Annotated in this window: 114 protein-coding genes and 2 tRNA genes; 56 read left to right on the forward strand and 60 right to left on the reverse strand. The window is 66.5% G+C overall.

Translation table 11 applies throughout. The annotated features are described in order from the left end of the window. Together GRS48_RS12535 and GRS48_RS12540 are read left to right on the forward strand one after the other, a co-directional pair. A partial coding sequence (locus GRS48_RS12535; protein ID WP_200840280.1) for a PGF-CTERM sorting domain-containing protein occupies nt 1-2,023 on the forward strand: 2,023 nt, incomplete at its 5' end. Nucleotides 2,024-2,157: 134 nt separating this feature from the next. Next, complete coding sequence (locus tag GRS48_RS12540; RefSeq protein ID WP_159487039.1) at nt 2,158-3,576, forward strand: tyrosine-type recombinase/integrase; 1,419 nt, start codon at nt 2,158-2,160, stop codon at nt 3,574-3,576. A 383-nt stretch (nt 3,577-3,959) separates the two neighbouring features. Here the strand turns inward: GRS48_RS12540 and GRS48_RS12545 are convergent, their stop codons facing one another. After that, nucleotides 3,960-4,247: a hypothetical protein gene (locus GRS48_RS12545; RefSeq protein ID WP_159487041.1), complete on the reverse strand. Its 288-nt coding sequence runs from the start codon at nt 4,245-4,247 to the stop codon at nt 3,960-3,962. 143 nt (nt 4,248-4,390) lie between these two features. Further along, the gene (locus GRS48_RS12550) at nt 4,391-4,804 is read right to left on the reverse strand and encodes a hypothetical protein (protein WP_159487043.1); all 414 of its coding nucleotides are present in this window, start codon (nt 4,802-4,804) and stop codon (nt 4,391-4,393) included. Nucleotides 4,805-4,951: 147 nt separating this feature from the next. On the opposite strand from GRS48_RS12550, the gene GRS48_RS12555 reads away from it, so the two are divergent. The 5 genes from GRS48_RS12555 to GRS48_RS12575 all read left to right on the forward strand — a co-directional run bounded on the left by GRS48_RS12555 (nt 4,952) and on the right by GRS48_RS12575 (nt 6,794). Continuing rightward, on the forward strand, nt 4,952-5,161 hold the full coding sequence (locus tag GRS48_RS12555) for a hypothetical protein (RefSeq protein ID WP_159487045.1): 210 nt from the start codon (nt 4,952-4,954) through the stop codon (nt 5,159-5,161). A gap of 330 nt (nt 5,162-5,491) precedes the next feature. Further along, entirely contained in the window at nt 5,492-5,701 is a 210-nt protein-coding gene (locus tag GRS48_RS12560; RefSeq protein WP_159487047.1) for a hypothetical protein, read from the forward strand. Continuing rightward, a complete protein-coding gene (locus GRS48_RS12565; protein ID WP_159487049.1) occupies nt 5,667-6,059 on the forward strand; it encodes a hypothetical protein in 393 nt (130 codons plus the stop codon). Before GRS48_RS12560 ends, GRS48_RS12565 begins: the two co-directional genes overlap by 35 nt. Further along, on the forward strand, nt 6,059-6,307 hold the full coding sequence (locus GRS48_RS12570) for a hypothetical protein (protein WP_159487051.1): 249 nt from the start codon (nt 6,059-6,061) through the stop codon (nt 6,305-6,307). The genes GRS48_RS12565 and GRS48_RS12570 overlap by 1 nt, the downstream gene beginning before the upstream one ends. After that, entirely contained in the window at nt 6,300-6,794 is a 495-nt protein-coding gene (locus tag GRS48_RS12575; protein WP_159487053.1) for a YgjP-like metallopeptidase domain-containing protein, read from the forward strand. The genes GRS48_RS12570 and GRS48_RS12575 overlap by 8 nt, the downstream gene beginning before the upstream one ends. Nucleotides 6,795-6,925: 131 nt before the next feature. On the opposite strand, the gene GRS48_RS12580 is transcribed toward GRS48_RS12575, so the two are convergent. From GRS48_RS12580 to GRS48_RS12595, 4 genes are read right to left on the reverse strand one after another with little or no spacing between them, the layout of a single operon-like run. After that, on the reverse strand, nt 6,926-7,381 hold the full coding sequence (locus GRS48_RS12580; protein ID WP_159487055.1) for a hypothetical protein: 456 nt from the start codon (nt 7,379-7,381) through the stop codon (nt 6,926-6,928). Continuing rightward, nucleotides 7,374-7,592, reverse strand: a complete 219-nt coding sequence (locus GRS48_RS12585) for a hypothetical protein (protein ID WP_159487057.1) — start codon at nt 7,590-7,592, stop codon at nt 7,374-7,376. Before GRS48_RS12585 ends, GRS48_RS12580 begins: the two co-directional genes overlap by 8 nt. After that, the gene (locus GRS48_RS12590) at nt 7,585-7,884 is read right to left on the reverse strand and encodes a hypothetical protein (protein ID WP_159487059.1); all 300 of its coding nucleotides are present in this window, start codon (nt 7,882-7,884) and stop codon (nt 7,585-7,587) included. The genes GRS48_RS12585 and GRS48_RS12590 overlap by 8 nt, the downstream gene beginning before the upstream one ends. Before the next feature lie 51 nt (nt 7,885-7,935). Then, nucleotides 7,936-8,715 (reverse strand): recombinase family protein, encoded by a 780-nt coding sequence (locus tag GRS48_RS12595; protein ID WP_159487061.1) that lies wholly within the window; start codon nt 8,713-8,715, stop codon nt 7,936-7,938. A 391-nt stretch (nt 8,716-9,106) separates the two neighbouring features. Here GRS48_RS12595 and GRS48_RS12600 point away from each other — a divergent pair, with 391 nt between their 5' ends. Then, complete coding sequence (locus GRS48_RS12600) at nt 9,107-9,877, forward strand: hypothetical protein (RefSeq protein WP_159487063.1); 771 nt, start codon at nt 9,107-9,109, stop codon at nt 9,875-9,877. 56 nt (nt 9,878-9,933) lie between these two features. Here the strand turns inward: GRS48_RS12600 and GRS48_RS12605 are convergent, their stop codons facing one another. Further along, nucleotides 9,934-10,107, reverse strand: coding sequence for a hypothetical protein (locus tag GRS48_RS12605; protein ID WP_159487065.1), 174 nt, complete (start codon nt 10,105-10,107; stop codon nt 9,934-9,936). 283 nt (nt 10,108-10,390) lie between these two features. Further along, a complete protein-coding gene (locus GRS48_RS12610) occupies nt 10,391-10,660 on the reverse strand; it encodes a hypothetical protein (RefSeq protein ID WP_159487067.1) in 270 nt (89 codons plus the stop codon). A 209-nt stretch (nt 10,661-10,869) separates the two neighbouring features. On the opposite strand from GRS48_RS12610, the gene GRS48_RS12615 reads away from it, so the two are divergent. Together GRS48_RS12615 and GRS48_RS12620 are read left to right on the forward strand one after the other, a co-directional pair. Beyond that, nucleotides 10,870-11,487: a hypothetical protein gene (locus GRS48_RS12615; protein WP_159487069.1), complete on the forward strand. Its 618-nt coding sequence runs from the start codon at nt 10,870-10,872 to the stop codon at nt 11,485-11,487. Between the two features lie 6 nt (nt 11,488-11,493). Beyond that, nucleotides 11,494-12,132 (forward strand): hypothetical protein, encoded by a 639-nt coding sequence (locus tag GRS48_RS12620; RefSeq protein WP_159487071.1) that lies wholly within the window; start codon nt 11,494-11,496, stop codon nt 12,130-12,132. Nucleotides 12,133-12,181: 49 nt separating this feature from the next. Here GRS48_RS12620 and GRS48_RS12625 read toward each other — a convergent pair whose 3' ends face one another. Continuing rightward, nucleotides 12,182-12,748, reverse strand: a complete 567-nt coding sequence (locus GRS48_RS12625; protein WP_159487073.1) for a hypothetical protein — start codon at nt 12,746-12,748, stop codon at nt 12,182-12,184. A 200-nt stretch (nt 12,749-12,948) separates the two neighbouring features. Next, a complete protein-coding gene (locus tag GRS48_RS12630) occupies nt 12,949-13,359 on the reverse strand; it encodes a hypothetical protein (RefSeq protein WP_159487075.1) in 411 nt (136 codons plus the stop codon). A 136-nt stretch (nt 13,360-13,495) separates the two neighbouring features. On the opposite strand from GRS48_RS12630, the gene GRS48_RS12635 reads away from it, so the two are divergent. Next, nucleotides 13,496-13,930, forward strand: a complete 435-nt coding sequence (locus tag GRS48_RS12635) for a hypothetical protein (RefSeq protein WP_159487077.1) — start codon at nt 13,496-13,498, stop codon at nt 13,928-13,930. A gap of 1 nt (nt 13,931) precedes the next feature. After that, nucleotides 13,932-14,474 (forward strand): TATA-box-binding protein, encoded by a 543-nt coding sequence (locus GRS48_RS12640; protein WP_159487079.1) that lies wholly within the window; start codon nt 13,932-13,934, stop codon nt 14,472-14,474. Here GRS48_RS12640 and GRS48_RS12645 read toward each other — a convergent pair. Next, nucleotides 14,454-14,888: a hypothetical protein gene (locus GRS48_RS12645; protein ID WP_159487081.1), complete on the reverse strand. Its 435-nt coding sequence runs from the start codon at nt 14,886-14,888 to the stop codon at nt 14,454-14,456. The two genes, GRS48_RS12640 and GRS48_RS12645, sit on opposite strands and share 21 nt — an antisense overlap. A gap of 125 nt (nt 14,889-15,013) precedes the next feature. Here GRS48_RS12645 and GRS48_RS12650 point away from each other — a divergent pair, with 125 nt between their 5' ends. Beyond that, nucleotides 15,014-15,895, forward strand: coding sequence for a XamI family restriction endonuclease (locus GRS48_RS12650; protein ID WP_159487083.1), 882 nt, complete (start codon nt 15,014-15,016; stop codon nt 15,893-15,895). On the opposite strand, the gene GRS48_RS12655 is transcribed toward GRS48_RS12650, so the two are convergent. Beyond that, nucleotides 15,896-18,046 (reverse strand): class I SAM-dependent DNA methyltransferase, encoded by a 2,151-nt coding sequence (locus GRS48_RS12655; protein ID WP_159487096.1) that lies wholly within the window; start codon nt 18,044-18,046, stop codon nt 15,896-15,898. 154 nt (nt 18,047-18,200) lie between these two features. On the opposite strand from GRS48_RS12655, the gene GRS48_RS12660 reads away from it, so the two are divergent. The 10 genes from GRS48_RS12660 to GRS48_RS12705 all read left to right on the forward strand — a co-directional run bounded on the left by GRS48_RS12660 (nt 18,201) and on the right by GRS48_RS12705 (nt 25,968). Further along, nucleotides 18,201-19,100 carry a XamI family restriction endonuclease gene (locus tag GRS48_RS12660; RefSeq protein ID WP_159487098.1) on the forward strand — a complete coding sequence of 300 codons (900 nt, stop codon included), beginning with the start codon at nt 18,201-18,203 and terminating at the stop codon, nt 19,098-19,100. A gap of 48 nt (nt 19,101-19,148) precedes the next feature. Further along, entirely contained in the window at nt 19,149-19,979 is an 831-nt protein-coding gene (locus tag GRS48_RS12665) for a hypothetical protein (protein WP_159487100.1), read from the forward strand. Beyond that, nucleotides 19,976-20,236, forward strand: a complete 261-nt coding sequence (locus GRS48_RS12670) for a hypothetical protein (protein ID WP_200840281.1) — start codon at nt 19,976-19,978, stop codon at nt 20,234-20,236. The genes GRS48_RS12665 and GRS48_RS12670 overlap by 4 nt, the downstream gene beginning before the upstream one ends. Nucleotides 20,237-20,290: 54 nt before the next feature. After that, a complete protein-coding gene (locus GRS48_RS12675) occupies nt 20,291-20,521 on the forward strand; it encodes a hypothetical protein (RefSeq protein ID WP_159487102.1) in 231 nt (76 codons plus the stop codon). A gap of 149 nt (nt 20,522-20,670) precedes the next feature. Beyond that, on the forward strand, nt 20,671-21,657 hold the full coding sequence (locus GRS48_RS12680; RefSeq protein WP_159487104.1) for a hypothetical protein: 987 nt from the start codon (nt 20,671-20,673) through the stop codon (nt 21,655-21,657). 449 nt (nt 21,658-22,106) lie between these two features. Continuing rightward, a complete protein-coding gene (locus GRS48_RS12685; protein ID WP_159487106.1) occupies nt 22,107-22,640 on the forward strand; it encodes a hypothetical protein in 534 nt (177 codons plus the stop codon). Between the two features lie 1,513 nt (nt 22,641-24,153). Then, nucleotides 24,154-24,921, forward strand: a complete 768-nt coding sequence (locus tag GRS48_RS12690) for a hypothetical protein (RefSeq protein WP_159487108.1) — start codon at nt 24,154-24,156, stop codon at nt 24,919-24,921. 54 nt (nt 24,922-24,975) lie between these two features. Then, nucleotides 24,976-25,281, forward strand: a complete 306-nt coding sequence (locus GRS48_RS12695) for a hypothetical protein (protein WP_159487110.1) — start codon at nt 24,976-24,978, stop codon at nt 25,279-25,281. 4 nt (nt 25,282-25,285) lie between these two features. After that, nucleotides 25,286-25,636 (forward strand): hypothetical protein, encoded by a 351-nt coding sequence (locus GRS48_RS12700; protein ID WP_159487112.1) that lies wholly within the window; start codon nt 25,286-25,288, stop codon nt 25,634-25,636. Then, nucleotides 25,633-25,968, forward strand: coding sequence for a hypothetical protein (locus GRS48_RS12705; protein ID WP_159487114.1), 336 nt, complete (start codon nt 25,633-25,635; stop codon nt 25,966-25,968). Before GRS48_RS12700 ends, GRS48_RS12705 begins: the two co-directional genes overlap by 4 nt. Before the next feature lie 159 nt (nt 25,969-26,127). On the opposite strand, the gene GRS48_RS12710 is transcribed toward GRS48_RS12705, so the two are convergent. Both GRS48_RS12710 and GRS48_RS12715 read right to left on the reverse strand, forming a co-directional pair. Continuing rightward, nucleotides 26,128-26,200: transfer RNA gene (locus GRS48_RS12710), tRNA-Gln, on the reverse strand. 80 nt (nt 26,201-26,280) lie between these two features. Next, nucleotides 26,281-26,871 carry an AsnC family transcriptional regulator gene (locus tag GRS48_RS12715; protein ID WP_159487116.1) on the reverse strand — a complete coding sequence of 197 codons (591 nt, stop codon included), beginning with the start codon at nt 26,869-26,871 and terminating at the stop codon, nt 26,281-26,283. A gap of 232 nt (nt 26,872-27,103) precedes the next feature. Between GRS48_RS12715 and GRS48_RS12720 the strand changes: the two genes are divergently transcribed. Beyond that, the gene (locus GRS48_RS12720; RefSeq protein WP_159487118.1) at nt 27,104-27,298 is read left to right on the forward strand and encodes a heavy-metal-associated domain-containing protein; all 195 of its coding nucleotides are present in this window, start codon (nt 27,104-27,106) and stop codon (nt 27,296-27,298) included. A 14-nt stretch (nt 27,299-27,312) separates the two neighbouring features. On the opposite strand, the gene mtnP is transcribed toward GRS48_RS12720, so the two are convergent. The 8 genes from mtnP to GRS48_RS12755 form a co-directional block, all read right to left on the reverse strand. Further along, nucleotides 27,313-28,179, reverse strand: coding sequence for an S-methyl-5'-thioadenosine phosphorylase (gene mtnP, locus GRS48_RS12725; RefSeq protein WP_159487129.1), 867 nt, complete (start codon nt 28,177-28,179; stop codon nt 27,313-27,315). Between the two features lie 160 nt (nt 28,180-28,339). Then, nucleotides 28,340-29,518 carry an inorganic phosphate transporter gene (locus GRS48_RS12730; protein ID WP_159487131.1) on the reverse strand — a complete coding sequence of 393 codons (1,179 nt, stop codon included), beginning with the start codon at nt 29,516-29,518 and terminating at the stop codon, nt 28,340-28,342. 1 nt (nt 29,519) lies between these two features. Continuing rightward, nucleotides 29,520-29,648 (reverse strand): hypothetical protein, encoded by a 129-nt coding sequence (locus GRS48_RS15355; RefSeq protein WP_255473134.1) that lies wholly within the window; start codon nt 29,646-29,648, stop codon nt 29,520-29,522. A 198-nt stretch (nt 29,649-29,846) separates the two neighbouring features. After that, the gene (locus GRS48_RS12735) at nt 29,847-30,356 is read right to left on the reverse strand and encodes a metallophosphoesterase (protein ID WP_159487133.1); all 510 of its coding nucleotides are present in this window, start codon (nt 30,354-30,356) and stop codon (nt 29,847-29,849) included. 64 nt (nt 30,357-30,420) lie between these two features. Further along, the gene (locus GRS48_RS12740) at nt 30,421-31,407 is read right to left on the reverse strand and encodes a replication factor C small subunit (protein WP_159487135.1); all 987 of its coding nucleotides are present in this window, start codon (nt 31,405-31,407) and stop codon (nt 30,421-30,423) included. A 140-nt stretch (nt 31,408-31,547) separates the two neighbouring features. Then, nucleotides 31,548-32,495 carry an electron transfer flavoprotein subunit alpha/FixB family protein gene (locus GRS48_RS12745; protein WP_159487137.1) on the reverse strand — a complete coding sequence of 316 codons (948 nt, stop codon included), beginning with the start codon at nt 32,493-32,495 and terminating at the stop codon, nt 31,548-31,550. Further along, complete coding sequence (locus GRS48_RS12750) at nt 32,492-33,280, reverse strand: electron transfer flavoprotein subunit beta/FixA family protein (RefSeq protein WP_159487139.1); 789 nt, start codon at nt 33,278-33,280, stop codon at nt 32,492-32,494. Before GRS48_RS12750 ends, GRS48_RS12745 begins: the two co-directional genes overlap by 4 nt. A 159-nt stretch (nt 33,281-33,439) precedes the next feature. Then, entirely contained in the window at nt 33,440-34,753 is a 1,314-nt protein-coding gene (locus tag GRS48_RS12755) for a hypothetical protein (protein ID WP_159487141.1), read from the reverse strand. A 166-nt stretch (nt 34,754-34,919) separates the two neighbouring features. Here GRS48_RS12755 and GRS48_RS12760 point away from each other — a divergent pair, with 166 nt between their 5' ends. Beyond that, on the forward strand, nt 34,920-36,365 hold the full coding sequence (locus tag GRS48_RS12760; protein ID WP_159487143.1) for a hypothetical protein: 1,446 nt from the start codon (nt 34,920-34,922) through the stop codon (nt 36,363-36,365). A gap of 76 nt (nt 36,366-36,441) precedes the next feature. Beyond that, nucleotides 36,442-37,035 (forward strand): type IV pilin, encoded by a 594-nt coding sequence (locus GRS48_RS12765; protein WP_321168439.1) that lies wholly within the window; start codon nt 36,442-36,444, stop codon nt 37,033-37,035. A 211-nt stretch (nt 37,036-37,246) separates the two neighbouring features. Here GRS48_RS12765 and GRS48_RS12770 read toward each other — a convergent pair whose 3' ends face one another. Then, nucleotides 37,247-37,870 carry a methyltransferase domain-containing protein gene (locus tag GRS48_RS12770; RefSeq protein WP_159487145.1) on the reverse strand — a complete coding sequence of 208 codons (624 nt, stop codon included), beginning with the start codon at nt 37,868-37,870 and terminating at the stop codon, nt 37,247-37,249. 139 nt (nt 37,871-38,009) lie between these two features. Between GRS48_RS12770 and GRS48_RS12775 the strand changes: the two genes are divergently transcribed. Beyond that, the gene (locus GRS48_RS12775) at nt 38,010-38,885 is read left to right on the forward strand and encodes a DUF6663 family protein (protein WP_159487147.1); all 876 of its coding nucleotides are present in this window, start codon (nt 38,010-38,012) and stop codon (nt 38,883-38,885) included. Between the two features lie 126 nt (nt 38,886-39,011). Continuing rightward, the gene (locus tag GRS48_RS12780) at nt 39,012-39,290 is read left to right on the forward strand and encodes a hypothetical protein (RefSeq protein WP_159487947.1); all 279 of its coding nucleotides are present in this window, start codon (nt 39,012-39,014) and stop codon (nt 39,288-39,290) included. Here the strand turns inward: GRS48_RS12780 and GRS48_RS12785 are convergent. After that, entirely contained in the window at nt 39,287-39,568 is a 282-nt protein-coding gene (locus GRS48_RS12785; protein WP_159487149.1) for a helix-turn-helix domain-containing protein, read from the reverse strand. The genes GRS48_RS12780 and GRS48_RS12785 overlap by 4 nt on opposite strands. Before the next feature lie 346 nt (nt 39,569-39,914). Between GRS48_RS12785 and GRS48_RS12790 the strand changes: the two genes are divergently transcribed. The 3 genes from GRS48_RS12790 (at nt 39,915) to GRS48_RS12800 (ending at nt 43,289) form a co-directional block, all read left to right on the forward strand. Beyond that, complete coding sequence (locus GRS48_RS12790) at nt 39,915-40,217, forward strand: hypothetical protein (protein ID WP_159487151.1); 303 nt, start codon at nt 39,915-39,917, stop codon at nt 40,215-40,217. Continuing rightward, nucleotides 40,218-42,038 carry a ribosome biogenesis/translation initiation ATPase RLI gene (locus GRS48_RS12795; RefSeq protein WP_159487153.1) on the forward strand — a complete coding sequence of 607 codons (1,821 nt, stop codon included), beginning with the start codon at nt 40,218-40,220 and terminating at the stop codon, nt 42,036-42,038. A gap of 213 nt (nt 42,039-42,251) precedes the next feature. Then, nucleotides 42,252-43,289 carry a PAS domain-containing sensor histidine kinase gene (locus GRS48_RS12800; protein ID WP_159487155.1) on the forward strand — a complete coding sequence of 346 codons (1,038 nt, stop codon included), beginning with the start codon at nt 42,252-42,254 and terminating at the stop codon, nt 43,287-43,289. A 74-nt stretch (nt 43,290-43,363) separates the two neighbouring features. Here GRS48_RS12800 and GRS48_RS12805 read toward each other — a convergent pair whose 3' ends face one another. From GRS48_RS12805 to GRS48_RS12815, 3 genes are all read right to left on the reverse strand, one after another. Then, nucleotides 43,364-45,895 (reverse strand): cation-translocating P-type ATPase, encoded by a 2,532-nt coding sequence (locus tag GRS48_RS12805; RefSeq protein ID WP_159487157.1) that lies wholly within the window; start codon nt 45,893-45,895, stop codon nt 43,364-43,366. 130 nt (nt 45,896-46,025) lie between these two features. Continuing rightward, nucleotides 46,026-46,910, reverse strand: a complete 885-nt coding sequence (locus GRS48_RS12810; protein WP_159487159.1) for a sulfite exporter TauE/SafE family protein — start codon at nt 46,908-46,910, stop codon at nt 46,026-46,028. 74 nt (nt 46,911-46,984) lie between these two features. After that, nucleotides 46,985-47,440, reverse strand: coding sequence for a hypothetical protein (locus GRS48_RS12815; RefSeq protein WP_159487161.1), 456 nt, complete (start codon nt 47,438-47,440; stop codon nt 46,985-46,987). A 371-nt stretch (nt 47,441-47,811) separates the two neighbouring features. Here GRS48_RS12815 and GRS48_RS12820 point away from each other — a divergent pair, with 371 nt between their 5' ends. Further along, complete coding sequence (locus tag GRS48_RS12820; RefSeq protein WP_159487948.1) at nt 47,812-49,158, forward strand: MATE family efflux transporter; 1,347 nt, start codon at nt 47,812-47,814, stop codon at nt 49,156-49,158. A 33-nt stretch (nt 49,159-49,191) separates the two neighbouring features. On the opposite strand, the gene GRS48_RS12825 is transcribed toward GRS48_RS12820, so the two are convergent. From GRS48_RS12825 to GRS48_RS12835, 3 genes are read right to left on the reverse strand one after another with little or no spacing between them, the layout of a single operon-like run. Then, on the reverse strand, nt 49,192-50,193 hold the full coding sequence (locus tag GRS48_RS12825) for a ScpA family protein (protein WP_159487163.1): 1,002 nt from the start codon (nt 50,191-50,193) through the stop codon (nt 49,192-49,194). After that, the gene (gene smc, locus GRS48_RS12830) at nt 50,186-53,791 is read right to left on the reverse strand and encodes a chromosome segregation protein SMC (protein ID WP_159487165.1); all 3,606 of its coding nucleotides are present in this window, start codon (nt 53,789-53,791) and stop codon (nt 50,186-50,188) included. Before smc ends, GRS48_RS12825 begins: the two co-directional genes overlap by 8 nt. Before the next feature lie 27 nt (nt 53,792-53,818). Then, on the reverse strand, nt 53,819-54,202 hold the full coding sequence (locus GRS48_RS12835; protein WP_159487167.1) for a bZIP transcription factor: 384 nt from the start codon (nt 54,200-54,202) through the stop codon (nt 53,819-53,821). Between the two features lie 197 nt (nt 54,203-54,399). On the opposite strand from GRS48_RS12835, the gene GRS48_RS12840 reads away from it, so the two are divergent. The 3 genes from GRS48_RS12840 (at nt 54,400) to ftsZ (ending at nt 56,677) form a co-directional block, all read left to right on the forward strand. Further along, nucleotides 54,400-55,071, forward strand: coding sequence for a zinc ribbon domain-containing protein (locus tag GRS48_RS12840; protein WP_159487169.1), 672 nt, complete (start codon nt 54,400-54,402; stop codon nt 55,069-55,071). 216 nt (nt 55,072-55,287) lie between these two features. Further along, nucleotides 55,288-55,467, forward strand: coding sequence for a ribbon-helix-helix domain-containing protein (locus tag GRS48_RS12845; protein ID WP_006111915.1), 180 nt, complete (start codon nt 55,288-55,290; stop codon nt 55,465-55,467). A gap of 4 nt (nt 55,468-55,471) precedes the next feature. Then, nucleotides 55,472-56,677: a cell division protein FtsZ gene (gene ftsZ, locus GRS48_RS12850; RefSeq protein ID WP_159487171.1), complete on the forward strand. Its 1,206-nt coding sequence runs from the start codon at nt 55,472-55,474 to the stop codon at nt 56,675-56,677. Between the two features lie 154 nt (nt 56,678-56,831). Here the strand turns inward: ftsZ and GRS48_RS12855 are convergent, their stop codons facing one another. Beyond that, a complete protein-coding gene (locus GRS48_RS12855; protein ID WP_159487173.1) occupies nt 56,832-57,806 on the reverse strand; it encodes a TIGR00269 family protein in 975 nt (324 codons plus the stop codon). Between the two features lie 237 nt (nt 57,807-58,043). On the opposite strand from GRS48_RS12855, the gene GRS48_RS12860 reads away from it, so the two are divergent. After that, entirely contained in the window at nt 58,044-58,562 is a 519-nt protein-coding gene (locus GRS48_RS12860; RefSeq protein WP_321168441.1) for a DUF4442 domain-containing protein, read from the forward strand. 65 nt (nt 58,563-58,627) lie between these two features. Here the strand turns inward: GRS48_RS12860 and GRS48_RS12865 are convergent, their stop codons facing one another. Next, complete coding sequence (locus GRS48_RS12865) at nt 58,628-59,557, reverse strand: alpha/beta fold hydrolase (RefSeq protein WP_159487175.1); 930 nt, start codon at nt 59,555-59,557, stop codon at nt 58,628-58,630. Between the two features lie 197 nt (nt 59,558-59,754). Between GRS48_RS12865 and GRS48_RS12870 the strand changes: the two genes are divergently transcribed. Beyond that, nucleotides 59,755-60,438, forward strand: coding sequence for a PHP domain-containing protein (locus tag GRS48_RS12870; protein ID WP_321168442.1), 684 nt, complete (start codon nt 59,755-59,757; stop codon nt 60,436-60,438). Next, on the forward strand, nt 60,435-61,715 hold the full coding sequence (locus GRS48_RS12875) for an asparagine synthase C-terminal domain-containing protein (protein ID WP_159487177.1): 1,281 nt from the start codon (nt 60,435-60,437) through the stop codon (nt 61,713-61,715). The genes GRS48_RS12870 and GRS48_RS12875 overlap by 4 nt, the downstream gene beginning before the upstream one ends. Before the next feature lie 546 nt (nt 61,716-62,261). Here the strand turns inward: GRS48_RS12875 and GRS48_RS12880 are convergent. The 3 genes from GRS48_RS12880 to GRS48_RS12890 all read right to left on the reverse strand — a co-directional run bounded on the left by GRS48_RS12880 (nt 62,262) and on the right by GRS48_RS12890 (nt 66,081). After that, nucleotides 62,262-62,915, reverse strand: a complete 654-nt coding sequence (locus GRS48_RS12880) for a uracil-DNA glycosylase family protein (RefSeq protein ID WP_321168443.1) — start codon at nt 62,913-62,915, stop codon at nt 62,262-62,264. A 54-nt stretch (nt 62,916-62,969) separates the two neighbouring features. After that, nucleotides 62,970-64,517: a stage II sporulation protein M gene (locus GRS48_RS12885; protein ID WP_159487179.1), complete on the reverse strand. Its 1,548-nt coding sequence runs from the start codon at nt 64,515-64,517 to the stop codon at nt 62,970-62,972. A gap of 136 nt (nt 64,518-64,653) precedes the next feature. Further along, nucleotides 64,654-66,081, reverse strand: a complete 1,428-nt coding sequence (locus tag GRS48_RS12890; RefSeq protein ID WP_159487181.1) for an MATE family efflux transporter — start codon at nt 66,079-66,081, stop codon at nt 64,654-64,656. 165 nt (nt 66,082-66,246) lie between these two features. On the opposite strand from GRS48_RS12890, the gene GRS48_RS12895 reads away from it, so the two are divergent. Then, a complete protein-coding gene (locus GRS48_RS12895) occupies nt 66,247-66,654 on the forward strand; it encodes a gamma-glutamylcyclotransferase (RefSeq protein WP_159487183.1) in 408 nt (135 codons plus the stop codon). Between the two features lie 214 nt (nt 66,655-66,868). After that, a complete protein-coding gene (gene ilvA, locus GRS48_RS12900; RefSeq protein WP_159487185.1) occupies nt 66,869-68,080 on the forward strand; it encodes a threonine ammonia-lyase in 1,212 nt (403 codons plus the stop codon). A gap of 163 nt (nt 68,081-68,243) precedes the next feature. Here the strand turns inward: ilvA and GRS48_RS12905 are convergent, their stop codons facing one another. The 3 genes from GRS48_RS12905 to GRS48_RS12915 form a co-directional block, all read right to left on the reverse strand. Beyond that, the gene (locus tag GRS48_RS12905) at nt 68,244-69,494 is read right to left on the reverse strand and encodes a hypothetical protein (protein ID WP_159487187.1); all 1,251 of its coding nucleotides are present in this window, start codon (nt 69,492-69,494) and stop codon (nt 68,244-68,246) included. 164 nt (nt 69,495-69,658) lie between these two features. Continuing rightward, nucleotides 69,659-70,798: a GAF domain-containing sensor histidine kinase gene (locus GRS48_RS12910; protein WP_159487189.1), complete on the reverse strand. Its 1,140-nt coding sequence runs from the start codon at nt 70,796-70,798 to the stop codon at nt 69,659-69,661. A gap of 166 nt (nt 70,799-70,964) precedes the next feature. Continuing rightward, nucleotides 70,965-71,234, reverse strand: a complete 270-nt coding sequence (locus GRS48_RS12915) for a co-chaperone YbbN (protein ID WP_159487191.1) — start codon at nt 71,232-71,234, stop codon at nt 70,965-70,967. Nucleotides 71,235-71,446: 212 nt separating this feature from the next. On the opposite strand from GRS48_RS12915, the gene GRS48_RS12920 reads away from it, so the two are divergent. Beyond that, nucleotides 71,447-71,611: a preprotein translocase subunit Sec61beta gene (locus GRS48_RS12920; protein ID WP_159487193.1), complete on the forward strand. Its 165-nt coding sequence runs from the start codon at nt 71,447-71,449 to the stop codon at nt 71,609-71,611. 49 nt (nt 71,612-71,660) lie between these two features. On the opposite strand, the gene GRS48_RS12925 is transcribed toward GRS48_RS12920, so the two are convergent. Further along, nucleotides 71,661-72,935, reverse strand: coding sequence for an RNA-guided endonuclease TnpB family protein (locus tag GRS48_RS12925; RefSeq protein ID WP_159487195.1), 1,275 nt, complete (start codon nt 72,933-72,935; stop codon nt 71,661-71,663). A 450-nt stretch (nt 72,936-73,385) separates the two neighbouring features. Between GRS48_RS12925 and pdxT the strand changes: the two genes are divergently transcribed. Continuing rightward, complete coding sequence (gene pdxT / locus GRS48_RS12930) at nt 73,386-73,979, forward strand: pyridoxal 5'-phosphate synthase glutaminase subunit PdxT (RefSeq protein ID WP_159487197.1); 594 nt, start codon at nt 73,386-73,388, stop codon at nt 73,977-73,979. A gap of 80 nt (nt 73,980-74,059) precedes the next feature. Further along, nucleotides 74,060-74,323, forward strand: coding sequence for a phosphoribosyl-ATP diphosphatase (gene hisE / locus GRS48_RS12935; RefSeq protein ID WP_159487952.1), 264 nt, complete (start codon nt 74,060-74,062; stop codon nt 74,321-74,323). A 95-nt stretch (nt 74,324-74,418) separates the two neighbouring features. On the opposite strand, the gene GRS48_RS12940 is transcribed toward hisE, so the two are convergent. Further along, the gene (locus GRS48_RS12940) at nt 74,419-75,507 is read right to left on the reverse strand and encodes an MBL fold metallo-hydrolase (protein WP_321168444.1); all 1,089 of its coding nucleotides are present in this window, start codon (nt 75,505-75,507) and stop codon (nt 74,419-74,421) included. 107 nt (nt 75,508-75,614) lie between these two features. On the opposite strand from GRS48_RS12940, the gene GRS48_RS12945 reads away from it, so the two are divergent. From GRS48_RS12945 to GRS48_RS12960, 4 genes are all read left to right on the forward strand, one after another. Further along, nucleotides 75,615-75,995 carry a hypothetical protein gene (locus tag GRS48_RS12945; protein WP_159487201.1) on the forward strand — a complete coding sequence of 127 codons (381 nt, stop codon included), beginning with the start codon at nt 75,615-75,617 and terminating at the stop codon, nt 75,993-75,995. 128 nt (nt 75,996-76,123) lie between these two features. Continuing rightward, nucleotides 76,124-78,355: a phosphoribosylformylglycinamidine synthase subunit PurL gene (gene purL / locus GRS48_RS12950; protein ID WP_159487203.1), complete on the forward strand. Its 2,232-nt coding sequence runs from the start codon at nt 76,124-76,126 to the stop codon at nt 78,353-78,355. Between the two features lie 249 nt (nt 78,356-78,604). Then, on the forward strand, nt 78,605-79,732 hold the full coding sequence (locus tag GRS48_RS12955) for an ABC transporter ATP-binding protein (RefSeq protein ID WP_159487205.1): 1,128 nt from the start codon (nt 78,605-78,607) through the stop codon (nt 79,730-79,732). A 191-nt stretch (nt 79,733-79,923) separates the two neighbouring features. Next, complete coding sequence (locus GRS48_RS12960) at nt 79,924-80,871, forward strand: DUF3891 family protein (protein ID WP_159487207.1); 948 nt, start codon at nt 79,924-79,926, stop codon at nt 80,869-80,871. Between the two features lie 138 nt (nt 80,872-81,009). Here the strand turns inward: GRS48_RS12960 and GRS48_RS15140 are convergent, their stop codons facing one another. The 6 genes from GRS48_RS15140 to GRS48_RS12985 all read right to left on the reverse strand — a co-directional run bounded on the left by GRS48_RS15140 (nt 81,010) and on the right by GRS48_RS12985 (nt 86,886). Then, nucleotides 81,010-81,159, reverse strand: a complete 150-nt coding sequence (locus GRS48_RS15140; protein WP_200840282.1) for a hypothetical protein — start codon at nt 81,157-81,159, stop codon at nt 81,010-81,012. A 134-nt stretch (nt 81,160-81,293) separates the two neighbouring features. Beyond that, nucleotides 81,294-81,839, reverse strand: coding sequence for an orotate phosphoribosyltransferase (gene pyrE / locus GRS48_RS12965; RefSeq protein ID WP_159487209.1), 546 nt, complete (start codon nt 81,837-81,839; stop codon nt 81,294-81,296). 53 nt (nt 81,840-81,892) lie between these two features. After that, complete coding sequence (locus GRS48_RS12970; RefSeq protein WP_159487211.1) at nt 81,893-83,170, reverse strand: DUF5305 domain-containing protein; 1,278 nt, start codon at nt 83,168-83,170, stop codon at nt 81,893-81,895. A 5-nt stretch (nt 83,171-83,175) separates the two neighbouring features. Further along, nucleotides 83,176-84,339 (reverse strand): signal peptidase I, encoded by a 1,164-nt coding sequence (locus GRS48_RS12975; protein ID WP_159487213.1) that lies wholly within the window; start codon nt 84,337-84,339, stop codon nt 83,176-83,178. A gap of 70 nt (nt 84,340-84,409) precedes the next feature. Further along, a complete protein-coding gene (locus GRS48_RS12980) occupies nt 84,410-85,252 on the reverse strand; it encodes a hypothetical protein (RefSeq protein WP_159487215.1) in 843 nt (280 codons plus the stop codon). Beyond that, on the reverse strand, nt 85,249-86,886 hold the full coding sequence (locus GRS48_RS12985) for a CARDB domain-containing protein (RefSeq protein WP_159487217.1): 1,638 nt from the start codon (nt 86,884-86,886) through the stop codon (nt 85,249-85,251). The genes GRS48_RS12980 and GRS48_RS12985 overlap by 4 nt, the downstream gene beginning before the upstream one ends. 421 nt (nt 86,887-87,307) lie before the next feature. On the opposite strand from GRS48_RS12985, the gene GRS48_RS12990 reads away from it, so the two are divergent. Continuing rightward, on the forward strand, nt 87,308-87,886 hold the full coding sequence (locus GRS48_RS12990) for a hypothetical protein (RefSeq protein ID WP_159487219.1): 579 nt from the start codon (nt 87,308-87,310) through the stop codon (nt 87,884-87,886). On the opposite strand, the gene GRS48_RS12995 is transcribed toward GRS48_RS12990, so the two are convergent. Then, nucleotides 87,879-88,076: a hypothetical protein gene (locus GRS48_RS12995; RefSeq protein WP_159487221.1), complete on the reverse strand. Its 198-nt coding sequence runs from the start codon at nt 88,074-88,076 to the stop codon at nt 87,879-87,881. The genes GRS48_RS12990 and GRS48_RS12995 overlap by 8 nt on opposite strands. A 144-nt stretch (nt 88,077-88,220) precedes the next feature. Here GRS48_RS12995 and GRS48_RS13000 point away from each other — a divergent pair, with 144 nt between their 5' ends. Both GRS48_RS13000 and GRS48_RS13005 read left to right on the forward strand, forming a co-directional pair. Further along, complete coding sequence (locus GRS48_RS13000; RefSeq protein WP_159487223.1) at nt 88,221-89,054, forward strand: hypothetical protein; 834 nt, start codon at nt 88,221-88,223, stop codon at nt 89,052-89,054. A 413-nt stretch (nt 89,055-89,467) separates the two neighbouring features. Next, entirely contained in the window at nt 89,468-90,040 is a 573-nt protein-coding gene (locus GRS48_RS13005; protein WP_159487225.1) for a hypothetical protein, read from the forward strand. Between the two features lie 220 nt (nt 90,041-90,260). Here the strand turns inward: GRS48_RS13005 and GRS48_RS13010 are convergent, their stop codons facing one another. After that, nucleotides 90,261-91,223, reverse strand: coding sequence for a MoxR family ATPase (locus GRS48_RS13010; protein WP_159487227.1), 963 nt, complete (start codon nt 91,221-91,223; stop codon nt 90,261-90,263). A 231-nt stretch (nt 91,224-91,454) separates the two neighbouring features. Between GRS48_RS13010 and GRS48_RS13015 the strand changes: the two genes are divergently transcribed. Next, nucleotides 91,455-91,539 (forward strand) — tRNA-Ser (locus GRS48_RS13015). Nucleotides 91,540-91,661: 122 nt separating this feature from the next. Then, nucleotides 91,662-91,856: a hypothetical protein gene (locus tag GRS48_RS13020; RefSeq protein WP_159487229.1), complete on the forward strand. Its 195-nt coding sequence runs from the start codon at nt 91,662-91,664 to the stop codon at nt 91,854-91,856. A gap of 90 nt (nt 91,857-91,946) precedes the next feature. Here the strand turns inward: GRS48_RS13020 and GRS48_RS13025 are convergent, their stop codons facing one another. After that, nucleotides 91,947-93,098, reverse strand: coding sequence for a DUF373 family protein (locus tag GRS48_RS13025; protein ID WP_321168445.1), 1,152 nt, complete (start codon nt 93,096-93,098; stop codon nt 91,947-91,949). A gap of 166 nt (nt 93,099-93,264) precedes the next feature. On the opposite strand from GRS48_RS13025, the gene rtcA reads away from it, so the two are divergent. Then, complete coding sequence (gene rtcA, locus GRS48_RS13030) at nt 93,265-94,410, forward strand: RNA 3'-terminal phosphate cyclase (protein ID WP_321168446.1); 1,146 nt, start codon at nt 93,265-93,267, stop codon at nt 94,408-94,410. A gap of 55 nt (nt 94,411-94,465) precedes the next feature. On the opposite strand, the gene sppA is transcribed toward rtcA, so the two are convergent. The 10 genes from sppA to GRS48_RS13080 all read right to left on the reverse strand — a co-directional run bounded on the left by sppA (nt 94,466) and on the right by GRS48_RS13080 (nt 106,651). Continuing rightward, nucleotides 94,466-95,407: a signal peptide peptidase SppA gene (gene sppA, locus GRS48_RS13035; RefSeq protein WP_159487231.1), complete on the reverse strand. Its 942-nt coding sequence runs from the start codon at nt 95,405-95,407 to the stop codon at nt 94,466-94,468. A 149-nt stretch (nt 95,408-95,556) separates the two neighbouring features. After that, nucleotides 95,557-96,480, reverse strand: a complete 924-nt coding sequence (locus GRS48_RS13040) for a coiled-coil protein (protein WP_159487233.1) — start codon at nt 96,478-96,480, stop codon at nt 95,557-95,559. Nucleotides 96,481-96,843: 363 nt separating this feature from the next. Then, nucleotides 96,844-97,113, reverse strand: coding sequence for a hypothetical protein (locus GRS48_RS13045; protein WP_159487235.1), 270 nt, complete (start codon nt 97,111-97,113; stop codon nt 96,844-96,846). A gap of 138 nt (nt 97,114-97,251) precedes the next feature. Next, nucleotides 97,252-97,713, reverse strand: coding sequence for a universal stress protein (locus GRS48_RS13050; RefSeq protein ID WP_159487237.1), 462 nt, complete (start codon nt 97,711-97,713; stop codon nt 97,252-97,254). Nucleotides 97,714-97,716: 3 nt separating this feature from the next. Beyond that, on the reverse strand, nt 97,717-99,423 hold the full coding sequence (locus GRS48_RS13055) for a VC_2705 family sodium/solute symporter (protein ID WP_321168447.1): 1,707 nt from the start codon (nt 99,421-99,423) through the stop codon (nt 97,717-97,719). Next, complete coding sequence (locus GRS48_RS13060) at nt 99,420-99,872, reverse strand: DUF4212 domain-containing protein (RefSeq protein WP_159487239.1); 453 nt, start codon at nt 99,870-99,872, stop codon at nt 99,420-99,422. Before GRS48_RS13060 ends, GRS48_RS13055 begins: the two co-directional genes overlap by 4 nt. 152 nt (nt 99,873-100,024) lie before the next feature. Beyond that, a complete protein-coding gene (gene acs, locus GRS48_RS13065) occupies nt 100,025-102,016 on the reverse strand; it encodes an acetate--CoA ligase (protein WP_159487241.1) in 1,992 nt (663 codons plus the stop codon). Nucleotides 102,017-102,093: 77 nt separating this feature from the next. Continuing rightward, the gene (locus GRS48_RS13070) at nt 102,094-103,902 is read right to left on the reverse strand and encodes a bacterio-opsin activator domain-containing protein (protein WP_159487243.1); all 1,809 of its coding nucleotides are present in this window, start codon (nt 103,900-103,902) and stop codon (nt 102,094-102,096) included. 303 nt (nt 103,903-104,205) lie between these two features. Further along, complete coding sequence (gene acs / locus GRS48_RS13075) at nt 104,206-106,224, reverse strand: acetate--CoA ligase (protein WP_159487245.1); 2,019 nt, start codon at nt 106,222-106,224, stop codon at nt 104,206-104,208. A 145-nt stretch (nt 106,225-106,369) separates the two neighbouring features. After that, nucleotides 106,370-106,651 (reverse strand): DNA-directed RNA polymerase subunit L, encoded by a 282-nt coding sequence (locus tag GRS48_RS13080; protein ID WP_159487247.1) that lies wholly within the window; start codon nt 106,649-106,651, stop codon nt 106,370-106,372. A 242-nt stretch (nt 106,652-106,893) separates the two neighbouring features. Here GRS48_RS13080 and GRS48_RS13085 point away from each other — a divergent pair, with 242 nt between their 5' ends. Both GRS48_RS13085 and GRS48_RS13090 read left to right on the forward strand, forming a co-directional pair. After that, nucleotides 106,894-107,634 carry a hypothetical protein gene (locus GRS48_RS13085; protein WP_321168493.1) on the forward strand — a complete coding sequence of 247 codons (741 nt, stop codon included), beginning with the start codon at nt 106,894-106,896 and terminating at the stop codon, nt 107,632-107,634. 183 nt (nt 107,635-107,817) lie between these two features. Further along, nucleotides 107,818-108,684 carry an SDR family oxidoreductase gene (locus GRS48_RS13090; RefSeq protein ID WP_159487251.1) on the forward strand — a complete coding sequence of 289 codons (867 nt, stop codon included), beginning with the start codon at nt 107,818-107,820 and terminating at the stop codon, nt 108,682-108,684. Between the two features lie 203 nt (nt 108,685-108,887). Here GRS48_RS13090 and GRS48_RS13095 read toward each other — a convergent pair whose 3' ends face one another. Continuing rightward, nucleotides 108,888-109,397: a hypothetical protein gene (locus GRS48_RS13095; RefSeq protein WP_159487253.1), complete on the reverse strand. Its 510-nt coding sequence runs from the start codon at nt 109,395-109,397 to the stop codon at nt 108,888-108,890. Between the two features lie 226 nt (nt 109,398-109,623). Between GRS48_RS13095 and GRS48_RS13100 the strand changes: the two genes are divergently transcribed. Then, complete coding sequence (locus GRS48_RS13100; protein WP_159487255.1) at nt 109,624-111,549, forward strand: beta-CASP ribonuclease aCPSF1; 1,926 nt, start codon at nt 109,624-109,626, stop codon at nt 111,547-111,549. The last annotated feature ends 64 nt before the right edge of the window (nt 111,550-111,613 follow it).

Below are 111,613 nucleotides of genomic sequence, written 5' to 3' on the forward strand. Positions count from 1 at the left end.
ACTCGGCGACAGGAACGCCGGATTCGTCGAGGTCGAGCCGGCCGAGTCGGACATTCAGGTGATCGCGGCATCCGTCTCGGAAGTCGAGATCGTCGAAGGTGAGGAGACGTACGTCATCGGCAGCCTGTACCAGGCGGGCAACGTCGAAGGGACCGAAGAGATCGAACTCACTGCCACCCACAACGAGACCGGCGAAACACACGACGTCGGGAGTCAGGAGGCGACACTCTCTCCCGGCTACTACCACCTCGGGGCGATTAACATCACCTTCCAGCCCGACGAGACAGGCCACTACGACCTCGAACTCGGCGACAGGAACGCCGGCTGGGTCGACGTTGATGAATCGACCGTCGAGGCGTCAATCATTGACGTCGATGGCCACTCAGTCAACTTCGATCCCGACACCGAGACAGAACAGACGTATGCGAGTGAAGACGTCACCGTAACCATCGAGATTGACGCCGATCTCGATCTGGAGACGGTGGACGTATTAGTAAGTTCGCTTGAGACGAGCTACGTTCGCTCGTTCGAGGCGAGCCATGAGAGTGGTGAGACATGGACAGCGACGGTATCGCCTGAAGACATCGCGGACGATGGACGCTATGAAGTGTCTGTCGTGGCGGTCGACCAAGTTGGAACCGTGGGGACGGACACCGAAGACAGAACTCTCGTGATCGACAGGGATGCTCCACGCCTCTCGTCGACACTCGTAAACGTTGACGGCGAAAGTGCGACGGTCGTTGTCGAAAGCGACAAACCACTCGTGGATGCTCCCGAGGTAGAGGGCGTGTTCACTGACCCAGACGGCTCGACCGAAAGCGATTCAGTATCTGTGCTCCCCGTCGGTGGAAGCAGTACCCACTTCACCGGCACGTTTGCCACCGGCGAGACCGGCAGCTACGAGATTACAAGTACTGGAACCGACCGAGCCGGCAACGAGGGAACCGACACCACGTCAGTCACTGTCGACACTCGGTTTACGCTCGGTGACGGGGTCATTGAGATCGACGACACTGGGACCACCATTGAGTTCGAGGTCGCTGACGAGGCCGACGAGGCGGTCCTTAGCCAGGATCTGTTCGCGTCGCTGTCGGAGACGACTGCCAACGCGAACCTCGATGATGGCCAGCTCGGTGTCGGCTTCATTACTGCCGAACTGGACAACTTCCTCGAGTACTACCTCGAGCAGGGCACCGTCGAGAGCGCAGAGATATCGATGGCGATCGACGGCGGCGAACTCCCCGGCAGCGCATCGCCCGACGAAGTGGAACTACACTACTACGATGATGCGGATGGAGCATGGGAGCCCGTCGCCGGGTCGGCTGTCGAGATCGATTCCAACGGAGATCCGTTCCTCACGGCGTCGGTGAGCGGGTTCTCGACGTACGGTGCGTTCGTTCCGGACGCGGAACCGCCGGTCGTCGACGTTGAGTCGCCTGTCGATGGCGCAACTGTCGAGTCGACGGACGGTGCGGTCACGATCGAGTTCAGCTACGACGATGATCGATCCGGCATCGACGTTGGGTCGGTCACGCTCGACGTCGACGGCGAGGACGTCACCGACCACGATGAGACGACGATCACCTCGACGAGAACGGAACACGTCCTCACGGTCGAGCCGGGGGTGTCCTACACTGCAACCCTCACCGTCTCCGACGATGCGGGCAACGTTGCGACCGAGGAAACGAGCTTCGAGGTCGAATCCGACAGTGGCAGCGAATCGGATTCATCGGCACCATCCAGCGATTCTGGCTCCGCGGGTGGGTCCGGTTCATCGGACCGCTCGGACACCGTTGATACCGAGACCGAAGAGACGGCCACACCGACTGAGCCACCGGTTCCAGACACACCGACTGAGACTCCGGTTCCAGACACACCTGGGACGACACCCACCGAATCGACGCCCAGCTCGTCGACCGATGAGGATGCAGGGACGGACGACTCGATCCCCGGATTCGGCCTACTGGCCGCGGTCCTCGCGTTGTTGGTTACGGCTGGGGTGGCAGTGCGTACGCGTCGATAGCACGTTCGGTCACCCCGTGTCACCGAAACCCGAGAGGAAAGCCTCGTGATTTAGCGCGGTCACAACTCGACACAGAAGTAGTCCCGGGCGGATTCGTAACAAAAAGTTAAATAATCCTATTCCATATGTGGGGTATGTCGGTTGATGATCCCCACAACCTCTCCGAACAACTCAAGAATCAGAAGGAGAAGTTAGACGACATCGACAGCGAAGATTCCACGCTGCTCTGGAACTTTGCTACTGCATCCAGCAAGGAGATGGCTGACAGCACGGTGATCCAATATTTGTCGAAGCTTCGGCTGATCAGCGAAGAGAGCGACAAGCCAATCGTTGAGATGGAACCGTTGGAGATGACTCGTGTGATAGACAATCTCGAAGATGAAAAGGGGTGGTCATCGAAGGGAACTCGGCGAAATTACGAGAAGGCACTTCGTACGCTCTTTCGTGAGTTGCGCGAAGCTGATCCGCAAGAGTTCGGCAGAGACTACGCAGAGTTGCTACCTCGTGAGGGTTCGATTCGTCTGACCAAAGATGAACCGTCGAAGATCACTCCGGAAGACATCTTGTCAAAGAGTGAGATTGAAGAATTGATCCAAGATGCTTGCAAGAATCCGCGCGACAAAGCTATTGTAGCGATGCTCGCGGATACCGGGATGCGGATCGCTGCCCTGCTCTCACTCCGAGTCCGCGACGTCGAATTCCGTAGTGATGGTGGTGGACTGTTTCAACCCAATACCGAAGCGACGGGTCTCAAGGGAGATGATGCACGCAAGCCATTGACGTGGAGTGCGGTACACGTGGAGAACTACTTGATAAACGATCATCCTCGTCCGGATGACGATGGTGCTCCCTTGTTCCACAAGAGTGAGGGGTGGACTGACGAGGACGACGACGGATCGATGACTCCCGCACTCGTGCGCCAGCGTCTCAAGCGACTCGTTGACAAGGCGGATGTGAGTCTTGATACAGAGGATATCCATCCACACGTGTTCAAGCATACCGCCGTCACGATCTGGGCTAAACAGGGGTTCAGTGACCGCGAGATCAAGCACCGTGCCGGCTGGTCTCGTGACTCGAATATGCTCAAGCGGTACGAGCACATCGAAGAAGAAGAGATCAACAAACAAGTTCTGAAAAAGTACGGGTTCGACGTTAAGGATGACGAGATCGGCGAACCGGAGTTGGACAGGTGTCCCCGGTGCAGCGTGCCGCTGCACGGCGGCGAGAATTACTGTCCGCAGTGTATGCTCAGGATCGAGTCGAGTCCGCGTTGGTGGCAAATGTATCTCAAAATCACTTCCGAGGGCGACGAGGTTCGACAGAAGTACGAGGGTCAGATTCCGCCGGCTGACGTATCAGAGTTGTCGCCATCGTACTACGATCGCGTCCATCGGGTGTTTATGGCGGCGACGTTCCCGGTTGATTGGGAGGATGAGTTTGATTTCGAGGTTGGAGAGTTGGATGACGAGGAGAAGGAGTGGGTGGTGGATAATCTGGAGGATATACATCACGAACAGCGGGAGGAGCATCCGGTTCGTACGGACGACGATTAGCGGCTACGCGTCGAGGAGAAGTAGTTCGTCGTCGTCACTCGTCGCGCCGCCGGACGGCGCGGAGCGAATCGGGTTCGACTACCAAGTTGTCTGCGTGGCTTGGGAAGCGGCGGTGTTCGTCTTGTGGTTTGTACATTTCTCCTTCGCTGATTCGTTCTCCGGTTTCTTCGGCGTCTCGGGAGTGATGTAGCCGATGATGCGGACTTGGCTTTCGTCGATGACTTCGGCGAGTAAGCCTTGCTGCTGGTTGGCGAGCGGTCAGCAGATACCCCGACAGTCATCACAGACCTCGATGTCCCGTCCATCCTCCAATTTCACGCTGACTATCGGCGTGCTAGTGCAGTCGTAGTCTACGTACTCATCTCGGTACTCGGCGAACTTCGTCATCGGTTCTCACCCTCCGACGAGGAGACGATGTAGGTGAAGTCGCCAAAATCCACTGTTTCACAACCGTGATCCCACAGCATATGATCGAAGGTTGCGTACTCCTCAGTCACGGCTTCGAAGTGAGGGTCAGGGTGTGGTATCTCGATCGCTGGGCGTCCATCCACACGGCTACACTCTTCGTCGAGTACCAGTCCGTCAGCGAACGGCATTACTGAGACGGTGTGGATGTCTTGATGGTTGTAAATCGCTTCTAGTCGTTCAAGTTCGGTTTCGCTGTCTTGCATTTTCGTTGGTTTTGTTCGACATCACCTCCATCAGTCCGGTTTGTTTGCGAACGATTCGAGACACGCCCGGGGAGTCGAACCCCGACTCCCCACCGTGGGGAGAACCGTTCCGTGCAAACTGTCTGGCGAGCGGATCTAGGCCGTCAGAACTCGTCCAGCAACTCCTCCACCACTTCATCGACGAACTCCTCGAAGCCGTCCTCAACGGTCTGCACTTCGATGACCTCCCCGGGATCACGTTCCCGTTCGACTTTCTCTTCGAGTGCGGGAAGCAGCCAGTCAACGGCGACGTGTGCCGGGACGTCCATCACATCGTGGTATTCCTTTTCTTCGTAGGTGGCGGACTCGTAGCGGACGACGTACCCCACTTCCACGTCGTAGACGGTGAAGTGGTGGCGGTTGTCCACGAGGTTTCGCTGCGGACGGCCTCCGATGGCGATGTCGATGACGGTGTTGTAGTCCGTCTCGTCGAGGGCTGCGCTGATTTCTCCGTGTCCGATGAGTTCTTCCACGTATTCTGTATCGGTGCTGTCGTGATGACCTTCGATTTCTGTCACCAACACAAGATTAGAGAGTTTGACAGATATACCTTTCTCTCGGAGGGATACGAGGTTAAGCAAAGGTACTAAGTTGGTGTTTGAGACTTCAAGGAAGCCGTTCTTCCGAGACTACTAAGTGGCGCTAAAACGTATAAATATACTGAGATGAGTGTCGAAGAACAACTCACAGACACCCAACGCGAAGTAGTCGAAGTTCTCAGAGAAGGCCGAGCGACGCCACAACACATCGAACAGAACACAACCATCCCCAGCAAACACGCTGTCCAACACCACCTGAAGGAACTCCGACTCGCCGACGTCGTCATCAAGGTCAACACAGGCCTGTACGAACTCTCCGACGAGTTCGACAACTGAACCCTTCTTGTCCTCGCAATCCGCGCCACCGGTTAGCGACGATGAACGCCGTTCAAAGTAGTATTTAAACCCGGTTGATATTCCGATTCTGTTCGGTAAACACGTCATATCGAATCCCGTGTTTTCTGCTGTCTGATATAGTTTAGACCCCATTATTTGACCTTAATGATTAATCATTAAGCCTGCCACGTCGAAGTTTTTAACTATGTAGTTCAATCGTCAGTGATGCAATGTTCGAAAAACCCAATGCGGCAAGCAGATCGGTAGCAGAAGAGCACGACAGACAAACTAACCACTGTCTCGACGTCTCCCACAACGAGAGTGATGTCTATGGGGTCTGAGAGCAGCGACATCGAAGAGACCATCAGAGGCGTTGTCGAACCGATTCGAGAAACCTCAGGTGTTGAGATCACCGGGATGGATCACCAGATAATCGGTGACGTCGCAATCATCCACATCGAGACCACCGACGAAAATTATGACACGTCCATCGTGTTTGAGCCCGATGGTGACGGCGGAGGTGATGACGATGGTGTATAGACCCGAGTACAACGGCCCCGAAGACCGCCCCGACATCGACGAGATCGACGGCTTCGCGGAGCTGGTAGATGACGTCGAAACCGCCCTCGAAGAGGCTGAACAGAACGGTGAGGACATCAAGTGGATGAAGGTCAGACCCCCCGTCATCGCCGTCGACTTCGATCCGGGAACGTCCGCAGATGACGTGCGGGGTTTCTTCGACGACTACCTTATCGACATCATCCCTGAAGATGACTTCACCGCGGTACTCGTCGACTTCACCATTTTCGGCATCGCCATCGAAATCTATCCGCGAGACTACCCATACGTGGAAGAAGAAATACCGAGTTTGGCTGACGAAATTGGGGGTGACGAGTAATGCAGGACGACATCGACACCGACGACTTGCCCGAGGAGATCGACGAAGTCCTCGCCGCCGCCCGCTACGCGGCTGCTAACACCACCGGAGTCGAGGAGACGGACACCAAAATCATCCTCAACGAGGAGAAAAACATCGGGATCGCTCACATTGACACAGACTGCGAAGGCGAGTATGCGCGGTTCGTGTTTACGACGGACGGCTCTCGCCAAGTCTGGCCCCTCGGAGGTGGTGACGATGGTGTCTGATGATCCCCGTGTCAGAGTCTTCGTAGACCTCTTCAACATCTACTACTCCGACTGGGACACCCCCGGAGACACGGACGAGTTGAAACCGGAACACGTCGATTTCGACGACAATCTCAGCGGCAATTGGGGCCGGTGCGGAAGTCGAAGTGACGGAACCATCGTCTACAAGATCAACCGCCAGAAGTGGATCGACTGGGACGTAAATCGTCGGTTGATGTTGATCATCCACGAACTGGGACACGTCGAACACGCGCACCACAAGCCGTCGTTCTGGAAGCAGGTCATCGACATCTACGAGACGTTCAAAGACAGGGAAGACGAGGTTGACGAAGCCATCGCCGGAGACATCGATTGGGCGCAAGTGGCGAAACACCTGACGCGTGACCCCAACTCGAAGACCGTCGACAGACGCTGCGAGACCGTCGACGAACGTCGGGAGAAGATGGCCGATGCGCTTGACTACGACGGATATGTGCCGGCGTACTGACGTAGACATCTAAACAAGGACGAGAACGGACGCAAAGCGGACGTGGCGAAAGGGACGATGGTTCTGACGCGGACGTGAGACAAGACGAGTAGCGACGGTTGTGGCGAACGCGTGTCGGCGAGAAAGGCAGTTCAGTCGAACGTCTCCTCCAACCGCTCGTCCAACTCGTCTCTGCGCTCCGCCTCCTCCGACTTCTCCAACCCTCCACGCTCGACGCGTCGAAGGTGTTCGGGCAAGTCGAGGTGGCGCACGATGTCGTCAACGTTGAGTTCGTCTTCGAGTTTGCTCTTGACCGTGTCGCCGATCTCGTTCCAGCCGACGCGCATCGGATCGGTCTGCATCTTGTTTTTACCCCCACCGGAGAGATCGAAGAAGTGGCCAGCAGTGTAGCTGACGACAACCCCACGCTCGACGTAGAAGTGGTAGCGAACGCCTCTATCGTCTACAGCCTCCTCGGATTCGTCATCGATGACGACGGTGTGCCGCTTCACCTCGACACCGGGTTCCTCTTCCTCGTCCTCGTCGCGTTCCCGGCGGTCTTCATCATCGTCGTCGGCGAGGTGGCCGTACTTGGTGTCGTCACTCACGGGGATCACCCGCCTCGTCGTCGACGTCGAGTCCCTCGACGACATCATCGAAGAACTCGCGTATTTTTTCACGGCGACGTTTTTCGAGTTGCTCTAATCTCTTTTCATGGAGTTCTACACGATTCTCGGCCCGTTGCCGGCGGAACCGCTCCCGCTCCAACGCCTCTCGAAGTTCTTCCTCATCGTCCGACGGTTCCGGTTCGTCACTCATCGTCATCACCCGCTCCGTGTCGGGCGGAATCGATGACGGCGTCCTCGACGGCTTCCTCCTCTCGAAGCAGTTGCTCGAGGCGCTCGCAACGACTCTGCAACAGTTCGCGCTCGCTGAGGGCGGCTTCGAGGGCTGCGCCGCTGTCGAAGTCGTCCATCTCCCGCGACGCTTCGATGACGTCGCGGACGTACGCGGATAGGTTGATGCGGTTCGATTCGATCCAGTGCTTCTGTTCCTCCGTGATCTTGATCGACGTAGTCGTCAAATCGCTTGGAGAGTCACCTCCTCGCATTACAGGTATTACTACGCCTTCTGACAATAAAAGAGGTACGCAAGTTGACATTTAACGCGGAGAGGAGCTACTCGCTCCCCCGCGGTCAATCTCTTCGAGAGCTTCATCGACGCGCTCGTCACCGGCTTCCTCTTCGAGGTACCACCGGCGTCGCTCCTCGTCCTTGTGGATGTTCATCAACGTCTGCCGGGAGCAGTTCGGGAGTTCCCGGGAGGCCTTCCTGTACGACTCTCCGTCCTCGATGGCTTCGAGTGCCTCGGTGACATCGAGAAACCCGGTTTCGCCACCATCGTAGTCGGGTGAGAGGTTGGGGTGAAGGTACCCCTCGTCGCTGCGGACGAAGCCGGTCGGGACTTGGCCGAGCCACTTGCCTTCGCGTCGAGCGCGTCGGAGGCCGGACTTTGTTCGCCGAATGATCTGGCGTCGTTCCTCCGTGTAGACCATCCCCACAACGTCGGCGACGAAACGGTTCGTTCCGTCGGGCTTGATCTTGTCCACCTTCCCGTTCGTGATGTGGACGGTGACTCCGTTGTCCTCGCACGCGTCGAAGAACTCCTGAATGATGGATCCGCGTCGCCCGATGCGGCTGATTTCCCAGACGACGACGTGATCGACTTCTCCCTTCTTGATTCGGTTGAGCAATTCGAGGTAGCCTTCTCGCTCCCGGGTGCTTCCGCTCTTGTCGAGGTCTACGTGTTCGACTACTTCGTCGGAGTCGATGTCGGTGTTCTCGTCAATCCAGTCGTCGAGATCGTGCTTCTGGTGAGACTTCTCTTGGGTGTCGGTGCTCGCTCGAATGTACTTCTCGTATTGTTCGTCAGACTGTGTCATAGTTTGGAGGGCTTGTTCGGTTCTGAGGGGTTGCCAGTTTACCACAGAACCAGCACTTAAAGAATCGCTCTCGTTTACAGGCCTGTAAACGAACATCCGTCTGACTACCACTCAACAGTAACTACTCTGTCACGAAACTTAAACGCCGGCTCGAAGAGGTCTCGGCAGCGAGATCGAAGGGGTACGGTGAGAAGACTCGTGTGATACTCGTTAGCTCATCCGCTGTTCTATCTCGTGCGCCACCACCATCAAAACGAACCCGCTCGACGAACAACCGGATCCGATACCGGTTGCTCTTCCAGTTCGACGAAGCGAACACACCCAAGATTTCACGAGCTTGTGCCAACACATCACACAAAAATTATCTGAGAAGGCAACAATTCACGCACCAGTGAGCATCGTAGACGCAATCACCGCCGAACCCCTCCTTAGCCTAGCCACCGGCATCTTCGTCACAATCCTCGGCGGAATCGGCCTCTACGAATACCGCCGTAGCCGCGAATCAACGGACGACGCCAAGGAGTGGTACCGCGACTCCCTCGCCCTGATCGGTCAACTCCAGAACATCGGTCACCAAACTACCGGCATCCAACAACACGACACGGAAACGCTCCGTGAGAAACTCGATCCCCTCACCGACAATCTCCGCTCCCACGCCGAAAAAGCACCCGACAAAATCCCGTTCGAAGCCCGCAAAGACCTCGCCGTCCTCTCCGCCTTCGCCACCGGTCTCATCAACATCACCGAACAACACGACAACCTCGGCCCACTCGAGATCCTCGACAACCTACAAGAACACGTCAAGGAGAACCACGACAGGGACTACGACATCGATGACGTGAACGACTTCATAGAAGATATCGAACTCGACGGGCTCGCCGATCAAATGGCAGAACGGGGGGAAGAGGACTTCGAACTGGATGACAAGGTAGTCGAAGAGATCACCGACAACATCAGCGACGAATCACTCGAAACCGGCCAGATCGCATCCATTGAAGACGCCACCAACATTCCGTTCGACAGGTTCCAAGAGGCAATCGATGACGACGAGTTCATCGACGATTTGATGGACGACACGATGCGCACGTACTCTCAGTTCATCTTGCTCCAAGTCAGCAGCGACGTGTACCGGAAGATGGAGCTCCGACTTCAACGGGAGTAAACCCCCTCACTAGGTCTCGACAACGAGTTCCGCACACCCCCACGCGTCCGGATAAACTACTCCAACTGCAACACCGCCTCCGCCGGAGAGAGGCCGTGACGCTCAGCAAGCTGTTCGGCGAGCATCCACGCTCGCTCCGCGTTCCTCGGTTCAGCCGTCTCGAATTCGCGGGCGTACAGGCACAGTCCTACGACGACGAGCAAGTCGTCTTGTGGGTGTTCTCCAACCATCGAGGCGAGTTGGCCGCGTCATCCCAGATAAACCCGAGGACGGGACACCCCACGTCTTGAATGAAAATCACGAGGATTGATAGGAGAGAAGGGCTGACTCGAGCATCGTGAACCACCATAGAGAACCCGACATCACCATCGAACGAGAGGAGCGTGTCGTCTTCGTCGAAGCCAAGTCTCACAACCCCACTTAAAGAACCGCGTCGAAAATCGAAGTCGAAGCGAAAATCTGCACGCCAACCCCCTACTTTGGAGTCGAGAAACCACTACCCACTCAAACTCGTTACGAGAAGAACGCCACGACGGCCCTCGCCGCCGCACGCATCCGCGCCAACACACCACCACGTCCAGTGCTATTCTGCGGCTCGTCGACGGGAACGCGCCCATCCGAATTCACACTTTTACGTTCGACGCTTGACGAGTTGCAGTCCGACTTGCGCCGACATTCTTCTTCCGCGGCGATGACCGCCGCGACGGGATCCGCATCTTGACTGACTTCAGCCGTTTCGCCGAATAGGGACAGTTCAACCGGTTCTCGTTCGTCTTCTTGCACGCAACCGTCCGTCGGTGCGCGTGAGGTTTAGTGGCGTCGCCCGACGGGGTTTATTGAACATCAGTTGTCAACGCGTGTACCACTCGTTGCCCACGGGTTGGAACCGAATTGGAACCGAGTTGTATCCCACTTGGGATACGTGCCCCAAATGGGCATTTAGCCCCTAACGGTTGGGCAAAACTTATGGTGCTACTTGCCCAACTCAGACTATGGCTGACCTAGACGAAATGACTCTGCGCGGCAAGCACCCTGACAAAGCCGCCGTCAGAATGCTTCAGACGTACGACGACGATGAAATCGGCGGAGTCAAAATCGAATTGGAGATCGCAGACCATCACCCAATCCGCTCCACCATCGAGATGCTCAACAACATCGAGGGCATCGACATCGGTGGCCTCACGATCCAATTCGAACCGGCCGAACTGCGCCAAGCCAGCTACGACGAGTTCTCCGGAACAGGTCAAAGAAGCTCAACCGAAACCGGTTCAGACGACTCCAACAGTTGGACAGTCGAACCTGACGAACCCGACGACGAGGAAGACGAACGAGAGGAGGGAAGCATCCAGCCGGGGACTGCGCACAACTGGGTGTTACACATCCTCCACGAACTCAACGGCGACGAACGCTACGTCCCCGGCAAACGTGTCCGCGACGAAGCCGCAGAACTCGACGTGAGCGAGAGCAGCATCTACCCAGCCCTGACCAACCTTTGGGAGCGGAAGATCACCGACAGAACGGACGAAGGCGGCTCGTACAGTTACAAAATCACCGATCACGGCCTTGACGTCCTCGAAGACGTCGGAGTCCCCGAAGAGGAGGGAGAGTAACGACGAATGAGCACGAATACCCACACCAAAATCACACGGCTGTACGGGGAGTGCGAAAAGGCCCTCGACGAGTCACGCTCGAGGGAGATCGGCGAAGCCATCATAAACCGATTCAACCACGTGTTGGACGAGGTACAGCGAGATCATCCCGATAACCAGACCGTGCAAAATGTTGAGAAGGCCGAACCCACCGGCGCCGGCATAGTCGCCGGGGCACCACCACGCCCACGAGCCGACGATTTGCAGCGGGTCAAATTCCGGCTCGAAACGCTCTCGGACGCCCTCGGCTTCAACATCCACGGATTCCCACAACCGGTGCAACAACCCCAACCAGCGCAAACACCCGCAGGCCAGCCGAACATCATCGTCAACAACTATCAAAACCAATCACAACAACAGTCCGCCACGCAGACCATCACCGTCGAAGAAATCCGACGAGAGGTTGAGGACGGAGAGTTCTCCGACGACGAACGAGAGCGATTACTGGAGCTGCTGGACGAGTTTTCCGACGAGTTGGAAAGCGAGGATCCCGACGAGGGAAGACTCCGCGACGCCGTCAACTCGGCCAAAGCACTCAGCCTCGACGTGGGCGCAAAGATGCTGTACCTCGCCCTCGAAAACAACATCGACGCGTTCGGGGGATGACGGATAGAAATCTGACCGGGCTGAGGTTCATTTTTGTGACCCGAAGAAGTCACACCTCGTAACGATCTTCAAACTCGTCATAGTACCGCGTCAACAACTCGCTCGAATCCCATCCATCCTCTGTGAGCCAATACGGAGCGATCAAAATAGCCCCCACACCGTCCCTCAACACCACCACAGGACGCGGCAAGCAGTTGTACACGACGAACTCATCGCTGTCATACCCGTACGGCCCGGCCAACTCCCGCACCGCCCTACGCACCATACGAGACATCACCCCACCACCGACAATCTCTATCTCCGTGGGAGGGTTATCAAAAGCAGGCCCATCGACGAACGCATCACTTTCGTCATACTCGTCGTCCCACTCCGTGTACGTCTCCGGTATCCCGCACTCATCGATAGAGAACTCCTCAACGTACTCTTCGACTTGCTCGCGCCACAGAACCAATCCATAGCTCGCCGGGAACCTCGTGATATGCTGCGGGAACGCCTCAACTCCACGCACCTCGATCACGCCGTCATCCACCCAGTCTATTTCGTACCCCGTCGGAATCTCGTCGCTCCACCCGGCCAGCTCCAACAAGTCGTCTGGCAGTTCCTCGTCGTCGCCCATTAGTACCTCGACACTTCACGAGGACGCGTGTCAGACTTTACGGTTGATGCGCGCGATCGACGAAGGATGGCAGAATACGATCAAGGAAACCCCTCCAACGTACGCGAGTGTGACAGTCTCGCATAAGCCTTCTACAACCTCTAAAATCGCGTGAACGCGTGGTGCTGAAAACAAACTACCCACCCTCACGACGTAGAAATTCACCGTACGTGTTCAGCTCCAGACTCGTCGACTCGCCACCGACTGCCGACTCGCCATTCGAGATCGCCGAGTTGTCGGTAGTCCGCTTCAGGCGGGCCGCGCCAATCCCGTTCGATGCGAATCTCGTTGAGGTGCTCGTCGGCGTAGACCTTGACGCGCTTCTCCTGCATCTTGTCGTCGGAGAACCACTCGTCACGGTAGCAGACGTTCCCCAACGAATACCGGATGCCTCCGGGAGTCACCAACCACCGAGCCTCGTCGATCCACATCTCCCGCCGTCGAACCTGCACAACGACTGCGACACGCAATCCCGTTTCGTCGCGACGGATGACGCGGTTGTTCCGCCACCGAGTCAAAACACGCTCCTCGTTGCCGCTGCCATCTCGCTCGTCAAGTGAGGCTACGATCATCTACGAGAAACTAGTGTCCACTAACGAATAAGAAGACGGCGAAAACGCCGGAAAGAACAGCGAGATATCCATTCGCGTGGTCTGAACCGGTAAATCCCACACTAGACACTATATCCTCTCAGTTCTGTGTCGACGCATGGGATACTGGAAGTTCACCTGCACTTGGGACACCGAACGGGAGTGTATGATACGGCGGTTGTTCGGGAACCACGAGGACACCACCGACGAAGGCGAAAAGCTCGCAATTGAGGAAAACGATACCCTCTTCCTTCATCGGATGATGAGGAAGGACAGCGATAGACACGGATATCTCCTCGGGCCCTTCGTCGCCGTATCAGACGCTCAAGAGAACATCAACCCCAATGCTTGGAGCCACCTCGGGAGCATCGACTGGCAGGTGGAGATCGATTGGGTGGAAACGGTTTACTCGCTCGATTTGGACAACTGGCTCGAAAAAACGGAACCACCGGCCGAAATCACCCAATACGCCCAGAAATTCAGCGACGTGAGCGGGATCTACTTGGAAGGACAATTAAAGAACGAAGGTCAGATTATAATCGACTACCCGTAGAATGACGGAAATCGTGAACGTCGTTGCGGCGGGCAAGCTGGGACGCGAGTTAGACGTTCAAACAGTCGCCGAAGACATCAATGCAGGCGTCGTCAAGCTCTCGGATGAAACATACTCCAACCGGGTGGTCTACCTTCGACGAGAGGAGGGCGGCCCGATGGTCACGCTGTTTAGATCCGGCAGTTACCACGTCACCGGTGCAAAAAGCGCAGAGGAGGCCGAGGAATTGAAGGACTGGATGGTAGCGATGCTGCGAGAACTCGGAATAGAAGCCACGGCCACGTTCGCCATCAAGAACGTGGTGATGACCGCCGATCTTGGAGAACGCGTGAACTTGAATGCACTAGTCATCGGCCTCGGACTGGAAAAGACTGAGTACGAACCGGAACAGTTCCCGGGCGTCGTGTACCGGCCGCCGGACATCGAATCTGTGTTCCTGATCTTCGGGAGCGGTAAGGTAGTGATCACCGGCTCACCGGACGTGAAAACAGCCAACGAAGGATTTGAGGCGGTAACGGGGCGGCTAAAACAGATCGTCGGTTGACTCCGCGTTCTTGAAATCGCCAAGCGTCGTGTAGTTGAACGATGGGAAGATGACTCGATTCTCGTAAGGGATGGGGTCTTCCAGTTCGTACACGGAGTCGTCCTCGAAGACCAGCACCTTCTTCCCCGAATCATACCCCTCGTATTCGTCCGCCGGTCGGGAGAGCGACGCCTCGTCGGCCTCAACTATCTCCCGAACCCTCCCGACGTACTTCACCTGCTGCACGTCCTCGCTGATGTAGATGGCTACGAACTCCGGTTCCCGATTCATTCGAACGAAACCCCAAGCGTTGTTCGCCCGGATGAAGTCAACACCCTCCTTTCTCGATGGTGCCACCGCGAGAAGATCCTCCTCATCGCCCTTGATTTCTTCTCGGGCAATCGTGCCGCTGAACTCCGGCTGATCCGCGCTCATACCTCCCAAATAAGTCTGTCGACTCTTGATGCTTGCGTCTCGTCCCCGTTCATCAGTGCGCTTTAGATTCCGGGGTATGAACGAGTTAGGAACGAGACGGAAGAATGAGTACGGAAAGTAAATCGATGGAGGAACTCGCCGAGGAGAGTCGAGAACAGGAGAAGAAGAGATTCGTTGAGAAGTGTGCCACGTTCCAACGCGAGATATTCCGAACCACCGAAGTCAAGTTCAGAGAACTGGCCGAGTCGTCGGATAACTTCAGGGACGTAGATGTGGAGTTCGTCCGAGAGAACCCCCTCACGGTGCGCATTCTTCGTTATCTCACCGAACCGATTCTGAGCCGTGACAAATTCTCCGAGTATTGCGACGTCGGCGATCAAACCCTCGGGAAGTACGAGGATTACGAGGATGACACAACACCACGAACGGAAACTGCTGAGAAGATCATCGACACGTTCGAAGAGTATCGGAACGAGAGTCTGCTTCCGTGGCTGGAGATCGGTGGGTTGGGGTACCACGAGTACGACGAAAACGCACTCATAAAGAAGCTTCAGACCGCTATTGCCTACAATATCGCCACCTCCGAAGCGAACACAGAGTACCGAAACTGGCGGGCAACGAAGCAGCACGACGCGATAGCCGGCGAGTTGGTGGAGGCCGGATTTGAGAAGGTGGAGGTTGACGGCGTGGAGGACTTAGAACCCGGGGAATACGAGACCGAGTTGAACGTGTCAAACGAGGAGGCGGACTTCGCCATCAGGAATTACAGTGGAGTATTGACCCTGATAGAGGCGAAAATGAGCGGCACGGAGATTAACTTCCGCAAACGGCGGAAGGAGATGGTCAACGACTACAACGACTGGACTGAAGATCGGTCGGATGCACGTATCGTTGCTGTCATCGGCGGAGTGATAAACACGAATGACGTGGAGACACTCCAAGAAACCGGAATCAGGGTGTTCTGGGATCACCAACTCGACGGGCTCTCCGAGTTCGTCTCGTCTTGACTACACGTTCAGAACGTCATCGAGAGCCTCACTCAGCTCCTCAAGAACCTCTTGCTCGTCACCACTCCGACTGGATTCGCACAGGTCATCGAACAGTTCGGCCAACCTCTCGACGACATCCCGGTCAAGTTCCCGCGGATCAATAACGGGGACACCCTCCAACTCGTTCGGCTCCACTTTGTCCATTCCGGTGCTGTACGTCCGTCCGTGTCGTTTCACGATCTCGTCGGCGAACGGACTGTTCAGGTACGCCAGAAGGGCGTTGATCTCGTCCTCGTCCATCTCTACGTCGAGGTAGACGCAGTGCAGGTTGGTCAGGTTCCTTGCACTGGTTCTGTTGCGAATGAACCGGCCACGTGACCGACTCATATACGTGTAGAGGATCGGTGCAGGATCGCGACGGTCGAAGACGTACCACGGCTCACGGTTGCTGGCGAGGTAGCCTTCGTGAACCTCTACATCCTCCATCCCGTACTTCAGGTAGTCTACGACTCCCGGTCTGTCCTCGCCATCGTTGTCCGCCGAGAAGTCGCTGATCCGTGCGTTCTGACCGTCCTCCTCTCCATCATCTGAGTCCGGGTGTAGCTCTGGTACCCACTCCAACTCGTCCAAATGGTAGAGAACCCAGACCTCCTCGCCAGCGTCGCGCTGACGCTCCCAGTCTGACTCCCTATAGTCGAAATGGGGAACGGATCGCGCGTTTCGAACGAGGGGAGACAGCCATCGATCCTCAATCTCCCACTCGTAATCGCCAGCAGAGCCAGATAGCTCTTCTTCGCTCAGGCAGAAATAGTCGTTCTTTCCCGTAGCGATGCCCCGATTTACTTCTCCGATCTCGGAGAAGGGTACGAGCTGTTCGTCGTCGCCGATGTCAAGGGGATCAAGCAGATCGTCCCACTTGTCTTCCGGCTCCAGATCGGACTGACGAATCGTGTTCACGAACCCCCACTCCGTGTCCCCCTCCGTCCCGTCATCAACGGCGTCGAGAACCACATCCTGACCCGGCCACTCATCCACCCGGACGAACTTGGTCAGATCCTCGTCGTCCTCCTCTCCATCGGTCTTCCTTTCGAGGAAGCTGATGAACGAAGTGGTGAGGGCCTCGTCGAACTGGGAATCTGCCTCTCTGTCGTAGAGTACGAACCCCCGAATGTGGAAGTTCTCCAGCAGGAACGCCTTCAAATCCTCCCCGTATTTCGTCTCGAGGAACTCGGACGGAGTGATGAACGTGGCTCGTCCATCGTCGGCGAGGAACTCCGTCGCGTGAATGTAGAAGTACGCGTAGAGCGGAGAAAGAGTCGAGATGGAACGCCCCGCCTCTTCCTCCATCTGACGATTGATCTCGGCCTTCACTTCCTCGTCGAACTCGTGATGTCGCGTGTAGGGAGGATTCGAGATGACGGCATCGACAGTTCCGGTCTCTTCCGGGCTCAGATCGATGAAGTCACGCGTCCGAAGGTTAGGACTGCCTCCACCGTTCGACAACCGAAGCGAAGTTTTTCCCATCAGCACGGAGAGTTCGCTTACATCTACCCCCGTCATTTCGTCCAACTCGGAGTCTCCAACACGACTCTTCTTCGTCTTGTACGCGCTCGTAGAGAGAGCCGCAGCGCCAATCCCCGGATCTAGAATCTCGTCATCACCCTCACGCACTGCCCACTCGGCCATCAAATCCGAAATAACCGGCGGAGTACGGAACTGCCCGAGACGATGACGATCTTTCCTCGGCACGAGAGACTCGTGGACTCGCCCGATCGTCTCCGCCAAATCGTCGGCCTCAACAAACTGCTCCCGGGCCTCAATCAAACGCGAAAGATCATCTTCGTCGAACAACTCCGCAGCATCCGACAAGAAGTAGGACGAGAACGAATCATCCCCGGTTTTCTGCCGCGCATCTGTCACCTGCTCACGATACGCAGTTGAGTCAAGCTGCGGAAGATCAACACCCTCGGATCTGTATGACTCGTAGAGGGCAGCCACGAGAGAGACGTGGAGGGCGGCTTGGCGAGCGACAATTGCGTCCGCCGAATCAGTTCGGCCAAGCCCGTGATTGTCAACCCACTCTTCAAACCCGTTCAAAGATTCGACATCGCCCTCGATGGACTCTGCTACATCCGAAATGATCTGTTCGACGGTTCCAGACCTACTCATAGAACCCCTCATTGCCGAGCGTTAGACCGTCAATATTCACGTTGCTTCGATGTTCTGACTCCCCCGGTATGTATCTATCTGATTGTGTCATCCGGCGCCGACATCGTCAGTCCTCACATAAAAAGCTAACATCCACCCATGTGTCATCCCCTGTATGCAGCTTTCCGGGAGTGAATCAGTCGAAGACGTCGTCCAAGAGAGTCAGGATTTCGAAGAGGAGATCTTCCTTGACGCCATCCGAGACTTCTACGAACAGGAATTCGAGAGAAACAAAGGACTGTATGACTACGTCGCTGACCACACGAACAATTTCCGTGACTTCAGCAGCGAAGTTATCCGCGAAGAACCGAACGTCGTCAAACTTCTGCGATACCTTGTCAAACCACCAATTTCCCAAATGAAGTTCGGACAGTTCGCCGGCATCACCAGCACCGACAGCTACGAAAAGGAGAGCCCCACAACACCGCAACACGACACGGCCGAGCAAATGGCCGATTTCGTGGAACGCAACCTCGACGAACGGAAGGTACCGTGGCTCAATGAGGACGTTGACGAAGAATATGAAGTCGAACAGTCCCGAGAGTGGGTCTGCGATATCATCGCCCAATCCGAAGCCAAGACTCGATACCGTAACTGGCGCAAAGACGTGCAGGAAGAGAAGGTTGCCGAAACGATGTTGAAGGCCGGTCTCGAGAAGGTCAACATTTCACTTCTCGAATCGGAGGACGACATCCCAACCGGCTCGTTCACCCCCGAAACGAAGGTTTCCGTAACCGGTGGAGACCATCAGAAGGCCGACTTCGTAGCACGCGAACGAGACGGAGGACTCGTCTTCATCGAGGCGAAAGCAATAGGTGTCAAAATCGACTCATACAAACGAATCAAAGAGATACGGAACAAGGAATCGGATTGGCGCCGAACCCACCCCGACTCCACCGTTGCAGCCGCACTATCGGGGTGGATTCCGGAGAGTCAAATAGAGACCCTTCTCAACGACGACATCACCGTATTCTGGGAACACCGCCTAGACACACTCGAATCCCACTTTTCGTAAACGAAGCCGCGCCACAAACCTCATAATGCACTGTCAGAATGAATAAGTATGGACATCGGGAAAATCCCTCGCGGCGAAGACTTCGCCCACAAATTTGCTAGAGGCGAATGGGCGGAGACCGTTCTCATCGAAACCATCGAACGTCAGGACGACATCTTCGCCTTCCAATACGGTATCTCACGAGGAGACGCACTCGAAACCAAAGCCGAACTCGATGAGGTCAAGGAACCGGGCGTTGAGGAGATGAAGCGGCCTGACGTCCTCGTATTCAGCGAGGAACGAATCGAACAGATAGAAGACGAGTCTCAAGAACTGATACACGACTTCGTGGCAGGAAGTCCCGATGAGAGAGCAGAGATTCTACCAAAACTAGAGCAGAAGGGGATCCAGTCGAAAGCCGAAATGGCCCTCGAAGCGGAGTCAAGCAAGTTCCACATTGAGAACCGTCAATACAACAGTTCTCTCTCGGCGTACGTCAAAGACGAAGATTATCCCCGCCTTCAATCGTGGCGTGACCAGAACGAAGTCCCCATTTTCGTCTGTCAGCTATTCTTCGATAAAGCTTACATCATCCCGTTCTCGGCGTACGAGGAATACGCAGACGAAGCTCGGAACGGATCGGTGCCAGTCTCCGGATTCGTCCACGATGACATCCCAGTCATCTGGAAACCGGGACTGCAAGCCAAAGTAGAGGATTTCCCACACGCCAATCTCCTCGGCGAATTTACTGAATCACCATCCGTTGTGAAACGCACCAACGACGGGATTGAGAAATGCGAGTTCGACTGGTCACGCTCCGGTCAACTGGAGTCAACCGACTCGTCGTTCTTTAGTGGCGGGAAGCTCTCCCTCGAAAAACCCCTGACAAACTACCTGTGACCGAAGACATTCCACAACCCGCACCGGAACCTTATGAACCCGGTAACGAGGTTCGGATATACATCGCCGACGACGATCCCGATTCCCAACACCACGACACGCGTGCGGTCGTAGTAGATCGCTTCAAGGACTCACTCGGCGAGGAAACCGGACGAACGCTTGACGCCTACAGCTACCGACTGAAAGACGCATCAACCAACGAACTGCTCCACGTACAGTTCAGACATCCAGATCTCGCCCCCTTTGAGGACGAGTAGAGCAGCCTAGGCGGACACACCCTTTTAATCGAACATCGACTTTCGGCTCAACGCGTGACGTCGAAAAACACCGACAACGAAGACGAACCGTCCACCGAACGAAACCTTGTAATCCGAGACGTGAACCGCACAGAATCAGCCGGCCACCTCGAAGTAGCAATTGAACAGTCCGACGAAGAAGCCGAAATCGAAATCACCACCCACCCACCCGGCGTGGAAGTCAAGGACAGCGACGGCGAAGTCGCCCGCATCCCACTCGACGACGAGTTGACCCTCAACGTGTAACAGGCCAATAAACCACAAGTATTAGTATAGTAGTATTGACACGGATAGTCGTGTGAGCACGCAGTATCCGAATTACCTACCATCACAACAGTTTCACTTTCACCTTGGGTGGATTACCATTTTTACCAACCAGTTTGATCGGCCTACAAATGCAAGCACCCCAAACCATCCTGCCCGACGAATCACCCTACCCCAACCCTAAACAATACATCCAAGCCAAAATCGATCCCCACGACAACCTCACCACACACATCGTCGAACTCGACGACGAAGACCGCCAAGACATCATCTACTACCGCGCCAAATCCGCCGTCATACCCGACTCACCGTCAACGTACTACCTGTCGACGAGCCTCCCGTGGCACGAACTCGTAGAAGACCACGATCTCTACCCCGGACGGCCACGAGCAAACCTCAACGTAGATGTCCGTGACAACATCACCGCCTACAAACGCCACCGCGGCAAAATCCTCCACACCCTCATCGAGTCGTTCGACGGCGGCGAAACACTCGACGAAGCTGACGACGAGATCGAAGACCAACTCGACTCCATCATCAAAAACCAACCAGACGACACATCACCACGAGACCTCCACACAATCCTCGAAGACTGGCCCGGTTCACCACGAATCCACGACGAACCCATCCTCGGAGCAGAATACGAAATACGGGACGCAGCTCTCGAAGAAGCACGAGAAATGGAGATGTGCTGGATTCGCTCCATCAAACGTAATCCGCACACACGCGTCGTCGCGCACGAACACCAGTACGTCCACAAACCCGAAGAGGTCAAACGAGAACGTGCGTACGGCGGCCGCGTCGACGTCATCATCCTCGTCAAAGAAGGCCACGAAACACTGGAACACGGCCTGTACGCCGTCGACGTGAAGACCTCTGAGGAGATCAACCACCAACACCGGATGCAAGTCGAAGCACACCGACGGTGGCTCTGCTCTACTCTCGGCGTCGAAGCCGGCGGATTATTGATGCTCGTCGATTCAGACGGTGTAACCCTCGAGACGCACCTTGACGACTCGTGGCCGGCAGACGATCTGTGGACTCACTTCTTGACGCGCCTAAATCACGTTTTCAGCGACACGCTGTTCGACATCCGGACGATGTATCCAGATCGGTGACGTTCACTACTCTCGTTGAACCCCACACCACCTCGAGGTGGAGTGAACCCCAGTCCCTCGCTACACGGACGGTCGTCGTTGATCTCGCGGAACGCGTAACCCCTGAACCCCCACGGAACTGTAGCAGGGTTGTTAGGGGCCAGCATTGCGGCCCACTGAAGCCCCACGGGAACTCCAGCGGCAGACCGCACACCTCACACCTCACTCGCTAAAGCAGAACACACCCCCTCTGTTTCCACTCGAGAATCCAGACGACGATCCACACGCTCAGACCATCCCCCATTACCGCGCAGACACCCGGGGTTAGTATTGTCGGCGGTCTCCTCGCCCGGAAAACCACCTGCAAATTCGTGGGCGAAATCACGGGTAGACGAATCACCGGCAACCCCATCCACGGGCATACTCTCGGGCGAAGCTTAACCCCCACCAACACCTATCAACAAACAGAGATGAACGAACTCGCAAACAAAGACATCGAAGTCCTCCGAATCACCGTCAAACAAGGCCCCGTCCGCGCCAGCAACGTCGCCGAAGCCGTCGGCTGGGCCGACAACACCGACGCCGGACGCGGCAAAATCCGCTACAGGTGGAACAAACTCGAAGAGAAAGGCCTCGTCGAAAGCACCTACCGAGAAGAAGAAGCCCAAGGAGCACAACACGCACCCCGTGTCGTCGAAGCCACCGAACTCGGAGAAGAACAGTACGACGAGTACGAAGAGGAGGACTACGACGCCGACACCCTCGAAGAACGAGTCGAACGAATGGAGACCAACTACAAGCAACTGCAGGAGAACTACGTCGCCACAAAACAGTTCTGCTTCGATCTCGACAACCGACTCGAAACCCTCGAAGACGCCCTCGAAGGAGTCGATGACGTGGACGACGAACTCGACGATCTCGCCGAAGACATCCGCAACATTCGCCAAGCACTCCCGGACGCCCCCGTCATCGACGCCGACGAGATGACGTTCAGCGACGACTGAAACGCCGACGCGAGACGGTTTTTTACCGACGAAAAGCGTATCCTCGAGTAGGAGGCGCGGCACCTCTACTGCATCGATCGCCAAAGAGCTGTCACCACTCCCCGAGTGCCCGAATAGTTCGTGTTTCGCCAACGCGGCGGCCCCCTTCGCCTCTCACAGCTGTAGAGGCCACCTCGCGGCACTCCGCACCTCCCCACGCATCCGCCGCGACGCCTCTACACCGCGAATCGAAGGCGACGACGGAGGCCGCCCTTGCTTCTCGCTTCTACAACCACTCGTCGAAGAGAAACATCGAAAACGAGTAGCGTGGAAACCAGCACCACGACATCGAACCCTTCCCATCACTTCCCTTCCATCCCTTCCTTCCCCCTTCAGAGAGCCTTCCCACGTGCAAATCCCCGAGAGAGGGGTAGATTGGGACGAGCGGAGCGGTGGAACCACTACGGCGGAACGGGCGCAATGACAACCACGGTACGCCGCGTCACCAGCGCGACGCATATCATCATACTTGCGGTTTGTATAAAAACGCCGGCGCTGGAGGCTGCTCGCAGCCACCCCTACTTCGATGGACATCCTGAGCGATCATCATTAGCGGTCATACTGCATAGTCATCACGTACGTACACACATCCACAAAGCACACCCAACACCGTCGAGACGCGCTCGTGTGTGTCGGTGGGGGTAGACGTCGAATCCTACACGAAACCACCAGAACCTCCTGTGCGACGATCGTGGAAGGACGGTGGTTGTCGGCGGCTGAGCGGATCCTCGCCGCCGACGACAAGAGCGAGCAGCCGCACGGCTCGTCGGTGTTGACGTTGAAGAAAGCGGGGTGTGAACGGATGGTGGATGGTGTCTGCCCCGCATCTACAAGTAGTGTCGCCACGCTGATAAATCTATCTCACTCCACATCCCTTTATATACTATAGCGAGCTTCATTCAACTCTCATTTTGCGTCGGGGTTAGACGGGGGCCACAGCTCCCCCGATGATCGTTGAACCGGCCGAGATGATTCATCGGAGTCGTGACGAGAATCCGGAGAAGGCGTCGGTACGTGATGGGACGCGACGACGGCGTAGCGTCGTCGTCCTCGGGAAGCACGTGCTTCCCTTCGGTATGCGAGCAGCCCCCTGAGGAAGACTAAGTGTGTCAATAAAATAAAACTATCTCTCTAATGGGTTGTTGTAACAACCACCACTTTGCCCAGATCCGGAGGGGGTGGAAGGATAGACCGGTACAGTCACCGACATCACCCACGAACTCCTTCCAACGACACTCACCGACGACTTCGACGCTTCGTTCGTCGTCGAACGAGACTCTGGCGACGACTTGTTGGAAATATTCTCTCGTTCACCGACGTGTTCCGACTGGCGACTGCCGGTGACCGTGTCAGGCGACGAGGTCTAACCCCGACGCAAAATGAACGTTGAATGATGCCCGCTATACTACTTAAACCCCTCCGAAGGTGGGAAACCTGTTTAAAATCTGATGTGATAGTATAGGGTGAACGGATGGTGTCTGCCCCTGAATTCCTCGAAGAGGAGTTTGTCGAGGCTGCTGAAACTCGTGGTGAAGACCCGGAACAGGCCCTCCAACAACTGATGCTCAAGTACGTCCAGAACGAGGACGCTACTGCCGCCGAATTGCTCGGCGAACACCCCGACGGCCCCGTCGTGTCCACCGGCGAGTACAACCCTGACGACGCCCGTGAACTGACTCGGGAAGCCATCGAGGGACTTGTCGGTTATCCGCGCGAGGTGAAGATTGACCCCTCGGACGTGCCCGACGACGAGGTGCCGCGCGATCCCGATGCGAAGCGCGAACTCGTCCTTGCCGTACTCCGCCACGAACACGACCGCTTCGCCAACGAGGATGAGCGAGTCCACCCGAACGTGATTCGTCGAGGGGACGTTGTTCGCGTGGCGCGGATGTTCCTCGACGACATCAACGAATCAGATCACAAGCGACGTGAGTACGTTGAGAAGGTGATGGATAGACTTCTGGTGAGTCCGAATCCCGAAGAAGAGCAACGGGCGTTCTGGACTGTTGAGAAAGCGTTGGAGTACATCGAGTCCGTTAGACCTGATGACTTCTCCGATCCGCATACTGCGTTCATCGTGGAGATGGATGTCGCCGATATCTCGAAGGAGATTTTGGCGAGCAGTCGTGATGACGTGGGCGTAGATCGTGTGAACGATGCACGTTCGGAGTGGGGTTTGAAGCCGCTGGACGCGGCTGAATGGATGGTGTACCGCGACTTCCCCGAATCAACCGACGAGTAGTCGTTCTTCCTTTTCCCTGATTTTTAACAATCGTCCAGACGCATCACCCGATTAATGTCAGACTCGATGGACTCAGAGGAGGTAATGGACACAATAATGGGCGTAATGGGGCCGGTGTGGATCACGTCGGCTGGTGGTGAGGAAGCAGCTGTGCGTGTCGTGGAGCGGTCTGATACGTCCGATGCGAAGGTTGCGCGGATCGAAGTCGTCGAAGGTGACGTGCCGGGTGACGAATCGAAGGCGCAGATACGGTCTGAAAAGGAAGATGGAGGTTGGAGCCGCCCCGTCGCGTACTGGGTTGGTGAGGCGGACGGGGGAGAAGAATTGGAGTGGATCATCGACGGGGTAGAAGAGGTGTAGGTGGATGGGTGACGAACGTACGCCGGAGGAACGGGCGGAGTTGCTGGCCGATTTCTTCGACGCGGTGCGAGACGACGAAGGCCGTGGCGTGACGGTGGATGAGACGCCGATTGGAGTGAAAGTCGGGTTGGAGATGTCGAGTGCGAGGGACGCGTGGACGCAGACGGAGGCCGATGGCCGCGCCATCCTCGACGAGTACGAAGATATCCTCGTCTCGGTCTACGAAGGCGAACTCGAAGTCGTGGACGAGGTGAGCGACGAGGAGTGGCCGCACTTCGTCGCGCTCGTCGAGGAGACTGATGGCGTCGGTGTCGGCGAAAAGGAGTTGCGTGATGTTCGGGGTGGTGAGCCGTGAGCGACGAAATAGACGAGGAGGCGTTGGAGCGGTACGTGGGGTGGGTTGAGGAGGGCCGTGCGCAGCCCAAGGTGTACGAAACGCCTCTCGGCGTCAAGCTCGCCGCAGACAGGGGGCCGGGTGATCTGGCACCGGAGTACGGGCGGCCTGAGGTGATGTCGTTCCGTGAAGCGATCGGGGTGTGGGAGGACGAGATAGTTTCCATTTACGAAGGCGAACTCGACGCAGTCAACGAGGTTGAAGAGGAGTGGTGGGAGGAGTTCGTCACCGTCGCCGACGCGGCTCTCGACGACGTTGGTGAGGAGGAGTTGCGGGCGGCGCGCGACGAGTAGATAGGCGACCGTCTAGATCCTCGGACTTTGTTCTCCGGTGCTCCTATTACTCCACGCGCCTCAGCAAAGTGATGTGATGGCCCCACTGCGTTCACCGTTGGAAGACGACATTCAGCCGCTTGAGGGATGCTTCTCAAGGGATTCGTAACAATTTGTTAGTAGTCCCGGGCGGATTCGAACCGCCGTCAATGGCTCCAAAGGCCATTATGATTGGCCACTACACCACGGGACTGCGAATGCGTCTACCTCGCCCGCCCTCAAGTAGGTTACTTTCCGGTCCGACGCGGCGACGTTCCGTCTCGTCCGATCGGCTCACGCGCCCTCGGCGAGCCGATCGTATCGCTCCTCGAAGCTCGCCCGGCAGGTGCCACAACAGAAGTGGTACAGCGTCCCGTCGACGCGGGCCGACTCCCCCTCGGCGGTGACCGTGTTGTCGCACTCGACGCAGTCGACCGCGAGGTCGACGTCGCCGAGCGTGGGCGACCAGTCGCGGCGGTCGACGAGCCGCACGGAGAGCTCCCGAACCGACTCCAACCCGACCGCCTCGTCCACGAGCCCGCGCGCCCCCGCGTCGTCGAGCGTCGTCGAGAAGGTCACGTCGCCCTCGGCGGTCAACACGGCGTGCTCGACGCGATCGTGGTCGGCGACCGCCTCGTACGCCGCCGTCGCCTCCGCGGGCGCGACCGACAGGGTCACCAGCGCCTCCGTCCCGGTCGAGAGCGCGGCGTCGTCGATCCGGACGGTGAACCCCTCGATGACGCCGAGCTCCCGGAGCCGGTCGACGCGGTCGGAGACGGCCGGCGCGGAGAGTCCGACGCGGTCGGCGATGTCGCGGTACGGGCGTCTGGCGTCCGCGAGGAGGAGCCGCAGGATCTCCCGGTCGGTGCCGTCGAGCGTGCGCATGGGCGACGTTGCCGCGGCGAACTCATAAGCGTGCGGACGGCGGTGGGAGGGGAACGGCGGTGGGGTGGAGGAACGGCGATGGGAGAGAACGGCGATGGAAGGGGAACGGCGGTGGAACGGAGACGACGGTCGACTGCGGACCGCGGCGACGATGGCGACCGCGTTCGGGAAACCGTCCCGCCGACCCGCGCCGAGGGAAACCCTGTTATCTCGCCCGCTCCAAACGGGCGACATGTACACGATCGAGGTCGACGGCATGGCGTGTGACGGCTGCGAGGCGAACGTGATCGACGCGCTCTCTGCGGTCCCCGGCGTCGAGAGCGCGGACGCCGACCACGAACGCGGGATCGCGACCGCCGACGGCGACGTCGACGTCGACGCGCTGGTCGCGGCGATCGAGGAGGCCGGCTACGGCGCGACCGCCTGAACCACCCGGTTCGCTTATAAGTACTCGCCGAGCAGCGGCGCGACGCGCTCGCGGGTCGCCTCGGGGATCGCCTCGGTCGGCGTGTTGACCGTGCCCGCCAGCGCGGTGTGAGCGTCGCACTCGTGGTCCGCGGGAAGCGCCCGGACGGCTTCCTCGACGGCGGCCTTGATCGCGGCCTGGTTCCGCTCGGCGTTCTCCAACACCTCCGCGAGCGTCACCTCGCTGTCCGCCTTCCAGACGTCGTAGTCGGTGACGCCCGCGATCGTCGCGTACGCGATCTCCGCCTCGCGAGCGAGCTTCGCCTCGGGGATCGCGGTCATTCCGACGAGGTCCCACCCCTGTGCCTTATAAAACTCCGACTCCGCCCGCGTCGAGTACTGTGGTCCCTCGATGCAGACGTACGTGCCGCCCTTCACGACCGGGACGTCGTCGCCGACCGCCGACTCCGCCGCCGCGGTCAGGTGGTCGACCAGTTCGGGGCTGTACGGGTCCGCGAACGGCTGGTGGACGACGACCCCGTCGCCGTAAAACGAGAGGTCACGGCCGCTCGTCCGGTCGAAGATCTGGTCGGGAACGACGAGCGTGCCCGGCTCCAGCTCCTCTTTTAAGCTCCCGACGGCGTTCGACGCGAACACGTGGGTGACGCCCGCCTTTTTCAGGGCGTACATGTTCGCGCGGTAGGGCAGGTCCGTCGGCGAGACGCCGTGGTTCGAGCCGTGCCGCGGGAGGAACGCGACCTCGCGGCCGGTGTCGGCGAACTCGCCGATCGTGACCGCGTCGCTCGGCTCGCCGTAGGGGGTGTCGTACTCGACCTCGCGGACGTCGTTCAGGGGGAGCGCCTCGTAGATGCCGCTGCCGCCGATGAAACCGATCGTGCTCATACCCGCGATCCGGCCGCCCGATACTTATAAGGAGTGACCCACGACGACGACCGACCCGACGACGGTGGCGACGCGAACGACGATGGACGGTCCCGGCGACCGCTCACAGTACCGGCGACCGCTCACAGCATCGGCGACCGCTCACAGCATCGGCGACCGCTCACAGCACCGCCGAGATGGCCGTGTAGACCCCGAACCCGATCACCAGCGAGCCGACGAGCGACCCGATCCACGCGAGGACGGTGTACGTCATCTTCGAGCGGCTCACGCCCGCGTCCCCGGCGGCGTACCCCGCGCCGACGATGGCCGAGACGATGATCTCGTTGAACGAGACCGGGATGCCGAAGGCGACCGCGGTCTGGGCGATGGCGAACGACGGGATGAGCGCGGCGATCGACCGCCGCGGCCCCATCGAGGCGTAGTCCTGTGCGATCGCCTTTATCATCCGGGGTGCGCCCGTCCACGACCCGGCCAGTAGGCCGACGCCGCCCCCGACGAGCAGCGCCCACAGCGGGACCCCGACGTCGCCGAAGATCGGAACCAGCGGCCCGATCGCGAGCCCGACCTGCGAGCCGCCCGCCGAGAACGCCACGAGCCCGCCCATCGCGAGGAGGAACCGCCGCTGTGCTCCTTCGCGGTCGCGCCCGACGTCGGCGTACACCGCGGCGGCGACGAGCCCGGCGATCGCGAGCGTGACCGCCGCGGTCCCGACCGTTCCGGGGCCGCCGACGCCGGCCGCGACCGCCCCGGCGATCGACGCCTGCTCGTCGCCCGGTCCGAGCAGGGCGAACCCGACGTTGGCGAGGATCACCCCCACCAGCCCGGCGAGGACCGCGGTCAGGGCCCGTTCCGGGAGCCGGTCGCCGATCAGCGCGCGTGCGACGGCGTAGGCGATGCCGCCGCCGACGAACGGAGTCAGCACCCACAGGGTGAGGATCTCGACGTACTTGGGCCACGCGGGGTCACCGCCCATCGCGAGCCCGACCCCGACGACCGCGCCGGTGACGGTGAACGCGGTCGCTATCGGATAGCCCGCGAAGACGCCGATCGCGACGAGCCCGGCGGCCGTAAGCAGCGCGACGATGGCGGCCCCCGCGGTGAGCGTCACGCCGCCGATGAGCTCGGTACCGACCGCCTCGGTGACGTTCGCGCCCTGAAGCACCGCCCCGAGGAGGCCGAGGACGCCGACGACGAGGCCGGCACGCATCACGGAGATGGCGTTCGCCCCGACCGCGGGCGCGAACGGCGTCGACCCCGACGACCCCGCGCCGATGGACCACGCCATGAAGAGGCTCGCGACCCCGGCGATCAGGAGCGTGAGGACCGTAACGGCGGCCATGTTACCGTTTCCCGTCCTCGTACCCCTCTCGCAGCCCGAGCAGGGTGCGCCGGACGAGGAGGAACCCGAAGAAGAAGAGCCCCAGCAGGACGACGAGGAGGAAGACGAACAACGGGTCAACCGAAACCATACCCCGGGTTCCGTCGGCACGGTGTTAGGCGTTTCGGCAGCGGCCGGGAGGCTCAGATCGATAGCGATCCCGAAGAGCGACGACGGCGCGGGGTCGGGATTGGTAAAACCGCTCTTTGTGCCTCGGGCACGTATAAGAGACACGCACCACAACCGACGAACGCGGCCCCCCGCTTCGGCCCTCCGCCCGACGGCGGGCTCAACCTTCGATACGGAACTCCCGGAAAGCGTCGCCGTCCGGCGTCACCAGCCGTCCCTCGAGCCCGTCGGCCGCCCGCTCCAGCTCCGCGTGGGCCGCCCGGTTGCCGCGCGGCTCCGCGTGGCTCCCCGGGTTCACGATCGGGAGCCCCGTCGAGTCGTCGAACCGCGGCGCGTGGGTGTGACCGCAGATCACGGCGTCGGCGTCGCGCTCGCGGCCGAACATGACGAGTCCCGTGTCACCGCTCCGCCGACGGTGCGTCACCGCGAACCGGACCCCGCCGTACTCGACGACGCGCGTCTCCGGGACCCGGTCGCGGATCGCGCGGTCGTCGTTGTTGCCGTATACCGCCCGGAGGCTCCCGGCTTCCTCGTAGAAGGCGTCGAGGACCGGCTCGCGGTAGAAGTCGCCGGCGTGGACCACGACGTCGGCGTCGCGGACCGCGGAGAGGGTCCGCCCGCGCAGCCGGTGTCCGTCGGTGCTGTGTGTGTCCGAGACGACGACCAACATACCGCTGGCTCGGTCGGCGACCGACTTAAGCGGCCGGACCCTCCCGGAACGGGTGCGGGGGTACCTACCGCTCGCTGAGCGCGAGCGACGCGAGCAGCGACTCCAGTTGGACCTGCTCGTTCGCGCCCTCGGCGATCCGGTAGTCGACCTCGCCGATACGCTCCATCAGCCTGACCGCCTCCCGCTCGGAGAGGTCGAACTCCCACACCGACCGGTGGAGCTGGTCGATGACGTCGCCGCCGGCCATCCCCGTCTCCGTGAGGAGCCCGTCGAGCGTCGCCCGCGCCCTCGCGAAGTCGCCCGCGAGCGCGTCGGTCACCATCGCCTCGATCTCCTCGGGCCGCGCCGTGGCGGTGATCGCGTAAACCGCCTCCTCGTCGACGACCCCGCCGGTCGTCGCCGCGGCCTGCAGCGAGTTTATCGCCCGACGCATGTCGCCGTCGGCGGCGTACACCAGCGCGTCGACGCCCGCGTCGGTCACCTCGATCCCCTCGGCGGCGGCGATCTCGCGGACCTGCGCCGCGACCGCGTCGTCGGACAGCGGCGAGAACCGGAACACCGCACACCGCGACTGGATCGGGTCGATGATCTTCGAGGAGTAGTTACACGAGAGGATGAATCGGGTGTTGTCCGAGAACTGCTCCATCGTCCGACGCAGCGCTGACTGGGCGTCGTCCGTGAGCGAGTCCGCCTCGTCGAGGAACACGATCCGGAAATCGCCGCCGAACGACGACCGCGCGAACCCCTTGATCCGGTCGCGGACCACGTCGATGCCGCGCTGGTCGGAGGCGTTGAGCTCGAGGAAGTTACCGCGCCAGTTGTCCTCGCCGTACACCTCGCGGGCGATGGCGGTGGCGGCGGTCGTTTTCCCGACGCCGGCCGGCCCTGAAAAGAGGAGGTGGGGAACGTCCTCCTGGGCGATGTAGCTCGCGAGCCGCTCGACGATCGCCTCCTGCCCGTGGACGTCGGCGAGCGTCTGCGGTCGGTACTTCTCGATCCATATCTCCCGCCCGGTGGCGGTCGCCGCGACCTGCTCGTCGGCCTCGCTCATACACGTACGGAGGGGTCGGTGGGGTGATAAACGCCCCGAGAGGACGCGACACCGGCACGATCGGGGTGCGATCGGGACGCAATCGGGGTGCGACTGGGACGCGGTCGGGGTGCGATCCGGAACGCCCTCGGCGCCGTGCCCTACTCGAACTGCGCGATGAGCTCCGGGACGACGTCGAACAGGTCGCCGACGATCCCGTAGTCGGCGATGTCGAAGATCGGCGCGTTCGGGTCCGTGTTGATCGCGACGATCGTCTCCGACCCTTTCATCCCGGCAACGTGTTGAACGGCCCCGGAGATGCCGACCGCGATGTACACCGTCGGCGTGACGACCTTGCCGGACTGGCCGACCTGCCGGTTCTTCTCGAGCCAGCCGTTGTCGACGATCGGCCGGGACGCCGAGAGGGTCGCGCCGAGCGCGTCCGCGAGCTCCTCGACGAGCTCGAGGTTCTCCTCCTCCCCGATGCCGCGGCCGACGGAGACGAGCACGTCAGCCTCGGAGATGTCGACGTCGCCGCCGGCGACCTCTTCGAACCCCTGGACGCGCGCGCCGGAGTCCGGGTGGTCGGCGTCAACCGACTCGATCACCGCGTCGCCGACGCCCTCGGTGGCCTCCCACTCGCCCTCCCGGATCGTGAGCGCGAAGCGGTCGCCGGCGACGTCGACGGTCGTCTCGACCTTCGAGCCGTACATCTCCCGCGTGACGGTGAGCCCGTCGTCGTACGCGAAGCCGGTCGCGTCGGTCACGAGCGGGAGGTCGTAGCTCTCCGCCAGCGCGGGCGCGTAGTCGAGCCCGTTGACGGAGTTCGGCATGAGGACCGCCCCCGCGTCCGTGCGGGCGAGCAGCGTCTCGACCGCCGACTGGTAGGCGTTGTGGTCGAACTCCTCGCCGTTCTCGAGCGTGTAGATCGTGTCGACGCCGGGGCGGTCGAGGTCGTCCGCGAACCGATCGACGTTGCCGGCGATCACCGCGAGGTGGAGGTCGCCGTCGAGCGCGTCGGCGAGCTCCCGACCGGCCGTCACGATCTCGTAGGAGACGTCGCGCAGCTCGCCGCGGCGGTGTTCGGCGACCGCGAGCACGTCGGTCATGCGTCCACCCCCTTCGCCCGCAGGACCTCCGCAAGGCGCGTCGCGGTTTCCCCGGCGTCGCCCTCGATCATCTCCGCGTCGGACTCGCTCTCCGGCTCGTACATCGACGTGAGCGTCAGCGCGCTGGCGACGTCGTCCGCCGAGAGTCCCAAGTCCGCCAGGTCGGCCACCGCGATCTCCTTGCGCTGGGCCTGCCGGATCCCGCGGAGACTCGCGTAGCGCGGCTCGTTGAGCCCGGTCTGGACCGTGAGCACCGCGGGGAGGTCGACCTCGGTCAGCTCCTCGATCCCGCCCTCCAGCTCCCGGTGGACGTTCGCGACCGCCGCGTCCTCGTCGATCGCGAGGTCGTTGACGACGGCGGCGTGTTCGAAGCCGATCCGCTCGGCGAGCGCGACGCCGGTCGCGCCGAACGCGTCGTCGGACGCCTGGACGCCCGAGAGGACGAGGCCCGGGTCCTCGTCGTCGACGACGGCCTCGAAGACGTCGACCTTCGATTCGACGTCGGCGAACTGCCCCTCGAACGCGTCGTCCCAGACGCGGACCGCGCGGTCGACGCCCTTCGCGAGCGCCATCCGGATCGTTTCCTCGGAGCGCTCGGGGCCGATGGTGACCCCGACGACTTCGTCGGCGATCCCCGCCTCCGCGAGCTGGACGGCCGCCTCGATGGCGTAGTCGTCCCACTCGTTGAGGTCGTACTCGAGGTCCGATTCCGCGACCTCCGTTCCTTCGATCGAGAAGTCGTCGCCGACCTCGGCGACCTCCTTGACGGTCACAAGAACTTTCATGGTCGATAGTCGGCGGTTCGTGGTGTAAGGGTTTTCGGAACCGGCGGCCGCGGGAAAGCCGTTGTCGGCCCGGGCGATCCGGCCTCGCGTCCGGACCTCAGCGGGCTCTCCTGGAGTTCACGCGCCCTTTCTCGGCCTTCATGCCGCCTCTCCAGGGCCTCACGCGGCCTCGCTCCCGGCTTCGCCGGATCCACCGCCGCCCGCGTCGTCGCCGCCCTCTCCGTCGGGGAGGGAAATGAGGTTCTCCCGGCCGAGCCGGAGCTTCTCCACGCGGCCGGCGTCGGCCATCGCGGAGAGCAGCTGTGACACCTTGGCGTCCGACCAGCCGGTCTCGCCGACGATGTCGGCCTGTCGCATCCGGCCGCCGTTGTGCTCCAACAGCCGCTCGACGCGCTCCTCGTCGGACAGCAGCGACAGGTCCTCCTCGGGCTCGCCGCCCGCCCCGCTCCCGGCTGCACCGGAGCCACCGGCGCCCGCGGCGTCGGCGGACGTCGGACCGTCTCCAGCCGCCGCGTCGGCCCCCCCGCCCGCAGCCCCGCTCGTTCCCGTCGATGCGGCGCCGCCAGCCGCCCCCCCGTCGTCCGAGTCGAACCGACGGTAGCCGAGCAGCCCGCCCGCGATGAGCAGCGCCGCGACGACGATCGCGGCCGCGAGGAGGGTCCACGGCGGGGTCGACGGCCCACCGCCCGTCGGCGAGTAGACGATCGCGACGCGCTCGTCCTCGTCGAAGGCGCGCGGGCCGTCGATGACCACGGCGTTGTCACGGAGCGGGAGCGTCGCCCCCGGCGTGCCGGAGACGGTGTAGCCCGCCGGCGTCTTCACCTCGATCGATTGATCGGCCTCCAACGACCGGAGCCACGTCCCGTCCGTCGGCGTGGCGAGCGCGTCGCCCAACACGAGGTTCTCGCCCTCCTCTTCGAGGAACTCGGTCCACGTGAACGTCAGGCGGTACTCGCCGACCGCGACGACGTCCTCGTCGACCTCGAACGCGGAGAGGTCCTCCTCGTGGAGCACGACCTCCCGCTCGACGTCTTCGACGCGCATCTGCCGGTCGACGTTCCGGCTCGCGCCCTCCGCGAAGCGCTCGAACGGCGTCTCGCTGGGGCCGATCTCATCGGCGAGGAACCGCTCGCCGACCCGCTCGAAGACGACCGTCTCGTTCGAGTCGGTGAGTTCGTACCTGACGACGACCTCCCAGTCGGCGTCACGATCGGGCTCGAGGTGGATCCGGAGGTCCGTCTCGGCGCGCGGAGAGAACTCGACGGAGAGCGTCCCGTCTGACGCGACCCGCGACGTGGAGGGCTGTTCGACCGATCGGACGTCCCCGGCGGCCGCCGACGTGCCGACGGGGAGGGTTGTCGGCTCGGCGGGAGCCGGATCGGAACCGACGCTCCCCGCGACGAGACCGACGCCCCCGGCCAGGGCGACGACGACGAACGCGGCGAGGAGCACCTGAAGGGCGGGAGACCGCATACAGACCCGACCACTCATGCGCCCGGCAAAACCCTTTCCATAGTCGGTTTCCCGGTCACCCAGAGGGGTCTCGACGGGCAGGGTTCGGCCGTGACGGGACCGACCGGGAACCCGACGACGACGCGTTCAGGTGGATTTTTTGTACCAGGGGCCGGAACGGAAGGTGATGAGAGCCCTCCCCGTCCTCGTCGCGCTGTTCATGGTGCTCGCCCCGATCGCCGGGGCGGTCACCGCGGCGCCCCCCGCGAGCGATCCGACCGTCGATGCTGCCGACGCCGTCAACGCCTTCGACGCCGTCGACGCCGTCGACGCCGACGTCCAGCACCTCCAGCCGACCGACACGGTCGCCCAAACCGGCGATGGCGGCGACACGAGCGGAGACGATACGAACGGCGACGAGCCGGCCGAGAACGACGAGAACGACACGGACGGCGAGAGCGCCGACGACGGATCGGACGCGAACGGCGAGCCCGAGGTCACGTTCCGCGTGCTGTCCACGCCGCCGGACGCGGACCCCCGCGCGGGCGTCCACGGCCACGACGCGAACCTCGGCACGTCCCTCGGGCTGGAGGTCGGGGAGGTCGACGCGGCGCTCGAAACGGAGGCGGTCGTCCAGCGCATCGAGGACGCCGAGACGACCGCCGAACGGCAGCGGCGTATCCTCGCCGCGGTCAACCAGGTCGAGCAGGACGAGGTGAGCCTCCACAGCCGACAGATCTCCGCCGTCGACGCCCACGCGGCCGGCGAGCTCTCCGACCGGGAACTCCTCGCGGAGCTCGTGGCCGTCGCCGCGGTCGCCCGGGAGTACGACGCGCGGCTGGACGTCCTCGACGAGCTCGCGGAGGGGACGGAGGGGTTCAGCTCCCCGAGCCGGCTCGACGAGCTCCAGGTACAGCTGCAGGTGTACGAGGGGCCGGTTCGTGACCGCGCGCTCGCGACCCTGCGGGGCGAGACCGGCGGCAGCGAGGTCCACGTCGAGTCGAGCGGGGGAGCGCTGGTGCTGGCGACGATCGACGAGAGCGAGGGACAGTACGTCCGGGAGGCGTTCCGGAACGACCGGTGGGACCGCGGCGGGGGCACGATCTCGAGCGAGGACGCGATCAACGCGACCGTGGCGAGCTACCCCGAGACGACCGCGCTGCGCGAGCCGGACGCGTTCGGCGCGGGCGCGGTCCAGCGCATCACCGTCTCACACGAGTTCGGCGAGCTCCGGACGTTCGTCAGCGGCGGGACGGATCAGGTGTTCGTCGAGTACCAGCGGACGGACCTGGAGACGTTCCCCGACTACGAGACGGTCACGACCACCGAGGACGGGTTCAACGTCACGGTCGATCGGAGCTACCCCGGCGGGCCGGTGGTGGTGACGGTCCTCGACGACGAGGACGGCGACCCGGTTACGGGCGTGACCGTCACGAAGAGCGTCTCCGGCGGCGACAGCGAGGCGATCGGGGCAACCGACGGCGACGGGGCCGTGGTGACGCTGTCGCCGACCGGGACGTATCGGATCAACGTCGTGGACGAGCCGCGCGTCGCCGTCATCGACGGGCTCGAACCCACGGAACTCCCGCGGCTCGTCGACGACAGGGTCGACGAGGGCTCCGACGAGGAGTGAGCGCGCCGGGCGATCGACAGGGTGTGGGCGCGACGATGCGGCTCACCTTTTTAATCGATACCGCACCAGCCACCGTGTGGTCATCGACGAAGCTCGACGAGGCGCGACGACGACCCGCGGCCGGGGAACGGACCGCCGGGTGACCGACCGTCGAGGGACGGACCGCCGGGTGACGGACCGTCGAGGGGCGGACCGCCGAGGGGCGGACGATCGGGGAATGGCACCGATCGGTGTCGCGCTCCTCGTCGCCGTCGCGGTCGTGCTCGCCGCCGGGATCGCGGGCGCGACGATGCAGGTCGCGCCCGGGACGACGACGGGAACGGTCCCGACCGCGTCGCTGTCGCTGTCGGCGGCTGGAGACCGACTCACGCTCACGCATCGGGCCGGCGACCGGCTCGACGCCGGGACGATCGAGCTTCGGGTCAGCGTCGACGGGACGCCGCTCAACCGGCAGCCGCCGGTCCCGTTCTTCTCCGCGCGCGGGTTCCGCCCGGGGCCGACCGGCCCGTTCAACGCCGCGAGCGAGGACACGTGGACCGCCGGCCAGTCCGCGTCCCTGCGAGTCGCCGGGACGAACGCCCCCCAGCTACGGGCCGGACGGACCGTCACGGTCAGGGTGATCGTCGACGGGCGGACGATGACGACGCTGGAGACGACCGTCGAGCCGTAAGGAATCGACTGACGCGGGGGTACGAGACCTGAACCGAGCAGGAACGGATCGGGGCCGGCCGGGAAGGACCGAGCAGGAACGGATCGGGGCCGGCCGGGAAGGACCGAGCAGGTACGGATCGGGGTCGGCCGGGAAAGGACCGAGCAGGTACGGAGAGACGGCCGGGGGACGGATCGAAGCAGGGAGGAAACGGGGTGCCGCGGCGTCGGGGTTACTCCTCGGGGACGCGCGCGACGGTGGTGATCGCCCGCGGGCTCCGGGGGGTCGCCCGCTGGATGTGGTGTTCGAACTCCTCGAAGCCGGCCGCCTCGAACATCCGATCGGCCTCCGCCTCGTCGTAAAACAGCATGATCGCGTCGGCGACGCGCTGCAGGACCCGGTTGTGTGGGTAGTCGGGGCCGACGATGAGCACCTGCCCGCCGGGTTTCGCGACGCGACGGATCTCCGAGAGCCCCGCGACGGGGTCGGGCCAGTACTCGATGGAGCCCGACGACCAGACGACGTCGAAGGTGTCGTCCGCGAAGGGAAGCCGCTCGGCGTCGCCGCGGTAGAAGCGAACCCGGTCGTGCTTGCCGAACTTCTCGAACGCCTTCTCCATCTGGTGGACGCTCTGGTCGAGGCCGTGGACGTCGACGGCGTGCTCCAACAATCCCTCGGTGCCGAACCCGGTGCCACAGCCCACGTCGAGCACGCGGTCGTCGTCGCCGAACTCCAGCCAGGAGAGCGCCTCCGTGCGCATCTCTTCGGTCCAGTTGAACCGGTTCACCCGATCGTACACCTTCGAGAGGTACTTGTAGAACAGCCGGGCGTTGGCCTTGTCCTCGAGGATCCCCATTTATCGGCGGTTGGACCGCCCGCCCCATAACGACACGGATCCGTCGCGGAAGGGAGGGGACGCCGGCGACGTTGACGCCGATTGGAACCCCTCCCCGGCTTCCGACCGCCTTATGCGACGCCGCCGGTAAGGGACGCGCATGCAACCGACGACGAGCGGCCGGTTCCGCGTCCACGATCGCCGACCGCGGCCGGACGTCGACGGGAACGACGACCCGAACGAGGACGCCCCCGAGGAGTTCGCGCTGGTCGGAATCCCCGACGGACCGGTCGATCCCTCCGATCCGGACGCCGCGGACGTGTACGACCCGCTGTACGCGATCGCCGAGGGGTACGACGACGATCTCGCGGCACGCGTCGAGCAGCTCACCCCGGGAACCGTCGTCGACGCGACGGTCGCGTGGGACGACGGCACCGCGCGGTTTACGGCGGTGTCCGTCGTCCGGGAGAGCCGGTTCCGGTTCGCGGACGGGGTCGAGGGGATCTACGAGGCGGCCGTCGAGGCGTGGCAGGGCGTTCGCGCCGACGGCGAAGCGTTCGGATCGGTAACGACGCGCGCGAACGACGGCGAGCCGAACGGCGCGCTGTACCTGTTCGCGGACGGCCCCGGGAGCGACACGTACGGGGAGCTTCGGGCCGGACGGCTCCCGATCGAACCGCTCGTCGAGCGCGTCAACGACCGGCGGGGGGACGACCGCCCGCGGGAGGTCTTCGTGTTGCGGCCGGTCGACCACGACTTCGTCGCGGTCCACGTCGTCTTCGACCGCGACGGCGTGCTCGCGCGAACGATCCGTGACACGTACGACCTCGGCACCGGGCTGGCGGCGGGCCTCGATCCGGACGGAGGCCGCAGGGATCGGACGGCTGACGGCGACGAACGGGGGGACACGGCGGGCAGGAAGAACACGAGCAGCGACGACGCGGACGAGGAGGATACGGACGGCGCGAGCGAGGACGATACGGACGGCACGAGCGAGGACGACGCCGGCGGCTTCGACGTTCACGACCGACTCTGACCGGCGCCACGGGATCATCGATCGGTAGCGGGGCCGAGGGGGACACGGACGGCGAGGTCCGACGCCTCTTTGCGGTCCCGGCCGCTACGGTCGCGCGTGAGCGACGACGACCCGAACAAACCACCGATGCTCGTGCTGTTGGAGTCGCTGGAGTTCTACCGAAACGTCCGGATCGGTCTCGTCGCGGGCGCCGTCCTGGCGGCGGTACTGTACCTCGTGCGGACGTTCGAGCTGCTCGGACCGCTCGTGGAGGCCCGCGAGTACCCCCTGTTCGGCCCGGAGGCCTGGTTCCTGCTGTTGGCGTTCGTGCTGGCGGCGACGTTCGCGCTGCTCGTCGCGGCGGCGCTCACCGTTCTCGAGGCGGCGCGAGGCGCAAAAGAGATATCCGCAGAGCGAGACGGTTAGTCGGCCGTACAGGACGTGCTGCTCCCGTCCCCGATGAACTCCTGGGCGGGCTCGGTGAGCTGATAGAGGTTCTGACGGGCGTCGGCGAAGTAGACGTCCTCGTCGACGACGTCGATTCCCTCCAGTCGCTCGAGCGCGTAGCGGACGGTTCGGGCGGACAGCATCGACTCCTGGACGATCCCCTTCTGTGTCAGCGGGCCGTTGTATTCGAGCACTTTGAAGACGAGTTTGGCGCTCGGCGGGAGGTCGTCGAGACTCTCCTTTTGGGTTCCAGCCATCGGATCGGATCCAAACCGCACACGGTGATAAATGTTGATGCAGCGAGGCCCGATTCGGCCCTAATAGCGGCATATACGTCCGGTAGTTGTGGGAGGAAGCAGCTTTTTTTGCCGGTAAAGCCGTGACAAACTGACTAGTCAGTCAGCCCCGTGGCTCGCGCGCGCTCCTGTGACACAGGGTCAATATCCCGGTTCGTCGACGGCTCGCCGATTCGTCGGGTCGGCGACCATCTCGATGGAGGGCCGCTGGCCGTGATACCGTCGTGGCCGACGGCCGGTCCGGCGCGGCGACGGTCGCTATCGACGGAACGAACACCTTTTCACGGGCGATAGCGGACACGTACGTATGAGCGACGATTCGGGGATCACGGGCCACACCCGAGGCGTGGTCGTCACCACGATCTGTTGTCTCGCGGGTATCGCCGCGGGCGTGGTGTCGGCCGCATACGTCGGGACGGATCCCGTCGACGCCGGCGAGACGATGGCCGTCATCGTGATGGGCGTTTTCCTCCTCGTGCAATACCCCCTGTACAAGGCGATAGGCGTCGGCGACTTCGGGGTAAAGGACAACCTCTACGTGGCGTTCATGACGTTCACGCTGTGGTTCATCAGCTACACCGTGCTTCTCACCTCGGCGGTGACCCTGTAGATGGCCGACGACAGCATCGCCGTGGTCGACCTGGATCGCTGCCAGCCCGACCGGTGTAACTACGAGTGTGCGAACTACTGTCCGCCGAACCGGACGGGCAAGGAGTGTATCACCGAGCGAGGGCCCGACGCCGAGGAGGGCGATCCCGACCAGATCCGGATCTCCGAGGAGATCTGTCTGGGCGAGACCTGCGGGATCTGCGTCGAGAAGTGTCCGTTCGACGCTATCGAGATCATCAACCTGCCGTCGGAGCTCGAGGAGGACCCCGTCCACCGGTACGGCGAGAACGCCTTCGCGCTGTACGGGCTCCCGACGCCGGAGCCGGGCAGCGTCACCGGCATTCTCGGTCCGAACGGGATCGGGAAGTCGACGGCCGTCCACGCGCTCGCGGGCGAACGGGTCCCGAACCTCGGCGACCACGAGGCGGAGTCCGACTGGGAGGCGGTGCTCGACCGCTTCCGCGGCACCGGGCTGCAGAACTACCTCAAGGCGCTGCAGGCCGGCGACGTCACGGTCGCACGCAAGCCACAGTACGTCGACCAGATCCCCAAGCAGTTCGACGGAAACACCCGCGATCTACTCGAACGGACCGACGAGCGGGGCGCGCTCGACGACCTCATCGACCGGCTCAACATCCGGCCGGTGATGGATCAGCGCATCGATTCCATCTCCGGCGGGGAGCTCCAGCGCGTCGCCATCGCGGCGTGTCTGGCGCGCGACGCCGACTTCTACTTCCTCGACGAGATCACGCCGTACCTCGACATCGGCCAGCGGATGGTCGCGGCGCGGCTCATCCAGGAGCTGGCGAACGACGACGCCACGGAGCGGTCGATGCTCGTCGTCGAACACGACCTCGCGATCCTCGACCTCCTCGCCGACACCCTTCACGTCGCGTACGGTGAACCCGGCGCGTACGGGGTCATCACCGACCCGAAGTCCGTCCGCAACGGGATCAACGAGTACCTCAAGGGATACCTCGACAACGAGAACATGCGGATCCGGCCGACCGCGATCACCTTCGAGGAGCACGCCCCGCGCGTCTCCTCGAAGGGGACGACGCTCGTGGAGTACCCGGACCTCTCGAAGTCGTACGGCGAGGGCGAGTTCGAGCTCCACGTCGAAGGCGGGGCGATCCACGAGTCGGAAGTGCTGGGCATCGTCGGCCCGAACGGGATCGGGAAGTCGACGCTGGCGAAGCTGTTCGCCGGCTCGCTGCAGCCCGACACCGGCGCGCTCGATTTCGAGCTCGACATCGCGTACAAACCGCAGTACATCGAGATCGATCAGCCGATGCGCGTCGACGCCTTCCTCTCTTCGATCACCGATCAGTTCGGCTCTTCCTACTGGAACACGGAGGTCGCGGGACCGCTCCAGCTCGACCGGATCATGGAACAGGACCTGACGGACCTCTCCGGCGGCGAGCGCCAGCGCGTCGCCATCGCGGCGTGTCTCTCCGAGGACGCCGACATCTACCTGCTCGACGAGCCCTCCGCGCACCTCGACGTCGAACAGCGGGTCCGGGCGACGACCGCCATCCGGCGATACGCGGAGAACCACGACGCGACGGTGATGGTGATCGACCACGACATCTACATGATCGACCTGCTGGCCGATCGCCTGATGGTGTTCGACGGGGAGCCAGCCGAACGCGGGCGCGCGTCGCCGCCACAGGAGATGCGTGAGGGGATGAACGAGTTCCTCGCGGATCTGGACATCACCTTCCGTCGCGACGAGCGGACGGGCCGGCCGCGCATCAACAAGCCCGACTCACAGAAGGACCGCCAGCAGAAACGCGACGGCGAGTACTACTACTCGGTCTGACGGAGGACGGTCGTCGACCGCGCGACGGCGACCGAACCGACCGCATGGCGACGACCGAACCGACCGCGTTCCACTCCGTCCTCTCGCCTCCGTCACGAAACGAGGAGACGGCGAATCGTGGCTCCGGCCATCGCTCAGTGAGCTACCTTGGGCGTATAGGTAACCGTTACCGGTTATCGAAGTTCTTTAAGAATTCAATACTGTGTAAATATCATGAGTGACGAGGGCGGGGTTCGGTTGCCCCGCGCGTTCGACGATCTACGGATCGGGATCACGCTCCACGATCCGGCGACCGGCGCGGTTCTCGACGGGAACGAGCGCCTGGCGGAGCTGTACGGCTATCCTCTCGAGGAGCTACGAACGATGAACGTCGAGGACTACACGGCGCCGTCGACGCGGTTCACACAGCGGGAGGCAGTCGAGCGGATCCGGGCCGCCGCCGGCGGCGACCCACAGGTGTTCGAGTGGCAGATCGAGCGCGCAAACGAGGAGCTGCGCTGGGTCAGGGTCCAGCTCAACCGGACGACCCTCGACGGGGACGACTACGTCCTCGCGGAGGTACAGGACATCACGGCGTATCGGGCGCGCGAGCGGCGGCTCCGACTGCTCAGTCGGGTCGTGAGACACAACCTCCGGAACAAGACGAACGTGCTCCTCGGCTACGCCGAACGGGTCAAGACGGCGATCGAAGACGAGAGGCTCGAGGCGGAGGTCCAGACGATACTCGACATCACGATGGAGGTCGGAACCCTCAGCGACTCCGTCCGCGAGATCGAAGAGATCGCGGAGCCCGACGCGACGGAGCGCAGTCCGACGGACCTCCGCGAGCTCGTCGACGACCTCGTCGCGGACGCTGCGGCGGCGTTTCCGAGCGCGGACCTCACCGTCGATGGGGGGACGGATATCCGCGTCATCGTCGACAAAGGGGTCGCGTACGCCGTGAGACACGCGCTCGAGAACGCGATCGATCACAACGACCGGCCGGAGCCGTCGGTGACCGTCTCCGTCGTCGACGACCCGGAGCACGAGCGAGGGATCGTTCGCATCGCCGACGACGGCCCGACGATCCCCGATCACGAGATCGACGTGTTGAACGAGGACGTCGAGACCAGCAGCACGTACCACGGGACGGGGGTCGGCCTGTGGGTGATACAGTGGTGTGTCGACTCGCTCGGCGGCGAACTCACGTTCGACGCGAACGACCCCCGCGGGAACGTGGTCTCGATCGCGCTACCGAAGGCGGCCGACTGATCGGTACGGCCGCACGCCGGGCGAGCACGGGCTCGGATCGATGACCGCGCCGTGTTCAGGGTTCGCCGTCCGGGTCACAGCAGCGACCGCGAGGAATTCGTCACGACGAGCAGGCTGGAAAGCCCCATCGCGACCGCGGCGAAAAGCGGGTTGAGGAGGCCGGTCAGCGCGAGCGGGATCGCGATCGCGTTGTAACAGAACGCCCAGCCGATGTTCCCTTTCACGCGGCGACCGGCCGCCCGGGAGAGCTCGAACACCGTCGCGATCGAGCCGAGGTCGTCGTCGACGACCGCGACGTCGGCGGCGTCGGCGGCCATCGCCGTCCCGCCGCCCAACGCGATCCCGAGGTCGGCCGCCGCCAGCGCGGGCGCGTCGTTCGTCCCGTCGCCGACCATCACCGTCCGCCCGCGACGCTTGAGCCGCTCGACCGTCTCGGCTTTCCCCTCGGGCGGGACCCCGGCGAACACCTGTGAGACGGCGTCGTGCTCGCGGAAGACGGTCGCCGCCCGGGCGTCGTCGCCGGTCAACACGATGACCTCGACGCCGGAGTCGGCGAGGTCGGTGAGCGTTCCGGCCCACCCCTCGCGGAGCTCGTCGCCCACGACCACGACGCCCTCGGCGGCCCCGTCGCGCCCGACGGCGACTGGCACCCGACCGACGTCGCGGGCGGCCGCGACCCGCTCGCGGACCGACGCCGGGACGGTCCACCCCCGCTCGGTGAAGAGGTCCGGATGACCGACGACGACCTCGACCCCCTCGACGACGCCGGAGACGCCGCGAGCGTGGCTCTCGAAGGCGTCCACGCCGGGCGAACCGTTCACGCCCGTCCCGTCCGCGTCGTTCCCATCACCCGCGTCGCTCGCGTCGCCCGCCTCGGCTGTGACCGTGCCGCCGTCGGTGGCGGTCACGCCCTCGGTCGCGGTCACGCCGTCGTCCGCGGAGGTCCCGCCCGTGGCCGGCCGCGCGGCGGCGATCGCCCGCCCGACGGGGTGTGTCGATCGGGACTCGAGCACGGCCGCGAGCCCGAGGAGGTCGTCGTCGACGTCGTGCTCGATCACCTCCATCTCGCCGGTCGTGAGGGTACCCGTCTTGTCGAAGACGACGGTGTCGGCGTCGCGGATCCGCTCGAAGACGGTGCCGTCGAAGACGACGATCGAGCGGCGGAGCGCGTCGCGGATCCCCGCCGCGACCGCGAGCGGCGTGGCGAGCCCGAGCGCGCACGGACACGACACGATGAGCACCGTGAGCCCGACGAGCAGCGCGGTCCCCACGCCGTTTCCGAGCGCGAGGTTGACCGCCGCGGCCGCCGCCGCGAGGACGAGGACGACGGGGACGAACACCGTCGCCAGCCGGTCCGCGAGCTTCTGAACGCCGTGGTTCCCGCTCTGGAGGTCCCAGACCAGCTCCGCGATCCGGTCGAGACTGGAGGTCGCGTCCGGGCCGACCGCCACCGTCAGCGCGCCGTCGGCGACGACCGACCCGCCGACGACCGCGTCCCCGACGGACTTGCGCACCGGCAGCGACTCGCCCGTCACGACCGCCTCGTCGACCGCGGCGTCGCCGTCCACCACCTCGCCGTCGACCGGGACGCGCTCGCCCGTGCGGACGAGGACGTGGTCGTCCGGTTCGAGGGCGTCGAGCGCGACGGTCTCGGCGTCGCCGGTCGCGTCGAGTCGCCGCGCGCTGTCGACCTGCACGGTCGTCAGGTCGGACAGCAGCTCGGTCGCCCGCCGCTTGATCGACGACTCGTAGTGGTTGCCGACGGTGACGACGACGATGATCGCGATCGTCACGTCGTAGTAGACGGACGGGTTCTCCAGCAAGATGACCGCGAGCGTGCTGTACAGGTACGCGCTCACCGCGGCGATGGCGACCAGCAGGTCCATGTTCGGCGATCGGGTGCGAGCGCTGACGTACGCCCCTCTGAGGATCGGCTTGCCCGTGAACAGCAGGACGATGGTCGTCAGTATCCCGATGACGATGAAGAAGTAGGTCCCGGAAGCCGACGACATCGCCTCGTTCAGGAACTCCAGGGTCCGCTCGTCGTAGAAGGGGAACGCGAAGTACGTCGGATAGATGATGACGATGTACTGTAACATCACGGCCATCCCGACCATCACGCCCGCGGCGAGCCGCGCCGTCGCCATGTTGTCGGCCTGTCGCCGCGAGAAGGCGTCGTCGCGCGGGTATGCGCTGTATCCAAGGCCGCTCACGGCCTCGGACAGCTCGTCCGCCGAGACGACGTCGGGGTCGTGGTCGATCCGGACCGTGTCCGTGACGTAGCTCGCGCTCGTGGCGCTCACGCCCTCCGTCCGTGTCGCGACGCTCTCGATGAACGCCTCGCAGGTCGCACAGTGCATCCCGTCGACCTCCAGGAACGTCGCGTCGTGGGTCGCGGGCACCGACGGTGCGTCCTCGCCGCCGTCGCGTTTCCCCTGCCGTGTCTCACGAACCGTCTCGGCGCCGACGTCGACCTCGCCGAGCGCGTCGTACACGTCGCGACAGCCGACACAGCAGAAGCGGTTGTCCTCGCCGTCGCTGACGTCGACCCCCTCGACCGGGAGTTCACAGAGCGTGCAGCCGTCGGCCGGGTTCGTGTCGGTCATGGTCGGTTTCGTCGGTTCGTGTCGTCGGTCGGTTTCGTCGGTTCGTGTCGTCGGTCGGTTTCGTCGGTTCGTGTCGTCGGTCGGTTTCGTCGGTTCACGCCGTGGTCGTCTCGCCCCACACGGCGGCGAGTCAGTGCCCGTCGTGTCCGTCATGTCCGTCGTGTCCGCCGTGCCCGCCGTGTTCGCCACCCGTCGCCCCGGCCTCGAGCGGGTTCCAGAACGGTAGCTCGGGGTGTGGGAGGTGGATCCCCGCCTCCATCAGGCCGTGGGCGAACAGCACGTAGCCGAGGACGACGAAGGCGACCCCCAACAGGCGGTGGACGCGGCGGCGGTGGACCGCGTCGATCCCCTCGATGACGGTTCCGTAGAGGAACACCGCCGGCAGGGTGCCGATCCCGAGCGCCGCGAGCGCGACGCCGCCGGCGACCACCGAGCCGCTGGCGAAGGCGTACAGGTACGCCGGGTAGAGGATCGGGCAGGGGAGCAGGCCGTGGACCGCGCCCAGGCCGACGATCCCGGGGCCGTTCGCCAGGCGGTCGACGTGACCCGTCAGCCACCCCGTGACGCGTTCGAGCCCCGGGAGGTGGACCCCTCCGGTCGTGCCGCCGAGGACGTACTTGACCCCGACGAGGATCACGGCCGCGCCAACGCCGACGCCGACGACGCCGCGGACCGTCCCCGCCGCGCCCGTGAGCGCCGCCGTCGTCACGAGCACGACGCCGCCGAGCGCGCCGAGCGCCGCGCCGATGGCGGCGTAGCTCGCCGCGCGGCCGAGGTTGAACAGGGCGTGTTGGCGCACCTCGTACGTCGTCAGGTGGCCCCCGAGTCGCCCGGGCGTCGACGTCGCGGTCGCGCCACCGCCGGACCCCCCGTCGGTGCGACCGGCGTCCCCGCGCATCCGGCCGGCGTACACCGTGACGAGCGGCCCACACATACCGATACAGTGGGCCCCACCGAGCAGCCCGATGGCGAGGAACAGCAGGACGTCGGTGCCGAGAAGCGTTGCTGGATCCATTTCCGTGAGTCGTTACCGCGGGTTAGGGTCGAGCGCGCTAATGGCTTTCGTCGTCGGGCAGGACCCGCCGACGCTCACCGGTCCCGGACTTCGTTCGCCGTCAGCGCGACGAGCACGGCGAGCAGCGCCGCCTCGGTCGCCTTCGACGCGAGCGCGAAGCCGTCGGCGACGAGGTGGTCGACCACGACCGCAACCGCCGACGCGTCGGCGTGTCCGTGCGCGTGGCGACCCGGCCAGAACGCGCCGTGGTCGAGGACGGTGTGCCAAGCGACGTAGCCGCCGAGGAAGACGAGCATAAGCGCGATCCCGGCGACGTAGATGGGGAGCGGGTCGAACCCCTGAACGGCGAGGGCGACGCCCATGAGGATCGCCATCGTCGCGAGGAGGAACGCCGCGGGCCGCGGGTCGGGGAACTGCCAGACCGACAGCTGGCGGACCATCCCGGGCAGGGCCCAGGAAGCGTGAGCCCCGGCGACGACGAGCGCGAGCGCGCCCGCCACCGGCCGGAGGACGCGTTCGGTGTCCGTCATCGCCCCCTCACGGTCGCGACGGGACGGTCGTGCCGAATGTTCGTCGGGGCATCGCGCCCCGCCGCGGCGGTCCGCTCTGCGTGTCGGACGGTCCGCTCCGCGTGTCGGACGGTCATCGATCGACGGGAGCGGGCGAGAGGATAATTCGCTTCTGATCGCGAGCGATCGGGCGGACACGCGCGGTGCAGTCGCCGGTATCGACGATCGAATCGGTCCGTTCGCGTCGGCGGCGGCCGCGTCCACCCTTCCGACAGGTGAACGGTTATCACCCACCTCACGGAAGTAGGGTCGTGTTCGGTGTGACGCCGGCGCTCGCGGAGCGTCGGTTCTGGCGGGTCTGGAAGCGGGTGTTCGGGCTCTCGTGGCCCGTGATGGCCGAGCAGGTGCTCCGCACGCTGATGCGGACGACGGACCTGATCGTCGCCGGGCTCTTCTCGCCTGCGGCGGTCGCGGCCGTCGGCCTCGCGGACATCTACGCCCGCTTCCCCCTCCGGTTCGGGATCGGCATCGGCGACGCGGCGATCGCGCTCTCCTCGCAGGACACGGGCGCGGGCGCGACGGCCAACCGGGACCAGGCGGTGACGCAGGCGCTGTTGATCGGGATCCTCGGTGGGATCCCGTTCATGGTCTTCGGCTATCTCTTCAACGAGGCGGCGATCGCGGTCCTCGGGAGCTTCGCCGAGGCCGGTGCGATCGCCGAGGTCGTCGACTACGGGAGCACGTACCTGTTCGTGATCATGCTCTCCGCGCCCGCGATCCACGTGAACTTCATCGCCGCGCGGTCGATCCAGGGGACCGGCGACACCCGTACGCCGATGGTGATAAACGGGATCGTCAACGCGTTCAACATCTGTGCGACCGTCGGGTTGGCGTTCGGCGTCGGGCCGCTGCCCGAGCTGGGCGTCGTCGGCATCGCGGCCGCGACCGCGGTCGCGGACACCGCCGGAGCGATCGCCTTCCTCGCGGCGATCCGGAGCCCCGTCTCGGCGCTGACGTACGTCCGCCCCCGCGGGGTCGTCATCGGCAAACAGCTCGTGCTCATCAGCTGGCCGCGGATCGCCGAGGGGCTCTCCGAGATGATCGCGGAGTTCCCCTTCAACGCCATCCTGCTGTCGTTCGGCGCGGAGGTGAACGCCGCCTACCACATCGGGCGTCGGATGTACCAACAGGTCGCCTCGCCGCTCGCCCGCGGGTACGGCGTCGGCGCGAACGTCCTCGTCGGGCAGGCGCTCGGCGAGGGGAAACCGGGCGAGGCGTACTACACGGGCTGGGCCGCGACCGGGCTCTCGATGCTGACGGTGGGCGGGCTCTGCGCGACGCTGTTCGTCTTCGCGGAGACGCTCGTCCGCGCGTTCACGCGCGACCCCGTCACGATCGGCTACGCGACCGGCTTCGCGCGGGCGTACGCGATCGCCGCCGTGCTCATCGCCGGCTACATCGTGATCGCCGGGTCGCTCCGGGGCGGAAGCGAGACGCTCTCGCCGTTCGTCTCCCGGATGATCGGCACGTTCGTCTTCCTGCTCGGCGTGACCTACGTCTTCGGCGTCGTGCTCGGGTACGGCGTCACCGCGGCGTACCTGGCGGTGATACTGGATTTCGTCTTCCGACTCGGCTTCCTCGGGGTCGTCTTCTACCGCCGGAAATGGGTCGACCGGGGAACGTCGATGATGACGGAACGGGGGACGCTGGAGGGGTCGGCGACGGGCGACGAGGACTGAGAACGGGCTCCCCTCCTTCTCCACGCCGAACGGTCAGTCAGCCACCGCCTCGGCGTCGACGGCCGTCGACGTCGGGTCACGCACCCACAGGTCGCCGAACAGCTCGTCCTGTTGGAGCCGGACCGACCCCCGGTGGGCCATGAACAACAGCGCGAGAAACGTCATGAACGGTCGCCCGCCGGCCGTCTCGATTTCCGCGAACAGCACCTCGGCTCGCCCCTTCTCGAAGTGGGTCCGGAGCGTCGCGTCGATGTCGTCGATCACCTCTTCGATGTCCTCGTCGTGTGTCCGGTCGGTCGCCTCTCCCGCGGTCGGCTCGCCGTCGCGGCGGAACTCGTCGCCGGTGTGGTAATCGAGGGTCTGCGTGCCGCGTCCGTACCCCGACGGCGACGCGGTCGTGTCGTACTCCCGCGACCGCTTCCACCAGGAGTCGCGCTCGGCCTCCCGGAGGTCCCGGACGAGCTCGTCGAGCGTCTCCGGCGAGCCGCGGGTGCTCTTCCGGTCGAGCCGGCGGTCCATCTCCGCCTCCAGCCGGTCGATCGGGTCGAACCCGGGATCGGCGGGGTCGTCCGCGCCGCCCTCCAGTGCCGCCTCCCACGGCTCCACGTCCGGCTCGTCGTCGGGGTCGTCGTCCGCGAGCATGCCGTCGCTTTTCATCCGCAGGAGGACGCTGGCGTAAAACAACGCCCGGCCGGTCGTCCGGAGGTCCGTCTCGTCGAGCTTCGCGAGGAAGGCGTCGGTGACGGTGACGATGTCGATGTCCCACGGCTCGATCTCGCCCTCCTCGGCGAGCTGGACGAGCAGCTCCACCGGTTCGACCTCGTCGTCGTCCGTGTCGGACGGGGCGACCTCGTCGAGGTCGACCGGGACCTCGTCGGCCGCATCGCCGTTCCTCCCGCCGTCGATCTCACCGTTCGAGCGCGCGGCCTCGCGGGCGTCGTCGGTATCGACCGTTTCGGCCGTCTCGTCCGCGAACGGGTTCGCGCCGTCGCGTTCGCTCGTCAGGTCGAGGCTCGGGACGCCGTCGTCAGTCATCGGCGGCCACCTCCTCGTCGCCGTCGCCGCCGTCGCCGCCGTCGTCACCGCCGCCGAAGCGCATCCCCGTCACGGCCGAGACGTTGTCCCCCTGCATCGTGACGCCGATTGCCCGGTCCGACCGCTCGAGCAGCGCGGACCGGTGACCGACGACGACGAACTGCGCCTCCGTGGCCAGCTCCTCGATCATGTCGCCGACGCGTTCGGCGTTGACCGCGTCGAGGAACGCGTCGATCTCGTCGAGCGCGTAGAACGGCGCGGGGTTGTGCCGCTGGATCGCGAAAATAAACGAGAGCGCGGTGAGCGACTTCTCCCCGCCGCTCATCGCGTCGAGCCGTTGGACCGGCTTGTCCGCCGGCTGGGCCTTCATGGTCAACCCCTCCTCGAAGGGATCCTCGGGGTTCTCCAGGAGCAGCTCCCCGGAGCCCGCCGACAGACGCGAGAAGATCTCCCGGAAGTGGCCGTTGATCGACTCGAACGTGTCCATGAACGTCGCCTTCTTCTCGGCCTCGTAGCTCTCGATCCGCTCGGCGATCCCGTCGCGCTCGTCGACGAGCACGTCGCGCCGCTCGCGGAGCTGGTCGAGCTCCGCCTCGACCTCGTCGTACTCGTCTATCGCGAGCATGTTGACGGGTTCGAGCGCCTCCATCGACGCCTCCAGCTCCTCGATCCGCGACTCGACCTCGTCGAGGTCCGGGATCTCCTCGGGGTCGTACGCGCCGACCTGCGACTCCAGCTCGTCGATCTCCCACGCCAGCCGATCGCGACGGTCGGAGAGGTCGTCGAGACGGGACTCGGCGTCGTCGACGAGCGACGACTGCTCGTCGCGCTCGCGCGTCGCCTCGCGGATGTCCTCGCGGAGCGTCTCCCGCTCGCCTTTCAGCTCCGTGAGCTCCTCCTCGAGGTCGGCGATCGCCTCGCGTTTCGTCTCCAGCGTCCCCTCCTTGGCGGCGATCGCCTCCTCGTGGTCGGCGATCGCCTCCTCGGCCTCTGCCTTCCGGTTCTGGGCCTCCTCGACGGTGTCGTGGAGCTCGTCGACCGCGTTCTCGGCGTACTCCTTCTCGAGCTCCAGCTCGTTGAGCCGGCCGTCGAGCGACCCCGTCCGGTCCTCGAGCTCCGCGATCTCGGCGCGGATCCCGTCAGCGCGCTCCGACAGCTCCGGGATCCGGGAGTCGGCGAGCTCGGCTTCGATCGTCTCGATATCGGCCTCCTGCTCGGCGATCTCCGCGTCCAAGTCGTCGATCTCCGCGTCCAGGTCGGCCATCTCCTCGTCGACGGACTCACGCTCCTCCCGGAGCGTCTCCAGCTCCGCCTCCAGCTCGTCGGTTCGGCTCTCGGTCGATTCGAGGGCCGACTCGGCGCGCTCGACGTCCGCCTCCAGCGACCGCACGCGATCGGCGGCGTCGGCCTTTCGATCGCGGGCGTCGTCGATGTCGGCCTCCAGCTCCTCGATCTCGGCCGACAGCGACTGCCGGTCGTCCTCGAGGTCGCTGATCTCGCCGGCCAGCCGCTCGATCTTGCCGCCACCCGACTTCGTGAACGAGTAGCGCGAGCCGCCGCCGGAGCCGCCCGTCATCGCGCCCGACTTCTCGACGAGGTCGCCGTCGAGCGTCACCATGCGGTAGTCGCCCATCAGGTCCCGGGCGGTCGCCATGTCCTCGACGATGAGCGTCGAGCCGAGCACGTACGAGAAGATCGTCTCGTACCGCGAGTCGTAGTCGACGAGGTTGCGCGCGAAGTCGACGACCCCCGGCAACGAGGGTTTGCGGGGGAGCCCCCGGTCGTCCATCTTCGTTATCGGGAGGAACGTCGCGCGTCCCGCGTTGCGCCGCTTGAGGTAGTCGATACACGTGGATCCGACGCCGTCGTCGTCGACGACGACGTTCGCGAGCCGGCCGCCGGCCGCGGTCTCACAGGCCTCCGCGTACGTCGCCTCGACCGAGCCGAGCTCGCCGACCGCGCCGTGGACGCCGTCTATCCCGCCGTTTTTCACCTCCGTCACCGCGCGCGGCCAGGAGCTGTCGCCCCGCTGGCTGGCGGCCGCCTCCAGCTTCGCGTACTCGTTCTGCTTCTCGCGTAGCGCCGACTCGACCTCGTCGAGCCGTTCGGCCCGCTCGGCCTTCTCGGCGAACAGGTCGGCGACGACCTCCTCGATCGTCGACTCGTTCTTTCGCGCCTTGTCGAGCTCGCTGTGGAGCTCCGAGAGCCGCGCCTTCCGCTCGGGGACCTCCTCGCGGGCCTCCTCGAGCGCCGACCGCGCCTCGCCGACGGCGTTCGACCGGCGACGCGCCTCGTCGAGCAGCCGGTCCTTCTCGCGTTGCGTCTCGTTCCGATCCGTCCGGAGCGACTCGACCCGATCCTTGTGTGCCGCCAGATCGGCCTTCAGCTCGTCGAACTCGGTGTCGACTCCCTCGATCTCGGCTTCGACGTCGGCGAGCGCCGAGCGCTTCGTCGCGATCTCCGATTTGATCGACGCCTTCTCGATCTTCGCCTCCCTGATCTCGGCGTCGAGGTCGTCGATCGTCTCGCCCTTCCGGTCGATCTGGACGAACGCGTTGCGCCGCTCCGTCTCCGCCTCAGCGGCGCGCTCCTCCGCGTTCTCGATCTTCCCCTCGAGCCGCGAGATCTCGCCTTTGATCTCCTCGATCTCGGCGCGGACGGCGATCTGCTCCTCCTCGCCTTTGGTCTCGATCTCGTGGTTGAGGTCCGCGAGGTCCTCCTCGAGGCGGGTGAGCCGTCCCTGGCGGGCGTCGAGTTCCTCGCGGAGCTCCGCGAGGTCCGACTCCGCGTCCGCGATCCCGTCGTCGACGCGCGCGGCTGCGTCGCGTTTCTCCTCCAGCTCGGAGGCCTTGAGGAAGCCGCGGTACTCCTCCAGCTCGTCGCGGTACGACTGGTACTCCAGTGCCGTCTCCCGCTCGTCGGACAGCCGGTCGAGCCGGTCGGCCTTCTCGTCGATCCGGAGGTCAGCCTCGCCGATCCGGTCCTCGACGGTGTCGAGCTCCTCGAAGGCGGCCTCCTTTTTCGCGTCGAACTCCGCGACGCCGGCGATCTCGTCGATGATCCCCCGGCGTTGGTACGGGGTCATGTTGATGATCTCGGTGACGTCGCCCTGCATGACGACGTTGTACCCCTCCGGCGTGACGCCCGCGGCCGCGAGCAGGTCCTGGATGTCCGAGAGGTTCACGGACCGCCCGTTGAGGTAGTAGTACGAGTAGTAGTTCTCCTCGGTCTCCTTCACCCGGCGCTTGATCGTGATCTCGGAGACGTCGCCGACGTTCTCCGACCCCGCGGCGGAGACGACCTGCGAGCGGTCGAGCGCCCCGTCCTCGTTGGAGAGCACGACGGTGACCGACGCCTCCTTCGGCCCGCCGGCGTCGGCGTCGCCGTCGTGACCGGGGTTGTAGATGAGGTCCGTGAGCTTCTCGGCCCGGATCCCCCGCGTTCGGGCGAGCCCGAGCGCGAACAGGACCCCGTCGATGATGTTGGACTTCCCCGAGCCGTTCGGGCCCGTGACGACCGTGAAGTCCTCGTAAAAGGGGATCCTCGTCGTCCGCCCGAAGCTCTTGAAATCGTCCAGAACGACTTCTGTGATGTGCATTGATGCTCGCGGATGGGGGTCGCGAGCCTAGGCGACGATGATGTCGCTGTCGTCCGCCCCCCCGTCTTCGCCTTCCTCTCCCTCCTGCTCGGCCTTAGCCGCTTCGGCGTCGGGCGTGGTCGCCTCCTCCTCGGGGACGACGATCCCGTCGCCGTTGGCGTCCCCGTCGTCCGCTCGCTCGACGACGTCGACGTGGTCGTCGGAGTGGGTCGTCTCCTCGGTCGGCTTCGGCTCCGCGGCGTCCTGAACGGGCGCGGCCGCCGGCTGGGTGTCCGCCTCCGCCGACGCCTCCTCGGCGTCCTCGAGCTGTCGGACGCGCTCTTTCATCTCCACCAGTTCCTCGGTGAGTCCGTTGACTGCGGCCTGCAGCTCCGCGACCTGCCGTTCGAGGTCCTCGACGCGGTTACTCATGTCACACGTATGCCCGCGCAGGGCGTATAAACCTGCGTCAGACACGCGTGTGACTCGATCACAGACGGCGTGACGAACGAGACAGACGGCGTGACGAACGAGACAGACGGCGTGACGAGCGAGGCGGGAGACGGACGTCCGTCACCCGTCGGACAGGCAGGAAGATACTTATACTCGGCATCGATATCGGTTATCGAATGAGCAAGATCACGTTCCGGGCCGACGACGATCTCGTCGAGCGGCTGGAAGCGTGTGACGCCTCGAAGAGCGAGGTGATGCGCGAGGCGCTTCGCGCGCACCTCGACGACGTCGCCGACGAGGAGGCCTCCGGTTCCGACGTGGGCGGTGCCGACGACGCGCCGTCCGACGACGGTGTCGACGCCGCGATCGCGGACCGCGTCGACGCCCTCATCGACGAGCGGCTCGACGCGGCGCTGGCTGAGCGGTTCGGCACGCCGGTCGCGGCCCCGGGACGTGGCGGCCGGACGCCCGGGTACGTCGGTTCGGCCGCCGGGACCGAGGGGATCAACGTGAACGTCACGCTCGACGTCCCGAACGCCGGCGACGGCGAGGCGACCGTGACCCCTGACGGGGCGAACGGACGCGTGACGGACGAGACGCGCGAGGCCGCCGACGCGGGAAGCGAGAAACGTAAGACACGCGCGGACGCGCCGTCGACGCCCGCCGAAACCGCCTGCGGCGGCTGCGGCAGCGACGTGCCCGTAGACCACGTGTACTGTCCGAATTGCGGCGAGAAGCGATCCCACCGGGCGTTCTGTGAGTGCGGCGACGAGGTGCGGACCGACTGGGCGTTCTGTCCCGGGTGCGGTCGTCGAACCCCGGCTGCCGACGTGCTTGGCGACCGGTAAACGCCGAAAACGGGCGTTTCAGGCGCGTATGCACGCCGGATAGCAGAACGTCTTACACCCGGCGTTACTTTTATATATATTGCCTCGGTGACTACAGTTGCGTAAGACGGTCGTCTTACAGAGGCCGTCCGCCGCGGGGATGTCCCCGCCGTCGGGCGGTTCGACGCTGTAAGACACAGACGACGTGTGTTGACCGTCTTACCGGGGGAATATACAATGGAGCGTGTGACACTACGGATCCCGAAACAGCAGATAGATGAGGTCGAACAGATGGTGGAAACGGGCGAGTTCCCGAACCGGAGCGAGGCGATCCGGTCGGCCGTCCGCGACATGTTGAACGAACAGGACGGCGAGCGCGACGAGCGCGGCCGCAACCGCAGCTGGGCCAAGGTGTAGATCGATGCAGGACATCGTTCAGGACGCACTCGAGAACGCGGAGGCCGAAAAGCGGGAGATGGACGCCAGCATGGACGACGACGACGAGTTCGGGGAGCCCCGAATCGTCATCGTCGGCGCGGGCGGGGCGGGCAACAACACCATCAACCGACTGTACAACATCGGCGTCGACGGCGCGGACACCGTCGCCATCAACACCGACAAACAACACCTCAAGATGATCGAAGCCGACACCAAGATCCTCGTGGGCAAGTCGCTCACGCAGGGGCTCGGTGCCGGCGGCGACCCCAAGATGGGCGAACGAGCCACCGAGATGGCACAGGGCACCATCAAGGAGGTGCTCGGCGACGCGGACCTCGTCTTCGTCACGGCCGGCATGGGCGGCGGCACCGGCACGGGCGCGGCACCGGTGGTCTCGAAGATCGCCAAAGAGCAGGGCGCGATCGTCGTCGGCATGGTGTCGACGCCCTTTAACGTCGAGCGGGCTCGCACGGTGAAAGCCGAGGAGGGCCTCGAGAGCCTCCGCAACGAGGCGGACTCGATCATCGTTCTCGACAACAACCGGCTGCTCGATTACGTCCCGAACCTCCCGATCGGAAAGGCGTTCTCCGTGATGGACCAGATCATCGCCGAGACCGTCAAGGGGATCTCGGAGACGATCACCCAACCCTCGCTCATCAACCTGGACTACGCGGACATGTCCACGATCATGAACCAGGGCGGCGTCGCGGTGATGCTCGTCGGCGAGACGCAGGACAAAAACAAGACGCAGGAAGTGGTCAACGACGCGATGAACCACCCGCTCCTCGACGTCGACTACCGCGGGGCTTCCGGCGGGCTCGTCCACATCACGGGCGGCCCGGACCTCACGCTGAAGGAGGCCGAGGGCATCGCGAACAACATCACCGAACGCCTGGAAGCGAGCGCCAACGTCATCTGGGGCGCGCGCATCCAGGAGGAGTACAAGGGCAAGGTCCGTGTCATGGCGATCATGACCGGCGTGCAGAGCGCACAGGTGCTCGGCCCGTCGACGCAGAAACAGGCGGACAAGTCCCGCGCCAGCATCGACGGCGACGTGGGCGACTCGAAGTCGCGCGCGGCGACGAACGGAGCGCCGGACCGCTCGGGCGGTGCCGAGCGCGCCGCCTGGGAGTCGGACGGCGGCACCGAGCCGGTCGAGAAGAACAACGGGCTCGACGTCATCCGCTAACCCCGGACCCGTCACGGCGGCCACCGAGCGACACTGCCTTTTCACCCGTTTCGACGCCCCGAGCGACCGCTCCGACCGGCGCTATCGACCGGCGCTATCGACCGGCGCTATCGACCGATGTCTTCGATCGAACGGGAGCGGCTCGGCCCGTGGCTCACACCGCCGCGATCGAATCGAGCAGCCGGCACTTCCGGCAGACGTCCCGGCTCGTCTTCGAGCCGCAGCGCTCGCATTCGACGAGGTCGGGGCCCGTACCGTCGCCGTCGGCGCGGTACCGTTCGGCGGCGAGCGCCGACAGCTCCTCGTAGCCCGCCATGATCGAGTGGCGCGCGCCGGGGTGGTTCTCCTCTAAGTCGTGGAGGGTCGACTGGATCTCGCCGCGGTACGCCTCCGCGGCGTGGGGACACTCCGCCATGTGGACGGGTAGGTCCTTCACGTGGCAGTACAGCGCGATCTCCTTTTCGGGCACGTCGCGGAGCGGCTTCGCCCGCGGAACGAACGCCTCGGTGTCGCCGCGCTCGTCGAACGGCCCGAGCGACGCGTCGAAGTGTTTCGCCACCTGTCGGACGTCGCCCTCGAGGAAGTTCATCATCGCCGTCTGGGCCTCGTCGTCGAGGTTGTGTCCGGTGAGCAGCTTGTCCGCACCGAACTCCTCGGCGTAGCGTTCGAGGAGGTCGCGCCGGAACACCCCGCAGTACGCACAGGGGGCCATACCTTCGGGGTCGACCTCGGCGACGTGGTCCATGCGCACGTCGAACTCCTCCTCGTAGGAAACCACCTCGTGGCGGATCGAGAGGTCCGTGGCGAGTTCGACGCAGGCGTCGAGGCTCTCGTCGCGGTACCCCTCGATCCCCTCGTGGATCGTGAGCGCGAGCATCTCGACGCGGGGGTCGGGCCCGAAGACGTCGTCGAGGACGTGCGTCAGGACGACGCTGTCCTTCCCGCCCGAGAGCCCGATCACCCACCGGTCGGGGTCCTCGGGGGTCGCGTCGGGATCGAGCAGCCCGTCCTCGCGGACGCGCCGCTTCAGGCGTTTGTCGACCGACGCACAGAGGTGCTCGCCACAGAGGTGCGCGCCCGAATAGGCGGCGTGGTGGATCGCGTCGGCCCCGCACTTGTCACACTCCATCGACACACGGTTGCGGACGCGCGGGGATACCCGTTTCGGGCCGCCCCCGCGACACGTGTCCCCAACACGCCGGGGCCACGGCGCGGGAACGCTTGGGTCACGGCGCAGGAACGCTCGGGTCACGGCGCAGGAACGCTCGGGTCACGGCGCAGGGACGCTCGAGTCACGGCGCGGAAACGTCCCGCGAGTTGTCGCCGGTTCCGACACGCGTTTGTCCGCGGGGGCGTCCGTTCGCGTGTGGCAGACACGTCGACCGGGATCGACCGCGACCCAGACCCCGAGCCCCTGTGTGAGGACCCGCCGCCGGAGAGCCGTCGCACCCGGCTGTGGCGGCACGCGTACAACCTCTTTCCCGCCTACCGCGGGACCGGCGCGCGGATCGACCACATCGGCGGTGGGTGGCGGTACGTCCGCGTCCGCGTCCCGTTCAACTGGCGGACGCGGAACCTCGCCGGCGCGATCTTCGGCGGCAGCCTCTACGGGGCCGTCGACCCGGTGTACATGAGCCTGCTCCGGCGGAACCTCGGCGACGCGTTCACCGTCTGGGACAAGGCCGCCGCGATCGAGTTCCTCGAGCCGGGGCGCGGGACGCTGTACGCGGAGTTCGAGATCGACGACGGGGAGCTCGAGACGATCCGCGGGTCGATCGGCGTCGGCGAGTCGATCGATCGGGAGTACCGCGTGGCGATCGTCGACCGCGAGGGGGCGGTCCACGCGGTCTGTCGGAAGACGCTGTACGTCCGGCGGGACGCCTGATCGACCGATCGACGCTCACTGCACCTGCGCGACCGTTCGACGCTCACTGCACCTGCGCGACCGTTCTACGCCGTCGCGCCGGCGATCAGGCTCTCGAGAACCGTGTCGACGAACCGGTCGGGGTACTCCACGTGCGGGAGCAGCCGCGTGCGGTCGAAGACGACGAGGCGCGCCCGGGAGGCGTCGGCGAGTTCCCGGCCGTCGGCGAGCGGGCTGACCTCGGCCTCGCGACCCCAGACGATCGTCGGGGGGACGTCGAGGGCGGCGAGCGCGGCCGCCAAGTCGAGGTCGCTGTTGAGGTACCCCGAGACGAACGAGGCGGGCGCGAAACGGGCGTTCTCGACGTGAGCCGTGCGCCACTCGTAGTCGATCCACTCGTCCGTGGCGTTGGCCGTGTCGTAGTAGCCGTGGTCCGCGTTGAAGTACCGTATCGACGGCTTCGACGCGATCAGGTTGAACAGCGCAGTGCCGGCGAGCGGCGACCGGAGGAGCTCGCGAAGCCACGGCTTCGGCGGGCTCGGCCCGGCGACCGTCGTCGGACAGACGCCGACGAAGCCGGAGAGCTCGACGTCCGCCGCGGCGGCGTAGGCGGCCGACAGCGACGAGGCGACGACGGCGGGCGCGTCGAACTCGTCGAGGAAGTCGGCGACGAAGTCCTCGTACAGCGCGGCCGAGTACCGGAGCGGCGGGCGGTCCGAGAGCCCGAACCCCGGGAAGTCGGGGGCGACGACGTGGTAGTCGTCGGCGAGGCCGGCGAACACCGCCCGCCACTCGCCCGCGGAGCCGGCCGCGTTCATCCCGTGGAGGAGGACGAGGTCCGGATCGTCGGGATCGCCCGCCTCCGTGTAGTGGACGTCCATCCCGCGCCAGCGGAACGTGCACGCGTCGCCGTCGAGCGGGGATTCGAGCTCGCCCTGGTACCGGAGCCCGCGATTCGCACCCGTGACCGCGGCGGTTCCGAGGAGGGCGGCCCCCGCGAGGGTCCTGAGTCTCATGGAAACGTGTTGGTTCGCGGGCGACTTATATTCGGGGGCCGGCGGCGTGACGGTCCGGTCGTGTCGGCGACGCGGCGATCCCGAGCGTGTCGGCGACGCGACGATCCCCGCCCTGCCGGTGTCGACCGTCCCCGTCCCGCGGAACACGCGCCCCGCGTACCGGGGCCCTTTTTTACTCGACCGCCGAACGTGGGTCCGTGCTATCGGTCGAGCTGCACACCCACTCCGAGCTGTCCCACGACGGGCGCGACCCCGTTGACCTCCTCTTAGCGCAGGCGGCCGCGGTCGGCCTCGACGCGCTCGCCGTCACGGACCACGACGAGATCGACGCGAGCCTCGAGGCGGCCGAGAAGGCCCCCGACTACGGGCTCGTCGGGATCGTCGGCATGGAGGTGACGTGTGCGGCCGGCCACGTGCTGGCGTTCGGCGTCGACGAGCGCGTCGACTCCGGGCTCCCGTTCGACGAGACGCTCGAGCGGATCCACGAACAGGGCGGCATCGCGGTCGTCCCGCACCCCTTCCAGAAGTCGCGCCACGGCGTCGCCGCTCACGTCAGCGACGAGCAGCTCGCCAGCGCGGACGCCATCGAGGTGTACAACTCCCGGCTGTTCACGGGGCGCTCGAACCGACAGGCCGAGAAGTTCGCCGTCCGGAACGGGCTGCCGATGACCGCCGGGAGCGACGCGCACATCTCGGAGATGGTCGGACAGGCGGTCACCGAGGTCGGCGCGGACGAGCGCTCCGCCGACGCGATCCTCTCGGCGATCGCTGACGGGCGAACCAGCGTCGTCGGCAAGCGCACCCCGTGGCGCGTCTCCGTCCGGCAGTTCGCCGGCGGCGCGAAACGCCGCGCGCTCCGCGCGATCGACGAGCTCCGATGAGCGACCGCGAGGGGGCCGGTCCGAGCGACCTGCGTGGCGCGACCCCCGACCTCGTCCGCGACGCGATCCGCGACCGGGACCCGTTCCCGGGGACCCGCGGGTTCGCCGGTCGGGTGGACTCCGTCCTCGTGCGGGACGTCCTCGGCCGAGAGCCGCTGTTCGTCGAGCGGGCGGTGTTACGGTCGCTCCCGGGGGTCACTCCGGAGGCGACGGTCAGCCCGAAAAGTGCGAGCGACTCGGAGAGCGGAAGCGGCCCAGAGAGCGGAAGCGGCCCAGAGAGCGGAAGCGACACGGAGAGCGGAAGCGACACCGAGGGCGCGAGGGAGCCGACGCGCCCCGGCGCGTGGAGCGCCGACCCGAGGGCACTGACCGATCCCGAACCGGTGCCCGCCGGATCGGTCGTCTCCGCCGCGGGGATCGAGGAGCGATGGCCGCTCCCGACGCCGAGCCCCATCGATCCGGAACAGGGAATCGCCGCGGTGGCGGACGCGCTCGACGCCGCGCTGGCCGACCTCGGGGCGGGCGAGGGAGGGGACGGTCTGGCGGTCGCCTTCTCCGGCGGCGTCGATTCCGGCATCGTCGCCGCCGCGGTCCCGGACGCGCCGTGTTACGTCGCCGGGTTCGAGGGCTGTCACGACGTCGCCGCCGCGCGCGCTGCCGCCGCGGCGATGGAGCTCGACCTCCGGGTCGTCGCGCTCACACACGAGGACCTCGTTCGGGCGATCCCCGAGATCGTCGCCGCGACCGGGCGGCGGAACGCGATGGACCTGAACATCGCGGTCCCGCTGTACCTCACCGCGGAGGCGGCCGCCGCGGACGGGGCCGGCCGGCTGGCGGTCGGACAGGGGGCCGACGAGCTGTTCGGCGGCTACAGCAAGGTCGTCGACCCCGCGAACGACCACCGCGTCGACGCCGACACGGTCAGGGGGGCGCGGACCGAGACGGTCAGGACGCTTCCCGACCAGCTCGAACGCGACGTCCTGACGCTGCGTGCGGCCGGCGTCGAGCCCGTCGCGCCGCTGCTCGACGACCGCGTCGTCGACGCGGCGCTTCGGCTTCCGGGTGAGCTGCTCGCGACGCCCGACGAGCGGAAGGTCGCGCTCCGCCGGGCGGCGGCCGGGCGCGTCCCGGAGTCGGTGCGAACCGCGGACAAGAAGGCGGTGCAGTACGGGACGTACGTCTCCCGCGAGATCGACCGTCTCGCCCGGCAGGCCGGGTTCAAGCGGCGGATGGACGACCACGTCGGCCGGTACATCGACTCGCTGCTCGACGACTGAGACGGCCGGCGGCCGGAGGATGCGACTCGTCCGCGAATTCGATCGGCGGCCGGGCGGCTCGCGAACTGAACTACCAATAAATCCGGCCCGCGTGGGCCGGTGCTGACCAAGCCGCTGCGTGGAGTACCAGTCCTGCAGCCGACGCCCGCTCGAACGGACGTCGACCGTCGAATGGTTGGTCAAGGTATAAAATCCGGGGAGTGGCGTCAAATATGACTGTGTGTCACCGCTTCCACTGCCGAAGCGATCATCGAATACGGACGATACCGATCGACTGACAACAAGCGTCCTCGATCACGGCACGAAAGTCGACGGCCGACGACCCGCCGGGCGGCGACGTGTCCCGTCATCGTCGCGGCCTGCCGTGTCGTCGTCGCGGCCTGCCGTGTCGTCGTCGCGTCCTGGCGTCGTCGTCCGTGTCGGCGATGTGCGCCGACCTCTCCGGCCGATCCTTATAAATTACCGTCGACCCCTCCGACAGCCCTTATAAATCACCGCCGATACTGCAGTAGGCCCTTATAAACGACCGGCAGTCGGTGTCGATCGCTACCGGACCAGGTACGGGTCGTTGCCGGCGACGAACCGTCCGAGGTCGCTTTCGCGGCGGAAGTCGGTGGCGCGGAGCGTACACAGCGCGTCGACCAGTCGGTCGGCGTCGCCCGGCGTCCACTCGGCGGGGTCCTTGATCGGGACGACGAGCCAGCCGGACCCGAGGATCTCCTCGCCGTGGAGCGCGTCCATGTCGATCTCCGTCTTCCATGCCCGCGCCGTGTACTGCCGCAGGACGTGGTCCGTCGCGCGAGCGCCGACCGGGAGCAACACGTGTGCGGCGATCGCCCGCAGCTCCGCGTCGAAGAACCGCTCCATGTCGTCGTACGACTCCGCCGTCGGCTCCCCGTCGGGGACGCACATGTGGAGGTACGAGAGGAACGTCTTCGCAACGGCGATCGGGTCCGCGGTCTCGCCGCCGGAGTCGTCGTCGACGGCCTCGAACAACCCGGCCGCGACGAGCGCGTCGTGGAACGCGTCCGACCACGGCTCCCCGGTGAAGGGGACCCCCGACTCGATCCCGCCGTGAATCCCGGGATGGTCGCCGATCACGTGGAAGTCCGCGTTGGCGTCCCCGTAGCCGGGCACGTACCGCTCACAGTCCGGGGTCATCCCGAACGGGTTCCGTGTTCGGTCCGTGACGTTTTGCACGCCGGGTCGTACGTCCCTGCCGCGTAATAGCCCGTTCGATCCGGGATCGCGCGGTCAGAGGAAGAGCTGCCAGTAGTACGGGCTGAAGAAGCCCTCGATGAGGGCGGCGACCGCGAGCAGGACGCCAACGCCCATCGTCACCCAGAACGCGCGCTCCAGCTCGTCGGCGAAGCCCACCCGCGACAGCCGTCCACGGAACGCGCGCCACCCGACGACCCCGAGGTGAAGCCCGAGCGCGCCCGCGACGACGAGCGCCGGGATCTCGAAGATCCCGTGCGGGACGACGAAGGCCACGAGGGCGTCGAGGTTCTCCTCAAGGGCGGCGACCGCGCCGAGCACCAGGCCGTTGAACGCGACCGACGTGATCGCGGGCACGGCGAGTGCGACGCCGGCGAACGCCGTCGAGATGGCGACCGTCCAGTTGTTGCCGAAGAACTCGAGCGCCGCGACCGGCGGGACGTGGCCGTCGAGCCGCGCCTCGATCGAGGTGGGGAACGTCCCCACGAACGGCTCGGCGGCGACCCAGCCGAGCACGCCGGCACCGACGCCCACCGCGAGCGTGAGCAGGTGGAGCCCCGGCGTGGCTCGGACGAACGTCGTCATGTCGCCCCATCCCCGGCGGAGCCCCGCCGAGAACTGGTCGCGGAGCCGCGCCTCCGGGGGCGAGACGGGGGCGACCGCGTCGCGGTAGTCGCCGTAGAGGACGGTCTTCAGGAGGTCGAGCGCCGGCGCGACGAGGACGGCGCTGACGAGCGCGACGATCGCGCCGCCGCCGAGGAACGCGAGCGCGGAGGCGACCGAGGAGAGACCGACGACGACGCCGATCGCGACGACGAGGTACGCCGCGGCGTCGGCCGGGTTCGACCGGACGAAGCCGCCAGCGCCGGACACCGCGCCGACGACGCCCGCGTCGTCGACGACGACGGCCGCGGGCGCGAACGCGAAGAGGATCCGGACCGCGACGAGGACGACGAACCCGACGAGGAACGCTCCGAGGCCGACCACGGCCCCGAGGAGGGGGTCGACGATGACGGCGGCGATGACCGTCACGGTGGCGAGCCCGATGACGCCGAGCCACAGCAGGAGCTCCGCGAGGTACACCCCGAGGAACGTGAGCCAGTGCTTCCGAACGCCCGCGATGCCGGCGGTGAGGCCGCGTTCCGAGCGGAGCCGCGCGAAGACGGCGCTCATCTGTCCCGCCGAGACGGCGGCGTACCCGAGGATTCCGAGGAGGACGGTCGCGACGATCCCCCCCACGATCAGCGCCACGGCGGTCGGCGAGAACAGCGCCTCGAACACGGGGAGCAGTCCCTCCATCCACTCCCCGAACGCGTCGGGGTTCGCCTCGGCCCACTCCTCGAACGCCGTGGGGTCCTCGCTCTCGATCGGTGGGGCAGTGACGTCGAGGTCGGCCAGCGCCTCGCGGGCGGTCGCGAGGCGGCCGGAGAGCTCCAGGTGGAGGAAGACCGCAGCCAACGCGACGAATCCGGCCGTTCGGGCGATCATCGGGACGGCGGTCCCGAGGAGGTAGAACGGTAACAGGTCGGAGGGACGCCGTCGGAGGGTCGCGGTGACGGCGTTGAGGGCGGTGGACAGGTCCATGTCGACACGTTCGTCGACGGGCACTTAAAAACCGGCGGCGTTGGACGGCGCTCGGGGATGCCGTGGGGCGGCCCTCAGGGATTCCGTGGGGCGGCGCTCGGTGATGCCGTTGGACGGCGCTCGGGGGGGGGGGTGTTCAGTCGCGGTCCTCCTCCGCCGGAAACTCGACGACCGCGTCGGCGTCGGCGGCGCTCCCCCGCGAAGCCATCATCTCGGCGGCGCGGGTCGCCCAGCCGGTGTAGGCGAACCCCCACGCGACGACGAGCGCCATCCACGGGTACGCGAGCAGAACGCCGGCGTACGCGCCGGTAGGGCCGAGCCCGAGGGTTCGACCGAGCAGCCACGACGCGCCGAGGAAGAAGACGAACATGCCCGACACGCGGGCGACGAGGGGGATCCGCGTCTCGCTGGCACCCTGAAGCGATCCCGAGAGCGCCGAGAAGCAGACCAGTCCCGCTCCCGCGATCCCGTACACGCGGGCGAAGTCGACCGCGTAGGCGACCGTCTCGGGGTCCGAGGTGAAAAGCGCCACCAGCCACGGCGCGAGCGCGACGAGCCCGAGCCCGATCGCGCCGACGGTGAGGACGCCGAGCCCCGCGACCGCCCACCCGTTGAACCGCGCCGCCTCGGGGTCGCCCGCGCCGAGCGCCTGTCCGACGAGGATCGAGGCGGCGACGTTGTAGCCGCGAGAGAGCGGCCCGGTCACCTGCTGATAGACGCGGCGGCCGATCTGGAACCCCGCGTTGACGGCCTCCCCGAAGCCGAGCAGGAGGGCGTTGAAGGGGAACTCCGCGATCTCCGAGCCGAACCCTTCCAGCATCCGCGGCGTGCTCACCCGGAGCAGCTGGCGGGTGATCGTGAGATCGCTCGGGAGCGCGAACTCCGCCTCGGTCCACGGCCCCCAGATGGCCGCACAGAGCAGGCCGGCAGTGAGCACGTTGGCGGCGGCGGTCGAGAGGCCGACGCCGACGATCTCCAGCCGTGGGAACCCGAAGAGACCGAGCCCGAGCACGACGCTGCCCGAGATGTTGACGGAGTTGGCGAGGACGTTGACGTACATCGGCGTGCGGGTGTCGCCGGTGCCCTGGAGCGCCCGCGCGCCGACGAGCGCGACGTGGCGTGCCGGCGCGGTCGCGAACACGATCGCGAGGTAGACGGACCCGAGCACGACGACCTCTCGAGGCGTTTCCTGACCGACGATCCGGCCGAACGCGTCGATAGCGACCTCCCCGAGGAACACCCCGAAGAGGACGAACGGGACGCCGGCGACCGCGCCGAGCAGGATCGCCTGCGTCACCGCCTCGTCGCGGGTCGCGGTCGCGCCCGCGCCCGTGTCCTGCGAGGAGAGCGCGATCGCGCCGCCGCCGAGCCCCAGCCCGATCCGGAGGGGAAACCGGGCGTACAGGTCCGCGAGCCCGATGGCGACGACCGCGGCCGGCGAGAAGAGCGCGGTGACCACGATGTCGGTGGTCCGCATCGCGGTTCGGAACGTCTGTTCGGCCATCACCGGCCACGCGAGCGTGAACACCCGCTTCCAGACGTCCCGGAGGCGTCGACGGTCCATTCGTGTCCACGAAGGGCCTCCGACGGTTTTTACACACCGGAGTCGGCGGGGGCGGCCGACAGTTTTCCCCGTCCGTTCGGCCGTTCAGTCCGCGATCCGTTCCGCCATTCGACCCGCCATCCGTTCCGCCCGAAGCTTGAAGCCGCGCGACGACCCGGATCGGCCATGGACGTCTTCGTGTACGGGACGCTCACGGAGCCGACCCGCGTCCGGGAGCTGCTCGACTCGTTCGCGTTCGTCGGGTCGGCGACCGTCACTGGACTCCGCCTCGTCGAGGGGCGGTACCCGACGCTCGCGCCCGGCGGCGAGACCGCGGGGCGGCTCCTCCGCACCGACGAGGTCGCGGCGCTCGACCGGTACGAGGGCGTCGACGACGGGCTGTACGTCCGCGTGTCGGTGCCGCTCGACGGGGATGATCGCTACCCTGACGAGGCGGCGGTGTACGTCGGCCACCCCGAACGGCTCGACGCCGACGCGACGTGGCCCGGCGAGGGGCCGTTCGCCGATCGGGTTCGCGCCCACCTCGAGGGGGCCGACGTCCGCGCTCGTGTTGGCGGTTCAACACCCGTCTGACGCAGGAATGACGGCGGCGCAGTCGTGCGGTTTCACTTTCACTCTGGGAGCCCTACCTTTTTATGCTCGGGGGTGTTTCGTTCACCTGCACGTCACACGCGTGCATTCCCCCTTTCCCCCTTCGAAGCCGACCGCGAGCGATGCGGTCGGCCCGACGGTTCGGGCGCGAACGCGGACCGCAACCGATTAGCCGTCGCCGGCGACAAGACGGCGTATGCTCTCTTTGTCGGACGTCGTCGACGCTCGCGAACGGATCGCGGGCGTCGCGCGCCACACGCCGTTAGAGCGGTCGCGCACCTTCTCGGAGATGACGGGCGCGTCGGTCCATCTCAAGCTCGAGAACTTCCAGCGCACCGGCGCGTTCAAGATCCGCGGGGCGATGAACCGGATCGCCACGCTGTCGCCGGCGGAGCGTGACGCCGGCGTCGTCACCGCCAGCGCCGGCAACCACGCACAGGGGGTCGCGCTCGCGGCCGAGCGCGCCGGCGTCGACGCGACGATCGTCATGCCGCGGTTCGCGCCCGTCTCGAAGGTGAAAGCCACCCGCGGCTACGGGGCGACGGTCGTCCTCGACGGGGTCGACTACGACGAGGCGCAGGCGCGCGCCCACGAGATCGAACGCGAACAGGGGCGCACCTACGTCCACGCGTTCGACGACCCCGTCGTCATGGCCGGACAGGGGACGATCGGCCTCGAGGTCGTCGACGACTGCCCCGACGTCGACACCGTCGTGGTTCCGATCGGCGGCGGCGGGCTGATCGCCGGGATCGCGGTCGCGATGAAAGCACGGCTCGACGACGTCCGCGTGATCGGGGTGCAGGCGGAAGGCGCGTCCTCGGCGGCGGCGTCGCTGCGGACGGGTCGCCGCCACGTGCTCGACAGCGTCGACACGATCGCCGACGGCATCGCCACCCGATCGGTCGGCGAGAACACCCTCGAAGTCATGCGCGAGCACGTCGACGAGGTCGTCACCGTCGACGACCGCGAGATCGCCCTGGCGCTCACGCTCCTCCTGGAGCGCTCGAAGACGCTGGTCGAGGGGGCCGGGGCGGTGCCGCTCGCGGCCGTCCTCTCGGAGGCGTTCGACTACGACGACGACGAGGTCATCGTCGCGGCGCTGTGTGGCGGCAACATCGACATGAACCGCCTGACGACGGTGATCCGGCGGGGGCTGATGCAGATGGGCCGGTACCTCAAGGTGACGATCGCGTTGAAGGACCGGCCGGGGGAGCTGGAGCGCGTGTCGACCATCGTCGCCCGCGCCGGCGCGAACGTGTACGCGGTCCACCACGACCGGACCTCCCGCGACGTGGCCGTCAACGCCGCCGAGCTGGAGCTGGAGCTCGAGACCGACGACGCCGAACACGCCGCGGACATCGTCGACGAGCTGGAGGCCCACGGCTACGAGGTCGAGATCCTCTCGTAACGCGGGGCGGGCCGCGGGATCCGCGGCTGGGTCGTCGAGCCGAGCGCCGAACCGCCAAGCGACGCGCCCGTCAAACGGTGCGCCCGTCAAACGGTGCGCCCGTCAAACGGTGCGCCCGTCAAACGGTGCGCCCGTCGGTCACGGACGCGGCACGGGGACCGCCTCAAGAATACGGCACGGAAACCGGCTCGCGGAGCGCCCACACGTCCGCCGTCGGGTCGAGGCGGGTCGGCTCCGCGCCCGTTTCCGTGAGGAACCCGGCGTGATACAGGACCGCCTTCAGCTGGAACACCGTCGGCGAGTGGTAGCTACCGCCCTCCGTGAGCGGGCCGCGGCGGAGGTCGCCGTCCGGCGTCAGGACCCGGCGTCGGACGGTCTCGTCCCCGCGGACGAACAGCTCGACCGCGAAGGACGGGCGCGTCCGGTGGAGCCACGTCACGAGGTCGACGAGCGAGGGCGCGGGCTCGCCGGCGTCGTGGATTCGCTGGATCTCGGTCACGAGCGGCCGCGTCGCGGGATACGACCAGACGACGCGCCGGGCGATCTCGCCCCACCGCGGGGCGAGGTCGACGAACCGGGTCCGCGACCGCTTCCAGCCGTCGAACGCCGCGAGCGCGTCCTCGAGCGAGCCGTGCTCGCGGAGCGCGAACCGGACGACCTCCTCGCCCAGCGGCGTGAGCCGCGGCCCGTCGGGGCGATCGTCGACGAGCCCGAGGAAGACGGCCCCGCGACGGGCCCCGCGAACCGCGGAGACGACGTGCGTGTCGACCAGCGCGTCGACGTCGCCGGGGGCGGCCAGCGCGATCGCGTAGCCGAGGTAATTCTTCGGGTGGTTGAGCGGGAACGACCGGTCGGTCACCCCCTGTGCGCTCGCCTGGAACCGGACCGCGTTCGTCTCCCGGCCGCCGGCGTGGCCGACGAGCCGCGGGACGACCGCGGGCGAGACCCCGCCGTCCGGATCGACCGCGAGCACGCCGACGTTGAGCTCGCGCGCCAGCGTCAGGTTCGTCGGCGAGACCGCCGCGCCGGGCGCCGCGACGTACGCGGCGTTGGCCTCCCCGAGCCGGTCGTGTGCCTGCACGATCCCGCGCTCGACGTCGACGGTTCCGGCCGCGGTGTACCCCTTCGCCTCCACCGCGACGAGCGGCGGGTCGTCGCCGAGCCGGTCGACCGCCAACAGCGCCGGCTCCAGCCGCCGGACGCCGACGAGGTCGGGGTAGCCGGAGCCGACGGCGACGTGGTTGAACGGGGCGAGCGCCTCGTGGACCGCCGCGGGGATCGGCTCCGACTCGTTCCACGTGTCGGCCGCGAACTGCGTGTCGGTCACCGCGTACGCGTTCGGTTCGTCGTCGTCCGGGAACAGCCGCCGTTTCGCCCGCGCGAGCACCTGTGGTTCGGCGAGGGAAACGCTCATGTCCGACGCTCTCTCGGCGTCGACTAATAGGTACCCGTCGGCGCGGTCCCGCGCGGTGTGACGATCACTCCCTCGCGGTCACGTTCACCCCATCGCGGTCACGTTCACCCCATCGCGGTCACCCTCACGCCACCGCGGCCACGTTCACTCCATCGCGATCACCTTCACGCCACCACGATCACGTCGCTGACCTCGAAGCGTGCACCGCCGTCGCCCGCCTCCGTGGCCGCGACGTGCCAGCCGTGGGCGGCGACGACCCCTTGGACGATCGCCAACCCCAACCCGACGCCGCCGGAACCGGTCGTGTACCCGGAGTCGAACACCGCCTCGCGGTCGTCGGCCGGGATCCCCGGTCCGTCGTCTTCGACGTAGAAGCCGTCGCCGTCCGGCAGCCGTCCGACCCGGATCGCGACGCCGTCGCCGCCGTGGTCGACGGCGTTCCGGAGGAGGTTCTCGAGCGCCCGCGCGACGCGGCCCGGGGCGGCACGGAACGCCACGTCGTCGACGACCGTCAGCGTCGCGTCCGCGGTCGTCATCGCCCCCCAACAGTCGGCCGCCAGCTCGGAGAGCCGAACCGTTTCGAGGTCGTCCTCCTCGACGTCCCGTCCCGTGCGGGCGACCGTTAGGACGTCGGCGATCAGCGATTCGATGCGGTCGAGCGCAGTCACAGCGATCCGGAGGTTCTCGGTGTCGTTCCGCTCGCGTTCGAGATCGACCCGTCCCTGCGCGACGTTGAGGGGGTTCCGGAGGTCGTGTGAGAGGACGGCCGCGAACCCGTCGAGCCGGTCGACCTTCGACGCGAGCCGCTCGTGTTGGAGCTCGGACTCGAGCAGGCGGGCGACGAGCTCGGCGAACGTCGTCTCGGCGGGGGAGAACGGCTCCGAGCGCGGCTCGACGGAGACGAAACAGAGGGTTCCATAGAGGTCACCGTCGACCCGCAGCGGGGTTCCGTGGTAACACTCGATCCCGTGCTCGACGTACGCGGGGTCGTCGGTCCACCCCTCGTCCGTCGCGTGGTTGACGACGAGCGACCCGTGTCCGTCGATCGCTCGCCTGCAGTACGTCCGGGAGAGAGGAAAGACGGACCCGTTCGGGAACCGGCCGCCGGGTGGATCGGTGCTGGCGACCGTCCGCCAGTAGTCGCCGTCGGGATCGGTCCGGGCCAGGTGGCCGTTCTCGACGTCGAGGTAGTCGACCGCGATCGCCATCGCTCGCTCGGCTTTCTCCTCGAACGTCCCGTCGTCGTGCATGACAGCGTACAGCCGCTCCCGAGCGGCGGCCGCGTCCAGTCGTTGGCCCGGCATCTCGTTGACCGGGCTTTTACGCCGGGGGTTGGTAGCTCTAACGGAGGGGGTTCCGTGGGTAGCTGGTGGTCGCTCGCGGAACGATGCCGAGTAACGACGCGTGATCGTCCGCGAGCCGCCGCTCGCGGACGATGTCGGGCTCGGAGAACCGCTCGGTGGGCGTCGCCTACGCGCCCGCTTCCGTCAGCGCCGCCTCGATGTCGCCCTTCTGGGTGACGCCGACGAACCGGTCGACGACGCCGTCGTCGTTCTCGACGATCAGGGTCGGCAGCGATCGGACCTGGTACTGGTTGGCGACGTCCTGCTCCTCGTCAACGTTCACCTTCTGCAGCTCGAAGGCGTCACCGAACGCCTCTTTGACCTCCTCGAGGATCGGGTCTTGCGTCTTACACGGGCCACACCAGTCGGCGTAGAAATCCAGCAATCGAACGGTCATTGTCCGCCGAAGGCTAACAGGGGGCCGCGCATAAGGGTTTCCCACCGGCCCGAAACCGACACACGACCGGGTTCATCGCGTGCGGGCCAAACCGTCGAAGGGAGGCAGTACGATGCATCCTGCGTGGAACCGAGCGAACGTGTCGAGCGCCGTCGGACGGGGGGACGCGCGGAGACGAAACGTTTACCCAACCGGGAGCCACAGGAGGTGGTATGAGCAGTGGAGGAAATTCCGGCGGGCTGATGTCCAGTGCGGGGCTCGTTCGGTACTTCGACGCCCAGGACCGGAACGCGATCGCGATGGACCCGAAGACGGTCATCGCCTTCTGTCTCCTCTTCGGCGTGTTCGTGCAGATCCTCTCGTTGACCGTCGCATGACATCCTCCCCGGCGTGAACGCCGGGGTTTCCTCGCGCTGGGGGTATCGCTTACCGACCCACGGAGGCAACTTGCGGGTTCGTATGCTCCTCGTTGGGAACTGAGCGTGGTGACTCTGACCATGAATAGTCGTCCCACTTGAGGCATACAGGCCGTGCCATCGGCCGTGTTACCGTCGTCTGCCGTCGAAGGAACGTCTCTGACGCTGTGAGATCGGCGTGGCCCTCGAATCCACACGGACACGTCAGCGTGTCGCGGTGGCGCGTCGTGTCCTCCGTCGAACCGCAGTTCGGACACTCCTGACTCGTCCATGCTTCAGACCGTATCTCCACCGAGATGCCGTATTCTTCGGCGGTACACGCCAGTCGCTTCACGAACGCTCTGAACGCCCAGAAGTTGTGCGTCTTGGCGTTCGTCTCAACCGACCAATGCGTCTCAAGCACGTCCGTCAACGCCCCGACGTACACCGTCGAAACGCCTTCGTCGTACAGGCGTTCGATGAGGTCGCGGGCGAGTGCATCTTGGGCGTGGTCACGTCGCTTGGTACGTCGGTCGTACAGGCGTCGAATACGATGACTACTGTATCGATCTTCCTCCAAGAGCGATTTGAGTCGGGCGATCTCTCGTGTTGTCTCACGGAATCGCTCGAACAGGTCGCGCCCTTCGTACAGGAGTTGCTGGCCGGTTGTGGTTGTGCAGGCGACGAGATTGTTCGCACCAATATCCAGAGCGGCTTCTTCGGAAGCCAGTGGGTGTGCCAGTCGAGAATCATCAATGGTGACCGGCTGAAAGGCCCTGAACGTCTGTGCTTGCTCGTCGTAGAACAACACCAACCGACCCTGCTTCTCGTACTCCTTCCAGTTGGGATCGCCTCGGATTTCGAGCCGGAGACGTTCGCGGTACCCCAGCCCGTACTCGTCTTTCAGGTCTTTGCCAACGAGAAGTTCGAGGCGGGAAAACTCGCCCCACTCAACGGAGTACGATGTATTGCGGATGTACGTACGGAGTTCTCGGCCTTTGTCTGCGTTGCCCCAGAATCCGGGTTTGCCGTTGGCTTCGCCCTTCTCCTTGAGCGCGAAGAACGACTTCCACGCTTCTCGATTCTTGCGGTCGATTTGCTGAACCGTGGACGCGCCGAGTGTTCCGCCATAGCGACCGCGATACTCGCTGATGTCCCACACGTCTCCGTCTGGGTCAGCATAGTTCTCGCGGCGCTCATAGTTGATTTCGTTCCAGAGAGCGGCAGAAGCGTCCAACAGCCGTCGAAGCAACTCCTCGTCCTCCTCGGACTGAGGAACCACCTCGAACGTATTGGCACGCTTCATCAACTACTGATTGTACCATAATGCACATAAATGTCCTGTTCATGTGATACACTATGGTCGCAATTCGCATCGAGTTTGACGACGACGACCAGTACAAACGACTGAAGGAACTGAAGAAGCACCATGGGTTGACGTGGAAGGGATTACTCCTCGAAGGAGAAAAGAAAGTCAGAGAGGATACCCCAGAGTAAGCGTCGAACGTGGATTGTGAAATAGAGTGTCGGATTCACACCCGGCCTAAAGGCCGGGACTCTCTCCTTGATTCAGGTAGGCCGTGACCGTCGACGTCGTCGCCGCGTCCCGTTAGCGACCGCCCGAGAGCCATCCGACGACCGCCCGGGAGCCATTCGACGACCGCCCGGGAGCCATTCGACGACCGCCCGGGAGCCATTCGACGACCGCCCGGCCGGTAGCGCGCCCTTTTTGCACGTCCCGGTCACACCACGCAGTATGAACGCAGGCGTCATCGCCGTCCAGGGCGACGTGGCCGAGCACGCCGCGGCCATCCGCCGCGCCGCGGCCGCACACGACGAGCCCGTGGAGGTCGTCGAGATCCGTGACTCGGGGGTCGTCCCCGACTGTGACGTCCTCCTCATGCCGGGCGGGGAGTCGACGACGATCTCGCGGCTGATCCACCGCGAAGGGATCGCCGCGGAGATCCGTGACCACGTCGCGGCCGGAAAGCCGGTGCTCGCCACCTGCGCCGGACTCATCGTCTGCTCACGCGACGCGAAAGACGACCGGGTTGACGCGCTCGGCGTCCTTGACGTCTCCGTCGACCGCAACGCCTTCGGCCGACAGAAGGACTCCTTCGAGGCGAAGGTGCCCGTCGAGGGGCTCGAGGAGCCGTTCCACGCCGTCTTCATTCGAGCGCCGGCCATCGACGACGTCGGGTCGGGCGTCGAGGTGCTCGCGTCGGTCGACGGCCGGCCGGTGACGGTCCGGGACGGCCCGGTCGTCGCCACCTCCTTCCACCCGGAGCTGACCGACGACTCGCGGATCCACGACCTCGCCTTCTTCCCCGACACGGAGGTCCTCGCGTGAGCGACGAGCGCGGGGCAGGGGAGAACCCGGGGACGGGCACGGAGGCGACGGACTCCGAGACGGCAGCCGTCCTCGACGAGCTGTTCGCGACGATCGAATCGCGGAAGGCGGAGCTCCCGGAAGGGTCGTACACGACCTCGCTGTTCACCCACGAGAAGGGCGAGAACGCGGTGTTGGAGAAGATCGGCGAGGAGACGACGGAGGCGATCCTCGCGGCGAAGGACGACGACGACGAGGAGCTGCTGTACGAGAGCGCCGACCTCGTCTACCACCTGCTGGTGTTGCTCTCGATGAAGGACGTAGCGCTCGACGACCTCCGCGCGGAGCTTCGGGACCGATTCTAGCCGGCTGACGGCGCGGTTCCCTCCCCCTCTCGATCGCGCGGCGTTTACGGGTTCGTGCCGCCGACGCGGTCGCGCCCTCGATGCATCCGCGCCGCCTACGCGTCCGCGCCGTCCACGACGTCGTCGAGCCGAGTCGTCGGGAAGAGCTCGTCGAGGTCGATCCCGGCCCCGGGAGCCGCGTCGCTCGCCGATCGATCGACCGGCTCGACGAGGCGGTAGGCGATCCCCTCGCGCTCGACGACGCCGGCGCTCGCGAGGTGATCGAGATGGGCGAACGCCTCGCCGGGGCCGTGGAGGACGTGGATCCCCGACAGCTCGCCGAACAGCTCGGCCGAGACCTCCCACGCGGTGAGCGGCCCGCCCGCCGCGAGGGTGTCGACGACCCGTCCGGTCCGGTGTCGGTGGTGGTCGAGGATCTCCGCGGCGCGGTGGCTCGGGTCGTCGATCCGGTCGCGGTGGCCGGGGTGGGCCGCGTCCCAGTCGCGGTCGACGACGCGTGCGAGGCTCTCGGCGTACGCCGCGAGCGGGTGTGCCACCCGGACGTCCGCCCCACCGACGTTAGGGGTGTATCGCGGGAGCACCGCGTCGCCGGTGAACGCCTCCTCGGGTGCGGCGGCGTCGGGGCCCGCGACCGGCTCGTGGTCGGGCACCTCGCGCGGATCGAACGCGAACGCCGTGAGTCCGGCGGTGTGACCGGGGAGGTGGACCGCCTCGAGCTCCACGCCGCCGACGAGGACCCGGTCGCCGTCGGAGAACGTCGTCACGTCGGCGTCGCGACCCCGAAGGCCGGCACTCACGCCGTCGAAGAACGCGGTCAGCCGCTCGCGGGCGTCCTCGGGGAACCCCCACCGCTCGAACGTCTCACGCTGGGCCGCCGGGTCGTCCATGAACTGCGTTCCGCTCCCGTCCACGAGCGGGGCGTCCGCCTCGTGGACGAGGACGTCCGCGCCGCTTTCCGCCTGGAGCTCGCCCGCGAGCCCGGCGTGGTCGGGGTGCCAATGGGTGAGTACGATCGCGTCCACGTCCGCCGGGGCGATGCCGTAGGCGGCGAGCCCCGCGTCGAGCTCGGCGCGGACGTCCGGCGTCGCGACCCCGGTGTCGACGAGCGCCGTCGTCTCCCCGTCGAGCAGGTAGACGTCGTTTTTCCCCTCGAAGACGGTGTTCCCGAGCTGGATCCGTTTCACGGTCGAGCGACGGCGGGCAGCCTTTTGAGGGTTGCTCCCCGGAGCCGCGGGAGACGCCCGAACGGCTCGGTGGATCCGTTTTTCAGGGATAGCGCACAACGTGCCGTATGGAGTATCAACCCGGCGTCTGTAACATCGGCCCGGCCGAGCGGCGGAAACGGCTCCTGCTCGGGGTCGCCTCGTTGTTGGGGTCCGTCGTGCTGGTGGCAGCGGTCCTCGCGGTCGGCTGGCCCCTGTGGACCCTGCTTTTCGTTCTCTTCCCGCTGTACGGGGCGGCGATGGGGTTCCTCCAGTACCGCGAGCGGTTCTGCGTCGGGTTCGCCGGCATCGGCGTCTTCGACGTCGGCGGCGGGACCCACGAGATCACCGACCCGCAGGCGCTCGAAGCCGACCGGAAGCATGCGGTACGGCTGAACACGAAGGCGCTCGCGGTCGGTGCCGTCGGCGCGCTCGCCGCGTACGGCATCGCGCTCCTCGTCGTCGGCTGATGCGGCGGCACGCGCCGACGCGACTCGGCGGCATGACCTGGCGACACGAGTCGGCGATATCGACGAAGAGGATCCATAAACGTGCACATGGAAAAGCATTAGAGCCGGCGAGGTAACCACGTAAGTGAATGAGCCTGTCCGAGACGGACCACGAGCTCGTGACCGCGGAGCTCGATCGGGACCCGACGCCGGCCGAGGCCGCGCTGTTCGAGAACCTCTGGAGCGAACACTGCGCGTACCGCTCCTCGCGCCCGCTGTTGTCGGCGTTCGAGAGCGAAGGCGACGCGGTCGTCGTCGGCCCCGGCGACGACGCCGCCGTGCTCGCGCTCCCCGAGCCCGACGCGGCCGACACGCCGGCCGCCGACCGCGACGCCGACGACTACGGCGACGTCTACGTCACCTTCGGGATCGAGAGCCACAACCACCCGTCGTACGTCGACCCGTTCGACGGCGCGGCGACCGGCGTCGGCGGCATCGTCCGCGACACCATGAGCATGGGCGCGTACCCGATCGCGCTGCTCGACTCGCTGTACTTCGGCGGCTTCGACCGCGAACACTCCCGCTACCTGTTCGAGGGCGTCGTCGAGGGGATCTCACACTACGGCAACTGCATCGGCGTCCCGACCGTCGGCGGCAGCGTCGCCTTCCACGAGGGGTACGAGGGGAACCCCCTCGTCAACGTCGCCTGCGTCGGGATCACGAACGAGGAACGGCTCGTGACCGCGATCGCACGGGAGCCCGGCAACGCGCTCGTGCTCGTCGGCAACGGGACCGGTCGCGACGGGCTCGGCGGCGCGTCGTTCGCCTCCGAGGACCTCGCCGAGGACGCGGAGACGGAGGACCGACCCGCGGTACAGGTCGGCGACCCGTACGCCGAAAAGCGGCTGATCGAGTGCAACGAGGCGCTCGTCGACGAGGACCTCGTCCGCTCGGCCCGCGACCTCGGCGCGGCCGGACTCGGCGGAGCCTCCTCCGAACTGGTCGCGAAGGGCGGGCTGGGCGCGCGGATCGACTTGAACCGCGTTCACCAGCGCGAGCCGGAGATGAACGCTCTGGAGATCCTGCTCGCGGAGAGCCAGGAGCGGATGTGTTACGAGGTCGCCCCCGAGGACGTCGACCGCGTCCGCGAGCTCGCCGAGCGGTTCGACCTCGGGTGTTCGGCGATCGGCGAGGTGACGGCGGGCAACTACGTCTGTGAGTTCGACGGGGAGGTCGTCGTCGACGTCGACGCGGACTTCCTCGCGGAGGGAGCACCGATGAACGACCTGGCGAGCGAGGAGCCGCCGACGCCCGCACGCGAGGTCCCCGAGCCGGAGCTGGGCGACGCCTTCGAGGCGGTCGTCTCCGCCCCGACGACGGCGAGCAAGCGGTGGGTGTACCGCCAGTACGACCACGAAGTCGGGACCCGGACTGCCGTGAAGCCCGGCGACGACGCCGCGATCGTCGCGGTCCGGGAGGCGGCCGCGAGCGCGACCGCGGACGATCCGGAGCCGATCGACGAGGGTGACGACGACGCCGACGACGGCGTCGGCCTCGCGCTCTCCTCGGGGGCGAACCCCAACTGGACGAGCGTCGCGCCCTACGACGGGGCCCGGGCGATCGCGATCGAGAACGCGACGAACCTCGCGGCGAAGGGGGCCGTTCCGCTGGCGGCGGTCGACTGCCTGAACGGCGGCAACCCCGAGAAGCCGGACGTGTACGGCGGGTTCACGGGGATCGTCGACGGGCTCGCCGACGCGTGTGCCGCGCTCGACGCGCCCGTCGTCGGCGGCAACGTCTCGCTGTACAACGACAGCGTCGCGGGCCCCATCCCGCCGACGCCGACGCTCGCGCTGATCGGGACGAAGCGGGGCTACGACGCCCCGCCGGCCGCGCTCGACGCCGGCGTCGCCGACGAGTCCGAGCTCCTCCTCGTCGGGGAGCCGGGCGACGCGCTCGGCGGCTCCGAGTACCTCACGGCGGTCGGCGGGACCGACCGGTTCCCGACGCTCCCCGCGGAGCCGGCTGCCGTCGTCGCGACGCTCGCGTCGATCGCGCGCCACGACGCGACGGTCGCGACCCACGACGTGAGCGACGGCGGGCTCGCGGTCGCGCTCGCGGAGCTCGTGACCGACACGGCCGGCGCGGCCATCGAGCTGCCCGACCACGTCGCCGCGTTCGAGGAGACGCCCGGCCGCCTCGTCGTGCAGACGACCGACCCCGAGGCGGTCGCCGACCTCGCCGGGGACCTCCCGACGTTCCGACTCGGCGACGTGACGACCGACGGGACCCTGTCGTTTTCCGTCGGCGAGGAGTCGGTCGCCGTCGACGCCGACCGGATCCGGGAGCTGCGCGGCGTCATCGAGCGCGAACTGGCCTGAGCGAGCCGGGAGCGCCGGGAACCCTGGGACACGGGAAGGGGATCGGTGCGGAAAGGTCGATGCGGAAAGGTCGATACGGAAAGGTCGATGCGGAAAGGTCGATACGGAAGATCGCCCGAATACACGCCCTCCGAGCGCCGTCGAGGGTCGTTAGGAAGGGAAGGGTGACGAACGATACGTTTTTAGGTCTTCCTAAAATACGTCCTGTCAACGACGGGACGCCGGCCCGACCGGTGCCCGAACCCATCGATGGCTCAAACAGACACCGTCGGAACGACGCGAACGGGGGACCGAGCCGACGGATCGCCGGACCGGCGATCGGACGAGGCCGTCCTCTCGCTGGACGGCGTCAGCAAGGAGTTCGGCCCGGAGACCGCCGTCGACGGCGTCTCCCTGTCGGTCGAGCGCGGCGAGCTGTTGACGTTCCTCGGCCCGTCCGGCTGCGGGAAGACGACGACGCTCCGGATGATCGCGGGGCTGGAGGAGCCGACCGACGGGACCATCACGCTGGCGGGCGAGCGCGTCGCCGACGGGACGGGCTTCGTTCCCCCCGAACGCCGCGACGTCGGTATCGTCTTCCAGAGCTTCGCGCTGTTCCCACACCTCACGGTGCGTGAGAACATCGCGTTCGGGCTGGCGGACGACGACGAGGCGACCGACGCGCGGGTCGACGAGCTGCTCGAGCTCGTCGACATGCCCGAACACGGCGAGAAGAAACCCGACCAGCTGTCGGGCGGGCAGAAACAGCGCGTCGCGCTCGCGCGCTCGCTCGCGCCGGAGCCCGACGTGTTGCTCCTCGACGAGCCGTTCTCGAACCTCGACGTGCGGCTCCGCGTCGAGATGCGCGAGGAGGTCCGGCGGATCCTGAAGGCGGCGGGCGTCACCGCGGTGTCGGTCACGCACGACCAGGAGGAGGCGCTGTCGATCTCCGACCGCGTCGCCGTGATGAACGACGGGAAGCTCGAACAGATCGGCCGGCCGGAGGGCGTCTTCGAGCAGCCGGAGTCGAAGTTCGTCGCCTCCTTCCTCGGCCGGGCCTCCTTCCTCAAGGGTCACCTCCGGGAAGGGAAGGTCGAAACCGGCGTGGGACGGTTCAACGCCGCCGCGTTGGAGGGGTACGACACCGTCTACGACGGCACCCCCGTCGACGTGTTGGTGCGCCCGGACGACCTCCGGGCGACGCCCGCGGGCGAGGACGTCGCGGACGGGACCGTGGTCTCCCGGCAGTACGTCGGCCCCTCGTTCATCTATCGGGTGGAACTGGAGTCCGGGGAGGCGGTTCACTGTCTCCACAATCACGTCGAGGAGTTCGAACTCGACCAGTCGGTCGGCGTCGATCTCGTCGCCGACCACCCGCTCGCGTGGTACCCCCGCTGACCGGCCTGCGAAAGCCGACCGACGAGCCACGTCCGCCGACCCGCGAACCACGTCCATCTACCCGTGAGCCACGTCCATCGACCCGCGAACCACGTCCATCGACCCGTGAGCCACGTCCATCGACCCGCGAACCACGTCCGCCGACGGTGTTCGCCGCCCACTTTTATGCTTCCCATCGCCCGACAAGTGGTATGATACTCGCCCGGACGGACGACGGGATCCGGTTCGTCACCCAGTCGGACCACGCCGCGCTGGCGGGGCGGCTCGCGGAGCAGTGGGGCGGTGCGGGGTTCGCGCCGCCGGAGCCGACGGCCGCGGTCCGGCTCGCGGTCCACGCCCACGACGACGGCTGGTGGACACACGATCGGCGACCACGTCTCCGGGCGGACGGGTCCCCACAGGACTTCCACGAACTGCCGCCGTCCCGATGGACCCGGCTCTACCGGCGCGGGATCGACGGGGTCGCCCGGACGGACCGCTACGCGGGACTCCTCGTGTCGGTCCACGGGTCGGGGCTCCGACGGCGGCGCTACGGGCTCTCGCCGTCGTGGGGGGAAACGCCCCGCTCGTTCCGCGGGTTCGTCGAGCGCGAGGAGCGTCGGCAGCGGTCCCTGGCGACCGCGCTGCGCGCGGACCCGGACGACGACCGACTCACGCCGGCGGACGTGGCGGTATTGACCGCCCTCCACGACGACGGACGAGCGCCGGCGGACCTCGCCGCCGAGTCGCGGCTCTGGCGGAACTACCGACTGTTGAGCGCGCTCGACGCGCTCTCCCTGCGGATCTGCGCGACGGCGGGGACGGAGGACACGCTCCCCGAGCCCATCACAGTGGATCGGGTGCCGACGGAGCCGGGAAACGACGACGCGACGCTCACGGCGGCGCCGGTCGGTCCCGGAGCGTACCGGATCGATCCGTACCCGTTCCGCGACGTCCCGGTCACAGTCAACGTTCCGGCTCGGACCGTCGAGGAGACGACGTTCCCGGACGAAGAAACGTTGCTCGCGCGGTACTACGGGAGCGACGTCGCGGAGCTCGCCGTGACGCTCCGGCCCGCCGACGGCACGGATCGCGGGCTCGAGGGGGACGCAGACGGCACGGATCGCGAGCGCGACGACGACGCGCCGACACGACGGTGACGGAATGAGGAGGCACTCGACCGGCGGCGAGCGGACGGCTCACGAAGGCAACGACTGTCCGAGGTCGCGTCCGAGGGACGGGAGCCGCGGCGCCTCACCCCTTCTTTAAGAAAGTGAGGGGTCAGATCGTGAGGTGCGTTACAGCGTGAGCAGCGTCGGGACGACGTACGCGACGACGAGCCCGACGAGGAGGACGGCGACGCCGATGCCGACCTCGCGGCCGCCGAACTCCTGCATCGGGGACGTTACGCGGGCGTCGGGGTCCGGTTCGTGCGAGTGGTCTGCCATACGACGGCGTCGGGGCGCGGGATACAAAAACGCACCTGAACGCGGCGGCCGCGAACGCGTGCTCCGTCGGACGCGTCACGGGGGCGTCCGTGGCGGGCACGGAGCGCGGGGCGCGGGGTGCGGGGCGCGGCGCGTTACTCCTCGCGGTCGGCGAGCAGCTCGGACGCCGTGAGCAGCGACTCCAGCTCGATGTCGTGCTCCGCGAGGAGCTCGCGTGCGCCCTCCTCACGGTCGACGACGACGAGGACGCGGTCGACGACCGCGCCAGCCTCCCGCAGCGCCTCGACCGCGTCGACGGCGGACTGACCCGTCGTCGCGATGTCCTCGAGGACGATTACCTCCTCGCCCTCGTCGAGCCGGCCCTCGATTCGGTTCCCGGTGCCGTACTCCTTCGCCTGCTTGCGCGCGATGACGTAGGGGCGACCCAGCTTCTCCGCGGTCACCGCGACCAGCGGGACGGCACCCAGGGCGACGCCCGCGAGCGTCGCGTCCGTGTCCGCGAGCCGGTCCGCGAACGCCGCGGCGATCAGTCCCAGGCAGTCGGGGTCCGTCTCGAAGAGGTACTTGTCGACGTAGTAGTCGCTCGTCCCGCCGTGAGACAGCTCGAACTCGCCGAACCGTACCGCGTCGGCCGCGCGCAGCGCGGCGATAAGCTCCGTGGGGGTCTCGCTCTCGCTCATATCGAACACGGGCGGGGGAGCGATTATAAACGGGTCGAAACGGCGGCCGTCGATCAGGCGGGACCGTCGGACCGGCTCGACTCGTTGCCGTCGGTCGTGCCGTCGTGGGCGGGCTCCGCGTCAGCGGCGGGCTCCACGTCGCCGCCGGCGACGTGGTCGGCGGCGTCGTTGTCGACGTCGGCCTCGTTGTCGGCACCGCCGTCGACACCGTTTCGGTCGAGGTCGAGGACGTCGCCGTCGGCGGCCCCCGCCGACGTCCCCGGAACCTCCGGCGGGACGTAGGTGTAGACGAACTCGCCGGAAACGGCGTGGTACGCGCCGGTCGACGGGTCCTCGATGACGCCGGCGTCGTGGTCGATCGCGAAGTCGACGAGGTCCTTGAGGCTCTCCGCGGCGGCCTCTGGACGCTCGTGGACCGACTCGGGGAGCCGGATCCGCGTGATCCACTCGTCGAACTCCGCGCGGTCGTCGCGGTAGTCGAGGTACGCCCGCTCGGCGTCCGTGAGCCCGACTCGCCCCTCTCGGCGCGCGTACGCCAGCCCGCCGGTCCCGGCGAGCCCGACGAGGAGGAGCAGCGGGCCGCCGACGGTTCGAAGCGGCCCGTACGTCCGCTCGACGACGACCGTCTCCGTCTGGTCGGCGCTCTCCGAGACCGGGCCGGGGTCGTCGACGGAGTAGGTGTCGCCGGCGTGGTCGATCCCCAGGTCGAACGACTCCGTGTGCGTCACCGCCTCGCCGTTGAAGCTTCCGTCGACCTCGATCCGGGTGCGAACGACCGTCTCGGTCCCGCCAGGCGACGCCCCGAGCTCGTCTTCGATCGCCGACACCTCCTCGTCGATCGCCGTGCTGTTCAGGACGAACGAGACCGTGGCCGCGTCGTCCGCGGCGAGGTCCGCGGCGGACCCCGAAACGAGCGGCTCCTCGCGCTCCCAGTAGACGGTCTCGTCGTCCGCGTCGCGAGTGATCAACACCGCCTCGGTGTCGACGGAGACGTCCTCGGCGCTCGCCGCGTCGTAGGTCGTCTCGACGGCGACGTCGAGCTCCGGGGCGACCCGCGTGAAGTACGTGTCGCGGTCCGTGAGCTCGTCCCCGACGGCGAACACCGGGTTCGGCTCCGTCACCGTCGCCGAGTGGACGTACTCGGAGTCGATCGACCACGAGGAGACGACCTGCGTCTCCGTCTCGGTTCCCGGGTCGACGTGCGTCCCGTACACGACGCCGGCGCCCAGCAGGGCACAGACGACGCAGACGACGAGGAGTAGGGAGAACTGTGCGCTCAACATCGCCCGGATGCGAAGCCGCGAGTCGTTCGGGTCTGTCTCGGTAGTCATTGGAGTCACCTGTAGAGCCGCCGGAGGAGCCGCCACGAACCGGAGGACCGGTCGCGGGACGGGCGGGTTCGGATCCGCGTCGGCTCGCCGCGGATCAGGAGGAGTCCGAGCGCGAGCAGCCCGCCGCCGAGCAGGCCGTTGATCGCGACCAAGGGGGCCCACGGGTGGACCGCGTACAGGTCGTCCATCACCGACGCGGGCAGCACCGCGAGGTATCGGTGCTCGTCGACGAGCAGCCGGTAGTACCCCGTCTCGTCGGGCGCTTCGAGCGTCACGCTCACCGTCGCCTCGTCACGACCCCCGACGGAGACGCGATCGGGATCGACCGACACCCCGCGGCTCGCGGGCGTCACGTACGCCCGGACCGGGACGACCCCGGCGTTCGGCACGACGTACTCGACCTCCTCGCTCGTCCCGCGCTCGATGACCGTGGGGTTGTCCGACTGGAAGTCAGCGCTCACGACGCCGTACTCGTGGGTCCCCGCGGGGACGACCATCGCCGCGGTCGCGGTCGCCATCAACAGGACCGCGAGGACGACGAGGATCACCGTCGTCGAGGTGCCGTCGTCACGCGAGGTGTCGCGGTCCGTGTCCGTCCGGCCCGGCGAGGAGAGGAACCAATCGGCAGCGTACGCGACGACCGACAGCCCGAAGAGGAGGTACGCGAGCCCCTGAGAGCCCTGTAGCGAGCGGATCCCGAACGTCGTCGCCAACCACGTCTGCGCGGTGTCGATCGCCGACTGGAACGCCATCGCGCCCGTCCCGAGGTGGGGGATCACGATCACTTTCCCGCCGACGGTGCCCGCCACCGCGACGACGTCCGCGTCCTGTACGATCGGCTCGCCGCCGTCCTGGTCGGTGAACGGGTTGTTGTCGCCCTGGGTCACGTACCCCCGTTCGGTCTCCTCGACGATGCGGTGGGTAGTGAGGCCGCCGCCCTCGATCTCCTGGGCGTCGAACGTGACGACGTCGCCGGTCCCGACCGCCCCCGCGAGCGGCGCGGGGATCGCGACGAACCCGTCGCCGGGAGAGAGCGTCGGCTGCATGCTCCCCGTCTCGACGAAGCTCAAAAGCACCGGCTGGCCGAGGTAGTGGCCGACGACGAGCGAGACGACCAGCACCACCAGCAGCCCCTGTACCGTCACGGAGAGGAGTCGTCGTGGGGACATGGTTAGCTGAGCGGCCGGCCGGCCGTCGGGACGACGATACAGCGGGGGCGTAATAAGTTCGGCGTTCGTGTCACTCGTCGAACACCCCCGCGACGAGGACGACGTACGGGCCGATGAACGCGAGACAGAAGCCGAGCAGGTGGACGTAGAGGTTGACGACGCTCCCGTCCACGGTCGGCTCCGCGGGGAACCCGATCACGGGGTACGCGACGAGCAGGACCACGCCGACGGCGAAGAGGTCCCCGTGCCCCGCCCGATCGCGGATCTCGCGGAACCACTGGCGAATGGAGGGGCCGCCGCCGGCCGAGGTGAGCGCGTACGTCGCGCCGAGGAGCACGCCCGCCACCGCCACGGAGAGCCCCGCCACGCCGAACCCGGTCAGCGACGTCGGCAGCGCCAGGAAGCCGATCCAGCCGACGAGCACGAAGAAGACGGCCGGGAGCGCTCGCGTCGGCGCGCTCGCTGAGAAGTGTTCCCGGGCGTACACCGCGAGCAGCAGCGGGAGCAGGCCGACCAGCGCCATGTTCACCCCCGAGAAGCCGAACCCGACCGCGTGCCGCGGCACGGCAAGGTTCAACGCCGACAGGACGGGGGGGAAGCCGAGACAGAACGTCGCCAGCGAGGCGAGGAAGAACCGCCGGTGCCGGCCCGCGACCGCGAGCGCGTAGCCGACCCCGGCCAACAGGGAGTAGCCGGCGAGGTTCGCCAGGAAGTGTTCGGCGCTCAGGTGGACGTAGTGCGCGGTGAACGCGGTCGTCAGGGTCGGGGCCGAGTACTCGAAGGCGAGCGACCGGCGGGTCGGCTCAGGAAGGAGGAACACGGCGACGAGGGCGATCGACGGGGCCGCGAGCACGACCGCGTCGAGCGGACGCGCGCCGGCGAGGAGGTCCTCGCGGAGCGTTGAGCGGGTCACGGCCACGGGGCGCGTCGGGCGAGCGCGATCGACGCCACGACCACGAGCAGCAGCGCGAGGAGGCCGCCCAGCTCCGCGAGGCCGAACCCGCCCGGCTCCGCCACCGGATCGGCCGGGAGCGCCGCCTCGTCGGTCGCGCCGTCCTCCACCGCGCCTCCATCGCCGTCGCCCCCGTCGGCACCGCCGTCACCGATCGAGGCGGCAGCGTCGTCCGTGCCGTCGTCCGCACCGTCGTCGCCGTCGACCGCGGAGTCGGCGGCCGGGTCCAGAACCGTCACCGTCCCGGCCGGCGTCCCGTCGACGGCGACCGTGTACTCGCCGGGCGCGTCGAACGTGACCGGGACCGACGCCTCCGTCGACGCCCCGGGCGCGAGCGACGCCTCGCCCGTACCGATCGCGTCGCCGTCGGCGGTGGCGGTCACCGTCCCGTTCCCGGCCGCCCCGCCGACGTTCTCGACGGTGGCGTGGACGGTCGCCTCCGCCCCCGCGTCGACTTCGTCGTCCGCGGTCGACGCCGCGGTCACGTCGAAGGCGGGACCGTGGACCGCGACCGCGAAGACGGAGAGGTCCTCGGTGGTCGCCTCGAAGTGGACGCGGTCGTCCGGGAGCCCGCGCGCCGCCGCGTCCGCGGGGGCGACGACGCTGGCGTCCAGTTCCTCCCACCCGCCGTCGTCGGTCGCCCGCAGGAGCGTCACGGCGTCGGGGTCGATGCCCCGATCGGCGAGGTACCGCGCGTCGGCGCTGAACCCGACGGTGAGCCCGTCGACGCCGTCAGGGTCGAAGTCGTACGCGAGCGCCATGTAGGCGGCGGCGACCGCGCCGGGAGGAGCATCGACCGACCCGGCCCGGTCGAACGGGTCCGGGCTGCCGGCCGCATCGAGCGCGAACGCCCCGCCCGGTGCGCCGGTCACCGTCATCCGATCGAGCGTGAGGTTCGCTCCCTCGAGGTGCATCCCGCCGGCGTCGAAGGGGACCGACTCGCCGGAGGTGACGTCCCGCGCCGTGAACCGCCGCTCGTCGACGGCGGGGGCAGTCACGGTCGTGCTCGCGCCGCCGCTCCCGGCCGAAGACGCGCTCGACGTGTCCGGTTCGTCCTCGTCGGGGATCGGTGGCGTCGCGAGGTGGATCCCGAAGTCGTCCTCGTGGACGGTTCCCGACACGGATCCGGAGTCCGTCGTGTCGACCGCGATCCCGACGGTCACGGACCGTTCCGGCAGGACAGTCACGCTGTCGTCGCGCCCCTCCACCGGCTCGCCGTCGACGGTGAACGTGAGGTGGTCGACGTCGTGGTCGATCCAGAGATCCATCGCGTCGCCCTCCACGAACCCCTCGTCGGCGGTCGTCCCGGTATACGTGACCGTGAACAGCCCGTCGAAGCGCGTGACGGCGTTCGTGTTGACGCCGACTCGCTCGCCGTCCAGGTTCGGGTTCGTCGCGGAGATGTCGACGACGATCTCGTCGTCGTCGTTCAGGTACGCGTAGTCGGTGCCCGCCGCCGGCTGGACGACCACGCGGTCGTCGGCGAGGGTGTCCGCCGGCCCGTCGACGACGGAGGCGGCCGTGGCGAGAGCGAGGGAGCCGGCGAGAACGAGGACGACCGCGAGAAGGATCGTCCGGCGGGTGTGTGAGGTCATGGATCGGGCGCTGTGTGCAGGTCGGTTATCGCGTACGCGATACCGGGGCATAGTTATGAGACGCCAGAACCGCGTCGAACCCGGCCGTACCCGGGCCGTACGCCCTGGATACCGGAGACAAACGCCCCGAACGCCGGCGGGACCGTCAGGCACCCCCTGAACGCGGCACCGGACGCTTCACGACGCGCCTGAAATGGTCAGTAAGAAGATATATTCGTCGTTGAGCGCGATCCATCCGGCATAAATATACTGATAAGAATACAGTAAACAACAAACCGTTCCGAGAAAAATAGGCTGAAACACGGTCTATCAGGGCCTAAGCCGCCATTTCCGATCCACGGCCCCGGTCGTCGCGTCCTGTCGTTTCTCGCGAACGGTCCACGGGATTTATGTAGGCTGGCTCATATGTGTCTGACGAAACATGGCGTCGGCACAAGCGGTAAGCGGGGGGCCCTCCGAGCCGACAGTCGAGGTCTCGGAGGACGAGCTGTTCGAGGTGTTGGCGAACCAGCGTCGACGGTTCGCGGTCCACCTACTGAAACGGGAAGAGGAGTCGATGGAGATCGGGCGGATGGCCGAGCAGATCGCCGCCTGGGAGAACGACGTATCGATGGCGGAGATCACGGGCACCGAGCGCAAGCGGGTGTACACGGCGCTCCAGCAGTCGCACCTGCCGAAGATGGATCAGGCGGGCGTCGTCGAGTTCAACAAGAGCCGCGGGGTGATCGCGCCCACCCCCGCGCTCCAGGACGTCGACCTGTACCTCGACGTCGTCGAGGGAAAGGAGATCCCCTGGAGCGAGTACTACCTCGGGCTCTCCGGCGTCGCGGCCGCGCTCACCGCCGCGGTGTGGATGGGCGCGTGGCCGTTCGTCCTGCTGCCCGACATGGCGTGGACGCTCGCGATCGTCGTCGCGTTCGCCTTCTCGGCGCTCGCACATCGGTACTACACGCCGGAGATGGAGGTCGGCGCCGACGGCGAGCCGCCGGAGCTCAGGTAGCCGCAGTGGCGACCACGGGACGGGGCGACGGAACCGAGACGACGCCGACGACCGGCGCGACGCTGACGATCGAGACGACGCTGACGATCGACGCGACGCTGACGATCGACGCGACGCTGACGATCGACGCGACGCTGACGACCCACTGGACCGAGACGACCGGCGGGATCGACCGACGGAGTCGACCCATCGATCGACCCCTTCCGGTCATCAAGCGATCCCTTCGGCCGCTTCAACGGGCCCATAACTACCCCCGTAGACGACGGACGGGGTACCAAGCGGAGGGTCGAGCCGGACGAGCCGGCTCGGACACCATCGCGGGACACGACACCTCATGAAACGACGACACCTCATCCTCCTGTTCGGCGGCGCGAGCTCCGGCGCGTTGAGCGTCGGCACCGGGGCGTTCAGTAGCGCGGAGGCGAAACGCGGGGTGAGCGTGGGCGTCGCGGACGACGACAGCGCGTTCGTCGGCTACGTGGCGTCGGACCGGACCGTCCCCGAGGACGAGAACGACGACGGGACGCTCGACCTCGTGACGGTCACGAACCGGTTCCGGAACGAGATCACGGTCACGGAGGTCGAGCTCGGCGACGGCGACGACGTGCTCGCCGACGTCTACTTCCCCGAGGAGGCGTTCGAGACCGGCGGGAAGCGGACGATCACCGCGACGGTCGACGGGATCGACCCCGGCGACACCGTCGACGTCGAGGTGACGGTGACCGTCGAAGGCGTCGACGCCGGCGTCGCCGCCCGGCTGTTCGGCGACGCGGAGACGCGACGCTTCACGATCACTCGCGAGGCCGCGAGCGTGGAGGACCCGGCCGTCGAGTTCTTCGGGGCCGGGAACGCGGAGGTCCTCGGCGAGGACCGGACCGAAACGATCGACGTCTACTACACTAGCCCGGGGCAGAGCGGCGACGGCGGCGTCACGGTCGACGAGGGCGTCGAGATCGAGACGGAGGACAAGCTCCGCGGGCAGCTGAGCGGTGTGAGCGGCAACGGCAACGGCAACGGTTCGAACGGCGACACGATCGTCGCCGTCGGGCTGGACGGAACGATATACGTCCACCCGCAGTGGAGCGACGACGAATGCGGCCTCGTCCAGTCCAACGAGGGCGGGTTCGGCATCCCGTCGGACGATCCCCCGACCTGCGAAGCCGACTGATCCTCACGCGACGACACGCGTCCGGGCGGCGTCCCGGCGGCCTGTGACTTCGGTTGTGACCCCGACCGCGAAGCGGCGTCGACGCGCGCGCTCGCTTGGATCGGGACCGATGGTTCCGAGAGTTCAGAGAATCCCTCTTGGGGTTGTCCCGTGGGTGTCGACCGGCTTCGGCTAGAGACTCGACGGCACCGATCAACGATCCGACGGCCGACGCCCGAGGATCGAGCGCGAGACTCGAGGAAGGCGGCGTAAATTTCCGCTGAAGGGGCGTCCAGAAGCGGGTTCAGGACGGGACAGAACCGCGTCAGTGATCCCCGGAAGGTCTTCTGGCGACTCATAACGATACCGGGTACGTTCCATGGGTGAAGTAAGCGCCGCGACGGAACGCGGGGCACTAACGAGGTAGACAAACCATGGAACGACGCAAATTCGTCATCGGAATGGGTGCATTGGCTACGGGTAGCGCGGCTGCGATCGGTACCGGAGCGAGCTCGATCACGTTCGAGGGTGAACGACAGGCGCAACTGATGGAAGTCGGCGACGACGACGCGCTGGTTCGGTTCGTCCCCGGAGACACTGGGGTTGTCCGGTACGATAGCAACGATACCCTCGCGATCGATTTCGAGGACTCCGATGCAGACGGGTTCAACAAGAACGGAAAGACCGTGTTGGAAAACGCGTTCTACGTCGAGAACCAGTCTGAATTCGATATCGACGTGTGGTTCGGAACGACAGCCTGGCAGGACAACGGTCCCGCAGGAGACGTGATCCGAATGGTTGAGAACGGGAACCAGGACAACGACGTCCTATTCCTCGGTACCTACGGTGGATGGAACTATGAGGAGACGATCCTCGAACCCGGAGATTCAGTCGGGATCGACATCATCGTGGACACCACTGCATGGCAAAGCGGTGACGTCGTTTCCGATACGGACATCATGCAGGGCGATATCCGTATCAACGCGAAGTCGGTCTCTGAAGACTAGCTGCTCGAAGGGCTTTATATACTCTGTTTCATTCTATCGTCGACGTATAGATGTATATATAAATAGAAGAATCACAATCCGTTCCGGAGCCGATCCTTTATTTCGATCCCGTCCCCACGGCTTTGGTCAGTAGCGATATGTCAATGGTCGAAGCGGCCGAACTGGAACACAACTGTCGTTCCAGAACGGGTGCTACTCGAGGAATACCAACTCCCCCGCCTCACACTTCCGGCTCGTCCACCGTCGGCACCGCCACTCGATCGAGCACGGTCGCGATCACGTCCCGGGTGTCGACGTCGTTGACGGCCGCGTCGGGGGTCAACACGAGCCGGTGTGCGAGCGTCGGCTCGGCGACGCGTTTCACGTCGTCGGGCGTGACGAACGCCCGGCCGGCGATCACGGCGGCCGCGCGGGCGGTCTCGAAGAGCCGCTGGGTGCCGCGCGGGGAGACGCCGACCGCGACGCGGCGGTCCTCCCGGGTCGCTCGCGCGATCGACGCCATGTACGTGAGGAGGTCGTCGTCGACGCGGACCGTCTCGGGCACCCGTCGGAGCTCGTCGACGGCCGCCGCGTCGAGCACGCGCCCGACGCTCGGGCTGCGCTCGACGCGACCGGCGCGCCGCCGGAGGAGTTCGACCTCGCCGTCGGCGTCCGGGTAGCCGATCGAGGTCTTGATCGTGAACCGGTCGAGCTGCGCCTCCGGGAGCGGGAACGCCCCCTCGCTCTCGACGGGGTTCTGCGTCGCGATCACGTAAAAGGGGCTGGGCAGCTGGTGGGTGTCGCCGTCGACGGTCACCTGCCCCTCCTCCATCGCCTCCAGCAGGGCCGCCTGCGTCTTCGGCGGCGCGCGGTTGATCTCGTCGGCGAGCACGACGTTCGCGAAGATCGGCCCGGGCGCGAACGCGAAGGAGCCGTCCGTCTCGTCGAAGACGTTCGTGCCGGTGACGTCGGCCGGCAGGAGGTCCGGCGTGAACTGGATCCGGGAGAACTCCAGGCCGAGCGCGGTCGCGAACGAGCGCGCGGAGAGCGTCTTGCCGGTCCCGGGCACGTCCTCCAAGAGCACGTGCCCGCGCGCCAGGATCCCGAGGGTAACGCGTTCGAGGAACTCGCGGTCGGCGACGACCGCGCCGCCGACCTCGTCCCGCACCCGCGAGCAGGCTGTCGCCGCGTCGGAGACGTCCATACGCGCCCGACGGGCGCGCCGGCCAAAGAGCCATCGGGGAACGGGGGGCCGAGCCACCGGCGGGGAAGACGACGAGGAGAGGCGGTGATGACGAAGGGGTGGTAGCGGGGGGGAGGACGCAGGGGTGACGACGAAGGGGTGGCGGCGGGGGAGGCGACAACGAGGGGAGCCGGGGGTGTGCCGGTTTACGATCGAAACCACTAAAGTCGGAAGCCACGAACGTGGAAACGAGCCGAGGTAGCCTAGCCTGGCCAAGGCGGCAGATTCGAAATCTGCTGTCCATTCGGACACGTGAGTTCAAATCTCACCCTCGGCGCTTCTCCCGCCGCCGCTTCGCCGCCCAGTCGTCGCACCGTTTCCCAGCTGCGCGGTCACCGCGATCACGCGACCGATCGCCGATGGGCGAACCCTTACGGCACCAGCGTACTGATGGCCGGTATGGAGTTCGAACTCCCGATCGCGGTCGGCCTGCTGCTGGCGGTCGTCGCCGTCGGCGTCGCCGGTCTCGTCGCCAGCGGCATGATGATACTCGAAACGACCCTGATGATGGTCGCGCCCTCGATGCTGCTCTTCGGTGCGATCGCGTTCCTCATCGGGATGAAACACGGCGAGTTCCGCGCCACGCGGAGCTGATCCGCGCGGGCGATCGGTCGAGCGTTCGTGGTCGTGTGCCGCGTTCGTGGTCGTTCCCCGTCGCATCGGCCGTCTCGGTTCCGTCGCTCCTTACTCCCCGTCCCGTCGCTCCTTACTCCTCGTCCCGTCGCCTTCGGAGTCGGCGATCTCGGTGAGCGTCTCCGAGCCCACGTCGCTGGCGACCTTGACCCCTACGACTGAGACGACGAGGCCGGCGAGGATGAAAAGTGCCAGCCGTTGACCGGCGGAGACCGCGACGTTCGCGACGTGGAGGTGGTCGAGCACCGACTCCTGCTCGAGGAAGTACCCGGCGAACCCGCGGACGACGAGCCCCACCGCGAGGATGACGAACGGCAGGTTCAGGTACGGCGTTCGGATCCCCTCGTCGCGGATCAGTTCGTCGAGCAGCCGACCGATGGCCGCCGTGAGCCCCGCCACGGCCAGCCACGGGACGGCAGCGTACACGAACTGCATCGACTCGACGACGACCGGGACGCCGGTCTCGAGCTCGGAGGCCGATAGCGCGCCGAAGAAGAACCCGACGAGCGTCAGTCCCGCAGCGACGACGTACGTCACCACCGACACCTGTCCGGCGTACAGCGCCTCGCGGACGCGCTCGGGGACGCCCGCGAGGAGCCGATCGATCGCCAGTCCTTTATAAAGCAGCGCGGCACCGAGCAGGCCGGCGACGCCGGCGAGCGCCTCCGCGGGCGAGAACCAGTAGAACAGCGCGGGCAACAACAACAGCGCGACGCCGAACGGGACCATCACCGTCGACCGGAGCTGTTCGTCCGCGAGGAACTGTTTGAGCAGGTAGTACGTCGACTCGATGTCGTGTGCCTGCCGGACGACGACCCGGTCCACGGAATCGACCGGAACGCGCGACTCGACGATGGGGATCACGCGTTCGTCCTCCGCGGAATCGACGACGACGATCGCCGAACGTGGGTCGTAGCGGTCGACGAGGTCGTCGATCTGGGCGGCGATCGAGCGGTCGGCCCCGATCGGCGAGTCGCTTTCGCCGGAGACGACGGCGACGACCGCCTCCTCGCGCTCGTCGCGGAGGTCGCGAGCGATCCGCAGGGCTTCGAGCAGACAGTTGACGCTGGCGTCCTCCGGGTCGCCGAGCCCGACGTCCGTCACGAGCGACCTGACGGCCTCCCACCCGGCGACGGGCATCGGGACGTTCGTGGTCCGTCCGATGGTCCCCGAACGGTCGACACAGATGACCAGCGTCGTCACGTGTGGGCCCACACCGCGCCCGGGTAAAAACCCTCTCGGTCGAACCGCCCCGTCGACAGCCACATGCGTCGGCGGCCCCGACACGACGGCATGAACGAGGCGACCGCGACGTGAGCGCGATCGGCGCGTCACGAGGGGTCCACCCGTCGTTACGAGGGGACCACCCGTGATCGTGATCGACGGGGGCGACGGCGGCGGCGGCGTCCTCCGGACGGCCATCGGGCTATCCATCGCGACCGGGATGCCCGTCGAGATCGACGACGTGCGCGGCGATCGGCCGACGTCGGGGCTTAAAGACCAACACGTCGCCTGCGTGACGGCGGCACGGGACGTGGCTGACGCCGAGGTCGAGGGCGGGGCGCGGGGAAGCGACACGGTCACGTTCAGGCCCGGACGCGTGGCCGGCGGTTCGGTCGCCGTCGACGTCGGCACCGCCGGGAGCGCGACCCTCGTCTGTTCGACCGTGCTTCCGGCGGCCGCGGTCGCCGAGCGGCCCGTGACGCTCCGCGTCGGCGGCGGCACCGACGTGGCGTGGTCCCCGCCCGCCGACTACTTTTCGGGGGTCACGCTTGCGGCCCTCCGAGCACACGGCGTCGTCGCCGCGCTCGACGTCCCGAAACGGGGGTTCTATCCGGCCGGCGGCGGGGTCGTTCGGCTCGTCGTCGGCCCGTCGACGCCCGCCCCGATAGCGCTCGCCGGTCGGCGATCGATCGAACGCGTCCGGGTCGACGCGGTCGCCGCCGCCGACCTCGCGGGGGCCGAGGTAGCCGAGCGGCTCTCGCGGGGCGTGGCGGAGCGACTCGACGCGGACGATGGGGGCATCGTCGAAACCCACAGCGCTCGCTACGCGGAGACCCGATCGATCGGGGCGGTCGTGGTCGTCGGCGTCGACGGGCGCGTCGGCGTTGACGAGCACGTCGGTGAGGAGCGTGAGGCGGACGGCGCGGGCGTCGGATCCGGTACCGCCGACGCGCTCCCGATAGCCGGGTTCTCCGCGCTCGGCGAGCGGGGCGTCCCCGCCGAACGCGTGGCGGGAAACGCCGTCGAGGCGTTCCGCGAGTGGTGCGACGGCCCCGGCGTCGTCGACGCACGCCTCGCCGACCAGCTCGTCCCGTTTCTCGCGCTGGCCGGCGGAGCCGTGCGGACCCCGGCCGTGACCGACCACGTCGAAAGCGCCGTGGACGTGGCCCGGGCGTTCGGCTTCGACGTCTCGATCGACCGATCGGCCGAACCGGGCGACGGGGCCGTCATCCGGGCGGACCCGGAGACGGCCCTCGTCGACACTTACCGGGGAAGCGAACCCTGCAAGTAGGTCGAGAGGTGGTCCCCGGGACGGGAGCGGTCGGAGCGGCCGTGGTCGTCGCGCCTCACCGGAGTTCGACGTCGACGTCCCCGCGGTCGCCGTCGCCCGTCACGGCGCTCGCGACCCCGCTGCCCGCCGCGAAGGCGACGCGTTCCGCGCCGATCCCGATCCGCTCGGCGAGGCTCTGTGCGGGCATGAACTCGCGGATCTCGGGCTCATCGTCGACGAGCGTCGCGAGCCGGTCCTCGACGTCCGCGCGCGTGCCGAGGTCGTCGACGAGCCCGACGTCGGCGGCGTCCGTCCCGAGGTACACGCGCGCCTCCGTCTCACGGACGTCGTCGGGGTCCATGTCGCGGCCCTCGCTCACCGTCTCGACGAACTGCTCGTAGTAACCGTCGATGATCCCCTGTAAGTACTCGCGTTCGTCCTCCTCGATCTCCCGCAGCGGAACGCCCGCGTCCTTGTACTCGCCCGCGGTGAACTGCTCGTAGGAGATCCCCAGCTTCTCGGCGAGCCCCGCCGCGTTCGGGCGCGACCCGACGACGCCGATGGAGCCGACGAGGCTGGCGTCGTGGGCCCACAGCTCGTCACAGCCGCTCGCGATCCAGTAGCCGCCGGACGCACAGAGGTCGGTCGCGTACGCGACGGTCGGCCCGTCGAAGTCGGCGGCCGCCCGGCGGATGTCGTCGCTCGGCAACACCTCGCCGCCCGGGGTGTTGATCCGAAGCAGCAGCGCCTCGACCGCGTCGTCCTCGTCGGCCTCCTCGATCGACTCGACGACGTGGTCGGCGGTCGACCCGGTCGCTCCCGACAACGGCGACGTCCGGCGTTGGCGAACGATCGGGCCGGAGACTTCGACCTCGGCGACGTTGTACTCGTCGCCCCCGCCGATCCGGCCGCGGGTGAGTCGGCCGACGATCCGGCGGCACGCCAGCGTGGCGGTCGCGGTCAACACGACGGCCGCGACGATGGCGGTCCGTCCCTTCGAGCGAGGCTCGCTGTCCATACCACCGGTTGGCCGGGCTCCCGTTTAAGGTACGGGGCTCCCGGATGCGAGACGGGCGGCACGGGAGTGGGTTCGAGACGTGCGACCGCTCCGCTAGGGGCTCGAGCGGCGCGTAAAAAACCACACAGCGGTCGTTCGACGGGCTCCGACTACAGGAGGCCGGTCTTCTGGAGCTTCATCAGGTCCTCGGTGTCGAGCGTCTCGCCCTCCTTGAACTTCTGATAGATCTCCTCGGCTTCCTCTTTCTCCTCCTCGCGCTTCTCGGCGCGCTCGTCCTTCCGCTCCTTCTCCTCCTTCTTGTCGAGCTGGCGCAGGCGCTTCTGGACGCGGACGAAGTCCTCGTGGTGGCGGTCGGCCGCCTCCTGAGCCTCGACGAACAGCTCGTGCATCTCGTCGGCCTCGTCGCGGATGTCGTCGGCCTCGCGGTAGGCCTCGATCATGTTGTTGTGATGCTCCTGGGCCTCGTCCGCGAGCTCCGTCACCTTCTGGTGGTGCTTCGACGCCTCAGAGCGGACCTCCTCGGCCTCCTCGACGAGTTCGTCGAGCTCGCTGGTGTCGTCGACTTTGTTCTTCTTCTCGGAGAGGTCCTCGCGCTTGTCGTCGATCTTCTCGATGAGTTCGCGCTCGTCCTCCGCGGAGAGGACCTCCGTCTGCTGGCGGAACTCGAGCTGCTCGATCTCCTCTTTGAGCTCCTCGATGGACTTCCCGGAGCCGAGCTCCAAGTCCTGTTTCAGCTCCTCGACCTGATCGAACAGTTCGTTGGCGTCCGCGTTGAGCTCGTTCCGACTGTCCTTGTGTTCCTGGACCTGCTCGTTGAGCTCGTCGCGCTTCTCGCGGTGTTCCTGCGCCTCGTCGACCTTCTCCCGGGTCTTCGCGTTGAGGTCGTCGCGCTTGGACGCCCGCTCGGACGCCATCTGGTTCAGTTCGTTACGTCGGTCTCGAAGCTGACCGGCGCGTTTGATGAGCTGTCCTTTCGACCCGTTGTCGAGATCGTCCTCGGAGAGGTCCACGTTGTCCCCCTCGTCCATTGCTTCGATGCCGTACTGTTCGATGACTTCGTCTTTCGTTACCATTTTTCTATCTCTCCATCACCGCTCCGGATATGGCGGACGCTCGCCCTTCTGCGTCGAGCCGTGGATAAGAACTCCCGTTCATTTCAGCGTGCGGTCCAACCAGCGCCGGAGGCGTTCTGGTGACTGCACATACTGTATTGTAGTACATAAACACTTCGGTGGATCGGCGTGTGAAAAGAGGTACCATGGGCCGTGAAACGGCCGAACGCGACGTTTCACGACGATCGATACCGATCCCCACGGGAAGCCGTCCGGTCGGAGCCGGAGCGACGGCAGGGGGCCGTTCGGTAGGAGCCGAAACGACGGCGGAGCCGTTCGGTAGGGACCGGAGCGACGACGGGGAGGCCGGCGGTCACGCCGGAGTCAGCGGTTCTCCAGTGCGGCCTCGAGCGAGAGGAAGAACCCGAAGTACGCCGGGACCCCGGCGAGCATGAAGAGGTAAAACGCCCACGTCGGCGCGCTCACGAGGACGTAGTCGAAAAGCAGCGACACGAGGGTGACCCACGCGAGCGCGAACACCAGGTCGTGAACCATTCCGGTTCGGTTGTCGCGGACGTGCGAGCGGACGCGGTCGGCGAGGCTCGCCTCGTCGGTCGCGGTCGGGTCGTCGTCGTCGGTCGTCGTCTCGGACATGAGTGCTGGGGTAAGCCGTGAACGGGGGCGTTCGTCGAAAGCGGTTCCGGTAGCGGTTGGACGATACCTACAGAGCGACACGCACAGCAGCGATCCGTGCGAGGGGATCCCCCGCACGGTGCCGCGTGACCGACGCCGTTAGCGCCCCTCGACGTAGTCGACGACGAAGACGGGGACGTGTGTCGACCGGAGCGTCCGCTCGGTGACGCTCCCGAGGAGCGCCCGGCGGACGCCGGACCGGCCGTGACTCCCCATCACGATGAGGTCGATGTCGTTGTCGCGCGCGTAGTCGGCGATGACGTCGTGGGGGCGACCCCCGGCGTGGCGCTCGACGACCTCGATCCCCGCCGCTTCGCCGCGCTCCCTGACGTAGCCCGTCGCCTCCTGGGCGTCCTCGCGGAGCTCGGTCATCTCGCCGAAGTTCCCCTGTCGGATCCGGTCGACCTGCTCGGTGCCGAGGCTGTACGCGACCATGTCCGTGTCCGCGACGAACAGCGCGTGGATCTCCGCGTCGTACTTCTCGGCGAGGTCGACCGCGTGGTCGACCGCGTTGTTCGCGACCCTGCTCCCGTCCGTCGGCACGAGTATGCTGTCGTACATCGGTCAATCGTCCGCGGGTGCGGTGCCGTTTTTGTCCGCGACGACCTCGGCGGCGGTCTTGTTCTTCGGCATCGGTTCCGGGCTGTGACACTGTCGGACCATCTGTTTCGTCCGCAGCGGCGGCTCGGCGGTCACGTACGAGACGAATATCGTCACGGCGAACACGATCGGGACGCCGATCAGCGCGGAGCCGATCGCCGGCATCCACGTCTCGAGGAACGGGATGAACGCGCTCTGTCCCTCCGGCGTCGTCAACAGGCCGAACTGGGCCTCGTTCAACATGGGGACGAACCAGACGACGATCCCCGTCGTCATCCCGGCGAGCGCGCCGGGGCGGTTCGTGTTCTCCCACCAGAGCCCGAGGAAGAACATCGGGAACAACACGATGGCGGCGAGCGCGAACGCGAACGACACGAGCGCCGCGATGGGCGCTTGCGGGTTCAGCGCGAAGACGATGGTGAGGAGCCCGATGGCGACGATGCTGAGGCGGCCGACGAGGACCTGCTGGCGCTGGGTCGCGTCCTCGTTGATGATGTTGGCGTAGATGTCGTGGGAGATCGCCGAGGAGGCGGCGATGAAGAGGCCGGCCGTCGTCGCGACCGCGGCGGCGATGCCGCCGGCGGCGACGAAGCCGACGAGCCACGTCGGGAGGTTCGCGAGCTGGGCGGCGAGCACGACGATGACGTCGCCCGCCGCGTCGGTCATGCCGGGGTCACCGTAGACGGCCCCGACCTGGTCGCCGTACAGGTCCGTCCCGAACGCCGCGAACGCGGGCGCGGAGAGATAGAGCACGCAGATGAAGAAGAGCCCCCACGTGCACGACCAGCGAGCGGTCCGCTCGTTTTCGACCGTGTAGAAGCGCACGAGGACGTGCGGCAGTCCGCAGGTCCCGAAGACGAGACTGAAGCAGGTGGCGATCCAGAGGTAGTAGCTCCCGCCCGCGAAGGGGTCGGAGAACTCCGCGCCGAGCTCGGAGATCAACATCCCGTACTCGATCTGCGGAAGGATCGTCGAGTAGCCGGCCGTCCAGCCGGTGACGAGCAGCCCGATCAGGAACGCCGCGATGAGGATGACGTACTGTAACGCCATGTTCTTCGTCGCGCCGAGCATCCCCGAGAGCGTCAGGTAGCCGATCGTGACGAGCATGAACAGCACCATCATCGCCTGATACGCGCCCAGCCCGGGGATCTGGATCACGTTGTTGATGTCCCCGAGGACGTACATCCCGACGAGCCCCATCCCGCGGGCCTGTCCGAGCGCGTAGACGAAACCGATGAGGAACGTCGTGATCGCCGCGAGCGCGCGGGCCGTGTCGGAGTTGAACCGGTCGCCGACGAAGTCGGGCGCGGTGTACTTGCCGAACCGCCGCATCTGTGCGGCGAGGAAGATGAGCAGCACGAAGTAGCCCGTCGTCCAGCCGACGACGAACGCCAGGCCGTACACGCCCGAGAGCGCGATGAGCGCGGCCATTCCGAGGTACGACGCCGCGGACATCCAGTTCGCGCCGATCGCCATCCCGTTCTCGAGGTTCCCGATCGACCGGCCCGCGACCCACATGTCGTCGGTGTCGGCGACCTTGAAGACGAAGCCGACCGCGAGGAACAGCGTCATCATGCTGACGACGATGATCCCGGGAACGAGCTTGAAGCCGATGTCGAGCCCCTCGGGGAGCAGCTCGGCCGACTGTAAGGGAACGCCTGCGGGGGTCACTCCTCGACACCCCCGTCGGCGGCGGCCGCGTCATCGGTCGCGGAGTTGGCGTCCGCGCCGGCATCCTGGTTCGACAGCTGTTCGATCCCGTACTTCTCGTCGATCGCGTCGCGCCGTTTCGCGTACCAGACCGAGAGGATCAGCGCCGCGCTCGGCGCACCGATCGCGATCGCGAAGTAGTGGAACGGGAACCCGAGGAACGGCATCGGCGTCGTCATCAGGTCCGGCGCGATCCGCGTCGCGGTGATCGGCCCGAAGGTCGTGACCGACCAGATCGCGAAGCCGATCCAGATGACTCGCAGGTGGTCCCGCATGAACGGCGTCGCGGGGTTCAAGAGGTTGATCTCGACGTCGAGGTAATCGATCCGTTGCTCGCGCTCGACGTCGCTCAATCCGCCGTCGCCGGCGACGGCGGCGTTCGATCCGCCGTGCGTGTCGTTATCTGTCATGTGTCGTGATGTCGTGTGTCAGTGTTGTGTGTGTCGCGTCCCGTCACAGCGTGTGTCGTCTCGTCACGGCGCGGGTCGTCGCGTCCCGTCACGGCGTGTGCCGTTCGAAAACGCCGCCGGTCCGGGAGGAAAGGCGTCCCCGGAGTCCGTCGTCAGCCCTGCACTTGGTCCTGGATATCCTCGACGATCTCCGGGTTACGTAGCGTGCTCGTGTTGCCGAGCGGCTTTCCGTCGGCGATGTTCTCGAGCAGGCGGCGCATGATCTTCCCGGAGCGCGTCTTCGGGAGGTCGGGCGTGAACACGACCTGTTCGGGCCGGGCGATCGGGCCGATGGCGTCCTCGACGCCGGCGACGATGCGGTCGCGAAGGTCGTCGTCCCCCTCGTAGCCGTCCTCCGTGATGACGTACGCGTACACCGCCTCGCCCTTGATGTCGTGGTCGCCGCCGACGACGGCCGCCTCCGCGACCCCCTCGACGCCGACGATCGCCGACTCGATCTCCATCGTCCCGAGCCGATGGCCCGAGACGTTGAGCACGTCGTCGACGCGGCCGAGCACGGTGATGTAGCCGTCCTCGTCGATCTTCGCGCCGTCCTCTGGGAAGTACACCCAGTCGTCGGGGTCGTCGCTGTCGACGTCGGAGTACTCGGCCCAGTACTCGTCGATGTACCGTTCGTCGTTCCGGTACAGCGTGCGGAGCATGCCGGGCCACGGCTTCTGAACGGTCAGGTAGCCCGCCTGCCCCGCCTCGATCTCGTCGCCGGCCGCGTCGAGGATGCGGACGTCGAGCCCCGGGAGCGGCGGCCCCGCCGCGCCCGGTTTCATGTCCTTCACGCCGGGCAGCGTCGTGATCATCATCCCGCCCGTCTCCGTCTGCCACCACGTGTCGACGACGGGACACCCCTCGTCGCCGATGTGTTTGTAGTACCACTTCCACGCGCGCGGGTTGATCGGCTCGCCGACGGTCCCGAGCAGGCGAAGCGAGGAGAGGTCGTGGGCGTCGGGGTACTCCGTCCCCCACTTCATGAACGCCCGGATGGCGGTCGGCGCGGTGTACAGCTGGGTCGCGTCGTACTCGTCGACGATCTCCCAGAGGCGGTCGCGGTCCGGGTAGTCGGGCGTCCCCTCGTACATCATCGTCGTCGTGCCGAGCGCGAGCGGCCCGTAAACGATGTACGAGTGGCCGGTGATCCAGCCGATGTCGGCCGAGCAGAAGTACGTGTCCTCGGGCTTGACGTCGAGGACCGCCTGCGACGTCCACGACGCCCACGAGAGGTAGCCGCCCGTAGTGTGTTTCACCCCCTTCGGTTTGCCGGTCGTCCCCGAGGTGTACATTAAAAAGAGCATGTCCTCGGCGTCCCGGACCACCGGGTCGACGGTCGCGCCGGCCTGCTCGGCGACCAGCTCCCCGTAGTCGAGTTGGTCGTCCGTCAGATCGTGGCCGAACCCGTCGTCGTTGCCGCCCAGTCGGTCGACGACGACGGTCGTCGTGTCGTGTTCGACGTCATCGAGCCCCTCGTTGGCCTTCGCGAGGTGGTCGAGCGGGTCGCCGCGGCGGTAGTAGCCGTCACACGTGACGAGGTGCGCCGACTCGGCGGCGTTCATCCGCGTCGCGAGCGCCTCAGCGGAGAACCCGGCGAAGACGACGCTGTGTGGCGCGCCGATCCGCGCACAGGCCAACATCGCGATCGGCAGCTCCGGGATCATCGGCATGTACATCGTCACGACGTCGTCCTCCTCGACGCCCTGCTCGCGGAGCGCGGCCGCGAACTCGTTTACCTCCCGGTGGAGCTCCGCGTAGGTGAACGAGCGGTCGTCCTCGTCGACGGGCTCGCCGACCCACTCGATCGCGACCTCGTCGCCCCGTTCGTCGAGGTGCCGGTCGAGGCAGTTCGCCGACGCGTTGAGCTCCCCGCCCGTGAACCACTCGAAGAACGGCGGGTTCGAGTCGTCGAGCACCTGGTCGTACCCCGACTCCCAGTCGAGCAGGTCGGCCGCCGCCTCCCAACACCCGGGCCAGTTCTCGTCGAACTCCTCGTAGATCCCCGGGTCGGAGACGTTCGCCCCCTCGACGAACGACGCCGGGGGCTCGAACACTTCCTGTTCCTGTAGCCGCGCTTCGAGTTCTCCGTCACCCTCTGTCATGATACGACCGTACACAACGGACATCCCTATATAAACGGTCGCGCTAAATACGAAAAATCGTGAACGATCCCGCGCGCTCAGCGGTCGGTCGCGTCGAACACCGCGTCGAGGAGCGCGCGCTGCGCCTTCCGGAGGTGGTTGTGGAACGTGGGCGAGGAGACGCCCATCGCGTCCGCGACCTCCTCGGCGGTGCTCCCCCGCGGCCAGTCGAAGTAGCCGCCGCGGTACGCGGCCGACAGCGCCGCCCACTGGCGGTCGGTGAACCGCTCGGTGACGTCCTCTCGAAGCGTCGACTCCGTCGTCGGCGACCGCGCGACCGACTCCTTGCTGACGAGCCGCGCGTCCGGGAACGCCGCCCGGAGGCCGTCGGCGATCGGTCGAACGTCCGTCCCGGACGGGACGTCGGCGACGACGCTCACGCGGCCGTGCTCCGCGGTCGCCGTTCGCACCGTCGCGCCGTGTTCGGTCAGGGTGTGGACCACCGAGCCGTCCGCGACGAGGACCGAGGCCGAACAGCCGTCCTCGTGGGCCTCGATCAGCTGCGTGTCGGAGACGCCCGCCGCCGCCGCCACGACCTCCGCGAGCGCCTGCGCGGTGGCTCCGGTGACCCTGAGGTAACAGCGGAACGCGGCCTCCGAGACGGCGACCGTCGACTGGAGGTCGATCCGGCAGTCGAGCGCCGCGGTCGCCGCCGCGAGGAACGCCCCGTTCGACGCGGTGTGGAACTCCACTTCGGTCACGGCGTCGGAGTGGAGCAGGTCGCGCCAGCGATCGGCGGTCACCGCCCACCCGACGGCCCGTCCGAGCACCGACAGCTCCCGGCGGTCGCGCCGCGAAACGTCGCCCCGGGCCTCGGCGACCGCACAGATCGCGCCGTACACGGCGTCCCGGTACGCGATCGGGGCGGCGACCACCGGCCGACCGTCGAGCCCGCCGACGTCGTCGCTGGCCGCCACCGTTCCGTCGGCCAGCGCGGCGGTCCACGGCCCGTCCTCCATCACGACCTCGCCGTCGCCGAGCGAGTCGGTGTCGTCCCCGGCGGTCGCAGCGACCTCCGCGCTCGTCCCCGAGGCCGACCCGGTGAGCACCCACGCCGCCGACCAGCGGTCCGCGGCGACCGCGCCGTCGACGGTCGCCTCGAACGCCGCCGCGCGGTCGGCCGCGTCAACGATCGCCGCGAACGCCTCGACGAGCGGCGACGGCTCGACGGGCGACCGTGCGCCGACGTCCTCCGCGTCGCGTGCGGGGGCAGCCGTGCCGGCGATCCCCTCGGCGATCGCGTCGCCGTCGAGCGGGTCGAGGTAGGCGTCGAGCGCGCCCAGCGTGTCCCAGCCGCCCGTCTCGCGCACGACGTGCGGGTCGACGCCCCGATCGACGAGCAGCCGCCGCGCGAAGAACCGCCGGAGGTCGCCCGGGGTGACCCCGGCGACGTCCGTATCCGCGGCGCGGTCGCCCGCCCGCGTCGCCGTCTCGCGCACGATCATCTGCACGCGGCGCGCCGACACGTCGACGAACGGCTCGTCGGGAGCGAGCGCCTCCCCGTCGGCGTACCGGCGCAGCTCCGCCGCGAGCGACGCGGGGAGGTACGCCTCGCGGTCGATCCCCGCGGGCGACGCGTCGCGATCCGCCCCGACGAGCGTGTGCTCGGAGTCGTCGATCTCGTCGTCGTCCGTGCCGCCCTCCACCTCTCCGTCCGCGGCGCTGGGCACCGCCAGCAGGAACGCGTCCGTCGCCGCCGACTCGCGGACGTCCCCGGGCCGGACCCGCGTGATCTCGCCGGTCCGGAGCCCCGCCTCGCCGGCCAGCCTGACGATCAGCGCCGAGCGGTACGTGTCGGCGGCGGCCACGAGCGCGTCGTACCCGTCCGTGGAGAGTCCTTCGCCCATGCGTTTCGTGTTCGTACGGAGATCCGAACCATCAAACTTGGTGTCGTACGCCGAAGGCCCGAGCACTCGATCGGTGTCGGCGGATCGATCCGGTACCGTGGCGTAGATCGATTCGGATCTGTCGTGAAACCCGAAACCGAGGGGCGGGACCCACGTCCGATCTCGTCGGCCCGTCGATCGCCACGCAGACGGTCCGTCGATCGCCACGCAGACGGTCCGCTGATCATCACGCAGGCCGGACTACCCGTCGCAGAGGCCGGACTACCCGTTGCACAAACCGGACTATCCGTCGCACAGACCGGACTACCCGTCGTCGCGCACCGCGGACTCGATCTCGCCGACGACCTCGGGGTTCCGGAGGGCGCTGATGTCGCCGAACTCGTCGTCCTGTGTGATGTCCTCCAGGAGCCGACGCATGATCTTCCCGGAGCGCGTCTTCGGCAGCTCGGTGGTGAACACGACCCGGTCCGGACGGGCGATCTCGCCGACCGTCGCCGCGAGGCGGTCGCGGATCGCCGCCCGGGTCCGGTCGTCGGGGTCGACCCCGCTCCGCGTGGTGGCGTACGCGACCACCCCGCCGTCGCCGTCGCCGACGACCGCGGCCTCCGTGACGCCGTCGACCGCGACGATCGCCGACTCCAGCTCCGCCGTGTTGAACCGCCGGGTCCGGACGTTGATCACGTCGTCGACGCGCCCGAGGATCGTGACGTAGCCGTCGTCGTCGACGGTCGCGCCGTCGCCCGTCCGGTAGCGCCACCCGTCGTCGGTCTCCAACCAGTACTCCCGCCGATAGCGCTTCTCGCCCTCACGGAGCCCCCGTAACATCCCCGGCCACGGCTTCCCGATCGTCAGGTAGCCGGCCTCGCCGGGGGCGACGGGGTCGCCCGTCTCGTCGACGACGCGGGCGTCGATCCCCGGGAGCGGGGGGCCGACCCTGCCGGGCTTCATCGGGGTGACCCCCGGCAGCGTCGCGAGGGCGATCGCGCCCGTCTCCGTCTGCCACCACGTGTCGACGACGGGCGCGTCTCCCCCGCCGACGTGCTCGCGGTACCACCGCCACGCCTTCGGCGTGATCGCCTCCCCGACCGTCCCGAGCAGGCGGATCGACGAGAGGTCGTGTGCGTCGGGGTACTCCGCGCCCCACTTCATGAACGAACGGATGGCGGTCGGCGACGTGTAGAAGACGCTGACGGCGTTGCGCTCGATGAGGTCCCACACCCGGTCCCGGTCGGGGTAGTCCGGCGACCCCTCATAGAGGACGGTCGTCGTACCGAGCGCGAGCGGCCCGTAGACGCCGTAGGAGTGGCCGGTGATCCAGCCGATGTCGGCGGCACACCAGTAGGTGTCGTCCGGGCGCACGTCGAGGACGTTCCGCGCGGTCCACGCGACGTGCGCGAGGTAGCCGCCGGTCGCGTGCTCGACGCCCTTCGGTCGGCCGGTCGTCCCCGACGTGTACATCACGAACAGGAGGTCGGTCGCGTCGCGGGCGACCGGCGCGACCGTCTCGCCGTCGTGGCGGTCGATGAGGGTCCCGTAGTCGTGCTCGTCCTCGCCGAGCGGGACCGACAGGGCGTCGCCGAGCCGGTCGACGACGACCGTCGCCGCGAGGTCGCCGTCGATCCGGAGCCGGGCGTTGTCCGCCTTCGACTTCTGGTTGAACGCGTCCTCCCGCCGGTAGTAGCCGTCACACGTGACGAGGTACGCGGAGTCGGCGGCGTCGAGGCGGGTCGCGAGCGCCTCCGCCGAGAGCCCGGCGAACACCACGTTGTGCGGCGCGCCGATCCGCGCGCACGCGAGCATCGTGATCGGGAGCTCCGGGATCATGGGGAGGTAAAGGGTGACGACGTCGCCCTCCTCGACGCCCAGCTCCCGCAGGGCGGCGGCGGCGGCGTTCACCTCCCGGTGGAGGTCGAAGTACGTGTACGACCGGCGTTCGCCCCGCTTGCCGAACCACCGGATCGCGAGCTGGTTCCGCCGCCCGTCGAGGTGGCGGTCCACGCAGTTCGCGGCGGCGTTGAGTCGGCCGTCGGGGAACCACCGGTAGAAGGGCGGCTCCGAGTCGTCGAGGACGGTCCGATACGGGCGGTCCCAGTCGAGGAGGTCGGCCGCGCGCCCCCACGCGTCCGGCCACTCGGTATCGAACTCGTCGTAGATCCCGGGGTCGGTCAGGGCCGCCTCCTCGCGGAACCACGACGGGGGCGCGACGCCGCCGTCGCTCGGGTCGGCGGCGGCATCGCTCGGATCGCCGCCGCCCGCGCGCTCGTCGGCGCTCGTCCGCTCGTCGGCGTTTGCGTCACGATCGCCGGACCCGGCGTTCGTCATGACGCGTACTCGCGGGCGCAAGACCGTATACTTTGTCCGGGATCGGTTGGAGAGGCGGGAGAAGTGAGAGGCTGAGACGGAGAATCGGAGGGAAGGAGAACGAAACGGGGGACGGACCGCTTCCGGGCGACGATCTCGAGAACGGTTACGACGCCGCTTCGACCGCGTCGCGGAGCGCCGTCGTCCGGTCGGCGATGGTCGTGGCGGCGGCCTCGACGGCGTCGAGGGGGTCGCCCGTCTCGGCTTTCACGGTGAGTACCGGGTCGGTCTGGCCCCCGGACTGCTCGGGGTTCACGTCGTACGTCGCGGCGGCGACGTCGGGAGTCTCCAACAGCGCGCCCTTCAACACGTTCATGAACGTGTGGTCCTCGCCGGCGATCTCGATGCGGAGTTCCGTGTCGGTCTTCTCGATGACCCGCAGTTCCATACCCGGGATTCGCCCGAGCGGCGTTTCAAGCTTTCGTCTCCGGGATATCGGTGGTCTTTCGGATCGTTGCGATCGCGGGGATCACAGCCCTGTCGCGCCGGCCGATCACGGGGACCACGGTTACGCCGCTCCGGCCGATCGCGGGACCCCGGCCCTGTCGCTCCGGCCGGCCGAAGGCACAAAGTTCACGTCACCCCGGCCGCGAGTTGGGGTGAATGGAACGACGAGGACAGATCGGGCTGGTGGAGGCGCTCCTGCTGGACGTCGTCCGCCTCCACGAGACGTGGATGGAGGTCGCCTTTCCCAGACAGCTGGACCCGAGCACGGTGTTGGGGAAGTGGACGCCGGAGACGACGCCGGAGACCGTCGCGTACTACCTGTGGGCGGCGCTCGGGGCGCCGCTCGTCGCCGTGACCTACCCGCTGTTGCTCGTCGGCTTCGCGACCCGGTTTTACGCCGCGAAGCTCGACTCCGCGGTGACCCGGTTCGGCGTGCTGGGCGCGGTCGTCGTCGCGACGGTGCTGTGGGGGTCGCTCACGCTCGTGACCCACCTGCAGCTCCCGTTCGAGGACGTGATCGCCGTCGGCGCGGCGAGCGTCGTCGCGATCGTCTCCGCCGCGCTGGCGGCCGGCTTCTCGAAGGTCGGCGGGCGGTTCGTGAGCGTCCTGCTCGCGTACCCGTTCGCGATGACCGCGATCTTCCTCCCGCCGGTCGTCGCCGCGCTGGTGACGCCGACGCTCGAACAGGCGATCCTCCCGCCGAGTTACGACCTCGCGCGGTGGATCCTCGACACGTTCCTCTTCGTCGGCGGGGTGAACGACGTGCTCCGCGGCGCGTTCGACCTGGAGACGTTCGGCGAGCAGTGGGGGCTGCCCGGGCTCGGCTACGTCCTCATGTGGGTCGGGATCTCGGTCCCGCTCGGCTGGTTCCTCGGGATCCTCGTGTCGCTCGCGGACCTGGTCCGTCCGCGCCCCGACGCGTAACGCCGGGACGCGGCGAGGCCCCACACGGAGGCGACGGGGCCCGTACGGACGACGGTCCGACTTCGGATCGTCATCGGAACGGCCCCGATTAGCCTCGAGTCACCACGACGAACGGTCCCGGCTCCGGGCCGAGCCACCACGGCGAACGGCCCCGACTCCGGACCGAGGTCGGTCGGGAGAGTTATGACGGCGGCGGCCGACGGACGAGGCGTGCAGAAGACGGTACTCATCACCGGCTGTTCCTCGGGTATCGGCCGCGCCACCGCCCTCGCGTTCCTCGACGAGGGGTGGACGGTGTACGCGACCGCCCGGAACCCGGCGGACATCGAGACGCTCGGCGAGCGGGGCTGTCAGCTGGCGACGCTCGACGTGACCGACCCCGGCGACGTCGAGCGGGTCGTCGAGCGGATCCTCGACGAGGAGGGGGCGATCGACGCGCTGGTGAACAACGCGGGGTACGGCCAGTTCGGCCCGATAGAGGACGTCACGACCGAGCGCGTCCACGAACAGTTCGACGTCAACGTGTACGGCCCTCACCGGCTGATCCGGGCCGTGTTGCCAGCGATGCGCCGCGAGCGCGACGGGACGATCATCAACCTCTCGTCGGTCGCGGGAAGAGTGTCGTTCCCCGGCGGCGGCGTCTACTGCGGGTCGAAGTTCGCCGTCGAGGCGATGTCGGACGCGCTCCGCAACGAGGTCCGGGAGTTCGGCATCGACGTCGTCGTCGTCGAACCCGGGCCGGTGAAGACCGACTTCGCGAAGCGCGCGAACCGGGAGGCGAACCCGGACGAGGCCGCGGGGATCGAGCGTTCCGGCGCGTACGACGACCTCTACGCCCTGTTCGAGGACACCCAGGTGGTCGGCGGCGACGGCCCGGGCTCCGTCGAACCGGAGCGCGTCGCCGAGGACGTGCTCAACGCCGCGAGCGCGACGAAGCCGCCCGCGCGGGTCCAGCCGGGGACGTTCGCGCGGGTCGGCGTCCTCGGCCGGCTGCTCCCGGACGCCGTCCGCGACGCGGCCTTCAAGACGATCGGGAAGTTCGTTCGGTGACCGTCGACCGGGTATCGCTCCCGACGGCGATCGGAACGACTGGTTATCACTTCCCGTAGCGGCTCGTGTGACCGTTTATAAGCCCTGCAGGGATTCGTGCGATCGCTTATAAATGCCGTTCGACGGCCCGTGCAACCCTTATGAATGCCGTTCGACGGCCCGTGCGACCCTTATAATGCCGCTCGTTGCGCGGAGGTCGGGAGTCAGTCGTCGCCGTCGGGACTGACCGCGAACGGACTCTCGGCCGCCCGCCAGTCCCAGCCTGGGAGCCGCGTCTGGAAGCCGGCCGCCAGCGCGGCGTCGAGGTCGTCCGCCCCCGCGGTTCCGGCTCCCGCGGCGGTCACGTCCCCGTCGACGTGGACGTCGACGAGATGGAACGTCGCCTGCGCGAGCAGCGAGAGGGGCTGTCCGCCGGCGATCGTCGCGGCGAGCTCGCGGCCGAGCACCTCGTCGACGACGAATCCCGGGTAGTCGTCCGCGACGTCGAGCCCGCGGAGCAGCCGGACGTAGCCCGCCACGTTGACGGCGACCTCGCCGTCCGCGAAGACGACGTCGACCTCCTCGCGGTACGTCGCGCGGTCGATCCGGTCCACCTCGGTGTCGAACAGCTCACCGAGGCGGTCACGGGTGTCGTTACACAGCGGGACGACGACGTCGGCCCGGTCGCGGACCCACGCGTGCTCCTCGCGGACGGCCGTCGGGGTGACGCGCATGGTCCCGGGTTCGCGGTCAGTCGGCTTGCGCTTTGCGAAGGCTTTTATAACGCCCGGAGGTTACGTCCATTCAAGCGGGTTTTCGCTGGCTGTTCCCGCACGGTATCATACGGACAGTACTTCCACTATGCCTACCCGTCACGGTCGGCCACTCGGCGACGACTCCCGGATCGGCGTCGATCCGGGTGCCGTCACCGACGTCGGCGTCGGCGGCCCGCGGTGAGATATGAGTCAAGTCGATAAGCAACTCGAGAATCTGAAAGCCGAGATCGAACAGGAGATCCCGAACGACATTACGGTCACGGACGTCAAATACGAGGGTCCGGAACTGGTCGTCTACACCCGCGACCCCAAGCGGTTCGCGGGCGACGGCGACCTGATCCGCCGGCTCGCCTCCAAGCTCCGCAAGCGGATCACGGTACGCCCCGACCCGAGCGCGCTCTCCCCGCCGGCGGAGGCCGAGGCGGCGGTTCGGGCCGTGATCCCCGAGGAGGCCGGCGTGACCGACCTCGATTTCCACCAGGACACCGGCGAGGTCGTCATCGAGGCCCAGAAGCCGGGGATGGTGATCGGTCGGCGGGGCTCCACGCTCCGGGAGATCACCCAAGAAGTCGGGTGGACCCCCGAGGTCGTGCGAACGCCGCCGATCGAGTCGTCGACCGTCTCGAACGTCCGGAACTTCCTGAAGAACGAGCGCGAGGAGCGCCGGGACATCCTCGAGCGCGTCGGTCGACAGATCCACCGCGAGGAGCTGTCCGACGACGAGTGGGTCCGGATCACGACGCTCGGCTGCTGCCGCGAGGTCGGCCGGGCCGCGTTCATCCTCTCGACGCCGGAGACGCGGATCCTCATCGACTGCGGCGACAAGCCCGGGGCGGAGGGCGAGGTCCCGTATCTCCAGGTCCCCGAAGCGCTCGGCGCGGGCGCGGCCACCATCGACGCGGTCGTGTTGACCCACGCCCACCTCGACCACTCCGCGCTCCTGCCGCTCATCTTCAAGTACGGCTACGACGGGCCGGTGTACACGACCGAGCCGAGCCGCGACCTGATGGGGCTGCTCACGCTCGACTACCTCGACGTCGCCGCCAAGGAGGGGCGGACGCCACCGTACGAGTCCACACAGGTTCGCGAGACGATCAAACACACGATCCCGCTGGAGTACGGCGACGTCACCGACATCGCGCCGGACATCAAGCTCACCTTCCACAACGCGGGTCACATCCTCGGGAGCGCGGTCACGCACTTCCACATCGGCGACGGGCTGTACAACGTCGCCTTCTCGGGCGACATCCACTACGACGACACGCGGCTGTTCAACGGCGCGGTCAACGACTTCCCACGGGTCGAGACGCTCGTGTTGGAGTCCACCTACGGCGGTCGCAACGACTACCAGACCGACCAGGACGACTCCGAGAAGGCGCTCAAACGCGTCATCAACGAGACGTACGACCAGGGCGGAAAGGTCGTCATCCCCGCGTTCGCCGTCGGACGGTCACAGGAGATCATGCTCGTGTTGGAGGAGGCGATGCGTAGCGGCGACATCCCCGAGATGCCCGTCCACCTCGACGGGATGATCTGGGAGGCGACCGCGATCCACACCACCTACCCCGAGTACCTCCGCGACGAGCTGCGCGACCGGATCTTCCACGACGACGAGAACCCGTTCCTCGCCGAGCAGTTCAACCACATCGACGCCGGCGAGGACGAACGACAGGAGGTCGCCGACGGCGACCAGTGTGTCATCCTCTCGACCTCCGGGATGATCGAGGGCGGCCCGATCATGTCGTGGCTCCGCCACATCGGGCCCGACCCGAACTCGAACCTCGTCTTCGTCGGCTACCAGGCGCAGGGGACGCTCGGCCGGCGGATCCAGAACGGCTGGGACGAGATCCCCGTCTCCGACTGGGGCAACGGCGGCCGCGGCGACACCCTGTCGCTGAACATGGGCGTCGAGACGGTCGACGGCTTCTCCGGACACGCCGATCGACAGGGGCTGGAGAACTTCGTGAAGACGATGAACCCCCGCCCGGAGAAGGTGCTGTGTGTCCACGGCGACGAGCGCTCGGTGCAGGACCTCTCGTCGGCGCTGTACCACGACTACAACATGCGGACGTTCGCGCCGAAGAACCTGGAGACGTTCCGGTTCAAGTGAGCGGGCGCGCGGGGCGACGGCAGGCAGAGCCGGTCCGGATCGGCGCGATCGCCGCGGCCCGCCG

The sequence above is a fragment of the Halorubrum sp. JWXQ-INN 858 genome (genome assembly GCF_009806985.1).
Taxonomy (GTDB): Archaea; Halobacteriota; Halobacteria; order Halobacteriales; family Haloferacaceae; genus Halorubrum.

What these genes read in the sequence shown, in the direction of transcription:
- GRS48_RS12540 (WP_159487039.1), top strand. Translation starts at nt 2,158, where the DNA reads ATGTCGGTTGATGATCCCCACAACCTCTCCGAACAACTCAAGAATCAG.
- GRS48_RS12545 (WP_159487041.1), bottom strand. Translation starts at nt 4,247, where the DNA reads ATGCAAGACAGCGAAACCGAACTTGAACGACTAGAAGCGATTTACAAC.
- GRS48_RS12555 (WP_159487045.1), top strand. Translation starts at nt 4,952, where the DNA reads ATGAGTGTCGAAGAACAACTCACAGACACCCAACGCGAAGTAGTCGAA.
- GRS48_RS12560 (WP_159487047.1), top strand. Translation starts at nt 5,492, where the DNA reads ATGGGGTCTGAGAGCAGCGACATCGAAGAGACCATCAGAGGCGTTGTC.
- GRS48_RS12565 (WP_159487049.1), top strand. Translation starts at nt 5,667, where the DNA reads ATGGTGACGGCGGAGGTGATGACGATGGTGTATAGACCCGAGTACAAC.
- GRS48_RS12570 (WP_159487051.1), top strand. Translation starts at nt 6,059, where the DNA reads ATGCAGGACGACATCGACACCGACGACTTGCCCGAGGAGATCGACGAA.
- GRS48_RS12585 (WP_159487057.1), bottom strand. Translation starts at nt 7,592, where the DNA reads ATGAGTGACGAACCGGAACCGTCGGACGATGAGGAAGAACTTCGAGAG.
- GRS48_RS12590 (WP_159487059.1), bottom strand. Translation starts at nt 7,884, where the DNA reads ATGCGAGGAGGTGACTCTCCAAGCGATTTGACGACTACGTCGATCAAG.
- GRS48_RS12595 (WP_159487061.1), bottom strand. Translation starts at nt 8,715, where the DNA reads ATGACACAGTCTGACGAACAATACGAGAAGTACATTCGAGCGAGCACC.
- GRS48_RS12605 (WP_159487065.1), bottom strand. Translation starts at nt 10,107, where the DNA reads ATGGTTGGAGAACACCCACAAGACGACTTGCTCGTCGTCGTAGGACTG.
- GRS48_RS12615 (WP_159487069.1), top strand. Translation starts at nt 10,870, where the DNA reads ATGGCTGACCTAGACGAAATGACTCTGCGCGGCAAGCACCCTGACAAA.
- GRS48_RS12620 (WP_159487071.1), top strand. Translation starts at nt 11,494, where the DNA reads ATGAGCACGAATACCCACACCAAAATCACACGGCTGTACGGGGAGTGC.
- GRS48_RS12625 (WP_159487073.1), bottom strand. Translation starts at nt 12,748, where the DNA reads ATGGGCGACGACGAGGAACTGCCAGACGACTTGTTGGAGCTGGCCGGG.
- GRS48_RS12630 (WP_159487075.1), bottom strand. Translation starts at nt 13,359, where the DNA reads ATGATCGTAGCCTCACTTGACGAGCGAGATGGCAGCGGCAACGAGGAG.
- GRS48_RS12635 (WP_159487077.1), top strand. Translation starts at nt 13,496, where the DNA reads ATGGGATACTGGAAGTTCACCTGCACTTGGGACACCGAACGGGAGTGT.
- GRS48_RS12640 (WP_159487079.1), top strand. Translation starts at nt 13,932, where the DNA reads ATGACGGAAATCGTGAACGTCGTTGCGGCGGGCAAGCTGGGACGCGAG.
- GRS48_RS12645 (WP_159487081.1), bottom strand. Translation starts at nt 14,888, where the DNA reads ATGAGCGCGGATCAGCCGGAGTTCAGCGGCACGATTGCCCGAGAAGAA.
- GRS48_RS12650 (WP_159487083.1), top strand. Translation starts at nt 15,014, where the DNA reads ATGGAGGAACTCGCCGAGGAGAGTCGAGAACAGGAGAAGAAGAGATTC.
- GRS48_RS12655 (WP_159487096.1), bottom strand. Translation starts at nt 18,046, where the DNA reads ATGAGTAGGTCTGGAACCGTCGAACAGATCATTTCGGATGTAGCAGAG.
- GRS48_RS12660 (WP_159487098.1), top strand. Translation starts at nt 18,201, where the DNA reads ATGCAGCTTTCCGGGAGTGAATCAGTCGAAGACGTCGTCCAAGAGAGT.
- GRS48_RS12665 (WP_159487100.1), top strand. Translation starts at nt 19,149, where the DNA reads ATGGACATCGGGAAAATCCCTCGCGGCGAAGACTTCGCCCACAAATTT.
- GRS48_RS12680 (WP_159487104.1), top strand. Translation starts at nt 20,671, where the DNA reads ATGCAAGCACCCCAAACCATCCTGCCCGACGAATCACCCTACCCCAAC.
- GRS48_RS12685 (WP_159487106.1), top strand. Translation starts at nt 22,107, where the DNA reads ATGAACGAACTCGCAAACAAAGACATCGAAGTCCTCCGAATCACCGTC.
- GRS48_RS12695 (WP_159487110.1), top strand. Translation starts at nt 24,976, where the DNA reads ATGTCAGACTCGATGGACTCAGAGGAGGTAATGGACACAATAATGGGC.
- GRS48_RS12700 (WP_159487112.1), top strand. Translation starts at nt 25,286, where the DNA reads ATGGGTGACGAACGTACGCCGGAGGAACGGGCGGAGTTGCTGGCCGAT.
- GRS48_RS12715 (WP_159487116.1), bottom strand. Translation starts at nt 26,871, where the DNA reads ATGCGCACGCTCGACGGCACCGACCGGGAGATCCTGCGGCTCCTCCTC.
- GRS48_RS12720 (WP_159487118.1), top strand. Translation starts at nt 27,104, where the DNA reads ATGTACACGATCGAGGTCGACGGCATGGCGTGTGACGGCTGCGAGGCG.
- mtnP (WP_159487129.1), bottom strand. Translation starts at nt 28,179, where the DNA reads ATGAGCACGATCGGTTTCATCGGCGGCAGCGGCATCTACGAGGCGCTC.
- GRS48_RS12730 (WP_159487131.1), bottom strand. Translation starts at nt 29,518, where the DNA reads ATGGCCGCCGTTACGGTCCTCACGCTCCTGATCGCCGGGGTCGCGAGC.
- GRS48_RS15355 (WP_255473134.1), bottom strand. Translation starts at nt 29,648, where the DNA reads ATGGTTTCGGTTGACCCGTTGTTCGTCTTCCTCCTCGTCGTCCTGCTG.
- GRS48_RS12735 (WP_159487133.1), bottom strand. Translation starts at nt 30,356, where the DNA reads ATGTTGGTCGTCGTCTCGGACACACACAGCACCGACGGACACCGGCTG.
- GRS48_RS12740 (WP_159487135.1), bottom strand. Translation starts at nt 31,407, where the DNA reads ATGAGCGAGGCCGACGAGCAGGTCGCGGCGACCGCCACCGGGCGGGAG.
- GRS48_RS12745 (WP_159487137.1), bottom strand. Translation starts at nt 32,495, where the DNA reads ATGACCGACGTGCTCGCGGTCGCCGAACACCGCCGCGGCGAGCTGCGC.
- GRS48_RS12750 (WP_159487139.1), bottom strand. Translation starts at nt 33,280, where the DNA reads ATGAAAGTTCTTGTGACCGTCAAGGAGGTCGCCGAGGTCGGCGACGAC.
- GRS48_RS12755 (WP_159487141.1), bottom strand. Translation starts at nt 34,753, where the DNA reads ATGCGGTCTCCCGCCCTTCAGGTGCTCCTCGCCGCGTTCGTCGTCGTC.
- GRS48_RS12760 (WP_159487143.1), top strand. Translation starts at nt 34,920, where the DNA reads ATGAGAGCCCTCCCCGTCCTCGTCGCGCTGTTCATGGTGCTCGCCCCG.
- GRS48_RS12770 (WP_159487145.1), bottom strand. Translation starts at nt 37,870, where the DNA reads ATGGGGATCCTCGAGGACAAGGCCAACGCCCGGCTGTTCTACAAGTAC.
- GRS48_RS12775 (WP_159487147.1), top strand. Translation starts at nt 38,010, where the DNA reads ATGCAACCGACGACGAGCGGCCGGTTCCGCGTCCACGATCGCCGACCG.
- GRS48_RS12780 (WP_159487947.1), top strand. Translation starts at nt 39,012, where the DNA reads ATGCTCGTGCTGTTGGAGTCGCTGGAGTTCTACCGAAACGTCCGGATC.
- GRS48_RS12785 (WP_159487149.1), bottom strand. Translation starts at nt 39,568, where the DNA reads ATGGCTGGAACCCAAAAGGAGAGTCTCGACGACCTCCCGCCGAGCGCC.
- GRS48_RS12790 (WP_159487151.1), top strand. Translation starts at nt 39,915, where the DNA reads ATGAGCGACGATTCGGGGATCACGGGCCACACCCGAGGCGTGGTCGTC.
- GRS48_RS12795 (WP_159487153.1), top strand. Translation starts at nt 40,218, where the DNA reads ATGGCCGACGACAGCATCGCCGTGGTCGACCTGGATCGCTGCCAGCCC.
- GRS48_RS12800 (WP_159487155.1), top strand. Translation starts at nt 42,252, where the DNA reads ATGAGTGACGAGGGCGGGGTTCGGTTGCCCCGCGCGTTCGACGATCTA.
- GRS48_RS12805 (WP_159487157.1), bottom strand. Translation starts at nt 45,895, where the DNA reads ATGACCGACACGAACCCGGCCGACGGCTGCACGCTCTGTGAACTCCCG.
- GRS48_RS12810 (WP_159487159.1), bottom strand. Translation starts at nt 46,910, where the DNA reads ATGGATCCAGCAACGCTTCTCGGCACCGACGTCCTGCTGTTCCTCGCC.
- GRS48_RS12815 (WP_159487161.1), bottom strand. Translation starts at nt 47,440, where the DNA reads ATGACGGACACCGAACGCGTCCTCCGGCCGGTGGCGGGCGCGCTCGCG.
- GRS48_RS12820 (WP_159487948.1), top strand. Translation starts at nt 47,812, where the DNA reads ATGGCCGAGCAGGTGCTCCGCACGCTGATGCGGACGACGGACCTGATC.
- GRS48_RS12825 (WP_159487163.1), bottom strand. Translation starts at nt 50,193, where the DNA reads ATGACTGACGACGGCGTCCCGAGCCTCGACCTGACGAGCGAACGCGAC.
- smc (WP_159487165.1), bottom strand. Translation starts at nt 53,791, where the DNA reads ATGCACATCACAGAAGTCGTTCTGGACGATTTCAAGAGCTTCGGGCGG.
- GRS48_RS12835 (WP_159487167.1), bottom strand. Translation starts at nt 54,202, where the DNA reads ATGAGTAACCGCGTCGAGGACCTCGAACGGCAGGTCGCGGAGCTGCAG.
- GRS48_RS12840 (WP_159487169.1), top strand. Translation starts at nt 54,400, where the DNA reads ATGAGCAAGATCACGTTCCGGGCCGACGACGATCTCGTCGAGCGGCTG.
- GRS48_RS12845 (WP_006111915.1), top strand. Translation starts at nt 55,288, where the DNA reads ATGGAGCGTGTGACACTACGGATCCCGAAACAGCAGATAGATGAGGTC.
- ftsZ (WP_159487171.1), top strand. Translation starts at nt 55,472, where the DNA reads ATGCAGGACATCGTTCAGGACGCACTCGAGAACGCGGAGGCCGAAAAG.
- GRS48_RS12855 (WP_159487173.1), bottom strand. Translation starts at nt 57,806, where the DNA reads ATGGAGTGTGACAAGTGCGGGGCCGACGCGATCCACCACGCCGCCTAT.
- GRS48_RS12865 (WP_159487175.1), bottom strand. Translation starts at nt 59,557, where the DNA reads ATGAGACTCAGGACCCTCGCGGGGGCCGCCCTCCTCGGAACCGCCGCG.
- GRS48_RS12875 (WP_159487177.1), top strand. Translation starts at nt 60,435, where the DNA reads ATGAGCGACCGCGAGGGGGCCGGTCCGAGCGACCTGCGTGGCGCGACC.
- GRS48_RS12885 (WP_159487179.1), bottom strand. Translation starts at nt 64,517, where the DNA reads ATGGACCTGTCCACCGCCCTCAACGCCGTCACCGCGACCCTCCGACGG.
- GRS48_RS12890 (WP_159487181.1), bottom strand. Translation starts at nt 66,081, where the DNA reads ATGGACCGTCGACGCCTCCGGGACGTCTGGAAGCGGGTGTTCACGCTC.
- GRS48_RS12895 (WP_159487183.1), top strand. Translation starts at nt 66,247, where the DNA reads ATGGACGTCTTCGTGTACGGGACGCTCACGGAGCCGACCCGCGTCCGG.
- ilvA (WP_159487185.1), top strand. Translation starts at nt 66,869, where the DNA reads ATGCTCTCTTTGTCGGACGTCGTCGACGCTCGCGAACGGATCGCGGGC.
- GRS48_RS12905 (WP_159487187.1), bottom strand. Translation starts at nt 69,494, where the DNA reads ATGAGCGTTTCCCTCGCCGAACCACAGGTGCTCGCGCGGGCGAAACGG.
- GRS48_RS12910 (WP_159487189.1), bottom strand. Translation starts at nt 70,798, where the DNA reads ATGCCGGGCCAACGACTGGACGCGGCCGCCGCTCGGGAGCGGCTGTAC.
- GRS48_RS12915 (WP_159487191.1), bottom strand. Translation starts at nt 71,234, where the DNA reads ATGACCGTTCGATTGCTGGATTTCTACGCCGACTGGTGTGGCCCGTGT.
- GRS48_RS12920 (WP_159487193.1), top strand. Translation starts at nt 71,447, where the DNA reads ATGAGCAGTGGAGGAAATTCCGGCGGGCTGATGTCCAGTGCGGGGCTC.
- GRS48_RS12925 (WP_159487195.1), bottom strand. Translation starts at nt 72,935, where the DNA reads ATGAAGCGTGCCAATACGTTCGAGGTGGTTCCTCAGTCCGAGGAGGAC.
- pdxT (WP_159487197.1), top strand. Translation starts at nt 73,386, where the DNA reads ATGAACGCAGGCGTCATCGCCGTCCAGGGCGACGTGGCCGAGCACGCC.
- GRS48_RS12945 (WP_159487201.1), top strand. Translation starts at nt 75,615, where the DNA reads ATGGAGTATCAACCCGGCGTCTGTAACATCGGCCCGGCCGAGCGGCGG.
- purL (WP_159487203.1), top strand. Translation starts at nt 76,124, where the DNA reads ATGAGCCTGTCCGAGACGGACCACGAGCTCGTGACCGCGGAGCTCGAT.
- GRS48_RS12955 (WP_159487205.1), top strand. Translation starts at nt 78,605, where the DNA reads ATGGCTCAAACAGACACCGTCGGAACGACGCGAACGGGGGACCGAGCC.
- GRS48_RS12960 (WP_159487207.1), top strand. Translation starts at nt 79,924, where the DNA reads ATGATACTCGCCCGGACGGACGACGGGATCCGGTTCGTCACCCAGTCG.
- GRS48_RS15140 (WP_200840282.1), bottom strand. Translation starts at nt 81,159, where the DNA reads ATGGCAGACCACTCGCACGAACCGGACCCCGACGCCCGCGTAACGTCC.
- pyrE (WP_159487209.1), bottom strand. Translation starts at nt 81,839, where the DNA reads ATGAGCGAGAGCGAGACCCCCACGGAGCTTATCGCCGCGCTGCGCGCG.
- GRS48_RS12970 (WP_159487211.1), bottom strand. Translation starts at nt 83,170, where the DNA reads ATGACTACCGAGACAGACCCGAACGACTCGCGGCTTCGCATCCGGGCG.
- GRS48_RS12975 (WP_159487213.1), bottom strand. Translation starts at nt 84,339, where the DNA reads ATGTCCCCACGACGACTCCTCTCCGTGACGGTACAGGGGCTGCTGGTG.
- GRS48_RS12985 (WP_159487217.1), bottom strand. Translation starts at nt 86,886, where the DNA reads ATGACCTCACACACCCGCCGGACGATCCTTCTCGCGGTCGTCCTCGTT.
- GRS48_RS12990 (WP_159487219.1), top strand. Translation starts at nt 87,308, where the DNA reads ATGGCGTCGGCACAAGCGGTAAGCGGGGGGCCCTCCGAGCCGACAGTC.
- GRS48_RS12995 (WP_159487221.1), bottom strand. Translation starts at nt 88,076, where the DNA reads ATGGGTCGACTCCGTCGGTCGATCCCGCCGGTCGTCTCGGTCCAGTGG.
- GRS48_RS13000 (WP_159487223.1), top strand. Translation starts at nt 88,221, where the DNA reads ATGAAACGACGACACCTCATCCTCCTGTTCGGCGGCGCGAGCTCCGGC.
- GRS48_RS13005 (WP_159487225.1), top strand. Translation starts at nt 89,468, where the DNA reads ATGGAACGACGCAAATTCGTCATCGGAATGGGTGCATTGGCTACGGGT.
- GRS48_RS13010 (WP_159487227.1), bottom strand. Translation starts at nt 91,223, where the DNA reads ATGGACGTCTCCGACGCGGCGACAGCCTGCTCGCGGGTGCGGGACGAG.
- GRS48_RS13020 (WP_159487229.1), top strand. Translation starts at nt 91,662, where the DNA reads ATGGAGTTCGAACTCCCGATCGCGGTCGGCCTGCTGCTGGCGGTCGTC.
- sppA (WP_159487231.1), bottom strand. Translation starts at nt 95,407, where the DNA reads ATGGACAGCGAGCCTCGCTCGAAGGGACGGACCGCCATCGTCGCGGCC.
- GRS48_RS13040 (WP_159487233.1), bottom strand. Translation starts at nt 96,480, where the DNA reads ATGGTAACGAAAGACGAAGTCATCGAACAGTACGGCATCGAAGCAATG.
- GRS48_RS13045 (WP_159487235.1), bottom strand. Translation starts at nt 97,113, where the DNA reads ATGTCCGAGACGACGACCGACGACGACGACCCGACCGCGACCGACGAG.
- GRS48_RS13050 (WP_159487237.1), bottom strand. Translation starts at nt 97,713, where the DNA reads ATGTACGACAGCATACTCGTGCCGACGGACGGGAGCAGGGTCGCGAAC.
- GRS48_RS13060 (WP_159487239.1), bottom strand. Translation starts at nt 99,872, where the DNA reads ATGACAGATAACGACACGCACGGCGGATCGAACGCCGCCGTCGCCGGC.
- acs (WP_159487241.1), bottom strand. Translation starts at nt 102,016, where the DNA reads ATGACAGAGGGTGACGGAGAACTCGAAGCGCGGCTACAGGAACAGGAA.
- GRS48_RS13070 (WP_159487243.1), bottom strand. Translation starts at nt 103,902, where the DNA reads ATGGGCGAAGGACTCTCCACGGACGGGTACGACGCGCTCGTGGCCGCC.
- acs (WP_159487245.1), bottom strand. Translation starts at nt 106,224, where the DNA reads ATGACGAACGCCGGGTCCGGCGATCGTGACGCAAACGCCGACGAGCGG.
- GRS48_RS13080 (WP_159487247.1), bottom strand. Translation starts at nt 106,651, where the DNA reads ATGGAACTGCGGGTCATCGAGAAGACCGACACGGAACTCCGCATCGAG.
- GRS48_RS13090 (WP_159487251.1), top strand. Translation starts at nt 107,818, where the DNA reads ATGACGGCGGCGGCCGACGGACGAGGCGTGCAGAAGACGGTACTCATC.
- GRS48_RS13095 (WP_159487253.1), bottom strand. Translation starts at nt 109,397, where the DNA reads ATGCGCGTCACCCCGACGGCCGTCCGCGAGGAGCACGCGTGGGTCCGC.
- GRS48_RS13100 (WP_159487255.1), top strand. Translation starts at nt 109,624, where the DNA reads ATGAGTCAAGTCGATAAGCAACTCGAGAATCTGAAAGCCGAGATCGAA.